General features: G+C 33.7%; 98 protein-coding genes (2 of these 98 cut by a window edge). 91 read left to right on the top strand and 7 right to left on the bottom strand.

The annotated features are described in order from the left end of the window. Positions 1 to 793, bottom strand: partial view of an Rqc2 family fibronectin-binding protein gene (locus tag MUA37_RS08450; protein WP_193325356.1) — the 5' end (the start) only. 905 nt of this gene lie to the left of the window's left edge; the window shows 793 of its 1698 coding nt (coding positions 1-793); its start codon is at positions 791 to 793; the stop codon falls past the left edge of the window. 156 nt (positions 794 to 949) lie between these two features. On the opposite strand from MUA37_RS08450, the gene gmk reads away from it, so the two are divergent. The 14 genes from gmk (at position 950) to MUA37_RS08380 (ending at position 16682) form a co-directional block, all read left to right on the top strand. Next, positions 950 to 1573 (top strand): guanylate kinase, encoded by a 624-nt coding sequence (gene gmk, locus MUA37_RS08445; RefSeq protein WP_002510936.1) that lies wholly within the window; start codon positions 950 to 952, stop codon positions 1571 to 1573. Then, positions 1573 to 1776, top strand: a complete 204-nt coding sequence (gene rpoZ, locus MUA37_RS08440) for a DNA-directed RNA polymerase subunit omega (protein ID WP_002510937.1) — start codon at positions 1573 to 1575, stop codon at positions 1774 to 1776. The genes gmk and rpoZ overlap by 1 nt, the downstream gene beginning before the upstream one ends. 188 nt (positions 1777 to 1964) lie before the next feature. Then, a complete protein-coding gene (gene coaBC, locus MUA37_RS08435; protein ID WP_021458914.1) occupies positions 1965 to 3176 on the top strand; it encodes a bifunctional phosphopantothenoylcysteine decarboxylase/phosphopantothenate--cysteine ligase CoaBC in 1212 nt (403 codons plus the stop codon). A 1-nt stretch (position 3177) separates the two neighbouring features. After that, on the top strand, positions 3178 to 5595 hold the full coding sequence (gene priA / locus MUA37_RS08430; RefSeq protein ID WP_262624498.1) for a primosomal protein N': 2418 nt from the start codon (positions 3178 to 3180) through the stop codon (positions 5593 to 5595). Positions 5596 to 6702: 1107 nt separating this feature from the next. Continuing rightward, positions 6703 to 7398: a GNAT family N-acetyltransferase gene (locus MUA37_RS08425; RefSeq protein WP_021458912.1), complete on the top strand. Its 696-nt coding sequence runs from the start codon at positions 6703 to 6705 to the stop codon at positions 7396 to 7398. 361 nt (positions 7399 to 7759) lie between these two features. After that, positions 7760 to 8248, top strand: a complete 489-nt coding sequence (locus MUA37_RS08420) for a peptide deformylase (protein ID WP_021458911.1) — start codon at positions 7760 to 7762, stop codon at positions 8246 to 8248. Beyond that, positions 8241 to 9173 (top strand): methionyl-tRNA formyltransferase, encoded by a 933-nt coding sequence (fmt, locus tag MUA37_RS08415; RefSeq protein WP_262624497.1) that lies wholly within the window; start codon positions 8241 to 8243, stop codon positions 9171 to 9173. Before MUA37_RS08420 ends, fmt begins: the two co-directional genes overlap by 8 nt. Further along, positions 9173 to 10480 carry a 16S rRNA (cytosine(967)-C(5))-methyltransferase RsmB gene (gene rsmB, locus MUA37_RS08410; RefSeq protein WP_193325359.1) on the top strand — a complete coding sequence of 436 codons (1308 nt, stop codon included), beginning with the start codon at positions 9173 to 9175 and terminating at the stop codon, positions 10478 to 10480. Before fmt ends, rsmB begins: the two co-directional genes overlap by 1 nt. Before the next feature lie 4 nt (positions 10481 to 10484). Then, positions 10485 to 11579: a dual-specificity RNA methyltransferase RlmN gene (gene rlmN / locus MUA37_RS08405; protein ID WP_262624496.1), complete on the top strand. Its 1095-nt coding sequence runs from the start codon at positions 10485 to 10487 to the stop codon at positions 11577 to 11579. 6 nt (positions 11580 to 11585) lie between these two features. Beyond that, entirely contained in the window at positions 11586 to 12332 is a 747-nt protein-coding gene (locus MUA37_RS08400; RefSeq protein WP_002510944.1) for a Stp1/IreP family PP2C-type Ser/Thr phosphatase, read from the top strand. Continuing rightward, on the top strand, positions 12329 to 14311 hold the full coding sequence (pknB, locus tag MUA37_RS08395) for a Stk1 family PASTA domain-containing Ser/Thr kinase (protein ID WP_262624495.1): 1983 nt from the start codon (positions 12329 to 12331) through the stop codon (positions 14309 to 14311). The genes MUA37_RS08400 and pknB overlap by 4 nt, the downstream gene beginning before the upstream one ends. A 208-nt stretch (positions 14312 to 14519) precedes the next feature. Then, entirely contained in the window at positions 14520 to 15395 is an 876-nt protein-coding gene (rsgA, locus tag MUA37_RS08390; protein ID WP_021458909.1) for a ribosome small subunit-dependent GTPase A, read from the top strand. Further along, positions 15395 to 16039 carry a ribulose-phosphate 3-epimerase gene (gene rpe / locus MUA37_RS08385; RefSeq protein ID WP_002510946.1) on the top strand — a complete coding sequence of 215 codons (645 nt, stop codon included), beginning with the start codon at positions 15395 to 15397 and terminating at the stop codon, positions 16037 to 16039. Before rsgA ends, rpe begins: the two co-directional genes overlap by 1 nt. Before the next feature lie 4 nt (positions 16040 to 16043). Further along, entirely contained in the window at positions 16044 to 16682 is a 639-nt protein-coding gene (locus MUA37_RS08380) for a thiamine diphosphokinase (RefSeq protein WP_002510947.1), read from the top strand. A 60-nt stretch (positions 16683 to 16742) separates the two neighbouring features. Here the strand turns inward: MUA37_RS08380 and rpmB are convergent, their stop codons facing one another. Further along, positions 16743 to 16931, bottom strand: coding sequence for a 50S ribosomal protein L28 (gene rpmB, locus MUA37_RS08375; protein ID WP_002510948.1), 189 nt, complete (start codon positions 16929 to 16931; stop codon positions 16743 to 16745). A 236-nt stretch (positions 16932 to 17167) separates the two neighbouring features. On the opposite strand from rpmB, the gene MUA37_RS08370 reads away from it, so the two are divergent. The 5 genes from MUA37_RS08370 (at position 17168) to recG (ending at position 23127) form a co-directional block, all read left to right on the top strand. Continuing rightward, positions 17168 to 17539: an Asp23/Gls24 family envelope stress response protein gene (locus MUA37_RS08370; protein WP_002510949.1), complete on the top strand. Its 372-nt coding sequence runs from the start codon at positions 17168 to 17170 to the stop codon at positions 17537 to 17539. Positions 17540 to 17554: 15 nt separating this feature from the next. Continuing rightward, positions 17555 to 19213, top strand: coding sequence for a fatty acid kinase catalytic subunit FakA (fakA, locus tag MUA37_RS08365; protein WP_002510950.1), 1659 nt, complete (start codon positions 17555 to 17557; stop codon positions 19211 to 19213). Positions 19214 to 19531: 318 nt separating this feature from the next. Further along, on the top strand, positions 19532 to 20197 hold the full coding sequence (sdaAB, locus tag MUA37_RS08360) for an L-serine ammonia-lyase, iron-sulfur-dependent subunit beta (protein ID WP_002510951.1): 666 nt from the start codon (positions 19532 to 19534) through the stop codon (positions 20195 to 20197). A gap of 12 nt (positions 20198 to 20209) precedes the next feature. Further along, on the top strand, positions 20210 to 21079 hold the full coding sequence (sdaAA, locus tag MUA37_RS08355; RefSeq protein ID WP_002510952.1) for an L-serine ammonia-lyase, iron-sulfur-dependent, subunit alpha: 870 nt from the start codon (positions 20210 to 20212) through the stop codon (positions 21077 to 21079). 2 nt (positions 21080 to 21081) lie between these two features. Further along, complete coding sequence (gene recG, locus MUA37_RS08350; protein WP_262624494.1) at positions 21082 to 23127, top strand: ATP-dependent DNA helicase RecG; 2046 nt, start codon at positions 21082 to 21084, stop codon at positions 23125 to 23127. A 58-nt stretch (positions 23128 to 23185) separates the two neighbouring features. Here the strand turns inward: recG and MUA37_RS08345 are convergent, their stop codons facing one another. Further along, positions 23186 to 24766, bottom strand: coding sequence for a M4 family metallopeptidase (locus MUA37_RS08345; protein ID WP_002510955.1), 1581 nt, complete (start codon positions 24764 to 24766; stop codon positions 23186 to 23188). A 318-nt stretch (positions 24767 to 25084) separates the two neighbouring features. Between MUA37_RS08345 and fapR the strand changes: the two genes are divergently transcribed. The 14 genes from fapR (at position 25085) to rplS (ending at position 38989) form a co-directional block, all read left to right on the top strand. Continuing rightward, positions 25085 to 25654, top strand: a complete 570-nt coding sequence (fapR, locus tag MUA37_RS08340; protein WP_142019695.1) for a transcription factor FapR — start codon at positions 25085 to 25087, stop codon at positions 25652 to 25654. Next, positions 25647 to 26627, top strand: coding sequence for a phosphate acyltransferase PlsX (plsX, locus tag MUA37_RS08335; RefSeq protein WP_262624493.1), 981 nt, complete (start codon positions 25647 to 25649; stop codon positions 26625 to 26627). Before fapR ends, plsX begins: the two co-directional genes overlap by 8 nt. Beyond that, positions 26628 to 27554 carry an ACP S-malonyltransferase gene (gene fabD / locus MUA37_RS08330; RefSeq protein ID WP_002510958.1) on the top strand — a complete coding sequence of 309 codons (927 nt, stop codon included), beginning with the start codon at positions 26628 to 26630 and terminating at the stop codon, positions 27552 to 27554. After that, positions 27547 to 28284, top strand: a complete 738-nt coding sequence (gene fabG, locus MUA37_RS08325) for a 3-oxoacyl-[acyl-carrier-protein] reductase (RefSeq protein WP_021458903.1) — start codon at positions 27547 to 27549, stop codon at positions 28282 to 28284. Before fabD ends, fabG begins: the two co-directional genes overlap by 8 nt. Positions 28285 to 28417: 133 nt before the next feature. Further along, positions 28418 to 28651 carry an acyl carrier protein gene (locus tag MUA37_RS08320; protein ID WP_002510960.1) on the top strand — a complete coding sequence of 78 codons (234 nt, stop codon included), beginning with the start codon at positions 28418 to 28420 and terminating at the stop codon, positions 28649 to 28651. 219 nt (positions 28652 to 28870) lie between these two features. After that, positions 28871 to 29584, top strand: coding sequence for a ribonuclease III (gene rnc / locus MUA37_RS08315; RefSeq protein WP_369946027.1), 714 nt, complete (start codon positions 28871 to 28873; stop codon positions 29582 to 29584). A 54-nt stretch (positions 29585 to 29638) separates the two neighbouring features. Next, positions 29639 to 33208 carry a chromosome segregation protein SMC gene (gene smc, locus MUA37_RS08310; RefSeq protein ID WP_107377644.1) on the top strand — a complete coding sequence of 1190 codons (3570 nt, stop codon included), beginning with the start codon at positions 29639 to 29641 and terminating at the stop codon, positions 33206 to 33208. Continuing rightward, on the top strand, positions 33205 to 34425 hold the full coding sequence (gene ftsY / locus MUA37_RS08305; RefSeq protein ID WP_002510963.1) for a signal recognition particle-docking protein FtsY: 1221 nt from the start codon (positions 33205 to 33207) through the stop codon (positions 34423 to 34425). The genes smc and ftsY overlap by 4 nt, the downstream gene beginning before the upstream one ends. Further along, the gene (locus MUA37_RS08300) at positions 34412 to 34747 is read left to right on the top strand and encodes a putative DNA-binding protein (protein WP_002510964.1); all 336 of its coding nucleotides are present in this window, start codon (positions 34412 to 34414) and stop codon (positions 34745 to 34747) included. Before ftsY ends, MUA37_RS08300 begins: the two co-directional genes overlap by 14 nt. Before the next feature lie 14 nt (positions 34748 to 34761). Further along, positions 34762 to 36126, top strand: coding sequence for a signal recognition particle protein (ffh, locus tag MUA37_RS08295; RefSeq protein WP_002510965.1), 1365 nt, complete (start codon positions 34762 to 34764; stop codon positions 36124 to 36126). A 720-nt stretch (positions 36127 to 36846) separates the two neighbouring features. Beyond that, a complete protein-coding gene (gene rpsP / locus MUA37_RS08290; protein ID WP_002510966.1) occupies positions 36847 to 37113 on the top strand; it encodes a 30S ribosomal protein S16 in 267 nt (88 codons plus the stop codon). Between the two features lie 180 nt (positions 37114 to 37293). Beyond that, the gene (gene rimM / locus MUA37_RS08285; protein ID WP_262624492.1) at positions 37294 to 37800 is read left to right on the top strand and encodes a ribosome maturation factor RimM; all 507 of its coding nucleotides are present in this window, start codon (positions 37294 to 37296) and stop codon (positions 37798 to 37800) included. Continuing rightward, positions 37800 to 38534, top strand: coding sequence for a tRNA (guanosine(37)-N1)-methyltransferase TrmD (trmD, locus tag MUA37_RS08280; RefSeq protein ID WP_002510968.1), 735 nt, complete (start codon positions 37800 to 37802; stop codon positions 38532 to 38534). The genes rimM and trmD overlap by 1 nt, the downstream gene beginning before the upstream one ends. A gap of 104 nt (positions 38535 to 38638) precedes the next feature. Further along, the gene (gene rplS / locus MUA37_RS08275) at positions 38639 to 38989 is read left to right on the top strand and encodes a 50S ribosomal protein L19 (RefSeq protein WP_002510969.1); all 351 of its coding nucleotides are present in this window, start codon (positions 38639 to 38641) and stop codon (positions 38987 to 38989) included. Between the two features lie 55 nt (positions 38990 to 39044). Here the strand turns inward: rplS and MUA37_RS08270 are convergent, their stop codons facing one another. Beyond that, complete coding sequence (locus MUA37_RS08270; RefSeq protein WP_262624491.1) at positions 39045 to 41657, bottom strand: YfhO family protein; 2613 nt, start codon at positions 41655 to 41657, stop codon at positions 39045 to 39047. Between the two features lie 5 nt (positions 41658 to 41662). After that, positions 41663 to 44260 carry a YfhO family protein gene (locus tag MUA37_RS08265; protein WP_262624490.1) on the bottom strand — a complete coding sequence of 866 codons (2598 nt, stop codon included), beginning with the start codon at positions 44258 to 44260 and terminating at the stop codon, positions 41663 to 41665. A gap of 294 nt (positions 44261 to 44554) precedes the next feature. Between MUA37_RS08265 and ylqF the strand changes: the two genes are divergently transcribed. From ylqF to MUA37_RS08135, 26 genes are all read left to right on the top strand, one after another. After that, on the top strand, positions 44555 to 45427 hold the full coding sequence (gene ylqF / locus MUA37_RS08260) for a ribosome biogenesis GTPase YlqF (RefSeq protein ID WP_103387952.1): 873 nt from the start codon (positions 44555 to 44557) through the stop codon (positions 45425 to 45427). Continuing rightward, positions 45420 to 46205 carry a ribonuclease HII gene (locus tag MUA37_RS08255; protein WP_002510973.1) on the top strand — a complete coding sequence of 262 codons (786 nt, stop codon included), beginning with the start codon at positions 45420 to 45422 and terminating at the stop codon, positions 46203 to 46205. Before ylqF ends, MUA37_RS08255 begins: the two co-directional genes overlap by 8 nt. Positions 46206 to 46300: 95 nt before the next feature. Beyond that, entirely contained in the window at positions 46301 to 47467 is a 1167-nt protein-coding gene (gene sucC, locus MUA37_RS08250) for an ADP-forming succinate--CoA ligase subunit beta (RefSeq protein ID WP_002510974.1), read from the top strand. A 21-nt stretch (positions 47468 to 47488) separates the two neighbouring features. Next, positions 47489 to 48397 (top strand): succinate--CoA ligase subunit alpha, encoded by a 909-nt coding sequence (gene sucD, locus MUA37_RS08245; protein WP_002510975.1) that lies wholly within the window; start codon positions 47489 to 47491, stop codon positions 48395 to 48397. A 220-nt stretch (positions 48398 to 48617) separates the two neighbouring features. Next, positions 48618 to 49493, top strand: a complete 876-nt coding sequence (dprA, locus tag MUA37_RS08240) for a DNA-processing protein DprA (protein ID WP_262624489.1) — start codon at positions 48618 to 48620, stop codon at positions 49491 to 49493. Positions 49494 to 49705: 212 nt separating this feature from the next. Further along, positions 49706 to 51772, top strand: coding sequence for a type I DNA topoisomerase (topA, locus tag MUA37_RS08235; RefSeq protein ID WP_262624488.1), 2067 nt, complete (start codon positions 49706 to 49708; stop codon positions 51770 to 51772). 174 nt (positions 51773 to 51946) lie between these two features. Further along, positions 51947 to 53254 carry an FADH(2)-oxidizing methylenetetrahydrofolate--tRNA-(uracil(54)-C(5))-methyltransferase TrmFO gene (trmFO, locus tag MUA37_RS08230; RefSeq protein ID WP_002510977.1) on the top strand — a complete coding sequence of 436 codons (1308 nt, stop codon included), beginning with the start codon at positions 51947 to 51949 and terminating at the stop codon, positions 53252 to 53254. A gap of 93 nt (positions 53255 to 53347) precedes the next feature. Then, positions 53348 to 54253 (top strand): tyrosine recombinase XerC, encoded by a 906-nt coding sequence (gene xerC / locus MUA37_RS08225; protein ID WP_394371097.1) that lies wholly within the window; start codon positions 53348 to 53350, stop codon positions 54251 to 54253. 2 nt (positions 54254 to 54255) lie between these two features. After that, positions 54256 to 54798, top strand: a complete 543-nt coding sequence (gene hslV, locus MUA37_RS08220) for an ATP-dependent protease subunit HslV (RefSeq protein WP_002510979.1) — start codon at positions 54256 to 54258, stop codon at positions 54796 to 54798. Positions 54799 to 54914: 116 nt separating this feature from the next. Then, entirely contained in the window at positions 54915 to 56318 is a 1404-nt protein-coding gene (gene hslU / locus MUA37_RS08215; protein ID WP_262624486.1) for an ATP-dependent protease ATPase subunit HslU, read from the top strand. Between the two features lie 25 nt (positions 56319 to 56343). Beyond that, positions 56344 to 57117 carry a GTP-sensing pleiotropic transcriptional regulator CodY gene (gene codY / locus MUA37_RS08210; RefSeq protein ID WP_262624485.1) on the top strand — a complete coding sequence of 258 codons (774 nt, stop codon included), beginning with the start codon at positions 56344 to 56346 and terminating at the stop codon, positions 57115 to 57117. A gap of 219 nt (positions 57118 to 57336) precedes the next feature. Beyond that, complete coding sequence (gene rpsB, locus MUA37_RS08205; protein ID WP_037580333.1) at positions 57337 to 58128, top strand: 30S ribosomal protein S2; 792 nt, start codon at positions 57337 to 57339, stop codon at positions 58126 to 58128. Between the two features lie 92 nt (positions 58129 to 58220). Further along, positions 58221 to 59099, top strand: a complete 879-nt coding sequence (tsf, locus tag MUA37_RS08200; RefSeq protein WP_002510982.1) for a translation elongation factor Ts — start codon at positions 58221 to 58223, stop codon at positions 59097 to 59099. A 135-nt stretch (positions 59100 to 59234) separates the two neighbouring features. Further along, the gene (gene pyrH, locus MUA37_RS08195; RefSeq protein WP_002510983.1) at positions 59235 to 59957 is read left to right on the top strand and encodes a UMP kinase; all 723 of its coding nucleotides are present in this window, start codon (positions 59235 to 59237) and stop codon (positions 59955 to 59957) included. Positions 59958 to 59972: 15 nt separating this feature from the next. Continuing rightward, positions 59973 to 60527 carry a ribosome recycling factor gene (frr, locus tag MUA37_RS08190; protein ID WP_002510984.1) on the top strand — a complete coding sequence of 185 codons (555 nt, stop codon included), beginning with the start codon at positions 59973 to 59975 and terminating at the stop codon, positions 60525 to 60527. 253 nt (positions 60528 to 60780) lie between these two features. Next, a complete protein-coding gene (locus MUA37_RS08185; protein WP_002510985.1) occupies positions 60781 to 61545 on the top strand; it encodes an undecaprenyl pyrophosphate synthase in 765 nt (254 codons plus the stop codon). Between the two features lie 16 nt (positions 61546 to 61561). Continuing rightward, the gene (locus MUA37_RS08180; RefSeq protein WP_031266489.1) at positions 61562 to 62344 is read left to right on the top strand and encodes a phosphatidate cytidylyltransferase; all 783 of its coding nucleotides are present in this window, start codon (positions 61562 to 61564) and stop codon (positions 62342 to 62344) included. Positions 62345 to 62685: 341 nt separating this feature from the next. Continuing rightward, on the top strand, positions 62686 to 63972 hold the full coding sequence (rseP, locus tag MUA37_RS08175; protein ID WP_002510987.1) for an RIP metalloprotease RseP: 1287 nt from the start codon (positions 62686 to 62688) through the stop codon (positions 63970 to 63972). A 19-nt stretch (positions 63973 to 63991) separates the two neighbouring features. Further along, entirely contained in the window at positions 63992 to 65695 is a 1704-nt protein-coding gene (locus MUA37_RS08170; RefSeq protein WP_262624484.1) for a proline--tRNA ligase, read from the top strand. 167 nt (positions 65696 to 65862) lie between these two features. Beyond that, the gene (locus MUA37_RS08165) at positions 65863 to 70179 is read left to right on the top strand and encodes a PolC-type DNA polymerase III (RefSeq protein ID WP_021458853.1); all 4317 of its coding nucleotides are present in this window, start codon (positions 65863 to 65865) and stop codon (positions 70177 to 70179) included. 215 nt (positions 70180 to 70394) lie between these two features. Beyond that, complete coding sequence (rimP, locus tag MUA37_RS08160; protein ID WP_002510989.1) at positions 70395 to 70862, top strand: ribosome maturation factor RimP; 468 nt, start codon at positions 70395 to 70397, stop codon at positions 70860 to 70862. Positions 70863 to 70881: 19 nt separating this feature from the next. Continuing rightward, the gene (nusA, locus tag MUA37_RS08155; RefSeq protein WP_002510990.1) at positions 70882 to 72060 is read left to right on the top strand and encodes a transcription termination factor NusA; all 1179 of its coding nucleotides are present in this window, start codon (positions 70882 to 70884) and stop codon (positions 72058 to 72060) included. A 16-nt stretch (positions 72061 to 72076) separates the two neighbouring features. Continuing rightward, the gene (gene rnpM / locus MUA37_RS08150) at positions 72077 to 72361 is read left to right on the top strand and encodes an RNase P modulator RnpM (RefSeq protein ID WP_002510991.1); all 285 of its coding nucleotides are present in this window, start codon (positions 72077 to 72079) and stop codon (positions 72359 to 72361) included. Next, complete coding sequence (locus MUA37_RS08145) at positions 72358 to 72675, top strand: L7Ae/L30e/S12e/Gadd45 family ribosomal protein (RefSeq protein WP_002510992.1); 318 nt, start codon at positions 72358 to 72360, stop codon at positions 72673 to 72675. Before rnpM ends, MUA37_RS08145 begins: the two co-directional genes overlap by 4 nt. Positions 72676 to 72679: 4 nt before the next feature. Next, positions 72680 to 74770, top strand: a complete 2091-nt coding sequence (gene infB / locus MUA37_RS08140) for a translation initiation factor IF-2 (RefSeq protein ID WP_002510993.1) — start codon at positions 72680 to 72682, stop codon at positions 74768 to 74770. Positions 74771 to 74910: 140 nt separating this feature from the next. Continuing rightward, positions 74911 to 75888 (top strand): hypothetical protein, encoded by a 978-nt coding sequence (locus MUA37_RS08135; protein ID WP_142019688.1) that lies wholly within the window; start codon positions 74911 to 74913, stop codon positions 75886 to 75888. 45 nt (positions 75889 to 75933) lie between these two features. Here the strand turns inward: MUA37_RS08135 and MUA37_RS08130 are convergent, their stop codons facing one another. Continuing rightward, a complete protein-coding gene (locus MUA37_RS08130) occupies positions 75934 to 76803 on the bottom strand; it encodes a hypothetical protein (protein ID WP_002510995.1) in 870 nt (289 codons plus the stop codon). A 416-nt stretch (positions 76804 to 77219) separates the two neighbouring features. Here MUA37_RS08130 and rbfA point away from each other — a divergent pair, with 416 nt between their 5' ends. The 17 genes from rbfA to rny all read left to right on the top strand — a co-directional run bounded on the left by rbfA (position 77220) and on the right by rny (position 97256). Beyond that, positions 77220 to 77588, top strand: a complete 369-nt coding sequence (gene rbfA / locus MUA37_RS08125; RefSeq protein ID WP_316965040.1) for a 30S ribosome-binding factor RbfA — start codon at positions 77220 to 77222, stop codon at positions 77586 to 77588. A gap of 94 nt (positions 77589 to 77682) precedes the next feature. Next, entirely contained in the window at positions 77683 to 78600 is a 918-nt protein-coding gene (gene truB, locus MUA37_RS08120) for a tRNA pseudouridine(55) synthase TruB (RefSeq protein ID WP_262624482.1), read from the top strand. A 13-nt stretch (positions 78601 to 78613) separates the two neighbouring features. Beyond that, positions 78614 to 79585, top strand: a complete 972-nt coding sequence (locus MUA37_RS08115) for a bifunctional riboflavin kinase/FAD synthetase (protein WP_002510998.1) — start codon at positions 78614 to 78616, stop codon at positions 79583 to 79585. 106 nt (positions 79586 to 79691) lie between these two features. After that, on the top strand, positions 79692 to 79961 hold the full coding sequence (gene rpsO / locus MUA37_RS08110; RefSeq protein ID WP_002510999.1) for a 30S ribosomal protein S15: 270 nt from the start codon (positions 79692 to 79694) through the stop codon (positions 79959 to 79961). A gap of 184 nt (positions 79962 to 80145) precedes the next feature. Beyond that, positions 80146 to 82245 carry a polyribonucleotide nucleotidyltransferase gene (gene pnp / locus MUA37_RS08105; RefSeq protein ID WP_002511000.1) on the top strand — a complete coding sequence of 700 codons (2100 nt, stop codon included), beginning with the start codon at positions 80146 to 80148 and terminating at the stop codon, positions 82243 to 82245. A gap of 225 nt (positions 82246 to 82470) precedes the next feature. Beyond that, positions 82471 to 84144: a ribonuclease J2 gene (rnjB, locus tag MUA37_RS08100; protein ID WP_262624481.1), complete on the top strand. Its 1674-nt coding sequence runs from the start codon at positions 82471 to 82473 to the stop codon at positions 84142 to 84144. A gap of 229 nt (positions 84145 to 84373) precedes the next feature. Next, a complete protein-coding gene (locus MUA37_RS08095) occupies positions 84374 to 86785 on the top strand; it encodes a DNA translocase FtsK (protein WP_002511002.1) in 2412 nt (803 codons plus the stop codon). Between the two features lie 2 nt (positions 86786 to 86787). Further along, entirely contained in the window at positions 86788 to 87501 is a 714-nt protein-coding gene (locus MUA37_RS08090) for a GntR family transcriptional regulator (RefSeq protein ID WP_002511003.1), read from the top strand. 26 nt (positions 87502 to 87527) lie between these two features. Continuing rightward, positions 87528 to 88793, top strand: a complete 1266-nt coding sequence (gene yfmF, locus MUA37_RS08085; RefSeq protein WP_002511004.1) for an EF-P 5-aminopentanol modification-associated protein YfmF — start codon at positions 87528 to 87530, stop codon at positions 88791 to 88793. Then, complete coding sequence (gene yfmH, locus MUA37_RS08080; protein WP_021458845.1) at positions 88793 to 90079, top strand: EF-P 5-aminopentanol modification-associated protein YfmH; 1287 nt, start codon at positions 88793 to 88795, stop codon at positions 90077 to 90079. Before yfmF ends, yfmH begins: the two co-directional genes overlap by 1 nt. Before the next feature lie 3 nt (positions 90080 to 90082). Continuing rightward, complete coding sequence (ymfI, locus tag MUA37_RS08075; protein ID WP_142019684.1) at positions 90083 to 90787, top strand: elongation factor P 5-aminopentanone reductase; 705 nt, start codon at positions 90083 to 90085, stop codon at positions 90785 to 90787. A 137-nt stretch (positions 90788 to 90924) separates the two neighbouring features. Then, positions 90925 to 91755, top strand: a complete 831-nt coding sequence (locus tag MUA37_RS08070; protein WP_002511007.1) for a DUF3388 domain-containing protein — start codon at positions 90925 to 90927, stop codon at positions 91753 to 91755. A 33-nt stretch (positions 91756 to 91788) separates the two neighbouring features. Then, positions 91789 to 92181 (top strand): helix-turn-helix domain-containing protein, encoded by a 393-nt coding sequence (locus tag MUA37_RS08065; RefSeq protein WP_002511008.1) that lies wholly within the window; start codon positions 91789 to 91791, stop codon positions 92179 to 92181. A 44-nt stretch (positions 92182 to 92225) separates the two neighbouring features. Then, entirely contained in the window at positions 92226 to 92804 is a 579-nt protein-coding gene (gene pgsA, locus MUA37_RS08060) for a CDP-diacylglycerol--glycerol-3-phosphate 3-phosphatidyltransferase (RefSeq protein WP_002511009.1), read from the top strand. Positions 92805 to 92943: 139 nt separating this feature from the next. Then, a complete protein-coding gene (locus MUA37_RS08055) occupies positions 92944 to 94092 on the top strand; it encodes a CinA family nicotinamide mononucleotide deamidase-related protein (protein WP_262624480.1) in 1149 nt (382 codons plus the stop codon). Between the two features lie 153 nt (positions 94093 to 94245). Then, the gene (gene recA / locus MUA37_RS08050) at positions 94246 to 95298 is read left to right on the top strand and encodes a recombinase RecA (protein WP_002511011.1); all 1053 of its coding nucleotides are present in this window, start codon (positions 94246 to 94248) and stop codon (positions 95296 to 95298) included. 398 nt (positions 95299 to 95696) lie between these two features. Further along, complete coding sequence (gene rny, locus MUA37_RS08045) at positions 95697 to 97256, top strand: ribonuclease Y (protein WP_002511012.1); 1560 nt, start codon at positions 95697 to 95699, stop codon at positions 97254 to 97256. Between the two features lie 77 nt (positions 97257 to 97333). Here the strand turns inward: rny and MUA37_RS08040 are convergent, their stop codons facing one another. Then, a complete protein-coding gene (locus MUA37_RS08040; protein WP_002511013.1) occupies positions 97334 to 97549 on the bottom strand; it encodes a hypothetical protein in 216 nt (71 codons plus the stop codon). 161 nt (positions 97550 to 97710) lie between these two features. Here MUA37_RS08040 and MUA37_RS08035 point away from each other — a divergent pair, with 161 nt between their 5' ends. The 15 genes from MUA37_RS08035 to MUA37_RS07965 form a co-directional block, all read left to right on the top strand. Beyond that, on the top strand, positions 97711 to 98502 hold the full coding sequence (locus MUA37_RS08035; RefSeq protein WP_002511014.1) for a TIGR00282 family metallophosphoesterase: 792 nt from the start codon (positions 97711 to 97713) through the stop codon (positions 98500 to 98502). Between the two features lie 112 nt (positions 98503 to 98614). Beyond that, a complete protein-coding gene (locus MUA37_RS08030) occupies positions 98615 to 100375 on the top strand; it encodes a 2-oxoacid:acceptor oxidoreductase subunit alpha (RefSeq protein WP_021458844.1) in 1761 nt (586 codons plus the stop codon). After that, a complete protein-coding gene (locus MUA37_RS08025; protein WP_002511015.1) occupies positions 100376 to 101242 on the top strand; it encodes a 2-oxoacid:ferredoxin oxidoreductase subunit beta in 867 nt (288 codons plus the stop codon). It begins immediately after the preceding gene. A 228-nt stretch (positions 101243 to 101470) separates the two neighbouring features. Then, entirely contained in the window at positions 101471 to 102091 is a 621-nt protein-coding gene (locus tag MUA37_RS08020; RefSeq protein ID WP_002511016.1) for a poly-gamma-glutamate hydrolase family protein, read from the top strand. 54 nt (positions 102092 to 102145) lie between these two features. Continuing rightward, positions 102146 to 102769, top strand: a complete 624-nt coding sequence (locus MUA37_RS08015) for a poly-gamma-glutamate hydrolase family protein (protein WP_204171800.1) — start codon at positions 102146 to 102148, stop codon at positions 102767 to 102769. A 150-nt stretch (positions 102770 to 102919) separates the two neighbouring features. Further along, positions 102920 to 103216, top strand: a complete 297-nt coding sequence (locus MUA37_RS08010) for a thiamine-binding protein (RefSeq protein WP_002511018.1) — start codon at positions 102920 to 102922, stop codon at positions 103214 to 103216. Positions 103217 to 103565: 349 nt separating this feature from the next. Continuing rightward, the gene (gene miaB / locus MUA37_RS08005; protein WP_021458842.1) at positions 103566 to 105119 is read left to right on the top strand and encodes a tRNA (N6-isopentenyl adenosine(37)-C2)-methylthiotransferase MiaB; all 1554 of its coding nucleotides are present in this window, start codon (positions 103566 to 103568) and stop codon (positions 105117 to 105119) included. Beyond that, complete coding sequence (locus MUA37_RS08000; RefSeq protein ID WP_021458841.1) at positions 105119 to 105487, top strand: YlbF family regulator; 369 nt, start codon at positions 105119 to 105121, stop codon at positions 105485 to 105487. The genes miaB and MUA37_RS08000 overlap by 1 nt, the downstream gene beginning before the upstream one ends. 31 nt (positions 105488 to 105518) lie before the next feature. Then, entirely contained in the window at positions 105519 to 106007 is a 489-nt protein-coding gene (gene thiW / locus MUA37_RS07995) for an energy coupling factor transporter S component ThiW (RefSeq protein ID WP_002511022.1), read from the top strand. Positions 106008 to 106288: 281 nt separating this feature from the next. Continuing rightward, positions 106289 to 108898 carry a DNA mismatch repair protein MutS gene (gene mutS, locus MUA37_RS07990; protein WP_021458840.1) on the top strand — a complete coding sequence of 870 codons (2610 nt, stop codon included), beginning with the start codon at positions 106289 to 106291 and terminating at the stop codon, positions 108896 to 108898. Positions 108899 to 108908: 10 nt separating this feature from the next. Next, positions 108909 to 110858 carry a DNA mismatch repair endonuclease MutL gene (gene mutL / locus MUA37_RS07985; RefSeq protein ID WP_262624479.1) on the top strand — a complete coding sequence of 650 codons (1950 nt, stop codon included), beginning with the start codon at positions 108909 to 108911 and terminating at the stop codon, positions 110856 to 110858. Between the two features lie 12 nt (positions 110859 to 110870). Beyond that, positions 110871 to 111404, top strand: a complete 534-nt coding sequence (locus MUA37_RS07980) for a glycerol-3-phosphate responsive antiterminator (protein ID WP_002511025.1) — start codon at positions 110871 to 110873, stop codon at positions 111402 to 111404. Positions 111405 to 112317: 913 nt separating this feature from the next. Next, positions 112318 to 113136 (top strand): MIP/aquaporin family protein, encoded by an 819-nt coding sequence (locus tag MUA37_RS07975; protein ID WP_204171796.1) that lies wholly within the window; start codon positions 112318 to 112320, stop codon positions 113134 to 113136. Positions 113137 to 113269: 133 nt separating this feature from the next. Beyond that, a complete protein-coding gene (gene glpK / locus MUA37_RS07970; RefSeq protein ID WP_021458838.1) occupies positions 113270 to 114772 on the top strand; it encodes a glycerol kinase GlpK in 1503 nt (500 codons plus the stop codon). 143 nt (positions 114773 to 114915) lie between these two features. Then, positions 114916 to 115343, top strand: partial view of a glycerol-3-phosphate dehydrogenase/oxidase gene (locus MUA37_RS07965; protein WP_021458837.1) — the 5' portion only. Its footprint extends 1246 nt past the window's final position; only the first 428 of its 1674 coding nucleotides appear in the window; it begins with the start codon at positions 114916 to 114918; its stop codon lies off the right edge, out of view.

Below are 115343 nucleotides of genomic sequence, written 5' to 3'. Positions count from 1 at the left end.
TTGTTATATCATCATCGAATTGGTGCAGGCGCATAAAATAAAAATCCTCTTTGCCTGTTTCGTGATTTTTGTGGAATATAGGTACAGGTGTTTCATTTACTTCAGCCATAACTTCATCAAATGCCACTGGTAAAGTTTGTGTTGTCATAAATTGTTGCCTATTAACAATTTCATTTGCAATTAACGGACTAAAGCCTTCAAACGTATTGAGTAACTGCTTAGCAATTTTACCGCTATTAAAATCAATGTATTGTAAAGCATCCGTACCAGTCACGTTGAATGGATTAATTTTATTTTGTGTTGGCGGTGCATCATAAGTAAAACCAGGCATTACAGTACGATATTGATTTGTGTTAGGAGTAAGATGTTTAAAGCCATCGATGATTTTACGCTTATCATCAACTAAGATTAAGTTACTATGTTTACCCATAATTTCTAAAATAATTGTGCGGTATATAGTGTCACCAATTTCATCCTTGCTTTCGACATCAATTTCAATACGACGATCATTGTCGATTTGACGAATTGCTTGAATAAACCCACCCTCTAAATGCTTACGAAAGACACGTGCAAACATAGGTGGGTTAAATGGATTGTCATATTTTTTATCCGTAATTTGTAGACGAGAAAAATTTGGATGTATAGATAGTAATAGTTGGTGATTTTTGCGATTTTGACGAACTACCATAATAATTGTATCGTTTTCGGGTTGATTAATTTTATGAATTCTACCACGTGTTAAAAATTGTAGAGATTCAATCATTTTTCTAGTGAACAGGCCATCATATGCCATTTTTTTCAGCCACCTTACATTAAGTCATTCATTTAATTGTAACATGTAGAGAATCATGAGTCATAGTTAAAGTTTATATGAGTATGCTATACAACTGAAGTGTGGTTATGGTATTATATGTTAATAATATAGTATAGCTTAGAGAGGTTATAAGTCATGGATAATGAGAAAGGTTTGTTAATCGTTCTTTCTGGGCCATCCGGTGTTGGAAAAGGTACGGTAAGAAAAAAAATATTTGATGATCCAACTACTTCCTACAAATATTCTATTTCGATGACGACACGTGAAATGCGTGAAGGAGAAGTAGATGGTGTAGATTATTTCTTCAAAACTAAGGCTGAATTTGAAGAATTGATTAAACAAGATCAATTTATCGAATATGCAGAATATGTTGGAAATTATTATGGTACGCCAGTTCAATATGTTAAAGATACAATGGACCAAGGTCATGATGTTTTTCTAGAGATTGAAGTCGAAGGTGCGAAGCAAGTACGTAAAAAATTTCCAGATGCGTTATTTATTTTTCTGGCACCGCCGAGTTTAGACCATTTACGTGAACGTTTGGTTGGTCGAGGTACAGAATCGGATGAAAAAATCCAAAGCCGTGTGCTAGAAGCACGCAATGAAGTTGAAATGATGAATTTATACGATTATGTGGTAGTTAATGACGAAGTTGATTTAGCTAAACAACGTATACAATCTATTGTTGCTGCAGAGCATTTAAAAAGAGAACGTATTGAAGCAAAGTATAGAAAAATGATATTGGAGGCCAAAAAATAATGTTATATCCACCATTAAACCAATTAAGTGACAAAATTACTTCTAAATATTTAGTAGCTACTACGGCTGCTAAACGTGCAAGAGAATTAGAAGATCACGAAGACACTGAATTATTAGAGAGATACCGTTCTAAAAAAGCTGTAGGCAGAGCTTTAGAAGAAATTGCTGGCGGTAAAGTATATCCTGATAAAGTTGAAAAATAACTTTTCTAAGCTATTGGAATATTGATAGATTGGCACACCCTGAAATTCAAGGTGTGTCTTTTTTATAACAATGTTTTTTTGTGTATAATGATTTTAATAGCACTTATAACAGTGACGATATTTCTGTTACTTAAGTAGCAATAGATAATTAAACAGAGACCGATGTTAAACATGGAGGTAAATGGAAAATGAAACGAATTTTATTAGCCGTTTCGGGTGGCATTGCAGCATATAAAGCCATTGATTTAACGAGTAAATTAACTCAAGCAGGATATGAAGTTAGGGTTATGCTCACTGAAAATGCACAAGAATTTGTAACACCATTAGCGTTTCAAGCAATTAGTAGAAATCCAGTCTATACCAATACTTTTAAAGAAGAAAATCCTGCTGAAATTCAACATGTCGCATTAGGTGATTGGGCAGATGCAATTGTCGTGGCACCAGCAACAGCAAATCTAATTGCTAAATTAAGTAATGGCATTGCAGATGATATGATAACGTCTACCTTATTAGCTACAGAAACACCTACATTTATTGCACCGGCTATGAATGTACACATGTATGAAAATAACAGAACGCAACATAATATGGCTGTTTTGAAATCAGATGGCTATCAATTTTTAGAACCTGGTGAAGGGTATTTAGCATGCGGTTATGTAGCAAAAGGGCGTATGGAAGAACCGCTTCAAATTTTAACGCGTTTAGAAACATTCTTTAACGAAGAGCCAGTAACAAATCACACACATAGTTCCTTTGCTGGCAAGCGTGCTTTAGTAACTGCAGGACCAACTATAGAAGAATTGGATCCAGTGCGTTATTTGTCAAACCATTCTTCAGGTAAAATTGGATATGCTTTATCAGAAGCATTGGCTGATAGAGGTGCCAAAGTAACATTAGTGTCGGGACCCACCCATTTAGCTCAGCCTGAACACGCAAATATTGAAGTGATACAAGTACAAAGCGCCGAAGAAATGTTCGAAGCGGTGAAGTCTAAATACAAACAGATAGACATTGTTTTTAAAGCAGCTGCAGTATCTGACTATACACCAGCAGAAGCGTTAACGCATAAATTAAAAAAGCAAGATGGCGAATTAGCTGTCACATTTAAACGTACACCGGATATTTTAAAATATTTAGGGGAACATAAAACACATCAATATTTAGTGGGCTTTGCTGCTGAAACTCAACATATTACAGAATATGCTCAACAGAAACTACAAAAGAAGAATGCCAATGTAATTATCGCTAACAACGTAGGTGATAAGTCAATTGGATTTAGCTCGGATGACAATGATTATACAATGCATTTTGCTAATCAAGAGGTTATAGCATTAGGTAAAGATACTAAAATTAGTTTAGCAGCGAAAATTTTAGACGCATTAGAAACTAGGTGGCAATAAAATGATAGCAAAAGTAATCGTCGACATACCATCGAAAAGTGTAGATTTCACCTTTGATTACATTATTCCTCAACGATTACAATTTATGATAGCAGTTGGAATGAGAGTTATAGTGCCATTTGGCCCACGTACGGTACAAGGTTATGTAATGCAAATATCTGAAGAACCAGATTCATCCATTGAGCTTTCAAAGTTAAAAGAAATCAAAGAAATACAAGATATTAAACCTGAACTGACTACTGAATTAATAGACTTAAGTGCATGGTTTAGTAAATATTTTGTGACCAAACGCATTTCTATTTTAGAAATCATGCTACCAAGTGCGCTCAAAGCTAAATATACGAAAGTTTTTACTATACAAGATACTGAGCAAGTTCCGAGTCACTTACTAGCAAAATTTGATTCACAGGGACAATATGCATACAAAGAAGCACAAAAAAATAACGACTTAGAGTCGCTATCTCAATTGTTATCAATAGGTGTCGTTGCGGAACAAACGATATTATCGCAAAATACTAAAAAGAAAAAACAACGTGCAGTCAAAGTTGTGCCAGAAGTGGACCATGAAGCGGTATTAAATGATCTAGCAAGTACTAAAAAATTACAAAAACAACATGACTTATATGCCTACTTACTCGAAGAACAACATCATACAGTATTATTAACAGAGCTAGAATCAATGGCATTTTCTAAATCAAGTATTGATGGTCTTGTGAATAAAGGTTGGATAGAAAAGTATGATACTGTAATTTCTCGTGATCCATTTGAAGCTAGAGTCTTTGAAAAAGAAGACAATCAACAACTAACTGCAGATCAGCAACAAGCATATAATAGTATATTAGAAACGATAAAAGCCGAAAAACAACAAACATATTTATTACATGGGGTTACAGGTTCAGGTAAAACGGAAATTTATTTACAAACTATCGAAGAAGTATTAAATAAAGGGCAACAAGCCATGATGTTAGTACCAGAAATTGCATTAACTCCACAAATGGTATTGCGATTTAAACGGCGTTTTGGTGATGATGTTGCGGTGCTTCACTCAGGCTTATCTAAAGGCGAACGCTATGACGAATGGCAAAAAATTCGTGATGGTCAAGCGAGTGTTAGCGTAGGTGCACGTTCCAGTGTATTCGCCCCTTTTAAAAATTTAGGGATGATTATTATTGATGAGGAACATGAATCTTCATATAAACAAGAAGACTATCCTCGTTATCATGCTAAAGACATTGCAGAATGGCGTAGCCAATACCATCAGTGTCCATTAGTTTTAGGAAGTGCTACACCAAGTTTAGAATCATATGCACGTGCTGAAAAGGGTGTTTATCAATTATTATCTTTACCGAATAGGGTAAATAATCAAGCGTTACCAGAAATAGATATTGTTGATATGCGTAAAGAATTAAGTGAGGGCAATCGTTCGATGTTTTCAGAGAATTTACGTAGCGCTATTCAACAACGGTTAGTTAATAAAGAACAAATCGTCCTTTTTCTAAATCGTCGTGGTTATGCTTCATTTATGTTATGTCGTGACTGTGGTCATGTACCACAATGCCCAAATTGTGATATTTCGTTGACGTACCATAAATCATCAGACTTACTAAAGTGTCATTATTGTGGCCATCAAGAACAACCGACAAATCAATGTCCAAATTGCGAAAGCGAGCATATACGTCAAGTTGGTACCGGAACACAGCGTGTAGAAGAATTGCTACAACAAGTATTTTCAGAAGCACAAATTATAAGGATGGATGTAGATACTACGTCGAGAAAAGGTGCTCATGAAAAATTGTTAAATGATTTTGGTGCAGGCAAAGGTGATATTTTACTAGGCACACAGATGATAGCTAAAGGGTTAGATTTTCCTAATATTACTTTAGTAGGTGTCTTAAATGCGGATACGATGCTCAACTTACCAGACTTTAGATCAAGTGAACGCACTTATCAATTGTTAACTCAAGTCTCAGGTAGAGCTGGAAGACATGAAAAAGAAGGCCAAGTAATTATACAAACATATAATCCTGAACATTATGCTATAAAAGATGTGCAAGCGAATGATTTCACTGCATTTTATTATAAAGAGATGAATTATCGAAAATTAGGTAAATATCCACCATATTTCTTTTTGATTAATTTTACGATAGCACATCAAAATATGAAAAAAGTTATGGAAGCATCTAAACATATTCATCAAATATTATTACAACACATTTCTGATAAAGCTTTTGTTTTAGGTCCGTCACCAGCTGCTTTGTCACGTTTAAACAACGAATATCGCTTTCAAATACTGGTAAAATATAAAAATGAACCAGCATTACATGAAGCTTTACAATATTTAGATGATTATTATCATGAACAATATATAAAAGACAAATTATCGTTAAAAATAGATATCAATCCACAAATGATGATGTAAAATAGGTTGATAAATGGCTTTATGCCAATATTTTCAAGAGTTTGATTACCTTATTAAATAATAAAAAGGGCAGATAGTTTAACTTGAACTATTCACTAAGCTAGAGAAAAGATACCTGAAAGATTTAAACAGTTCATATACAGAACAGAGATAAACCCTTCGCATTAATTTGCGAAGGGTTTATTTATTTCAATTTATATGTTGTAGTGATTTATGCCTATTTTTGCGAGAAAAGCACGAGCCGAAGACTACGCAGGCTGAGGCAGTGCCCACGGAAAGCATGCACAAAAACTGCCAACAAAGTCTAAGTCCAATTTCACATTGACTTAATGTAATAAATAATTATTAGGAAATAATTCAGAGATAAACATCATTTTAGTTGATCTCAATTGTCATTTGATGTATTCAACATAATAGACAACTTTACTACTTAATATAAATACCAATATTTTCCTATCATAAATGGCAGCTTTTTGAGCTGACTCCTGCGGGAAAAGCACGAGCCGAAGACTAAATAGGCTGAGGCAGTGCCCGCGGAAAGCATGCACAAAAACTGCCAACAAAGACGGTAACTTTGTCGACAGTCTGGTATAGAATGATGTCTCTATAGATGGAAGAATATTTAATCATTGATGTTAAATTATTGTTTTTACTAACAATAATTAATATTTTACCTTTCAATTATACTGTCTATACAAACATATAAATGAATTATAGAATTTACTATGTGGAGTGACTTCCGCTTCACATTAATATTAACTTAAATCTATGATGACCGAGATATATTTACAACTACTAAGCAAAGAGGCTAGGACAATGTTGATTCGTCCTAGTCTCTTTTCATATTGACAATACTGGTTGCATTGAAAATGCGCTTCAAATCAAGTTTTTTTCAACGTTAAGTTAAAAAATAATTATACAATATAATGACCGACATATTTACTTTTTACAAGTTAGAATGCTATATTATTTATAATTCACAAACGTATACAGTAATAAATGGTAAGCGTTGGAAACAAAATAATAGGTAAGCCCACTTTTCAAACTCAGAACACTTTCATAAATAAAAATACCTTCATCTATAACATTAAGTAAGGAGAAATTAACATGCCATATAATAAATATAATCAACAAATTGGTTTCGCATTGCCAGACTTTGAAATGCCTAAAAAACCTACTGCACAAGTATTAGAAGGTAATTATAGCCGCTTAGAAAAAATTGATAATACACATATTGATGATTTATTTAAAAATTTAGGAAATGAAAAAGACAATAATAATTGGACATACTTACCAAGAGAGCCAATCACTGATTATAATCAGTTTAAACAATTTATTCAAAATCAAATTGACTCAACAGATCCTTACTTTTTCGCAATAGTTGATAAAGAAACAAATGAGGCATTAGGTGAATTAGCGTTATTAAGAATTAATGTACAGGATGGATCGATAGAAGTAGGTCATATACAATATTCAACAAAGTTACAGCGCACACGTATCGCCACGGAAGTTCATTTTTTATTAGCTCAATATATTTTTGAAACTTTAGGATTTCGACGTTACGAATGGAAATGTGATGCTTTAAATAAAGCTTCATTTCGTAGTGCCCAACGTTTAGGTTTTACCTTCGAAGGTATTTTTAGGCAACATAAGATTTATAAAAATAGAAATCGTGATACAGCTTGGTTTTCAATGTTAGATGCGGAATGGCCTGAAATCAAAAGTGAATTTCAGCGTTGGCTCATACCAAATAACTTTACTTCAACTGGTGAACAACGGACGAAACTTACAATGAAGGAATAAAAATAGATTGTGAAAGTTGTAGTAACTTGTGATAAATCGAGAGTTACTACTATTATGGCATGTATAAGTAGATAAAATTTAAATTATTTAAGAGACGTGAGGACGAACTATTACTTATGACGAAGTAAAGTGACCTTACGTCTTTTTGTTATTATATTAATTGCTCACTCTAGAAGTGTAATTAACTACAAAGCATTATGTCACTGAGCAGCTCAAATTATTATAATTAAGGTGGAAATATTTTGAAGACGTAGTTAGACCTGTAGTATATTTAATTCCAAACGTATCTGGATATTAAGGTCGCAATTTCACCTGAGATAAGTTATAATTGTATGATGAATTTTTGAGAGGTGGCAATGCCATGACGATTCGGCAACTGGTAGCAAAACAACATCCAATATTAACGAAGAAAATAAACAAAGTGGAACGTTTTGATAGCGAGTTAGCGCAGTTACTATTAGATTTAGAAGACACTATGTATGACGTCGAAGCATCTGCGTTATGTGCTCCACAAATTAATATAAATTCTCAAGTTGCAATAATAGATATGGAAATTGACGGTTTATTACAACTTATCAACCCAGTCGTTATTAAGCAATCAGAAGAATGTACAACAGATTTAGAAGGTTCCATAAGTTTACCTGATGTATACGGAGAAGTAACTAGAAGTAATATGATTGTAGTACAAAGTAATGATAAAGAAGGCAATGATGTAGAACTTACTGCATATGATGATGTAGCACGCATGATTTTACATATGGTAGATCATTTTAATGGTGTGTTGTTTACAGAGCGCGCTGAAAAAATTTTAACTGAGGATGAGATGGAGGCGTATTTTGACGATGAGTAAAATAATTTTTATGGGTACACCAGATTTTTCTACAAAAGTATTAGAAATGTTAATTGCAGAACATAATGTTATAGCAGTAGTGACTCAACCAGATAGACCTGTAGGGAGAAAGAAAACTTTAACAGCACCGCCTGTTAAAGAAGTAGCAGTAGCACAAGGTATTCCAGTGTATCAACCTGAAAAGTTAGCGACATCTGAGGAATTAGATACGTTAATTAATTTAGAGGCTGATTTGATAGTGACTGCTGCATTTGGTCAACTTTTACCTACAAGCTTACTTGAAGCACCAAGATTAGGGGCAATCAATGTTCATGCTTCTTTATTACCAAAATATAGAGGTGGTGCACCTATCCATCAAGCAATTATTGATGGCGAATCCCAAACAGGAATTTCTATAATGTATATGGTAGCTAAGCTTGATGCCGGTGATATTATTGCACAACAAGCTATCGATATTGAACAAACAGATGACGTCGGTACGATGCATGATAAATTAAGCTTTTTAGGTGCAACTTTATTAAAAGAAACATTACCATCAATCATTAATGAAACGAATGAGCGCACACCACAAGATGATGCACACGCTACATTTGCTTCTAACATTAGTAGAGAAGATGAACACATTAATTGGAAGCAGTCAGCAGATGAAATATATAACCACATTCGTGGCTTATCACCTTGGCCAGTTGCTTATACTACATTAGACGATGCAAACATGAAGATCTATGCTGCTAAAATCGAACGTAATAAACAAGGTGAAGCAGGAAAGATTATCGAAACGACTAAAAAAGCTATTATAGTAGGAACAGGATCAGCTGATGCAATAGCGTTAACTGATATTAAAGTTGCGGGGAAAAAACGAATGCTTGCTGCAAATTATTTAAGCGGTGTCCAAACGTCACTTGTTGGAAAGGAACTTAAATGATGACAACTACGGCTAGAATGTTAGCTTTTGATTCGTTACAAGCGATTATTAACGACAAAGCGTATAGTAATCTTGAAATAAATAATATATTATCTGAATATCCATTATCACGTGCAGATAAAAATTTATATACAGAAATAGTCTATGGTACATTAAAACGTAAATATACGTTAGATTATATGTTGAAACCTTTTGTGCAAACTAAAATTAAAGGATGGGTCAGACTCTTATTATGGATGAGCATTTATCAACATGTGTATTTAAATCGTATACCACAACATGCCATTATTAATGAAGCGGTGGAAATAGCTAAGTATAAAGGCGGACCGCATAATGGTAATGTAGTAAATGGAATTTTACGTAATTTCATGCGCACAGAATTACCTGATTTCAGTAATATTAACAATGATCAAACACGTATTGCAATAGCATACAGTCTTCCTAAATGGCTAGTAAAACATTGGGTTACTCATTTTGGTATTGAGAAAACTGAAGCGATGGCGCAATCATTTTTGACAAAAGTAAATCAAACCGTCCGTGTTAATACGACTCAAACTACAATAGAAGCAGTCATTGCAAAATTACAAGATGAAGGATTTGAAGTGGAACAAGATCACGATATTGCTGAATGTTTACACATTAAAGGTAACACTATAATTGAGTCTAGAATTTTTAAAGATGGTTTAGTATCTATTCAAGATAAAAGTTCAATGTTTGTAGCGAATGTTTTAGCACCCGAGCCTGGCGACAGCGTTTTAGATGCGTGTAGTGCACCTGGAGGAAAAGCATGTCATATCGCTGAGCTGATGGCAAACCAAGGGCAAGTAGATGCAACAGATATACATGAACATAAAATAGAATTAATCAATTTTAATAAAAGAAAGTTACGATTATCTAACATTTTGAGTTATCAACACGATGCTACGCAAAAATATGATAAAGTTTATGATAAGATTTTAGTTGATGCGCCATGTAGTGGCTTAGGTGTCTTGCGCCATAAACCTGAAATTAAATATGAACAAAGTCAAACGTCTATTCAAGCATTGTTAGAATTGCAATTAGAGATTCTAAACAATATCAAACACAATGTGAAACCAGGTGGTACGATCGTGTATTCAACTTGTACAGTTGAACAATTAGAAAATGAAAATGTAATTTATACATTTTTAAAAGAAAATAAGGATTTTGAATTTGAGTTGATTGAACATCCAATTACTAAAGAACAAGTGAAAACGATGCAGATTTTACCACAAGATTTTAACTCTGACGGCTTCTTTATTACTAAAATTAAAAGGAAGGAACAATAATATTATGATTACAACGGAAAAAAAGAAGAAAAATAAATTTCTTCCAGATTTTGAAAAGCAATCGATTTATTCTTTGCGTTACGATGAAATGCAAAATTGGTTGGTAGAACATGGCCAACAAAAATTCAGAGCAAAACAAATCTTTGAATGGTTATATGAAAAACGTGTTGATAGTATAGATGAAATGACAAACTTGTCAAAAGAATTAAGAAATCTACTAAGCGAACATTTTGCAATTACTACATTAACAACGGTAGTTAAACAAGAAAGTAAAGACGGTACAATTAAGTTTTTATTTGAATTACAGGATGGCTATACAATAGAAACAGTATTAATGAGACATGAATATGGTAATTCGGTGTGTGTTACGACACAAGTAGGTTGTCGAATTGGTTGTACATTCTGCGCGTCCACACTCGGAGGTTTGAAACGTAACTTAGAAGCAGGAGAGATTGTTTCACAAGTACTTACTGTACAAAAGGCCTTAGACGAATCAGAAGAACGCGTTTCTCAAATTGTTATTATGGGAATTGGAGAACCGTTTGAAAACTATGATGAAATGATGGATTTCCTAAAAATAGTAAATAACGATAATGGTTTAAACATTGGTGCGAGACATATTACAGTTTCAACATCTGGTATTATACCGCGTATTTATGATTTTGCTGATGAAGATATTCAAATTAATTTTGCAGTGAGTTTACATGGAGCAAAAGACGAAATACGTTCAAGATTAATGCCTATAAATAGAGCTTATAATGTTGAAAAATTGATGGAAGCTATTCATTATTATCAAGAGAAAACAAACCGTCGTATCACATTTGAGTATGGTTTATTTGGTGGTGTCAATGACCAACTAGAACATGCACGTGAATTAGCACATCTTATTCAAAAATTGAATTGTCATGTGAACTTAATTCCAGTAAACCATGTACCTGAACGTAATTATGTAAAAACGCCAAAAGAAGATATTTTCAAATTTGAAAAAGAACTTAAACGATTAGGTATTAATGCAACAATTAGACGTGAACAAGGTTCTGAAATTGATGCAGCTTGTGGTCAATTAAGAGCAAAGGAACGTCAAGTAGAAACGAGGTAGAACCAAATGCTAAAGGCACAAATTTATTCTGACAAAGGTCAATACCGTGAAAATAATGAAGATACAGGTGGCATATTTTACAATAAAACACAGCAGCAATTGCTTGTTTTATGTGATGGCATGGGAGGTCATCTAGCAGGTGAAATTGCTAGCCAATACGTAACAAACGAACTGCAAAAATGTTTTGAAGAAGAAAATCTGATAGAACCTGATCAGGCAGAAAGTTGGTTACGTACAACATTAAAACGTATTAATAGAGAACTTTATCAGTTATCGACAGACCGCCCTGAATATAGTGGAATGGGAACCACTTGTGTCTGTGCATTAGTCTTTGATGAGTATGTAGTAGTAGCAAATATTGGTGATTCACGTGCTTATCTAGTGAATAGTCGAGAAGTTGAACAAATTACAAATGATCATTCTTTTGTTAATCATTTAGTAATGATTGGTCAAATCACAGAAGAAGAAGCATTTAATCATCCACAACGTAATATTATTACGAAGGTAATGGGGACAGATAAATTAGTATCACCGGATATATTTGTGAAAAAAACTAATTTCTATGATTTTTTGATGTTAAATACAGATGGATTAACCGATTATGTTAAAAATAAACCGATTCAAGATATTTTGAATGATGAAGATGCAACAATGGATAGTTTAGGACATTCGCTTATTGATATCGCATTGACGAATGATTCCAATGATAATATTAGTATAATACTAGCTAAGATTGAAGGTGATAAAGTATGATAGGTACAACGTTGAATGATCGTTACAAAGTGTTAGAAAAACTTGGTGGCGGTGGAATGAGCAACGTCTATCTTGCTGAAGATACGATATTAAATCGTAAAGTTGCTATTAAAGCAATTACGATTTCTCATGGTGAAAAAGAAGAAACGATTAAACGGTTTGAACGAGAAGTACATAATCTAACACAATTGTCCCACGAAAATATTGTTAAAGTATTCGATGTAACTGAGAATGAATCGAGCTTTTTTATAGTAATGGAATATATTGAAGGACCAACATTGTCTGAGTTTATTCAGGCACATAGTCCGTTAGAAATTGATACAGTTATGAATTTTACTAATCAAATTCTTGATGGTATTAAACATGCACATGATACGGGTATTGTACACAGAGATATTAAGCCTCAAAATATATTAATTGAAAAAGACAAAACACTTAAGATACTTGATTTTGGCATTGCTAAAGCTTTAAGCGAAACGACAATGACGCAAACAAATCACGTCTTAGGAACTGTGCAATATTTGTCACCAGAACAAGCAAGAGGTGAAGCAACTGATAGTGGTACAGATATTTATTCAATTGGCGTAGTATTATATGAAATGCTTGTAGGTAAACCACCTTTTAATGGTGAAAATGCAATTAGTATTGCTATTAAACATATTCAAGAAGCAATACCTAATGTTTCAGATCATCGTACAGAAATTCCTCAAGCATTAAGTAATGTAGTATTGAAAGCTACTGAAAAAGATAAGGCAGATCGCTATCAATCTATAGATGCAATGACAACAGATTTAAACAGTGCATTGTCATCTGAACGTGCCGCTGAGGATAAATATGTATCCGAAGATATGACAACTCAAACGATTGCTATTGATAAAGATGAAATAGCAAATAAAGCCAAACAAGAACAAATTAAAGACATCGACCAAACGATGCAAATACCAATTGTAGAACAACAAAAATTCCAGTCATCAGAAGAGCAAATCTATGCGGTGCCAACTAAAAAAAGATCCAAATATAAAAAGTTCTTTTATGCCTTCATATTCGTTTTATTATTATTTGGCTTATTCGGTTTTATAGCTATGGGGATGTTTGGCAATAAATATTTAGAAACTCCTGACTTAAGTGGTAAAACAGAAAAAGAAGCTGAACAAACATTAAAGGATAATAATTTAAAATTAGGTGAAATATCTAGAGCATATAGTGACAAATATGATGAAAACAAAATTATTAAAACATCACCTAAAAAGGGTCAAAGATTAGAAGAAAAAAGCACAGTTGATATAGTATTATCAAAAGGACCTAATAAAAAAGAAATGCCGAATCTTTATGGTTTATCTAAAGAACAGGCATTAGACAAATTAGAAAATCTTGGTTTTGATAATGTAAAAGTCACTGAATCATATACGAAAAATAATACACCAAAAGGATTAATTGAAGATCAAAATAAAACTGCAGGCGATAGAGTTAAATTGTCTAGCCAAATTAAACTAACGCAATCTTTAGGTGTTAAACAAGTACATGTCGACAATTACGAGAAAAAACCATTTAAAGAAGCGAAAGAAGCGCTAGAAGCCAAAGGTTTTGATGTTGCTGTAACCGAAGAGCGCAATCATGATAGCATTAAGAAAGACTCGGTTATTAGTCAATCTCCAAAAGATGAAGAAGTTGATGAAGGTTCAACAGTTAGTTTTGTAGTTTCTAAAGGTAAAGAAGAAAAAGATGATGAGTCAGACGTAAAAACATATACTGAAACTTTCAATATAAATTATGGTGGCGAAGACGATGAGAGTCAAGAAGTTAAAGTTTATGTTCGTGACAAAGATCATTCTGGTTCTTCTGCAACTCAAACTTTCAAAATTAAAGATGACAAAACAATTAAAATACCTATGAAAATAGAAAAAGGTGAAACTGCAGGTTATACTGTCCGTTTAGATGGCAAAATAATCGCAGATAAAGACATACCATATGATTTTTAATAATTGATGGAAGGCTAGATAAAGTAGTGAATTGAGTGACTGAGAAGTGCTCGATTTGGCATAAAGTGAAGTTAAGTGCATGTATAAGCTTTACTTTATGTCATTACTACTTTTTATCTAACCTTTTTTAATTAATATTATTTATTATTTAATTTTATAAGCCTTTGCTATAATAATAGAAGTAAACATACTGAAGAGAGGTGCTAGATTGAAAACAGGCCGTATTATTAAATCTTTGAGTGGCGTTTATCGTGTAGATGTCGATGGTGAAATGTTTGATACTAAGCCTAGAGGATTATTTAGAAAAAATAAGTTTTCACCTATTGTGGGTGATGTAGTGGATTTTGAAGTTGAAAATATTACTGAAGGATATATACAAAATGTGCATACTAGAAAAAATGAACTTAAACGTCCACCTGTGAGTAATGTAGACCATTTAATTATAGTGATGAGTGCGATAGAACCATCATTTTCTACACAACTATTAGATCGATTTTTGGTTATTGCTCACTCATATCATATGCGGCCGCGCATTTTAGTTACGAAAAAAGATCTTTTGACGACGGAAGAAGTTCACAAAATTACAGAGCTTCTAACAATTTATGAAGCTATGGGTTACCAAACACAATTCGTTGGATTAGAAGATGATATTTCTGCAATTTTTGACGCTTGGGGAAATGGTTTAGCAGTATTAAGTGGTCAGTCAGGTGTTGGTAAGTCCACTTTATTAAATCACTTTTTCCCAGAGTTAAATATTGAAACGCAATATATCTCTAAATCATTAAATCGAGGTCGTCATACTACACGACATGTAGAATTGTATGAACGGCATAATGGTTTTATTGCAGATACTCCAGGTTTTAGTGCATTAGATTTTGATCATATTCAAAAAGAAGAACTAAAATCGTATTTTGTCGACATTGCTGAATATGGGGAGTTGTGTAAATTTAGAGATTGCAACCATATAAAAGAACCAAAATGTAATGTCAAAATTGAGTTAGAAAATAACAACATTGCCCAATTTCGTTATGATCATTATGTTCAATTATACAACGAAATTAGTAACAGAAAGGAACGATACTAATGGCAAAAATTTATCCTTCATTATTATCAGCAGATTTTTTAAAATTACAAGAAGAGTTAACACAAATAGAAGCATCAGGTGCAGATGGTGTCCATTTTGATGTGATGGATGGACAATTTGTTCCAAATATATCAATAGGATTACCTATTTTAGAAGCAGTACGTAAAGGAACAACATTACCCATTGATGTCCATTTAATGATTGAACAACCTGAACAATATGTTGAATTATTTGCGCAACACGGTGCAGATATGATTTCAGTACATGTAGAAGCAACACCTCATATACATAGGGTAGTGCAACAGATTAAAAATCAAAATGTGAAAGCTGGAGTGGTTTTGAATCCGGGTACACCTATAGATGCCATTAAACCAATTATAAACATGGTAGATTATGTTCTAATTATGACAGTGAATCCAGGTTTTGGTGGCCAGGCATTTATCGAAAATAGTCTAGCTAAGATAGAAAGTTTAGCTGAGTTGAAATCACAACTAAATTTAACTTTTGATATTGAAGTTGACGGTGGCATTAATGATATGACAGCTCAACAAGTCATTAACAAAGGCGCAACAATGTTAGTCGCTGGTTCCTATTTCTTTGGACATAATGATTATGCAACTGCGACAAAACAACTGAAAGGTTGATAATATGAAAGCTAAAATTCTATGTGGTAACCGTAATTTGCCGGCTCAATTACTCGAAACCGCAAATGATGACCACTGGATTGGTGTAGATAGAGGCGCGCTCATTTTAATACAACATGACATTACACCTAAGCTGGCTGTCGGAGATTTTGATTCAGTCACAGATAAAGAAAGAATGTTACTTGTTGAAACGCTGAACATAAACCCCGTTGAGGCTGAAAAAGATGATACAGATCTAGCACTAGCAATAGCAGAAGCAATTGATGCAGGATATGATGATATAGAAATATATGGTGCTACTGGGGCGCGATTGGATCATTTTATGGGTGCTTTGCAAATTTTAGAAAAGCCTGAATATCATCAAGGTAATGTCAATTTGCGTATCATTGATGCTCAAAATGAAATACAATATTTACCACAGGGTCAGCACATAGTTAGTAGAGATGAATCTTATCAGTATGTATCTTTTATACCAGTCATTTATCCAGTTACGATTACATTGCAACATTTTAAATACGAATTATTCAATCAGACATTAGCACTCGGTTCTACATTAACAGTGTCTAATGAGTTGAATGAGGAACGGGGCAAAGTGATAATCGATAATGGTAGTTTGTTAATGATTAAAAGTAAAGATGCTTAAACATAAAAAAAGACCAATCCTCCACATAAGGACTGGTCTTTTTAATGTGCATTATATTTATTAAACTCTAGTAACTTTACCAGATTTTAAAGCACGTGCAGAAACCCAAACTTTTTTAGGTTTTCCGTCTACAAGAATTCTAACTTTTTGAAGGTTAGCATTCCATCTACGTTTAGTAGAATTTAAAGCGTGTGAACGATTGTTACCAGTTGAAGCTTTACGACCTGTTACGTAACATTGTTTGCCCATGAAAGTACCTCCTTTAATAAATATAAATACACGTGTCTACTACATACTTGGATAATATATCATAAATTGAAAGTCATGGCAATAAAATTATAAATATTTAACATTGTACTTTTACAGTGAATAAATTATGCTATAATTATACGATGTGAAATATAGTAGATTTTTCTACGATGCGTTAATTGTAATTCTAAACAATCAAACATCTGTTGAGGGAAAATTTTGAGGGGGCCTATAAAATGACATTGGAAATTAAAAATGATTATGGTAATATCAATATTTCAAATGAAGTGATAGCTAACGTTGTTGGTAGTAAAGCAGTGGAATGTTATGGCATTGTAGGAATGGCTTCAAGACAACAAGTTAGAGATGGCATTGCAGAAATACTTGGGCATGAAAATTATGCTAAAGGTATTGTGGTTAAAGAAAATTTAGGTGAAATAGTTGTGGATATGTATATTATCACAAGTTATGGTGTCAAAATATCTGAGGTCGCAAGTAATGTTCAATCTACAGTTAAATATACATTGGAACAAACATTAAAAATAAAAGTAAAAGCAATTAATATATACGTACAAGGTGTGCGCATAAATAACGGCATGAAAAACTAGGAGGATATTATAGAAATGGTTAGCACAATTAATGGTAAGCTTTTTGCCGATATGATAATACAAGGGGCGCAAAACTTATCAAAACATGCAGACTTAGTGGATTCACTCAACGTGTATCCTGTTCCTGATGGTGATACGGGGACAAATATGAATTTAACAATGACTTCAGGAAGAGAAGCAGTCGAGCACAATTCATCCAATCATATAGGAGCATTAGGAAAAACATTTTCAAAAGGGCTCTTAATGGGTGCGCGAGGTAATTCAGGTGTGATTTTATCCCAAATTTTCAGAGGTTTTTGTAAGGCACTTGAAGAAAACGAAGAAATCAATGCACAACAACTCGCTGAAAGTATACAGGCTGGTGTTGACACAGCTTATAAAGCAATCATGAAGCCAGTTGAGGGGACAATATTAACTGTAGCTAAAGATGCTGGCAGTGCAGCAATTGATAAAGCACAATCGACAGAAGATTGTTTGGAACTTATGTCTTTCGTTGTAGAAAGTGCCAAAGAATCTTTAGATAATACACCTAATTTACTACCAGTATTAAAAGAAGTAGGTGTAGTTGATAGTGGCGGTAAAGGCTTAGTATTGGTCTATGAAGGATTTTTAGCGGCTTTAAAAGGTGAAACTATAGAAGATAATAGCCAAAAAATAGACGCTGAATCATTAGTGACTGAAGCACATGATTTTCATGGTGTGATAAATACTGAGGATATCGTTTACGGTTACTGTACTGAGATGATGGTTAAATTTGATGAACAAGCTAAAACATTTGATGAAAATGAGTTTAGAGAAGATATGAGTCAATTTGGCGATTCATTATTAGTAATTAATGATGATGAAATTGTAAAAGTTCATGTACATACTGAAAAACCTGGTGATGTATTTAATTATGGTCAGCAATACGGCGAATTAATTAAATTGAAATCCGAAAATATGCGTGAACAACATCGAGAGGTAATTAAAAAAGAACAAAACAACCAAACAGCTCAAACTGAAACTACCACTTCTAACGTAGAAACTGCAGTTATTACGATTTCTATGGGTGAAGGTATCTCTGAGTTATTCAAATCGATGGGTGCTACACATGTAATTCATGGTGGTCAAACGATGAATCCATCTACGCAGGATATCATTGATGTGATTAAACAATCAAATTGTAAACGTGCGTTGATTTTACCTAATAACAAAAATATTCAAATGGCTAGTGAACAAGCAGCAGATATTGTAGATGTAGAAGCACTTGTAGTGCCTACACGTTCAATTCCACAAGGCATTGCAGCGCTGTTTAATTATGATAAAGAAGATACGTTAACTGACAATAAAAAACGTATGCTTGAATCATTATCTGTAGTTAAATCCGGTGCAATTACTTACGCGGTAAGAGATACTACAATTGATGGTGTGGAAATTAAAAAAGATGCATTTATGGGCTTAGCAGAAGACAAAATTGTGACAAGTAATGTTGAGCAAAATATAGCGGTTCAACAATTACTACAAGACATGATTGAAGAGGACAGCGAAATCATTACTATTATTGCAGGAGCAGAGGCTGATGATGATACGACTGCAGCCATTGAACAATGGTTAGAAGCGGAATACCCAGAAATAGAAATGGATTTACATCATGGTCAGCAACCAGTATATCCTTATTTATTTTCAGTGGAATAAATTAAAAGGTAGCTGGTACAGTATCTTTTAATAATATGGTTTTGTTTAAATTAGTCTTTTAGGCGTTTAAATCATAACAAGATACTGGTTAGGGCGGGAATAGGAAATCAATTTTTGTTGGATTTGATTTCACTTCCGCTCTTTTTTGTGCTGTTTATTTAAAGTTTCATCGTTGAGCAATGGTTGAAGTAGCATTATGAATAAGCATTATAACCAGTTTCGGTTTATAAAAGCTTACTCTCTTGTTATAATAATGTAGCATTAGGAAATGTAAGCGCAACACTTTAGAAACATTAAAATTAAGAGTGGGGTATAATTATGAAATATAAAAGTGTATTTGATATTATAGGTCCGACTATGGTTGGACCATCATCGTCACATACTGCAGGTGCTGTAAGAATTGGTTTAGTAGCCAAAGACTTATTTGGTCAAGTACCAAAACAAGTAGATATATATTTATATGGTTCTTTCATGGAAACGTATCAAGGGCATGGTACGGACGTTGCACTTGTAGGTGGCTTATTAGGTTATGATACAGATGATGATCGTATTAAAAGTAGTTTACAAACAGCAGAAGAGGTCGGAATGAAAGTAAACTTCATAGAAATGGCAGAAGAACGCTCACATCCCAACACTGCTATTCTAAATATGCGTGATGGTGAAAAAGAAATTTCTGTAGAAGGTGTGTCTATTGGTGGAGGAAAAATAGAAGTAGTGGCGATCAATGGCTTTAATATCGCTATCAGTGGTAATTATCCAGCACTACTAGTCTTCCATAAAGATACATTTGGTACGATAGGGCGTGTTGCGAATATTCTTGGGGATTCGAGCATTAACGTTGGTAGCATGCAAGTCTCAAGAAAAGAAAAAGGCGATCAGGCATTAATGACTTGCGAATTAGACGATGCTATAAACGAAGATATTATAGAAAAAATTAAAAACGTCGATGGTGTAGTGACTGTTTCACTCATGGGCGACGCCTAATGGAGGTATAGCATGTTTAAAAGTGTAAAGGAATTAGTGGAAATTTGTGAAACAGAAAATAAAAAAATTCATGAAGTAATGTTAGAACAAGAAATGAGTATCACTGGACTAACAGCTGATGAAGTATATGCAAATATGGATAAAAACTTACAAACTATGGAAAATGCATTGGATGAAGGACTTGAGGGCGTGACATCAACTACTGGTTTAACTGGTGGTGATGCAGTACTTATTAAAAATTATATTGCTAGTGGTCAATCATTAGCAGGTAATACACTCTTAGATGCAGTAAGCAAAGCAGTTGCTACAAATGAAGTTAATGCTGCTATGGGCAAAATTTGTGCTACACCAACTGCAGGTTCTGCTGGTGTCGTTCCAGGTGTATTATTTGGTTTGAAACCGAGATTAAATCCTTCAAGAAAAGATATGCTAAATTTCTTGTTAACATCGGGTGCTTTTGGTTTTGTTGTAGCTAATAATGCATCAATTTCTGGTGCAGCAGGTGGTTGTCAAGCAGAAGTAGGGTCTGCAGCAGCAATGGCAGCCGGTGCTACAGTAGAATTAGCTGGAGGTACGCCACAACAATCGGCCGAAGCTTTTGCAATTTGTTTGAAAAATATGCTAGGTTTAGTATGTGACCCTGTCGCTGGGTTGGTAGAAGTACCTTGTGTAAAACGTAATGCAGCGGGTGCATCAAATGCGATAGTTTCAGCAGATATGGCACTTGCTGGAGTTACATCAAGAATACCGACCGATGAGGTTATTGAAGCAATGTATAAAATTGGACAAACAATGCCTTCAGCTTTACGTGAAACTGGACGTGGTGGTTTAGCTGGAACACCTACAGGGCAACGTTTAAAACAAGAAATATTTGGTGATTAATTATGACAAAAGTCAATTTAATAGAGAGCCCGTATCCCTTAACTAAAATAAAAGATTTAGGGCCGAAGCGTTTGGCAGTATTAAATGAATTGAATATCCATACAGTTGAAGATTTAATTTTATATTTACCAATGCGCTATGAAGATAATACTGTAATTGACTTAAATCAAGCAGATGATCAATCTATGGTGACAGTTGTGGGTGAAGTTTATTCAACACCAACTGTCGCTTTTTTTGGTCGCAATAAGTCAAAGTTAACTGTACATATAATGGTCAATCAAATTGCTGTTAAATGTGTATTTTTTAATCAACCCTATTTAAAGAAAAAAATTGAGTTACATCAAATGGTCACTATTAAAGGGAAGTGGCAACGTAATAAACAGGAAATTAATGGCACTCGTATGTTCTTTCAACAAAGTAATACAGAAGAAGAACAATTTGAACCTGTTTATCGGATAAAAGAAGGTATCAAGCAAAAACCATTACGTGAGATGATTCGTCAAGTATTACAAGATGTTACTATTCACGAATGGCTGTCAGATGAACTAAGAAAGAAATACAAGTTGGAGTCGTTGTCTGACACGTTAAAAGCTTTACATTTTGCAAAAGATAAACAGTCATTGATGAAAGCACGTCGAACGTATGCATTTACTGAATTATTCATGTTTGAATTACGTATGCAATGGTTAAACCGCTTAGAAAAATCTTCGGATGAAGCAGTTGAAGTAGAATATAATATTACGTTAGTCAAACAATTTATTGAACGCTTACCTTTTGAATTAACAGATGCGCAAAAAAATAGTGTGAATGAAATTTTTCGTGATTTAAAGGCACCTATTCGAATGCACAGACTACTGCAAGGTGATGTGGGATCAGGCAAAACTGTGGTTGCTGCAATTTGTATGTACGCCTTAAAAACGGCCGGCTATCAATCTGCGTTAATGGTACCGACTGAAATATTAGCTGAACAACATGCAGAAAGTTTAGTTCAGTTATTTGGTGATACTATGAATGTAGCTTTATTGACAGGTTCAGTAAAAGGGAAAAAACGAAAATTATTGTTAGAGCAATTAAAAGCAGGAGAGATAGATTGTTTAATTGGGACACATGCTTTGATTCAAGATGATGTTGTTTTCCAACAAGTTGGTTTAGTGATTACCGATGAACAGCATCGTTTTGGAGTGAATCAACGCCAATTATTACGCGAAAAAGGCGCTATGACTAATGTATTATTCATGACTGCGACGCCTATTCCTCGTACATTAGCTATTTCTGTATTCGGTGAAATGGATGTCTCATCAATTAAACAGTTACCAAAAGGACGAAAACCTATCATCACTTCATGGTCAAAACATGAAGCATATGAACAAGTTCTAAATCAAATGACAGCAGAATTACAGAAAGGTCGACAAGCATATGTCATATGCCCACTCATTGAGAGTTCTGAGCATTTAGAAGATGTTCAAAATGTTGTTGCCTTGTTTGGATCATTGCAACAATATTATGGTGAACAACGTGTAGGCTTATTACATGGAAAGTTGACTGCGGACGAAAAAGATACTGTAATGCAGCGGTTTAGTAATCATGAAATTGATATTTTAGTATCGACGACAGTAGTAGAAGTAGGTGTGAATGTACCTAATGCTACATTCATGATGATATACGACGCCGACCGTTTTGGACTGTCGACGCTTCATCAGTTACGTGGTCGTGTAGGACGAAGTGAACATCAAAGTTACTGTGTATTAATTGCCTCTCCAAAAACTGAAACAGGGATAGAACGTATGACAATTATGACACAAACAACAGATGGTTTTGAATTAAGTGAGAGAGATTTAGAAATGCGCGGACCAGGTGACTTTTTTGGAGTAAAACAAAGTGGCTTGCCTGACTTTTTAGTTGCTAATGTTGTAGAGGACTATAAAATGTTAGAAGTTGCGAGAGATGAAGCTGGTGAGCTGATACAATCAGGAGCGTTTTTTACTGATGCGTACACCCATTTAAGAGTATTTATCGAAGAAAACTTATTACATACCAGTTTTGATTAAATAATAATAACTAGAGGCTAGGACAAATTTTTGTCCTAGCCTCTAGTATTAATTAATATTATGACTCTGTGACACCTACATCATTCCATGCTTTGTCTACAGCGTCTACTTCTGAGCTATCTTCTCCATAAAGTTCTGTTGCGGCTTTAGTTAATGCGATTTTCGCATCTACAAAGTTAGAATTAGAACTTAAGTATTGTGTTAAAGCTAGATAATAAATTTCTTGAGCTTTGTCTTTACCAATTGCTTTAATAGTTAAATAACCAGCTTTATTTGGAATACCACTATTTGTATGGACGCCGCCATTATCATCAGTACCTGTATAATATTGATCCATATGTGCAGGTTGATTATAATCTTCCGGATTGGATAAACTTCTTAAAGCATCACCGTCTTTACCTGGAGTATATATATCTTCACCCAACAACCAATTTTCCGGATCTACAAAGTACCCAAAGACATCAGAAAATGATTCGTTTAATGCACCTGATTGATCTTGATAAGTTAATTGAGCTGTTTTTTCAGTAACGGCGTGTGTTAATTCGTGTGCTACAACATCTTTAGATCCAGAAAATGGTGCGAATTGCTCACCATCTCCATCACCATAAATCATAAATTGTCCAGTCCAAGCCGCATTATTATAATCCTTACCATAATTTACAATGGATTGTATTTTTGCGCCGTTATTATCATAACTATCTCTATCAAAATTATTTAAGTAATAATCATAAACCTTATTAGCATAAAAATGTGCATCGACACCTGCACGTTGTTTTTGGTCAGTGAATTCTGCAGAATCATTTAATATTTCATTATAGTTGATTTCACTTTGATTTGCGGTAAAAGTTTCAATTGCACCATTATGTGTTGTATCTAAAAGAGAATATTTATTATTTGCTTTATCAATATGTAAAGGTTTCTTAGTATCTCCATTCACACCCGTACCACTGCCTTCAGTAGCAACATTTTCAATGACGTTTTGTTTTTTGATAACTTCGCCTGTTTGTGCATCAATTTGTATTTTCCAATGTGCAGGTTTAGGATCGATATAATTTAAGTCAATGTTATAAACTAAACGCTGTTTGTCACTGTTAATTGTTAGTTCATTATTACTCACGATGTCATAGCCTTTTGCGTTTTTAACTTTATCTTGGGATTGATTAATTGCGTCAAAGGCTTTTGTAACTGCACTGTCTTTTGACAGTTTAGCTGTATTGTCGGCTGTGATATGTGGCTTATCAATGCTACCATTAATTAAAGATACATTATTATTTTTGTCGATATGAACTTTAATCGTACTATCTTCAACTGTGACTCCATCTACTTTTGGCTTTAAACTGTAGTGCGTTGTACCATTTTTATCTTGTTGTTGATTAATAACTTTATATTGAGCGAATGGATTTTTGACCTGAGCTTCTTTGTGCTTTTTCGATGAATGTTCAATGATTTGCTGTGCGTTATTTTGCAATAATTGCTCTACATCACTACTATTTGATATTGCTTTTTGTCCAACTTCTTTTTGGAGTTGTTGACCTTTCAAACTGTTACTTTTAGTTAATGATTCAGCATGAATACTATTATTTGAAAGTAAAGCAACAGCCGAAAATGAAACTAATGATAAAGATATAAATTTTTTCATTACTAGCCTCCGTAACTTCAGTGGTCTGAATTTTTGTATAAACATTTTCACATTTAAAGTAAAATTAAAAAGTGAAATTAAATAAATTGTACGTTTATATTATTTGGAATTCAATAGAAAGACAAAAAGAAATCAAAAAAATTAGAATTTTTCATAAAATTTAATGGTGGAAAATTTTAGAGTGCTCATGGTAGGAATTTTCGTTTTTAGCAAATTTTGATAAACTATGCTACATAATTGTTGAGGATTAGAAATAGAAAGTGTTATGATATGTGAGGAATGTTTAAGACTTGGTACTAAATAACAGGAGGGTTCGCCATGAAATTAAAAAAACAGGCAAGACAAGAAGCAATCAAAAATGAAATTGAACGCAACCCTTTTATTACAGATAATGCTTTAAGCGATAAATTTGCAGTGAGCATTCAAACGATTCGTTTAGACCGTACGCAATTGAATATTCCTGAACTTAGAAAACGTATTAAACATGTAGCTAAAGAAAATCATGATAGAATTCGCTCCATTGATGGCAGTGAAATCATTGGGGATGTAATAAATGTAGAGCCAAATAAGCAAGCTGTGTCGATGATTAATATAGGCGAAGACTCAGTATTTTCGCGGAACTATATTGCTCGAGGCCATGTGTTATTTGCTCAAGCAAATTCCCTGTGTGTTGCATTAATACATAAACCTATTGTTTTAACTAGAGAAAGTAAGGTAACATTTTTAAAACCAGTAAAATTAAATGATGTGGTAACCGCAGAAGCTTTTGTTATCAATAATGACCATAAATATTATGAAATTGAAGTAAAATCATACGTAAAAGAGCAACAAGTTTTTGGTGGCACCTTTAAAATGTATTATACAAGTGAGGATGAAGGAAATGGTTAAAATTGCGATTGATATGATGGGTGGAGACGATGCTCCTCACATCGTGCTTGAAGCTGTAGAACAAGCAGTGAAAGATTTTGAAGATTTAGAAATCATTTTATTTGGAGATGAACAGCAAAATACAATTCAACACGATCGTGTTGATTTTCGCCATTGTAGTGAAGAAATTACGATGGAAGACGAACCCGTACGTGCAATTAAAAAGAAAAAAGATAGCTCAATGGTGCGCATGGCAAAAGCTGTTAAATCAGGTGAAGCTGATGGCTGTGTTTCGGCCGGTAATACAGGTGCTTTAATGTCGGCTGGTTTATTTGTAGTAGGACGTATTAAAGGCGTTTCTAGACCAGCATTAGTATTAACATTACCAACAATTTCTGGTAAAGGTTTCGTATTTATGGATGTAGGTGCCAATGCAGAAGCTAAACCAGAACATCTATTACAATATGCGCAATTAGGTAATATATATGCGCAAAAAATTAGAGGCATTAAACAACCTTCAGTAGGGCTATTAAATATTGGCACAGAAGCTGCAAAAGGGAATTCGTTAACAAAAACTACTTTTAATTTAATGGAATCCCAAAATGAGTTCAATTTTAGTGGTAACGTTGAAGCTAAAAGTTTAATGGAAGATGCAGCTGATGTTGTTGTCACAGATGGGTACACTGGAAATATGATTTTGAAAAATCTCGAAGGTGTAGCTAAAGCTTTTGGTAAAATGTTTAAACAAACGTTACTAAGTAGTTTTAAAAATAAATTGGCAGCATTGGTCTTACGCAAAGATTTAACACAACTAACACAAAAAATGGACTATGCTGAATATGGAGGTTCAGTATTGCTCGGAATTGATGGTATTGTGGTTAAAGCACATGGTAGCTCAAGTGCCAAAGCCTTTTATTCAGCTATTAAACAAGCGAAAATAGCAGGTGAACAAGAGATTGTCAAAACAATGAGAGAAACGGTTGGTGAAGCATAAATGGGTAAAACAGCAATTATTTTTCCAGGTCAGGGATCACAAAAAGTTGGTATGGGTCAAGACTTATACAATGTGGATGATTCTGCTACAAACATCTTAAACCAGGCACAAACTGCTTTAGATTTTGATGTATTAGAAACAATGTTCACAGATTCAGAAGATAAATTGGGCCAAACAGAAAACACACAACCAGCATTATTAACGCATAGTGTAGCGTTACATGCAGCATTAAATGACATTGATGCAGATTTTACTATGGGTCATAGCCTTGGTGAATATTCAAGTTTAGTAGCAAGTGGTGTATTGCAATTCGAAGACGCAGTTAAAATTGTAAGAAAACGTGGCCAGTTAATGTCTGAAGCATTTCCTAATGGTGTAGGTAGTATGGCAGCAGTACTTGGCTTAAATTACGAAGAAGTTGATAAAATTTGTCAGTCATTATCTTCATCTGAAGAGTTAATTGAACCTGCAAATATAAATGCGCCAGGACAAATTGTTGTGTCAGGACATAAATCGTTAATTGACAAGCTTGTAGCTGAAGGAAAAGAACTAGGTGCCAAAAGAGTAATGCCTTTAGCTGTTTCAGGACCATTTCACTCATCTATGATGAACGTGATTGAAGCACAATTTTCAGAGTACATTAATCAATTTGAATGGCACGACGCTGCATTTCCAGTCGTTCAAAATGTCAATGCTAAACCAGCTACAGATGCAGCAACGATTAAACAAAATATGATCCAACAATTATATTCACCAGTACAATTTATCCAATCAACAGAATGGTTAATTGAACAAGGTGTAGATCATTTTATTGAAATTGGTCCTGGTAAAGTATTATCTGGGTTAATTAAAAAAATCAACAGAGATGTTAAATTAACTTCTATTCAAACAATTGATGACGTAAAAGGATGGGTTGAACATGAGTAAAAGTGCATTAGTAACAGGAGCATCTAGAGGTATTGGTCGTAGTATAGCACTACAACTTGCCGAGGAAGGATATAATGTAGCAGTCAATTACGCAGGTAGTAAAGATAAAGCAGATGCAGTTGTTGAAGAAATTAAAGCTAAAAATGTAGATAGTTTTGCAATTCAAGCAAATGTTGCTAACGGTGATGAAGTTAAAGCAATGATTAAAGAAGTTGTGAGTCAATTCGGTTCAGTGGATGTACTAGTAAACAATGCTGGTATTACACGTGATAATTTATTGATGCGTATGAAAGAACAAGAGTGGGACGATGTCATAGATACAAACTTAAAAGGTGTCTTCAATTGTATCCAAAAAGTAACACCTCAGATGTTGAGACAAAAAAGTGGCGCAATCATTAATTTATCAAGCGTTGTTGGTGCTTTAGGTAATCCTGGTCAAGCGAATTATGTAGCAACTAAAGCAGGTGTTATAGGATTGACAAAATCATCTGCACGAGAACTTGCATCTAGAAATATTACAGTTAATGCAGTGGCACCGGGCTTTATAGTTTCTGACATGACTGATGCTTTAAGTGATGAACTTAAAGATCAAATGTTAGAACAAATCCCATTATCACGTTTTGGTGAAGATACAGATATCGCTAACACAGTAGCATTTTTAGCGTCAGATAAAGCAAAATATATTACTGGACAAACGATACATGTAAATGGTGGCATGTATATGGACTAATATTAGTCCTTTATATATGACATATAAGCTTGTCATTTTGCCCATTGTGTTTCTAAATACTACTTGTATTTCATAGGATAAAATGGGAAAATAAAAAGGTCTATCCTTAGACCTTAAAAGGAGGTGAATCGACGTGGAAAACTTCGACAAAGTAAAAGATATCATCGTTGACCGTTTAGGTGTAGATGCTGACAAAGTTACTGCTGAAGCATCATTTAAAGACGATTTAGGCGCTGACTCACTTGATATTGCTGAATTAGTTATGGAATTAGAAGATGAATTTGGTACTGAAATTCCAGATGAAGAAGCTGAAAAAATCAACACTGTTGGTGACGCTGTTAACTTTATTAACAGTCTTGAAAAATAATAAATTAAAATCTGAGCCACATTTACATGGCTCAGATTTTTTTCGTACAAACATTTATAAACTAAAGTAAGATGTATTTCATTAAATCAAGTATAGAAAGAATCATGAATATCTTAGTTTTCTCTTTAGTTTTGGAAGAAATTAACGTAAAATCTACTGTGTATGACTTATTTATGTTTACTAGGAGGTAGTGTATTGACCAACAACAAAAAGATAGATATGGTTAAAGATTTTAGAGAGAGATTTCAACACAAGATGACTGAATTAAACCTACAATATAATAATGTCGAATTGTATCAACAAGCATTCTCTCACTCAAGTTTTATAAATGATTTTAATATGAATCGTTTAGAACATAATGAACGTTTAGAATTTTTAGGAGATGCGGTATTAGAATTGACGGTTTCACGTTATTTGTTTGATAAATACCCTGAGTTACCAGAAGGGAATTTAACGAAAATGCGTGCCACAATAGTTTGTGAACCCTCACTTGTAATATTTGCCAAAAAAATACGACTAAATGATTTGATTTTATTAGGTAAAGGCGAAGAAAAAACAGGGGGACGTTTGCGCCCTTCACTTGTTTCCGATGCGTTTGAAGCTTTTGTAGGTGCATTATATCTTGATCAAGGATTGGATTCAGTGTGGTATTTTGCTGAACGGATTATTTTCCCATTTGTTGAAGCTGATGTATTAGATGGTGTCGTAGATTTTAAAACGCAATTCCAAGAGTTTGTACACCAACAAAATAAAGGTGACGTAACGTATCGACTCATTAATGAAGAAGGTCCAGCGCACCACAGGTTATTTACATCTGAAGTTATTTTAGAAGATACAGCTGTAGCTGAAGGAAAAGGTAAAACAAAAAAAGAATCTGAACAAAAAGCAGCTGAAAAAGCATATAAAACAATGAAAAGTAAGTTGTCATTATAAAAGTAACCAACTGAACACTAGGTGAAATTGAAATGACTTATTAAGGAGAATAGCATGGTATATTTAAAGTCGATAGACGCATTTGGTTTTAAGTCATTCGCTGAACATACAAATGTTGAATTTGATGAAGGTGTAACAGCGATTGTAGGCCCAAATGGTAGCGGTAAAAGTAATATAACTGATGCAATTAAATGGGTATTAGGGGAACAATCAGCGAAATCTTTACGTGGCGCAAAAATGGAAGATATTATTTTTTCAGGAGCGGAACATCGTAAAGCACAAAACTATGCAGAAGTAAGATTAAGACTAGACAATCACTCTGGTAAATTGCAAGTTGACCAAGATGAAATAACCGTTACACGTCGTTTATATCGGAGCGGAGAAAGTGAATATTATTTAAATAATGATAGGGCGAGATTGAAAGATATCATTGACCTGTTTTTAGACTCTGGTTTAGGGAAAGAAGCATTTAGTATTATTTCACAAGGTCGTGTAGATGAAATTTTGAATGCCAAACCTATTGACCGTAGACAAATATTAGAAGAGTCAGCAGGTGTGCTCAAATATAAAAAACGTAAAGCCGCGTCAGTTCAAAAACTAGATCAAACTGAAGATAATTTGAACAGAGTAGAAGATATATTATATGACTTAGAAGGTCGAGTAGAACCTTTACGTGAAGAAGCGGCGATTGCGAAAGAATATAAGCATTTAACTAAAGAAATGGAACAAAGTGATGTAATAGTCACGGTACACGATATTGAAAGTTATAACCAAAATATTAATGAATTAGATACAACATTAAATCAACTTAAAAGTAAACAAGAGGCTAAAGAAGCTGAAAAATCACAACATGCACGTACTATCGAAAAAAATAAAGGCGAAAGATACCGATTAGATGAAGTTATCGAGTCGTTAAATCAGCGATTAGTCGATGCAACAGAGGCAGTAGAAAAATATAACGGACAATTAAACGTATTAGAAGAGCGCCAAAAAAACCAATCAGCAACGAATGCAAGATTTGAAGAAGAACAAGCTAATTTAGCAGATCAAATAGCGCAATTAGAAGAAGAAAAAACGCAAGCACAAGATCAGTTGCAAACTTTAGTAACAAAACAGAAAGACTTAACTACTGAAATTAACAAATATGAGTCCCAACTTTATGTAACTGATGAGCAACATGACGAGAAATTAGAAGAAATTAAAGACCAATATTATACGCTCATCTCTGAACAATCAGATGTGAACAATGACATACGGTTTTTAGAACATACCATTCAAGAAAATGAAACAAAACAATCGCGTCTTGATTCAAGATTACTTGATGTCTATGAACAATTGAAAACAATTCAAGCAGATATTACACAAACACAACAAAATTTTGATGAAGCACAAGGCAAGTTGAAAAAAGTTGAACGAGATTTATCGCAGTGTGAGCAACAGCTAACACAAACGAAAGCACAGCAAAAAGAATATGAAGATAAGTTACATCAAGCTTATCGTTACAATGAGAAGTTGAAATCTAGAATTGATAGTTTAGCTACTCAACAAGAAGAATACAGCTTTTTCTTTAATGGTGTAAAACATATTTTAAAAGCAAAAAATGACAAATTAACTGGAATTCATGGTGCAGTAGCTGATGTCATTCAAGTACCATCACAGCTTACAAAAGCGATAGAAACAGCTTTAGGTGCATCGTTGCAACATGTCATCGTAAACTCAGAAAAAGATGGTCGTGCGGCGATACAATACTTAAAGCAACAAGGATTAGGGCGTGCAACATTTTTACCACTTAATGTCATACAACCAAGACACCTTGCTACAGATATTTATCGTACTGCACAACAAGCAACAGGATTTATGTCAGTAGCGGCAGAAGCAATTAACACCGACCAACAATACGAAAAAGTCATTCAAAACCTTTTAGGCAATACGATTATTGTAGACGATTTAAAAAATGCGAACGCATTAGCACGAGATATTAAATATCGTACACGTATCGTGACGCTAGAAGGTGATATTGTTAATCCAGGTGGTTCTATGACTGGTGGCGGTGACAGAAAATCAAAAAGTATATTAGCACAAAAAGATGAGCTAACAACTTTACGTCAGCAACTGTCCGACTATCAACAACAAACCACTACTTTTGAACAACAATATAAAGCGTTGAAAACACAATCTGATGAATTGAGTGAGCAGTATTTTACTTATAGTAAAGACTATAATGAGGTGAAAAAAGTTGCTTATGAATATGAATTGGAATTAGATAAATTACGTAAAAGTGAAGCGCATATTAAAAATGAACACGAAGAATTCGAGTTTGAAAAAAATGATGGTTATCAAAGTGAAACGAGCAAAGCAACGTTACAAAATAAGAAAAAACGTTTGGCCGAAATTACAGAAGCGTTAGCACAACTAGAAAATGATATCGAAGTCTATACTAAGTTATCAAAAGAAGGTAAAGAAAGTGTTACGCAAATGCAGCAGCAATTGCATCAAAAACAATCAGATATGGCTGTAGTCAAAGAAAGACTTAAAGGGCAACGCCAAACTGTTGAACGTATCGACAAGCAGTTACAATCTGCTACGGAACAGCAATCAAAAATTGAAGAACAAATTGCCTTCTTCAACTCTGAAGATATGACGGGTCAAAAAGCATTTGATAATGTACGTAAAAATATAGAACAAAGTAAAGCCGAAAAAGAACAGTTTACGGAACAGCTTAATGATGTAAAAGCGCAACGTGTGACTATCAATGAAGAAATAGAGGCTAACGATATTAAATTGGAAGAAGCTAATAGAGATATTTTATCCATCGAAAATCGTTACCAAGACATCAAAGCTGAACAATCACGACTAGATGTATTAATTAATCACGCAATTGATCATTTATCTGAACAATATCAATTAACATTTGAACGTGCACGAGACTTATATGATAATGAAGAAGAAATCGAAACACTACGTAAAAAAGTTAAATTAACGAAAATGTCAATTGAAGAATTGGGCAATGTTAATTTAAATGCGATTGAACAATTTGAAGAAATTAATGAGCGTTATACATTTTTAAATGAACAACGTACAGATTTAAGAGAAGCAAAAACTACTCTTGAGCAAATTATTACGGAAATGGATCAAGAAGTTAAAGACCGCTTTAAAGAAACATTTCATGCAGTACAAGGTCATTTTGAGGAAGTATTTAAAACTTTATTCGGTGGTGGACAAGCAGAATTAAGATTAACAGATGATGATTATTTAGCAGCAGGTGTCGACATTATAGTCCAACCGCCAGGGAAAAAATTACAGCATTTATCCTTACTAAGTGGTGGAGAGCGTGCGCTAAGTGCGATTGCTTTATTATTTGCAATATTAAAAGTACGTTCAGCACCATTTGTTATACTTGATGAAGTAGAGGCCGCACTAGATGAGGCAAATGTGATTCGCTATGCTAATTATTTAAAAAATCTGTCTGATCAAACACAGTTTATTGTAATTACACATAGAAAAGGCACGATGGAATATTCAGATCGTTTGTATGGTGTTACGATGCAAGAATCAGGTGTGTCTAAATTAGTAAGCGTTAATCTTAATACGATCGATGACGTCATGAAGGAGGAACAGTTATGAGTTTTTTTAAACGATTAAAAGATAAATTTACAGGTTCGGAACAACAAAACGAAACACTTGATGAACAAGAACTACAGCAAGATGAAACACTGGATACTCAAGAACAAACAACTGATGAAACAAAGAAAAAGCCTAAAAAATTAAAAGAAGCTGACTTTGATGAAGATGGTCTAATATCGATTGAAGACTTTGAAGAGATCGAAGCTCAACGTTTAGGTGCGAAATTTAAAGCTGGTTTAGAAAAATCACGACAAAACTTCCAAGAACAATTAAATACTTTAATCGCACGATATCGTAAAGTTGATGAAGATTTCTTCGAAGCTTTAGAAGAAATGCTCATAACTGCTGATGTTGGTTTTAATACAGTAATGGAACTTGTTGATGAGTTACGTGATGAAGCACGAAAACGTAATATCCAAGAAACAGAAGATTTACGTGAAGTAATTGTTGAAAAAATAGTAGAAATTTACCATCAAAATGATGATCAATCTGAAGCTATGGATTTACAAGATGGAAGACTTAACGTTATTCTAATGGTTGGTGTTAATGGTGTAGGTAAAACAACAACAATTGGTAAGCTAGCACATCGTTATCAAGCAGAAGGTAAAAAAGTTATGCTTGCTGCTGGAGATACTTTTAGAGCGGGAGCAATTGAGCAACTCAAAGTATGGGGAGAACGTGTTGGTGTAGAGGTCGTTAGTCAAGCAGAAGGTTCTGACCCTGCGGCAGTTATGTATGATGCGATTAACGCTGCTAAAAATAAAGATGTAGATATATTAATTTGTGATACAGCTGGTCGTTTGCAAAATAAATCCAATTTAATGAATGAATTGGAAAAAGTAAAAAGAGTCATCGGACGTTCTATTCCAGAAGCACCACACGAAGTATTATTGTGTTTGGATGCTACTACTGGACAAAATGCCTTATCTCAAGCAAAATCATTTAAAGACGTAACTAATGTAACAGGAATAGTATTGACTAAGTTAGATGGAACAGCCAAAGGTGGTATTGTGTTAGCTATACGTAATGAGTTGCACATTCCAGTTAAATATGTCGGATTAGGTGAAAAACTAGATGACTTACAACCGTTTAACCCTGAAAGTTATGTTTATGGCTTATTCGCAGATATGATTGAAGAAAATGTGGAAGAACTACCAGCAGAAGATACTTCTGATGATGTTACCGATGATGAGGGTCAATCACATGACACAAAATGATTTAATTAAAACTATTCGAATGAATTATTTATTTGATTTTTACCAAGCGTTGTTAACTGAAAAACAGCGTAATTACTTGCAAATGTTTTACTTAGAGGATTATTCTTTAAGTGAAATTGCAGATACTTTTAATGTGAGTAGACAAGCTGTTTATGATAATATTAGAAGAACTGGCGATTTAGTTGAAGATTATGAAACTAAATTAGGACTTTATCGTAATTTTGAAAAGCGAAAAGACTTATATGACCAAATTAAACAACACAGTGATAATGCAGAGCGTGTTTTATCATATATTAAACAATTAGAAGAAATTGATGAATAGAGGAGGGATTCGATATGGCGTTTGAAGGATTATCCGATCGTTTACAAGATACGATGCAAAAAATCCGCGGCAAAGGAAAAGTAACAGAAGCCGATATTAAGATGATGATGCGCGAAGTTCGACTCGCATTGTTAGAAGCCGACGTTAACTTTAAAGTTGTAAAAGACTTTGTCAAAACAGTGTCAGATCGAGCACTAGGATCAGATGTAATGAAATCATTAACACCTGGTCAGCAAGTGATTAAAATAGTTCAAGATGAATTAACCCAGTTAATGGGTGGCGAAAATTCAACTATTACAATGGCCAATAAGCCACCAACAGTAGTTATGATGGTAGGTTTACAAGGTGCAGGTAAAACAACAACAGCAGGTAAATTAGCTTTACTTATGCGCAAAAAATATAATAAAAAACCGATGTTAGTTGCAGCAGACATCTATCGACCTGCAGCAATTGATCAATTGCAAACAGTAGGTAAGCAACTAGATGTACCAGTCTATAGCGAAGGCGATCAAGTAAAGCCTCAAGAAATTGTGGAAAATGCCTTACAACATGCTAAAGAAGAACATTTAGATTTCGTAATCATTGATACAGCAGGTAGATTGCATATTGATGAAGCTTTAATGGATGAATTACAAGATGTTAAAACAATTGCGAAACCAAATGAAATCATGTTGGTTGTCGATGCTATGACTGGGCAAGATGCTGTCAATGTTGCACAATCATTTGATGAGCAATTGGAAGTTTCAGGAGTTACATTAACAAAATTAGATGGTGATACACGTGGTGGTGCAGCATTATCAATCCGCTCGGTAACGCAAAAGCCTATCAAATTTGTTGGTATGAGTGAAAAATTAGATGGCTTAGAACCATTCCACCCAGAAAGAATGGCTTCTCGTATTTTAGGTATGGGTGATGTTTTAAGCTTAATTGAAAAAGCTCAACAAGATGTCGACCAAGATAAAGCGAAAGACTTAGAGCAAAAAATGCGAAGTTCTTCGTTTACACTAGATGACTTTTTAGAACAATTAGACCAAGTGAAAAGCTTAGGACCACTTGATGATATTATGAAAATGATTCCTGGTATGAATAAAATGAAAGGATTGGATAATTTAAATATGAGCGAAAAGCAAATCGATCATATTAAAGCTATTATTCAATCTATGACACCAAATGAGCGAAATGATCCTAATACTTTAAATGTGTCGCGTAAAAAACGTATTGCTAAAGGTTCTGGACGTTCTTTACAAGAAGTGAATCGTCTTATGAAACAATTCAATGAAATGAAGAAAATGATGAAACAATTTTCTGGCGGTAAAGGTAAAAAAGGTAAGAAAAATCAAATGGAAAACATGTTAAAAGGTATGAATTTACCATTTTAAACGATGTGACTGGGACATAAATGCCATTGTCAAAATAAGAAGACGAATCCTTAATATGGATTCGTCTTTTTGATATTTAAAGCTTTACGATTTTGACCGTGCGTGCTTGCCTAGGGGTATGGTTCGAGCCTGTAGTCTCTCACACATACTATTCCCCTGGGCGTCAGCACGTTACAAAATCAGTACAATATGTATTTTGTTATTTAAAAAACAAGACACATTCGTATCATTTAATAAATATTACAAAAATAAATAAACGATGTACTTTAAGTATAAAGTTTCTCGTATGACTTAAATGACATTATCAATGAAAATTTAATTTGATATTTAAAGCTTTACGATTTTGACTGTGCATGCTTGCCTGGGGGTATGGTTCGAGCCTGTAGTCTCTCACTCATACTATTCCTCGGGCGTCAGCACGATATAAAATCGGTGCACTATGTGTTTTGTTATGCAAAAATTAGGATCTTTGAAAACAAATAAAAAGTTGAACTATAACTTGTTTTTGTATTGATGATATTGTATATACAAAATATAAATATAATATCATATTGATTTTACGTAATAAATGATGTCTCGGACTCATTATTTTAGCTCAATAGCACAAATATTATTTTCTTTTAAATAGTAAAGAGAAAACTCTTTACAACTTAACTATTAACTGGTAATATTATTTCTTGTAGAAAATAAATTATAGAAATCAAAGGAGAGAATCAAACAATGGCAGTTAAATTACGTTTAACACGTTTAGGTTCAAAAAGAAACCCATTTTATCGTATAGTAGTAGCAGACGCACGTTCACCACGTGACGGTCGAATTATCGAACAAGTAGGTACTTATAATCCAAATAATGTAAATGCTCCAGAAGTTAAAATTGACGAAGCATTAGCATTAAAATGGTTAAATGATGGTGCTAAACCAACAGATACTGTACGTAATATCTTATCTAAAGAAGGTATCATGAAAAAATTCGACGAGCAAAAATAATCGTTGATTATAAAGTGTGATATTTAAGAGTACCATATAGGGTACTCTTTTTTTATAGGCTAAAGTTGAATTTACTCATAGGCAACTGTAACAAAATATATAAACAGAGACTATAGCATGTTATAATTTACGTGATTAATAAAAGTTTGAAGATGAGTATTTTATTTCGGAGGAACATATATGAAAGTTGAAGTAGGTAAAATCGTCAATACACATGGCATTAAAGGTGAAGTAAAAGTAAAATCAAATTCAGATTTTACAGATACACGTTTTCAACCAGGCGAAATGTTAACGATAGAACAAACACACAAAGAACCAGTAATGTTAACTGTAGCATCACATCGTATGCATAAGGGCCTACATATGCTTACATTTGAAGGTATTAATAATATCAATGATATTGAGCATTTGAAAGGGCAAGTATTATTGCAAGAACGCGATCATGAGGAAATTGAGTTAGCTGAAAATGAGTTTTATTATTCAGATATTATTGGCTGTACTGTCTTTGATGATGAAGATACCCCGATAGGTAGAGTTATCGAAATTTTTGAGACAGGTGCAAATGACGTATGGGTTGTAAAAGGAGATAAAGAATATCTAATACCTTATATTGCTGATGTGGTTAAGGAAGTAGACGTGGAAGGTCGTACAATCCATATAACACCACTGGAAGGATTGTTGGATTAATGAAAATTGATTATTTGACGCTATTTCCGGAAATGTTTGATGGAATATTGAATCATTCGATTATGAAGCGAGCACAAGATAAAGGGGTCTTGCAAACGAATACTGTTAACTTTAGAGATTTTGCTGAAAATAAACACAACCAAGTAGATGATTATCCCTATGGTGGTGGACAAGGAATGGTATTGAAACCTGAGCCAGTATTTAATGCTATGCAAGCAGTTGAACATACTGAAGCAACACGTGTCATTTTAATGTGTCCACAAGGTAAACCATTTAATCAAGCGTTAGCACAAGAACTAAGTGAAGCAGAACATTTAGTATTCATTTGTGGTCATTATGAAGGTTATGATGAACGAATCCGTACACAGCTAGTAACGGATGAAGTATCTATTGGTGACTATGTTTTAACAGGTGGTGAATTGCCCGCCATGACTATGACTGATGCTATCGTTCGTTTAATACCTGGTGTATTAGGTAATCAACAATCACATGAAGACGATTCTTTTCAAGATGGTTTGCTTGAGTTTCCACAGTATACTCGTCCAAGATCGTATTTAGGACATGATGTGCCAGATGTATTGCTCTCAGGCAACCATGCACATATAGAGCAATGGAGACATGAACAAAAGCTGATTAATACTTGGGTTAAAAGACCTGATTTATTAGAACAGTATCCGTTAACAACAGAAGACCAAAAAATATTAGAAACTTATAAAAAGCAATTGAAAAAATAAATAGTCTGTGCTAATATAATTTAAGTGTGCAAAGCACGAAAATCACTATGGTCCGCTGCTATATATTTGTCAAGGCAAGAACATAGGCTGAAGGAGAGAAAAAAATGACTAATCACAAATTAATTGAAGCAGTAACTAAGTCACAATTACGCACTGATATACCTTCATTCCGTCCAGGTGATACTTTAAAAGTTCACGTACGTATTATTGAAGGTAATCGCGAACGTATCCAAGTATTCGAAGGTGTAGTTATTAAACGTCGTGGTGGCGGCGTGTCAGAAACTTTCACTGTTCGTAAAATTTCTTCAGGTGTAGGCGTGGAACGTACATTCCCTGTACACACTCCTAAAATTGAAAAAATTGAAGTTAAACGTCGCGGTAAAGTACGTCGTGCTAAATTATACTACCTACGTAGCTTACGTGGTAAAGCTGCTAGAATTCCTGAAATTCGCTAATCAGTATAAGACGAATAAAAAGACGAGCCTATATTTAGGCTCGTCTTTTTTGTGTTTAATGTTGCTTTTTGCGTACCCATATCGTGAAGCCAATACTCAATAATATGCTCAGTCCAGATATGGTAATTAATACCCAAAAATGTGGGGGTCTATAGTGTAATGTTAATTTTTCTTGACCCTTTTCAGCAGGTATTACAGTCATAATACCATTACCCTTTAGGACAGGGATTTCTTTACCATTACTTTTGGCATACATGCCATCACGATAGGCCATAGGTAATACGATATATCCTTTATCTTGTTTACGTTTCGTCACAGTATAACCATCTCGACGTTGTGCAACATCGACTTCGTTTAGAGATTGTGCGCTACGACGTAAAGTATTATAATTTTCGCCATAAATCCCTTTAATGCGATACTTATAAATACCTTGAGCTAATTTTAACTTTAAGACATCATTAGCTTTAACTCGCATAGTTACTGGGTTAACCAAGCGTCGATATTTATAATCTAATTCATTACGAGTTTGTTTATATTCATTAATGCCTACATAATGTTCTTTATTTGGTGCGAGTAACTGAATGTCTAATTCTACATACATATCTTTATACTGCTTAGCTATAGACTGTGGTAGCTTAAATTCGACACCCCCGTTATTTTTTGTAACGACAAGTTGCTTTTTATCATTTATATATGCATTTTGCATGGATTGCTCTGCTTTAGATAACAAATTATCATTAGCTTCAAATGAAGAGTTAACATATTTATCGTTATTGAATGTAACGCCTTGTAACATTGCTTGTTCTTTATCTAATGGTGATTTCAAATCAGATTGGTCGTACACTTTGTTAGTAATATGTGCACTAGGATAATCGATTTCATTTTTAGAATGTATAAATTCAGCTTTACCATCTTTTATAAGTTGATGTTCTTTAAAACCATAAGTCATATTAAGATCATTAGGACGACGTATACGATCTTTGACATTCCATAGCGACATTAAATTTGCACGGTTTGATAATAAGCGATAAGTACTATTTTTGTCTGTATGCATATTGATTTGTAATTGTTTATCGTAGTAATTTAAAATATCCCCATCAAAAATACTTGAGTATAAAGCTATACCATTAAAATGGTAAATCATCGGAGAATTCAGTCCATATTGTGACATGTAATCAATTCTGTTTAATGGATCATTTGGGTAAGACTTATTAATTGAGTCGATTTTTTGTGCTAATACTTTGCTTCGATAGGAAGAATCATCCAAATCAGCAAATGTATTTTCATATTTTTTGATGTTATTAAAATGGTAATCGTTAACGATTAAAGCTTGCTGTATTACAAATAGAGCTAAAAGTATAGGTAGTGCCCATTTTTTAGTAATAAGTGGCTTATTGTAAATCAAGCACCCAACAAAAATCATAATGATTATACACACAATCATCCAATTCATTTTCTGTGCTGTAACTGTGATTGACATAGTTACTATAATCAATAAAGCTGGTATACAAGCATATATATATGATTTTAACGTTAATTCCGCCATATATTGCACAAATAAAGCTATTAAAATAGCAGTAGTTAGTGCGAATAAATAAATCCATCTACGTTGTGGTGTTGAAAATCCATTGAACATACTATCGAAATAAGGTGTTAAAGCTCCGAGGAGCATTATCCAAGTTGCAATGGCAAACATTTTATAATAATAATGTCTGTATAATTTAAAAGCAAATAATGCAACTAAAGCAAAAGCAGTGACAGTAATATAAAAGCCATTGGAAAAGAAATGTGTTTGACGTGCAAAATCAGTAAAAAGATTAATTTCAAATTCAGGATTAGCTTTGCGATCATTATTTAAAAATGAAGATACTCCCGTATAAAATCCCCAAATAGCTACTAATGTACTTAATACTACTGCAATAGTTATCGTATAAAATTTTTGCCATCGCGTTACGATATCGTTTGGGTGTACAATACAGAGTCGATAAATAAAATAAAAACTTAAAGCAACCGCTTGAAAATAACTAAAATAAAAATTTGAAAATAACGTTAAGGCAATGGCAAAAATGAATAAGCCAAGCTTACGTTGCTTGAAATAACGTTCAATTCCTAATAAAGACAACGGTAAGAAAATGAGTAAATCACCATAAAATGACCAGGTAAAATTAAAATAAATGACAATAGTTGACGCGCCATATAGTAGGGCAGCTAAAAATACTGTGCTGAATTTTAAGTTTAAAGATCTAAAGTAATAAAAAGCTAAAGTATAAGTAACTACCGTTTTAACGAATGCAACGATGAGCTGGTTACCAGGCCAAAATCCAATGTCACTAGGATTTAAATGAAATAATTGTGTTGCTAACCATACAAAAATAAAGTTTATATATGTAAATGGAGAGGTGGCATAGTAATAAGATAAGTCTTTAACATAATCGCCACCTAATCCGAAAGAATGATCATAAAAGCTCTGGAAAGACGTAAAGTGCTCATATAGATACATTTGAAATGGCATCATCTGGCGAAACCCATCGCCATTACCGCTAAAAATAACCCCTTCAGTAAGAAAACGATAAATATAAGGTGTAAATTGCAACAAGGCAACTAAAATCCCCATTGCTATAATACAACACAAACGTGTTATTTTATTTGTCCATAATTGTTTTAACATGCCAACTATCCTCTTTTCTTTTTATGGATCGTGCTTTTTTTATATGACATAAATCGGAAAATAACACTAATGACTATACTAACTAAAGATATAATTATCATAGTAAACCAAAATGGTGGTTTATATTTAATAATGATAGTGTCGTTATTTGAACGTACTGGTACACCAGTCATGAAGTAATTTACTTTTTGTGGAGTGACTTTTTTACCATCCACGAAAGCTGTCATTCCTTGACGATATGGAATATTAATTTGTGCCATACCGCTCTCATGTTTTCCTAAATCAACTTTTACCCCGTTGTTAATATCATGATAATGGTGCGATTGTTGTTGTTTTGTCGCTTGCTTGAGTGTATCGTAATTTTCTCCATGTAATTGAAGTAATTGGAATTGATACGTTCCATATGGACTTATATCAATTGAAATATTACCGTCACTATCTGGTTGGGTTCTGTAAAGCTGTGTGTCTACTCCAGTTTTATAAGTCGAATTGTTAAATAAACGATTATTTTGATATTGATTAAGTTGTACTGAAAAATTACTGTCAGGTAGCCCACGTTTAATTTTCATTGTCAGATAAAAATCATCGTACTGCTTTCTTATTTTTTGAGGTATATGTAGTTTTATTTGTCCGGAATTTTTAGTAACTTTGATTTTATTTTTATGCTGTTGTTGAATATTATCAGTTGTAATTGTTACATCATTCAATAAATTTTTAGGTTGTTGCTGCAAAGCTACACCTTTATGCGGTAAGACAATTCCTGTTAACATAGCATGTTCACGCGCGATTGGCGTATGCAGTTTGCGAGCGTCATAAATTTTATTACTGACACGGACAGCTGGTAAAGGTAATTGGTTTTTATAAATTTCATATTGCCCTTGATGTTCGACTTTTTTAAAATATGACGGTACATTAGATTGATGTTCCTTGCGCATTAAATATTTTACAGATAATAAACTCGCTAAATTTTGTCTACCATTCGTTGATTGATAACGGCTGACAGATTCATTAACCATATTAATTTTTAAATGATCGTAATAAAAGTCTAAAATATTATGATGAAAAATACTGGAATATAGACTTAAACCTTTAAAGTGTTGATACATAGGTGTGTTATCTTGTTCATCGACACGCCAGTCAATACGTTCATCATCGTTTTTAGTTGTTTGCATCTTATTTACAAGTTCACGCTGTTGTTGTGAATTATACATACTACTTTGTACGTAATTTTTGTTTGCCCGTTGTTGGTGGTCTGCAAAATAAATTTGGTATTTGATAAAAACAAAAGATACTAACAATAATAATATAATAATTGACAGACTATACAGAGGTGTTAGTTTTACTTTGTATTTAGGTTGTTGTAATAGCAAAATTAATAAACCTATAACACATACTATTGGTACGAAATAAACCCAAGATACAACAGTGTCAACAAGCCAAGCGCTCGTAAAAATGACGCCTATGGCAATTACTGAAGTCGTACAATAGTGCCGGATAGATAAAGTCTTAAAATATTTTACATAACTTCCAATGAGCATAGCACTACTAAATGCTAATAAATAATGCCACCGTTTCTGTGGAGCGGAAAAACCATTAAATACTTGATCGATATAAGGGATAAATGCAGCTATTATACAAAATAGAGTACATAAAGCAAATAATTTAAAATAAAAATGTTTATACAACTTAAATGCCAATAATGCTTGAATTGTAATAAAGATAACGACAATTAAGTAGTTATCATAAAATAAATTAGTGTTTTTATCTAACGGTTCAAACAAAGGGACCTCTCCGTTAAATGGGATACGACGATTATTTACAAAACTCATAACTCCATGGAAGAAGAAAAATAAGCTACAGCCTAAACCTAATAATGCAGCTATGAATAACACACTAAAATGCTTAATAGAAAGTTTAATATCATTTTTATGTCTAAAAATTAAACGTAATGCCAAATAAATAATACCAGTTAAGCATTGGTAATATGCAAAATAAAAGTTATTAATCAAAGATATGGCAACTACGATGATAAATAAACCAATTTTTTTATGTTGTAAAAACCTTTCTATTGCTAGTAAGAGCAAAGGTAATAATATAAAAATGTCACTGAAAAATGGCCAATATACAGTGAATCTAAAATATAATGGTGATAAGACAAATAAAGCTGCAACTAAAATAGCAACTTGTCTATTACGTAATATGTAGTGAGCATAGTAAAAGGTTGCGCACATTGCTAAAAATGCTTTGGCGATAGACAGCACTATGGCATTTGTCATCCAAAACATTACATCAGAAGTTGGCATATGTATAAACAGTTTGCAAATAGAGATAATAATGACATTGATAATAAATAAAATATTAGTAGAAAAATAATATGCTAAATCAGTAAAAAAATCTCCACCTAATCCGAAATCTGTGGCGTAGAACCAATTGCCTTGAGACCAATTATCATATAAAAACATTTGTATTGGAATCATTTGTTCCATACCATCATTTGGGCCAGTAAATAAAATACCATCCACCCAAAATCTATAAATAATATAGCTATGTCCTATCACTGCTAGTACAAATAATAGCATGAATATTAGTAGTTTTTGTCTCATTCTATAACTCCTGTGAATTGGATATATAAAGCGATAAAAATTCAATTAAGAAATATGTAGTTACAAATCATTTTGCACTATAACAACGTATACAGTAACTATACCCGTATTTCTTAGAAGCAACAGCGTGATTTGAAAATTTGTGATTAACATCTAAATAAAATGTTGAACATAAAGAAATGCTATCATAATTTACGTTATCATATTAAAATATGTAATGGACATAATATAAACAAAGGTAAATTCGAAATAACTAAATCTAAATATAATTTTTAAAAGTGAAAGGTGATGTTTATGGTAATACAATGGTACCCAGGACATATGGCCAAAGCCAAAAGACAAGTGACTGAGCAACTTAAAAAAGTAGACGTAGTATTTGAGTTGGTTGATGCACGTATACCATATAGTTCGCGTAATCCAATGATTGATGAAGTGATACAACAAAAACCACGTGTAATTATTTTGAATAAAAAAGATATGGCAAACTTGAAAGAACTAGAAAAGTGGCAATCTTATTTCTCAGCACAAGGTAATTTTCCTGTAACAGTTGATGCTAAGCATGGTAAAGGGTTAAAACAAGTAGAACAGGCAGCTATTCAAGCAACAGAAGATAAGTTTGCTAAAGAGCGTGAAAAAGGGTTGAAGCCACGTGCAATTAGAGCGATGATTGTAGGAATTCCGAATGTCGGCAAATCTACATTAATTAATAAATTAGCAAATCGAGCAATCGCTAAAACTGGAAATACACCAGGTGTAACGAAACAACAACAATGGATCAAAATTGGGAAGTCGTTACAATTATTAGATACACCAGGCATATTATGGCCTAAATTTGAAGACCAACTCGTTGGAAAAAAATTAAGTATAACAGGTGCGATTAAAGATAGTATTGTTCATTTAGATGAAGTTGCTATATATGGATTAGAATTTTTAAAACAACATGATTATGAAGGCTTAAAAAAACACTATAATATCGAAGTAGCGATAGATGCCGAAAACTTAGAATGGTTTGATGCTATTGGACGACGCAGAGGGCTATTACAACGTGGTAATGAAGTAGACTATGAAGCGGTTATTGAATTAATTATCAATGAAATTCGTAATGCTAAAATAGGCACTTATACTTTCGATGTTTTTAAAGAAATTGAGCGTGACTATTTTGAGTAAACAAACGATTAAAGATATCAAAAAAGAATTACAAACAATTACATCTTTAGAAAGTTTAGCGCAAAGTGAACATCAACTAGATGAACGAAAAGGTGTAAAACTAGCTATAACCCAAAGGCAGAAACAATTAGAAAAAGATGTAAGATTACGTGAACAATATGTTGAGATGACTCAGTTTGAGACTAATATAGCTAAACAACATCAGGACGCAGTGATATGTGGTATTGATGAAGTTGGCAGGGGGCCTTTAGCAGGACCAGTGGTGACGTGTGCAGTTATTTTAGATCCAACATATGACTTTATTGGAATTAATGATTCAAAGCAATTATCTGCCGATAAACGACAACAGCTACAACAAGAAATTCAAACAAACGCACTTGACTATGCCTATGGTGTCGCTTCAGTAAAAGAAATTGATACTTTGAATATATATCAAGCGACTAAACTGGCAATGCTCCGTGCAGTACAAAAGCTAACGGTAACCCCATCACACTTGCTTATTGATGCTATGGAAATTGATACAGATATTGCACAAACATCACTGATAAAAGGGGATGCGCGTAGTATCTCTATAGCAGCTGCTAGTATTTTAGCTAAGGAATATCGTGATCAATACATGAAAGATTTGGCAGAAACATATCCAGGTTATGCTTTCGAAAAAAATGTAGGTTACGGTACTCAAGCTCATTTAGATGGGATTACACGTTATGGTGTGACAGAGGTTCATCGAAAATCATTTGAACCGATAAAATCCAAGGTTAAAAACTTAGAAATTTAAAATAATTCTAAAGAAGATGGCTGAAACAGTTTACAATAGCGCTTACATTTCTTATAATTGAAATGCACTTAACCTAAGAAACAGGAGGATGGAGAATGAATATCCACGAGTATCAAGGTAAAGAAATTTTTCGTTCCATGGGCGTTGCTGTCCCAGAAGGACGCGTAGCATTTACTGCTGAAGAAGCGGTAGAAAAAGCAAAAGAATTAAGTTCAGAGGTATATGTGGTAAAAGCACAAATACACGCTGGCGGTAGAGGTAAAGCTGGTGGTGTAAAAATTGCGAAATCACTATCTGAAGTTGAAAGTTACGCTAATGAATTACTAGGTAAACAACTAGTAACTCATCAAACAGGTCCAGAAGGAAAAGAAATTAAACGCCTTTACATAGAAGAGGGCTGCGATATTCAAAAAGAATATTATGTTGGATTTGTTATCGATCGTGCGACAGATCGTGTAACACTTATGGCATCAGAAGAAGGCGGTACTGAAATTGAAGAGGTAGCTGCTAATACACCGGAAAAAATCTTTAAAGAGACTATTGATCCGGTAACAGGTTTAGCTCCTTATCAAGCTAGAAGAATCGCATTCAATATTAATATTCCAAAAGAGTCTATTAATAAAGCAGCGAAATTTTTAATTTCACTGTATAACGTATTTATTGAAAAAGATTGTTCAATTGTTGAAATTAATCCATTAGTAACTACAGGTGATGGTGATGTTTTAGCTTTAGATGCAAAAATTAATTTCGATGACAATGCGTTATTTAGACATAAAGATATCCAAGAATTACGCGATTTAGAAGAAGAAGATCCGAAAGAAATCGAGGCTTCTAAATACGATTTATCTTACATCGCATTAGATGGAGATATTGGTTGTATGGTTAATGGTGCAGGTTTAGCAATGGCAACAATGGATACTATTAATCACTTCGGCGGTAATCCGGCTAACTTCTTAGATGTAGGGGGCGGCGCTACAAAAGAAAAAGTTACTGAAGCTTTTAAAATTATTTTAGGCGATGATAATGTTCAAGGTATCTTCGTTAATATCTTCGGTGGTATTATGAAGTGTGATGTTATCGCGGAAGGTATTGTAGCTGCTGTTAAAGAAGTAGAACTAACATTACCATTGGTAGTTCGTCTAGAAGGTACAAATGTTAAAGAAGGTAAAGCAATCTTGAAAGATTCAGGACTTGCTATTGAACCTGCTGCAACTATGGCTGAAGGCGCACAAAAAATCGTTAAACTCGTTAAAGAAGCGTAAGGAAAGGATGGGAGCACTAAGATGAGCGTATTTATAGATAAAAATACAAAAGTAATCGTACAAGGTATCACAGGGTCTACTGCCCTTTTCCATACAAAACAAATGCTTGAATATGGTACACAAATTGTAGCAGGTGTAACACCTGGTAAAGGTGGACAAGTTGTTGAAGGTGTACCAGTATTTAACACAGTAGATGAAGCAAAAGAACAAACAGGTGCAAATGTATCAGTAATCTATGTACCAGCACCGTTTGCTGCGGATGCAATTTTAGAATGTATTGAAGCTGAATTAGATTTAGCAATCTGCATCACTGAGCATATTCCTGTAGTTGACATGGTTAAAGTTAACCGTTATGCAGAAGGTAAAAAGACACGTGTCGTAGGACCTAACTGCCCAGGTGTTATTACTGCTGACGAATGTAAAATTGGTATTATGCCTGGTTACATTCATAAAAAAGGTCACGTAGGTGTTGTATCTCGTTCAGGTACATTAACTTATGAAGCTGTACACCAATTAACAGAAGAAGGTATTGGTCAAACTACAGCAGTAGGTATTGGTGGCGACCCTGTCAACGGTACTAACTTCATCGATGTATTACAAGCATTTAATGAAGACGATGAAACAAAAGCAGTAGTAATGATTGGTGAAATTGGTGGTACTGCTGAAGAAGAAGCTGCAGAATGGATAAAAGCGAATATGACTAAACCAGTCGTTGGCTTCGTAGGTGGTCAAACTGCGCCTCCAGGAAAACGTATGGGCCATGCTGGTGCCATTATTTCTGGTGGTAAAGGTACTGCAGCAGAAAAAATCAAAACATTAAATGAATGTGGCGTGAAAACTGCTGATACACCATCTGAAATTGGAACAACATTAATTGAAGCTGCTAAAGAAGCAGGCATTTATGATCAATTATTAACTGTGAAACAATAATATTTAGAGTGCACAAATCCCGAAATATGTCGGGGTTTGTGCTTTTTGAGGTGCAGTAAATTCACGATGTAACACACTGTGACAACACAAGACAAACGTGTTGTCGCAGTGTGTTTTTACTTGTTAAAATTGGATGTCAATTCAGTGGAAAGTTAAATGTAATTGTAATATTAGAAAGTATAACGCCTTATCTATAATACATAGTAGAGGAGGTAACGTTATGTACCAAAAACAATATCTACGATTACTCTATAGTGGCTTAACTACCCAACAAATTTATAAATTAATAAATCAATTTCCTAATTTCTTCACAATTAATAACAGCAAACAAACCTCTGCTTTGAGAGGGTTTCTGACTACCACAAAGATCAATAACTATCATAAGCCACTGCAAAAATTTATATCGCTCGATGATAGTGATATTGCACAGCATTTATATCAATCACAAGTTAGCACAATATCCATTGATCACACTGCTTATCCCCAAATTTTAAAGGAAATAACTGATCCCCCATTTATATTATTTTATCGAGGACAGCGTGACTTGTTGCACAACATTCAAACAATCGCTATCGTCGGTTCAAGAAAAGCGAGTGCCTATACTACAAAAGTTTTGCAGAACTTATATCCTGCATTTAAAAACCATGGTTTAACTGTCGTTTCAGGTTTAGCAAAAGGTGCCGATCATATTGCACATCAGCTAGCATTAGATTATCGTATTCCTACCATTGCAGTATTAGCATTTGGACATCTCGTTCATTATCCTAAAGAAACTTTATGTACACGGAAAACGATGGAACAAATAGGGGTGGTTATTAGTGAATATCCACCATTTCAGCCAGTGCGCAAATATCACTTTGCACAACGTAATAGGCTAATTAGTGGGTTAGCAAAAGGATTGTTCATAACGGAATCAACTATTAAATCGGGGACTCAAATTACTGTAGATTGTGCTTTAGACCAAAATAGAGATGTATACGTAGCACCGGGAGATATGTTTAATGTATTAACACAAGGCAATATGTATATGGCTCAGCAGGGTGCAAAAGTTGTATTAAGTGCGAAAGATATTTTAATTTATTATATGGAAAATTGATATTTTTATTGAATTAATTGTATAAATGTACTAATGTATAGATACTTTGTAAAAATAAATGTGAAAATAGCGTAGGTTAACACTTTTTGCTTTAGGTAAATAAATAGTTGTTATTGATTTAATAATTAAAAACATTGACAAAATCAAAATACACCGTTTATTATTTATCTTTGTAAATTAGATGTAAAAAAATTGTGCAAGGGGGAACTACTTTGGCAGAAAATTTAGTCATAGTTGAATCGCCTGCAAAAGCTAAAACCATTGAAAAATATTTAGGTAAAAAATATAAAGTAATAGCATCTATGGGACATGTTCGAGATTTGCCTCGTAGTCAAATGGGCGTAGATGTGGATAATGATTATGAACCCAAATATATTACAATACGTGGGAAAGGTCCTGTTGTAAAAGAATTAAAAAAACATGCTAAAAAAGCGAAAAATGTTTATTTAGCAAGTGACCCCGACCGTGAAGGTGAAGCTATTGCTTGGCATTTAGCTAATATATTAGATTTAGAAGATTCAAATGAAAATCGAGTAGTCTTTAACGAAATTACTAAAGATGCAGTGAAAGATAGCTTTAAACATCCAAGGGGCATTGAAATGCAATTAGTGGATGCCCAACAAGCTAGAAGAATATTAGACCGTTTAGTAGGTTATAATATATCTCCAGTATTATGGAAAAAAGTTAAAAAAGGTTTGTCTGCCGGAAGAGTACAATCGGTGGCTTTACGACTTATTATTGATCGTGAAAACGAAATTAGAAACTTTAAGCCAGAAGAATATTGGAAAATTGAAGGTGAATTTAGATATAAAAAATCTAAATTTAACGCTAAATTTTTACATTTAAAAAATAAACCATATAAATTAAAAAATAAACAAGATGTTGAAACGATAACGACACAATTGGATGGCGATCAGTTTGAAGTAACGAAAGTTACGAAAAAAGAGAAAACACGTTATCCATCAAATCCTTTTACTACGTCTACTTTACAACAAGAAGCAGCGCGTAAATTAAACTTCAAAGCACGTAAAACGATGATGTTAGCGCAACAATTATATGAAGGTATTGATTTGAAAAAACAAGGTACAGTAGGTTTGATTACTTATATGCGTACGGATTCAACACGAATTTCAGATCAAGCTAAAGCAGAAGCTAAACAATATATTCAAGATACTTACGGTAATACGTACACATCAAATCGCAAAGCTAAAGGGCAAGGTGATCAAGATGCCCACGAAGCTATAAGACCGTCAAGTACATTACGTACTCCAACTGAAATGAAAGATTTCTTGACTAGAGATCAACACCGTTTATATAAATTAATTTGGGAACGCTTTGTAGCAAGTCAAATGGCACCAGCTATTCTAGATACAGTTGCTTTAGATTTAACACAAAATGATTTGAAGTTTCGTGCGAATGGACAAACAATCAAGTTTAAAGGATTTATGACACTTTACGTCGAAGCAAATGATGATGGTGACAACAAACAAGAAAATAAATTACCTAAAATAGATGAAGGTGAAATGGTTACAGCTACAAATATCGAACCATCACAACATTTCACACAACCACCACCACGTTATACTGAAGCAAGATTAGTTAAAACATTAGAAGAATTGAAAATAGGTAGACCATCTACTTATGCACCAACGATTGATACGATTCAAAAACGTAATTACGTTAAAAATGAAAGTAAACGTTTTGTACCAACAGAACTTGGTGAAATAGTTTATGAACAAGTAAAAGAATACTTCCCGGAAATTATCGATGTTGACTTTACAGCTAATATGGAAACATTGTTAGATAAAGTTGCTGAAGGCGAAATCGAATGGAAGAAAGTAATTAGAGACTTCTTTAGTAGTTTTAAACAAGATGTAGAACGTGCTGAAGAAGAGATGGAAAAAATTGAAATAAAAGATGAACCAGCAGGGGAAGATTGCGAAGTTTGTGGCTCTCCAATGGTTATAAAAATGGGGCGTTATGGTAAATTCATGGCATGTTCGAATTTCCCAGATTGTAGAAATACAAAAGCTATCATTAAACCTATTGGTGTTACTTGCCCTAAATGTAAAGAAGGCGATGTAGTAGAACGTAAATCCAAGAAAAATCGCTTGTTTTATGGTTGTTCAAAATATCCAGAGTGTGACTTTATTAGTTGGGACAAACCGGTAGGAAGAGAATGTCCTAAATGTAGTGAATACTTGGTAGAACGCAAAAAAGGTAGAAGTAGTCAGGTTGTATGTTCAAACTGTGATTATAAAGAAGAAGTACAAAAATAATTGAATAATTGCTGTTATCTAGTATAGGAAAGATGTTAATATGTATTAGGATTAACTTTTGACTATCAAAGATAACAATAAGCAACTAACGATATCAGTAATGATTTTAGTTTTATAGTTATGTTATTACTATTGGTATCGTAGTTGCTATTTTAATGTATTGGAGGATTTTATATGTCACAAACAGTCAATGTTATAGGTGCAGGTTTAGCCGGCTCAGAAGCAGCATTTCAACTTGCTGAAAGAGGCATCAAAGTAAATTTAGTCGAGATGAGACCAGTTAAACAGACACCTGCACATCATACAGATAAGTTTGCAGAACTTGTTTGTTCTAATTCTTTACGTGGCAATGCATTAACAAATGCAGTAGGTGTATTAAAAGAAGAGATGAGACAACTTAACTCTTTAATTATCGAAGCTGCAGATAAAGCACGTGTGCCAGCTGGCGGAGCATTGGCAGTAGATCGTCATGATTTTGCTGGTTATATCACTGAAACTTTAAAAAATCATCCTAATGTTACGGTAATAAATGAAGAAATAAATAGTATTCCTGAAGGTTATACAATTATTGCAACGGGACCACTAACAACAGATAAACTAGCAGCTGAAATCGTGGAAGCGACTGGTAAAGATCAATTGTATTTTTACGATGCTGCTGCCCCAATCGTTGAAAAAGATTCAATTGATATGGACAAAGTATATTTAAAATCACGTTATGATAAAGGTGAAGCTGCATATTTAAACTGTCCGATGACCGAAGAAGAATTCAATCGATTTTACGATGCATTATTAGCAGCTGAAGTTGCACCAACAAATGAGTTTGAAAAAGAGAAATATTTTGAAGGCTGTATGCCATTTGAAGTAATGGCAGAGCGAGGACGCAAAACTTTACTTTTTGGACCGATGAAACCTGTTGGTTTAGAAGATCCTAAAACAGGTGAAAGACCATATGCAGTGGTACAGTTACGTCAAGATGATGCCGCTGGTACTTTATATAATATTGTTGGTTTCCAAACTCATTTAAAATGGGGCGCTCAAAAAGAGGTAATCCGTTTAATACCTGGCTTAGAAAATGTTGATATTGTACGTTATGGTGTGATGCATAGAAATACATTTATCAATTCACCGGATGTATTGTCGGAAACATATGCATTAAAAGGTAGAGACGGATTATACTTCGCAGGTCAAATGACAGGTGTAGAAGGTTATGTTGAAAGTGCAGCTAGTGGTTTATTAGCTGGTATAAATGTTGCGCACAAATTGCAAGATAAAGCTGAAGTTATTTTTCCACGAGAAACAATGATTGGTAGTATGGCTTATTATATTTCGCATGCGAAAAATGAAAAAAACTTCCAACCTATGAATGCGAACTTTGGATTATTGCCTGCCTTAGAAAATCGTATTAAAGATAAGAAAGAACGTTATGAAACATTAGCTCATCGTGCATTATCTTATTTAGAACACTACAAACAAACATTATAACTGTATACAGTGTTCGGAAAATTATGAATATTAGACACAATTTAATAGTTATTTTTAGCAGTCCCCTCCAACAATATGCTACAATGCTACATGATGGAGGGGTTTTTATTGGAAACAAATCAAGAAGCGTATCTTTATATGTTAAAAGTAGAACGTCAATTTTCCGAACATACACTAAAGTCATATTATGACGATATTGTGCAATTCAATTCATTTTTAGAGCAAGAATATTTGAATTTAAATACGTTTGAATATAAAGACGCAAGAAACTTTTTAAGTTTTTTATATTCAAAAAACTTGAAAAGAACTACAGTTTCGCGTAAAATTTCAACGCTGAGAAGTTTTTATGAATACTGGATGACACAAGATGAGACAGTTGTGAATCCATTTGTTCAGCTTGTACACCCTAAAAAAGAACAATATTTACCCCACTTTTTTTATGAAGAAGAAATGGAAGCATTATTTCAAACCGTTTCGACTGATGTTAAAAAAGGTATGAGAGACAGGGTGATATTAGAATTACTATATGCCACAGGTATTCGTGTATCAGAATTGGTAAATATTAAAATACAAGACTTAGATATGCAGACACCAGGAGTTAAGGTGTTAGGAAAAGGTCATAAAGAACGATTTGTACCTTTTGGTGAGTTTTGTAGACAAAGTATTGAAGTTTACTTGCAGGAATTTAAACCTAAACTAAATAGTAATCATGACTTTTTATTAGTTAATATGAATGGGGCACCTATTACTGAGCGTGGTGTACGTTATGTATTAAATGATGTGGTAAAAAGAACGGCAGGAGTTACAGAAATACATCCCCACAAATTACGTCATACATTCGCGACGCATATGCTTAATCAAGGTGCTGATTTGAGAACTGTACAATCGTTATTAGGACATGTAAACTTGTCAACGACGGGACGATATACTCACGTATCTAATGAGCAATTAAAGAAAGTATATTTAAATGCACATCCACGTGCAAAAAAGGAGAGTTAACAATGAGCACTTCATTACATGCAACAACAATTTATGCTGTGCAACACAATGGTCATTCTGCTATGGCCGGAGATGGACAAGTGACTTTGGGAGAACAAGTAATTATGAAGCAAACTGCTAGAAAAGTAAGAAGATTATACGATGGTAAAGTTCTTGCTGGTTTTGCTGGTAGTGTGGCAGATGCTTTTACATTATTTGAAAAATTTGAGACTAAACTCCAACAATTTAGTGGTAATTTAGAACGTGCTGCTGTGGAATTAGCTCAAGAGTGGCGTGGAGATAAACAATTGAGACAATTAGAAGCTATGTTAATCGTCATGGATAAAACTTCTATTCTTGTTGTGAGTGGTACTGGTGAAGTTATTGCTCCAGATGACGATTTAATCGCAATTGGCTCAGGTGGGAATTATGCTTTGAGTGCGGGAAGAGCTTTAAAACGCCATGCAACTCATATGTCAGCTAAGGAAATGGCCTATGAAAGTCTAAAAGTTGCATCTGACATTTGTGTATTTACGAATGACCAAATTATAGTAGAAGAATTATAGTCATAGTTGTTTAACGTAAAAAAAATCAGAATTACATGAAATTTGAAATTAATTCTAAAGTAATTCGTTGTTATAACATCAATTTTTGTGTTTAGAAGATGGAGGGAATCATTACTATGGATGATAATGGAATTAAATTAACGCCGAAAGATATAGTATCAAAATTAGATGAATATATTGTCGGTCAACATGATGCCAAACGAAAAGTAGCCATAGCATTGCGCAATCGTTATAGAAGGAGCTTGCTTTCAGACGAGGAAAAACAAGAAATTGCACCTAAAAATATTTTAATGATTGGACCAACAGGTGTTGGGAAAACAGAAATTGCCCGTCGAATGGCTAAAATTGTAGGCGCACCTTTTATTAAAATTGAAGCAACAAAATTCACAGAAGTAGGTTATGTTGGTCGTGATGTTGAAAGTATGGTTAGAGATTTAGTTGATGTTGCTATTCGTTTAGTTAAAGAACAAAAGAAATTATTAGTTAAAGACGAAGCTGAACAAAAAGCTAATGATAAACTAGTGAAACTGCTTGTTCCGAGTATGAAGAAGAAAGCAAGTCAAACATCTAATCCGTTAGAATCACTATTTGGTGGTGCCATGTCAAACTTTGGTCAAAATAACGAAGAAGAAGAGGAACCACCTACAGAAGAAATTAAAACTAAAAGATCTGAAATTAAAAGTGAACTGTTGAAAGGTAAACTTGAAGAAGAAAAAGTTAGAATTAAAGTTGAACAAGATCCAGGTGCCATGGGTATGCTTGGTACTAACCAAAATCAGCAAATGCAAGATATGATGAATCAACTTATGCCTAAGAAAAAAGTAGAACGAGAAGTTCCGGTTAAAACAGCACGTAAAATTCTTGCAGATGAATTTGCAGATGAGCTCATTGACCAAGAAACTGCGAATCAAGAAGCGATTAATTTAGCAGAACAAATGGGTATCATTTTTATTGATGAAATCGATAAAGTGGCAACAAGTAACCAAAATTCTGGTCAAGATGTTTCACGTCAAGGTGTACAACGCGATATTTTACCGATTGTTGAGGGTGGCATGGTTCAAACTAAATATGGTACTGTAAGCACGGAGCATATGCTGTTTATAGGTGCCGGAGCCTTTCACGTATCTAAACCAAGTGATTTAATTCCTGAATTACAAGGTAGATTTCCAATTCGTGTTGAATTAGAGAGTTTATCAGTATCTGACTTTGTGAGCATATTAACTGAGCCTAAGTTATCACTTATCAAACAGTATGAAGCATTATTACAAACAGAAGATGTGACAGTGAATTTCACAACAGATGCAGTTCAACGATTAGCGGAAATTGCTTATCAAGTAAATCAAGATACAGATAATATTGGAGCTAGACGTTTACACACTATCTTAGAAAAAATGTTAGAAGATTTATCGTATGAAGCACCAAATATGCCAAACGCTGTTGTAGATATTACACCACAATATGTAGACGATAAATTAAAATCTATTTCAACTAATAAAGATTTAAGTGCATTTATTTTATAATTCAAATTAAAAAGGAGCAGCAATAATGAGTCTATTATCAAAAACAAGAGAGCTTAATACACTTTTACAAAAGCATAAAGGTATTGCAGTTGATTTTAAGGATATGGCGCAAATAATTAGTAGCGTTACAGTGACAAATGTATTTATCGTATCTAGAAAAGGGAAAATATTAGGATCAAGTTTAAATGAACTATTAAAAAACGAACGTATTATTCAAATGCTTGAAAATCGTCACATCCCTACAGAGTATACAGACAAATTAATGGATGTAAAAGAAACTCAATCTAATATCGATATTGCTAACGTATTAACAGTATTCCCACCAGAAAACCAAGAGTTATTTGCACAAAGTAAAACAACTATTTTCCCAATCTTAGGTGGGGGAGAACGTTTAGGTACACTTGTACTTGGACGTGTACAAGATGACTTCTCAGAAAATGATTTAGTCTTAGGTGAATATGCAGCGACAGTAATCGGTATGGAAATTCTACGTGAAAAACATAACGAAGTAGAACAAGAAGCTAGAGACAAAGCTGCAATTAATATGGCGATAAATTCTTTATCTTACTCAGAGAGTGAAGCTATCGATCATATCTTTGAAGAGCTTGGAGGCAAAGAAGGATTATTAATCGCTTCTAAAGTAGCTGATCGTGTAGGTATTACTAGATCAGTAATTGTAAATGCGTTAAGAAAACTTGAAAGTGCCGGAGTTATAGAGTCTCGTTCTTTAGGAATGAAAGGGACATTTATCAAAGTTAAGAAAGAAAAGTTCTTAGATGAACTATCGCGCTTTAAATAATTAAGACTAAAAACGACGTAATATTTTACAATGCGTCGTTTTTAATTTGAAAATCTTTAATATTATTTTATTGCTTTATATATTTTCTTATGATATATTTAATAACGGCTAAAGAGCCAATACGCACATAAACAGTAGAAGTATAAAGGGTGCGCTGTTAATACGTCGTGTTTATACGAGCTGTTTATGGAGGTAAAAACCAATAGGAGGATTTTAATTATGGCAGTAATTTCAATGAAACAATTACTAGAAGCAGGTGTTCATTTCGGTCATCAAACACGCCGTTGGAACCCTAAAATGAAAAGATACATTTTCACTGAAAGAAATGGTATCTACATTATCGATTTACAAAAAACAGTGAAAAAAGTTGAAGAAGCTTATAACTTCATCAAGCAAATCTCTGAAGATGGTGGACGTGTACTATTTGTTGGTACTAAAAAACAAGCACAAGAATCAGTTAAAGCTGAAGCAGAACGTGCTGGTCAATTTTACGTAAACCAAAGATGGTTAGGTGGTATTTTAACTAACTATAAAACAATTTCTAAACGTATCAAACGTATTTCTGAAATTGAAAAAATGGAAGAAGATGGCTTGTTCGAAGTATTACCTAAAAAAGAAGTAGTAGAACTTAAAAAAGAATATGACCGCTTAAACAAATTCTTAGGTGGTATTCGTGATATGAAATCTATGCCTCAAGCATTATTTGTTGTTGACCCTCGTAAAGAGCGTAACGCAATTGCTGAAGCACGTAAACTTAACATCCCAATCGTAGGTATCGTGGATACAAACTGTGATCCTGACGAAATCGATTACGTTATCCCAGCAAACGATGATGCTATCCGTGCCGTTAAATTATTAACTGGTAAAATGGCAGATGCAGTCTTAGAAGGTCAACAAGGTGTATCTAATGAAGAAGTAGCAGCTGAACAAAATATTGATTTAGAAGAATCAAAAAAAGAAGCTACTGAATCAGCATCAACTGAAGAAGACACTTCTGTTGAATCAAACTAAGAATAATGTAAAATGGGTGATAAGATAATGAAGCTTATCACCTTTTTTTAAAAATAAATATTATAATTCATGAAATAATGGAGGAATTCGAAATGGCAATTTCAGCTAAACTTGTTAAAGAATTACGTGAAAAAACTGGCGCTGGTATGATGGACTGTAAAAAAGCGTTAACTGAAACTGATGGAGATATTGATAAAGCAATTGATTACTTACGTGAAAAAGGTATCTCTAAAGCAGCTAAAAAAGCTGATCGTATCGCAGCAGAAGGCTTAGTACATGTAGAAGTTAAAGGAAACGATGCAGCAATCGTTGAAATTAACTCAGAAACTGACTTTGTTGCTCGTAACGAAGGTTTCCAAGCATTAGTTAAAGAAGTTGCTACACAAGTACTTGAAACAAAAGTTGATTCTGTAGAAGCTTTACTTGAAACTAAATTAGCTGATGGTAAATCAGTAGATGAGCGCATGAAAGAATCAATTGCTACAATTGGAGAAAAATTAAGCATTCGTCGTTTCGCAATGAAAACTAAAACTGATAACGATGCTTTCGGTAGTTACAAACATATGGGCGGACGTATTGGTGTGCTTACAGTTGTTGAAGGTACAACAGACGAAGAAGCTGCTAAAGATGTTGCTATGCATATCGCAGCTATTAACCCTAAATATGTTTCATCTGAACAAGTTAATGAAGATGAAATTGCTCACGAAAGAGATGTATTAAAACAACAAGCATTAAATGAAGGTAAACCAGAAAATATCGTTGAAAAAATGGTAGAAGGTCGTTTACGTAAATATTTACAAGAAATTTGTGCTGTAGACCAAAACTTCGTAAAAGATCCAGATCAAACAGTTGAAGCTTACTTAAAATCTAAAGGTGGAAAACTTGTTGACTTCGTACGTTATGAAGTAGGCGAAGGTATGGAAAAACGTGAAGAAAACTTTGCTGATGAAGTTAAAGGGCAAATGAAATAATCTTTCATAATGTTGAACAAGAAAGAAGACACCTTTTGTGCCTCCGTATAAAAGACAACCTTTTGTATTGGAAGACCTATTGTGTCTTCTTTACTTGTATCAATTACATATCATTACAATAGAGAGGATAAGACAATGGCTGAAACTTCAAAATACAAACGTGTTGTTTTAAAATTAAGTGGAGAAGCACTTGCAGGTGATAAGGGTAGTGGTATTAACCCTATGATAATTAAAAGTGTTGCGAGTCAAGTTGCTGAAGTTGCAAAGATGGATTGTGAAATCGCTGTAATTGTAGGTGGAGGTAATATTTGGAGAGGTAAAACAGGTGCCGATTTAGGAATGGACCGTGGTACGGCTGATTATATGGGTATGTTAGCTACAGTAATGAATGCATTAGCATTACAAGATAGTTTAGAACAACTAGAGTGTGATACTCGAGTACTTACATCTATCGAAATGAAACAAGTAGCAGAACCATATATTCGTAGACGTGCGATTAGACACCTAGAGAAAAAGAGAGTAGTCATTTTTGCTGCTGGTATTGGTAATCCATATTTCTCTACAGATACAACAGCGGCATTGCGTGCAGCTGAAGTAGAAGCTGATGTAATTTTAATGGGTAAAAATAATGTTGATGGTGTTTATTCTGCAGATCCGAAAATCGACAAAGATGCGATTAAATACGAACATTTAACACATATCCAAATGTTACAAGAAGGGTTACAAGTAATGGATTCAACTGCTTCTTCTTTCTGTATGGATAATAATATTCCATTAAATGTCTTCTCAATTATGGAAGAAGGAAACATTAAACGTGCTGTAATGGGCGAGAAAATAGGAACATTAATTACAAAATAATTTGAGGTGTAAAAAATGAGTGACATAATTAACGACACTAAAAGTAAGATGACAAAGACTATAGACAGTTTTTCTAGAGAATTAGCTAACATTAGTGCAGGTAGAGCCAACTCAAATCTACTAAATGGTGTAACTGTAGATTATTACGGAGCGCCAACACCAGTTCAACAATTAGCGAGTATCAATGTACCAGAAGCACGTTTATTAGTTATTTCACCTTATGATAAATCATCAGTTGCAGATGTAGAAAAAGCAATCATCGCTGCTAATTTAGGTGTAAATCCTTCAAGTGATGGTGAAGTAATCCGAATTTCAGTTCCAGCTTTAACTGAAGAACGACGTAAAGAGTTAGTTAAAGAAGTTAAAAAAATCGCTGAAAATGCGAAAGTTGCTATTCGTAACGTGCGTCGTGACTCAAACGACTTCTTGAAAAAACAAGAAAAAGATGGCGATATCACTGAAGATGATTTAAGATCACAAACAGATGATGTTCAAAAATTAACTGATGATTCTATTAAAGAAGTTGACAGACTGTTAGAAGAAAAAGAAAACGATATTATGTCAGTATAATCATGGTTATTACTGTACCGATGACGATTTGTTCATGCATAAGTTAGTATACGTATTTGAAACTAGCATGTGTAATAATGCTTTCATACAAGTGTAGAGAGTATTATGTTATATATGGACTGTATCAAATCAGACTTTGGTACAGTTTTTTATTTGTTTATGCAACGTACTTATTTATTATGATAAAATGGTAGATAATTGTATAAATAAGCTATTATAATATACAGAGATGACCATGCTCGGAGGAAATACCATGTTTAAAAATCTTAAAAATAAGAAGAAATCACAGTCAATTCAAGAACATAGTGATTCAGACTTACATAATATACCAGAACATATTGCGATTATTATGGATGGTAATGGTCGTTGGGCAAAAAAACGAAAATTACCACGTATTAAAGGCCACTATGAGGGCATGCAAACAGTAAAGAAAATTACTAAAGCCGCAAGTGATATGGGAATTAAGTATTTAACACTTTATGCGTTTTCGACAGAGAATTGGTCAAGACCTGAAAGTGAAGTTAATTATATTATGAATTTGCCTGTAAACTTTTTGAAAACATTTTTGCCTGAATTAATCGAAAACAATGTTAAAGTAGAAACAATTGGATTCATCGATAATTTACCTTCTTCAACATTAAAAGCCATTGATAAGGCGAAAGAAGATACGAAAAATAATACGGGCATGAAATTAATTTTTGCAATTAATTATGGCGGACGCGCGGAAATTGTGCATAGTGTGAAATCACTATACGAACAGTTGTCAAAAGAACAAGCATGTGCTGAAGACATTACTGAAGCATTAATTTCAGAACATTTATTTACTAATAAGTATCCAGATCCTGACTTATTAATTAGAACATCTGGAGAACAACGTATTAGTAATTTTTTAATTTGGCAAGTGTCATATAGTGAATTTATATTTAATGAGAAACTGTGGCCAGATTTTGATAAAAATGAATTAGAAAATTGTATAAAAATTTATCAGTCACGCCAGAGACGTTTTGGTGGGCTATAAAAGATAGGAGAATAGTATGAAAGTTAGAACTTTAACTGCGATAGTTGCCCTTATTGTCTTTCTACCTATACTACTAAAGGGTGGATTCATACTGATGTTGTTTTCGTATTTGCTTGCTTTTATTGGATTAAAAGAATTGTTGAATATGAATATGATTAAGTTTTTATCAGTTCCTGGTATCATATGTGCACTAGGTATATTAATTATTATGTTGCCGCAAGATGCTGGCACGTGGGTCAATGACTTTCAATTAAAATCTTTAATTGCGATTAGTTTTATACTTTTAAGTTATACAGTATTATCTAAAAACAGATTCAGCTTTATGGATGCAGCTTTCTGTTTGATGTCAGTGGCATACGTAGGAATAGGTTTTATGTATTTGTATGAAACTCGCTCTGAAGGATTACACTTCATATTGTTTGCATTTTTAGTTGTGTGGTTAACTGATACTGGTGCATATATTTTTGGACGCTTAATGGGCAAGCATAAATTATGGCCTGTAATTAGCCCTAACAAAACGATAGAAGGATTTATTGGTGGATTATTCTGTAGTTTATTGGTGCCATTAATAATGATTTTATTTGTGGATTTTCAAACTGTAACATGGTTATTACTGATAATCACAATTATCTTAAGTGCATTTGGACAATTAGGTGATTTAGTAGAATCAGGATTCAAACGCCACTTTGGTGTAAAAGATTCTGGTAGATTGTTACCAGGACATGGTGGGATATTAGATCGTTTTGATAGCTTTATGTTTGTATTACCACTCGTTAACATTTTATTGATACAAGTGTAGGAGTTAATGAAATAGTTCAAGTTAAATGATCTGCACTCGTATGGAAATAAAATTGAATAATGTTTATAAAGTTGTAGCGAAGGAGTTAATGAGGTAAAATAACTAACAGTCATTGTAAAGTTATTTTATTTCTTAACTCCTTTTAACAAGGTGAAATTTAATAGTCACTGATTCATAGTAAAGTACTTTTATGTTAGTGTGAAAATTGCTTAACTAATGAAGTGTTATAATAATATTCATGTGTATAACATGATACAATTACTGTTCAACTTGAATGATTTAGACAGGTTGTAACACACATTTAAACATAATCTTAAATAAAAATACGAGGTGTAGTTAATTTGAGTTTCTTAGTAACGATATTTGCATTTATTGTCGTTTTTGGTGTACTCGTATCTGTTCATGAGTATGGACATATGTTTTTCGCTAAAAGAGCGGGTATTATGTGTCCTGAATTTGCCATAGGTATGGGGCCGAAAATTTTTAGTTTTAGAAAAAATGAAACATTATATACGATTAGATTATTGCCGGTTGGTGGTTATGTTCGTATGGCTGGAGATGGTTTAGAAGAACCGCCAGTCCAACCTGGTATGCATGTTAAAATAAAAACAAATGAGCAAGATGAAATTACGCACATTATTTTAGATGACCAACACAAGTTTCAACAAATCGAAGCGTTAGAAGTAAAACAGTGCGATTTTAAAGCTGGCATGTTTATTGAAGGTGTCACTGCACATGATCAAGAACGTCATCATTTTAATATTGCGAAAAAAGCTTATTTTGTGGAACATGGAAGTTTAATTCAAATTGCGCCACGTAATCGTCAATTCACATATAAAAAGCCATATCAAAAATTCCTTACACTATTTGCTGGGCCACTTTTCAATTTCTTGCTTACTTTAGCATTGTTTATTGGACTTGCCTATTATCAAGGAACACCAACCAATACAGTAGATAATGTACAAGGGAATTCACCAGCCGATAAAGCTGGCTTGCAAAGTGACGATACAATTGTAAAGATTGGTAGTCATAATATAGATGATAAAAGTGATATAGATGAGGCATTGCAAGACAATAAAGACAAAACAACACAACTTACCATTAAACGAGATGGTAAAACCGAAAATTTAAATATAAAACCAAAGAAAATAGAACAGAAATTAACAAAAACTAAAACAGAAACACGATATATTTTAGGTTTTGAATCTCAAACAGAACATACAATATTTAAGCCGATACTGTCAGGAATTACACAATCTGTAGAAGCTGGTAAATTGATATTTACTGCGATTGTAAGTATGATAGCAAGTATTTTTACAGGTAATTTCTCATTCGACATGTTAAATGGTCCGGTAGGTATTTATCACTCGGTAGATTCAGTGGTGAAAACTGGTATTATTAATTTAATTTCATGGACTGCATTATTAAGTGTTAACTTAGGTTTAATGAACTTGTTACCAATTCCGGCGTTAGATGGTGGCCGAATTTTATTTGTTATTTATGAAGCTATTTTTAGAAAACCTGTAAATAAAAAAGCTGAAACAACGATCGTAGCTATTGGCGCAGTCTTTGTTTTAATAATTATGGTATTAGTAACGTGGAATGATATACAACGTTATTTCTTATAAGATTAGGAGGAGCAATTAAATGAAACAATCTAAAGTTTTTATACCAACAATGAAAGAAGTACCTGCTGGTGCGGATGCATTAAGCCATCGTTTATTGTTGAAAGCTGGACTAATAAAACAAAGCACAAGTGGTATTTATAGCTATTTACCATTAGCGGCACGCGTATTAAATAATATTGAAACAATTGTGCGTGAGGAAATGGAAGCTATCGATGCAGTTGAAATTTTAATGCCAGCATTACAACAAGCGGAATTATGGGAAGAATCAGGTCGTTGGGGTTCTTACGGTCCAGAATTGATGCGTTTAACAGACCGTCATGGTAGAGAATTTGCCTTAGGACCTACGCATGAAGAAGTCGTAACATCGATTGTGCGAGATGAACTGAAATCTTATAAGCAATTACCATTAACATTATTCCAAATTCAATCTAAATTTAGAGATGAAAAGAGACCGAGATTTGGGTTATTACGTGGCCGTGAATTTATTATGAAAGATGCTTATTCATTCCATGCAGATGAAGCATCACTAGAAACAACATATCAGGATATGTCACAAGCATATACAAATATATTCCGTCGAGTAGGCTTAAACGTCCGTCCAGTAGTAGCTGATTCTGGTGCTATCGGTGGTAGCCATACACATGAATTTATGGCGTTGAGTGATATTGGAGAGGATACGATTGTTTACAGTGAAACAACAGACTATGCTGCCAACATTGAAAAAGCAGAAGTAGCTTATGTGCCGAATGTTAAACACGATGATGTTAAAGAGTTAACAAAAATCGAGACACCTAATGTCCACACTGCTCAAGAGTTAGCTGATTTCTTAAATAAACCATTAGATGAAATTACAAAATCAATGATTTTCAAAGTTGATGGTGAATTTATCATGGTATTAGTAAGAGGGCATCACGAAATAAATGATGTGAAACTAAAAGCTTACTTTGAAACAGATCACATTGACTTAGCGACACAAGCTGAAATTGTAAATTTACTTGGTGCTAATCCTGGTTCATTAGGTCCGATTTTTGAAAAAGATATTAAAATTTATGCAGATAACGCATTACAAGATTTAAATAATATTGTAGTCGGTGCCAATGAAGATGGTTACCATTTACTAAACGCTAATGTCGATAGAGATTTCACTGTAGAAAATTATGGGGACTTCAGATTTATTCTTGAAGGTGAATCATTAGCAAACGATGCTGGTATTGCAAAATTTGCAGAAGGCATTGAAGTAGGACAAGTGTTTAAATTGGGTACAAAATATTCTGAAGCAATGAATGCAACATTTTTAGATAACCAAGGCAGAGCACAAACATTATTAATGGGTTGTTACGGTATTGGAGTGTCTCGTACGTTGAGTGCAGCTGTTGAGCAAAATAATGATGATAGTGGTATTATCTGGCCAAAAGCAATAGCACCTTTTGATATACACGTCATAACATTGAATCCGAAAAAAGATGAACAACGTGAATTGGGTGACCAATTGTATGATGACTTACGTCAATCTTTTGATGTGTTATATGATGATCGTAAAGAACGTGCGGGTGTTAAATTTAATGATGCTGATTTAATTGGACTTCCAGTTAGAGTAGTCGTTGGTAAAAATGCGGCAGAAGGTATTGTCGAAGTAAAACGTCGTGACACTGGCGAAAGTGAAGATGTAGCTGTGTCTGAATTGGTAGATTATGTTACAGCATTGTATGCTCAAGTAAAATAAAACAGAAGCAAAACATACTAATTTTTGCTATAATATATAACGTATTTTAAATGTTCGAAAGTAAATGCATCATTGTAACTGTACAATGGTGCATTTATTATAGTTATAAATGCTAAATGTAGAGGTTTAATTATAAAAGTGTAATATAAAGTAAGGTGGTTTTCGTCATGACAATGACAAATCAGGAAAAATTTAGAATCCTAGCTGACCAAATAAAAATTGCAAACCAACTTGATTCTACTATCCTAGAAAATGGTGAATTAAAAAGGATAGATGTGTCATCAAAGAATAGGACATGGGAATTTCAAATTGCGTTGCCACATTTTTTATCCATTGAAGATTATCTGTTATTTACGAATGCTATAACTGAAGAATTTAAAACAATAGCCGATGTTAGATGGAGTTTTGAAATTACAGATACGTCACAACAAGATGAATATGCATTGAAGTATTTCAGTCATTGTATCGACCAAACACAACTTTCTCCAAAAGTAAAAGGACAGCTTAAGCAAAAACGTTTAATTATGTCAGGCGATGCTATTAAAGTTATGTGCCAAAATGATGTGGAACGTAACCATTTTGATAAAGCATGTAATGGTAGCTTAGTTAAAGCATTAAAAACATGTGGTTTTAACATTAATAAAGTGATATTTGAAACCGATAATGTCAGTACGGAAGATGATTTAGCTTCATTAGAAGCACATATACAAGAAGAAGATGAGAAAAGTGCTAAGGAAGCCACTGAAAAACTTGAAAAAATGAAGGCTGAAAAAGCCAAACAGCAAGATAATAATGAAAGTGCTGTAAGTAAGTGTCAAATAGGAAAACCAATTCAAGTTGAAAATGTGAGACCTATAGAATCGATTATTGAAGAAGAATTCAAAGTTGCTATTGAAGGTGTTATTTTTGATATTAACTTAAAAGAGTTAAAAAGTGGACGACATATTGTCGAATTAAAAGTAACAGATTACACAGATTCATTAGTATTAAAAATGTTCACACGTAAAAATAAAGATGATTTAGCACACTTCAAGGCATTAAGTGTAGGTAAATGGGTTAGAGCACAAGGTCGTATTGAAGAAGATACTTTTGTGCGTGACTTAGTGATGATGATGGCAGATATTGAAGAAATAAAAAAAGCATCAAAACAAGATAAAGCAGAAGACAAAAGAGTTGAGTTTCATCTACATACAGCAATGAGTCAAATGGATGGCATCCCTAATATTGGATCTTACGTAGAACAGGCTGCTAAATGGGGGCATAAAGCAATTGCTGTTACAGACCATAACGTAGTTCAAGCATTTCCAGATGCACATAATGCAGCTGAAAAGAATGGAATTAAAATGATTTATGGTATGGAAGGTATGTTAGTCGACGATGGTGTACCAATTGCCTATAAACCAACGGATAGAAATTTAAAAGACGCTACGTATGTGGTATTTGACGTTGAGACGACTGGATTATCAAACCAATACGATAAAATTATTGAACTTGCTGCGGTGAAAGTGCATGATGGTGAAATAATTGATAAATTTGAACGCTTTAGTAATCCACATGAGCGTTTATCAGAAACTATTAAAAATTTAACTCATATATCTGATGACATGTTAGTCGATGCGCCAGAAGCGGATGAAGTATTAACAGAATTTAAAGAATGGGTCGGAGATGCTATATTTGTAGCTCATAATGCATCATTTGATATGGGCTTTATCGACACAGGATATGAGCGTGCTGGATTAGGTGCATCAACAAATGGTGTTATTGATACGTTAGAGCTATCCAGAACAATTAATACCGAATACGGTAAACATGGATTGAATTTCTTAGCTAAAAAATACGGCGTAGAATTAACACAGCACCATAGAGCAATTTATGATACCGAAGCAACAGCATACATTTTCATTAAAATGTTGAAACAGTTAGAGTCACTGAATGTATCGAATCATCAAGATATTAATAAATCATTATCAAATGAAGATGCGTATAAACGTGCACGTCCAAATCATGTAACATTAATTGTACAAAACCAAGAAGGTTTGAAAAATTTATTTAAAATTGTTAGCGCGTCATTGGTACAGTACTATTACAGAACGCCTCGTATACCGCGTTCTTTATTAGATGAACACCGTGAAGGCTTGTTAGTAGGGTCAGCATGTGATGAAGGTGAAATTTTTACTGCAGTTATGCAAAAAGATCAATCACAAGTGGAAAAAATTGCTAAATACTATGATTTTATTGAAATGCAACCACCTGCACTATATCAAGATCTAATTGATCGAGAATTGATAAGAGATAATAATACTTTACACGAAATATATGAACGTCTTATTCAAGCAGGTGCTGCGGCTAACATACCAGTGATTGCGACAGGTAATGCGCATTATTTATACGAACATGATGCCATCGCACGTAAAATTTTAATTGCCGCTCAACCTGGTAACCCATTAAATCGTTCGACACTACCGGAGGCGCACTTTAGAACTACAGATGAAATGCTTGATGAATTCCATTTTCTAGGTGAAGAAAAAGCTTATGAAGTAGTTGTAGCGAATACTAACGCACTCGCAGATCGTATTGAGCGTGTCGTACCTATTAAAGATGAACTTTATACGCCACGTATGGACGGTGCAAATGAAGAAATTCGCGAAATGAGTTATGGCAATGCTAAAGCGTTATATGGTGAGGATTTACCACAAATAGTTATCGACCGTTTAGAAAAAGAGCTAGCGAGTATTATCGGTAACGGTTTCTCAGTGATTTACTTAATTTCACAACGGTTAGTGAAAAAATCATTGGATGATGGCTATCTTGTAGGTTCTCGTGGTTCTGTAGGTTCAAGCTTTGTTGCTACTATGACAGAAATTACCGAAGTAAACCCATTACCACCTCATTATATTTGTCCTAAATGTAAAACAAGTGAATTCTTTAATGATGGTTCTGTAGGTTCTGGTTTTGATTTACCAGATAAATCTTGTGAAACATGTGGTAGCGAGTTAATTAAAGAAGGACAAGATATTCCATTTGAAACATTTTTAGGTTTTAAAGGCGACAAAGTACCTGATATTGACCTTAACTTCAGTGGTGAATATCAACCAGAGGCACATAACTACACTAAAGTGTTATTTGGTGAAGATAAAGTGTTCCGTGCGGGTACGATAGGTACTGTAGCTGAAAAAACAGCTTTTGGTTTTGTAAAAGGATTTTTAAATGACCAAGGCATCCATAAACGAGGTGCAGAAGTTGATCGTTTAGTAAAAGGATGTACTGGTGTTAAGCGTACAACTGGGCAACATCCAGGTGGTATTATCGTAGTGCCTGATTATATGGATATTTATGATTTTACACCGGTGCAATATCCAGCTGATGATCAATCATCTTCATGGATGACAACACATTTTGATTTCCATTCGATACACGATAATGTATTGAAGTTAGATATTTTAGGACACGATGATCCAACGATGATTCGTATGTTACAAGATTTATCAGGTATTGATCCAAAAACAATACCAGTAGACGATAAAGCAACTATGGGTATATTTAGTTCTCCTGAGCCTTTAGGTGTAACAGAAGATGAAATATTATGTAAAACAGGAACTTTCGGTGTACCAGAGTTTGGTACAGGATTTGTTAGACAAATGTTAGAAGACACAAAACCTACTTCTTTTTCAGAATTAGTTAGAATTTCTGGACTATCCCATGGTACTGACGTGTGGTTAGGTAATGCACAAGATCTTATTAGATCAGGAACATGTGATTTATCCAGCGTTATTTGTTGTCGTGATGATATTATGGTGTATTTAATGTATAACGGCTTAGAACCATCATTAGCCTTTAAAACAATGGAGTTTGTGCGTAAAGGTAAAGGTTTAACAGATGACATGGTAGAGGCTATGGTAGATAACGAAGTACCAGATTGGTATTTAGATTCATGTCGTAAAATTAAATACATGTTCCCGAAAGCTCACGCAGCTGCATATGTATTAATGGCGGTAAGAATTGCTTACTTTAAAGTACATCATCCATTATTTTATTATGCAAGCTACTTTACAGTAAGAGCTTCTGACTTTGATTTAATTTCTATGATTAAAGATAAAGAAGGTATCAGAAATACGGTTAAAGATATGTATAGTCGATATATGGACTTAGGAAAAAAAGAAAAAGACACACTAACAGTATTAGAAATAATGAATGAAATGGCACAACGTGGCTATAGAATGCAACCTATCAGCTTAGAGAAAAGTAAAGCTTTCGAGTTTGTTATAGAAGAAGATAGTTTAATTCCTCCATTTATTTCGGTACCAGGATTAGGTGAGAATGTTGCGAAACGAATCGTAGATGCACGTGAAGAAGGTCCATTTTTATCGAAGGAAGATTTAAACAAAAAAGCCGGTTTATCACAAAAAGTTATTGACTACCTTGATGAATTAGGTTCATTACCAAATTTACCAGATAAAGCACAACTATCAATTTTTGATATGTAAAATTAAGCATGTATGAAGAAAATAAAGTTAAGCTAAATATTTATGTAAGATATGTAAATATACACTTCAGCTCAACGTTAATACGAGCTTGCATATATACTTATTTGTGCCCATCATGAACATATGGTATAATATATTTGTTAAAAGATTAGACTCAGGCAGGAAGAGTGGGCTTATTACCCGCTCTTTTCTATTTGCCAAAAAAGGAGGTCAGCATGAGTAAAATAATTCAACAAGTTGAAGCATTGATTCAACCTGTATTAACTGACTTAAATTATGAATTAGTGGACGTTGAGTTTACAAAAGAAGGTAAAGATCATTTTTTAAGAGTGTCAATCGATAAAGAAGGCGGCGTAGACTTAAATGATTGTACGTTAGCATCTGAAAAAATAAGTGAAGTTATGGATGAAAATGATCCAATTGAACAAATGTATTATTTAGATGTTGCTTCACCAGGAGCCGAAAGACCAATTAAAAATGAACAAGATTTCCAAAACGCTGTGAATAAACCTATTTTTGTCTCATTGTATGCACCAATCGAAAGTGAAAAAGAATGGTTAGGTACATTACAAGCTGTCAACGAGGAACATATAGTTATGGAAGTTAAAGATAAAGCAAAAACTAAAAATATTGAAATTCCAAGAAACAAAATTGCTAAAGCACGTCATTCTGTAATGCTTTAAGTGATTAGGAGGGGACAAAGTGTCAAGTAACGAGTTATTGTTAGCTACTGAATATTTAGAAAAAGAGAAAAAGATTCCAAGAGAAGTGCTGATTGATGCAATTGAAGCAGCTTTAATTACTGCTTATAAAAAGAACTATGATAGTGCGCGAAATGTTCGTGTTGAATTAAATATGGACGAAGGCGTATTTAAAGTTATAGCGCGCAAAGAAGTTGTTGAGGAAGTATTCGATGATCGTGACGAAATCGATTTAAGCACAGCACTTGTTAAAAACCCAGCGTATGAATTAGGTGATATATATGAAGAAGATGTGACACCTAATGACTTTGGACGTGTGGGCGCACAAGCTGCAAAACAAGCAGTTATGCAACGTTTAAGAGATGCAGAGCGCGAAATTTTATATGATGAATTTATCGATAAAGAAGAAGACATTGTTACTGGTCTAATCGATAGAGTAGATCATCGTTATGTGTATGTTAATTTAGGACGCACTGAAGCAGTACTTTCAGAAGCTGAAAGAAATCCTAATGAAAAATACATTCCTAATGAGAGAATTAAAGTCTTCGTTAACAAAGTAGAACAAACAACAAAAGGACCTCAAATATATGTGTCTAGAAGTCATCCAGGCTTACTAAAACGTTTATTTGAACAAGAAGTACCAGAAATATTTGATGGCACAGTAGTTGTTAAATCAGTTGCACGTGAAGCGGGTGACCGTTCAAAAATTAGTGTGCACTCAGATAATCCAGACATTGATGCTGTAGGTGCTTGTGTAGGTTCTAAAGGTGCACGTGTAGAAGCAGTAGTTGAAGAGCTTGGTGGCGAAAAAATTGATATAGTGCAGTGGAATGAAGATCCAAAAGTTTTCGTTCAAAATGCGTTAAGTCCATCACAAGTGCTTGAAGTTATTGTAGATACTGAAAACCAATCAACAATAGTTGTAGTACCAGATTATCAACTATCATTAGCAATTGGTAAGCGTGGACAAAATGCACGTTTAGCAGCTAAATTAACTGGTTGGAAAATTGATATCAAATCTGAAAGTGACGCACGTGAAGCAGGTGTATATCCTCATGTTGCAACAGATGAAGATGGGGCAATTGCTGAAGAGGATACATTGTCATTATCTGAAGAAGCAGATGTAGCAATTGAACAAGATATAGACGCAACACCAGACGACGAAGAACAAGAAAAATAATTGGGGTGATTACTTTATGAAAAAGAAAAAAATTCCAATGCGTAAATGTATACTATCCAATGAAATGCACCCGAAAACTGACATGATTAGAGTGGTAATTAATAAAGATAATGAAATCTTCGCTGATGCTACAGGTAAAAAACCGGGACGCGGTGCATATGTTTCTAAAAATGTCCAACAAGTTGAAGAAGCACAGCAAAAAGGTGTATTAGAAAAATACTTTAAAGCTGATGCTGACACTTTAGCACCAGTATACCAAGAAATTATTCGATTGATTTATCGTGAAGAGATTCCAAAATGAATAAAGAAAATATCGTGAATTTTTTAGGATTAGCTATGCGTGCAGGCAAAGTAAAAACAGGTGAAGCTGTAGTTCTTAATGAAATAAAAAAGAACAAAGTTAAGCTTGTTATTATTGCTTCAGATGCTTCTGACAATACTACAAAAGTAGTGCAAAATAAATGTGAAAGTTACCATATATCATTTCGAATATTTGGAACTAGAACGGAATTAGGACAAGCTATAGGAAAATCTGACCGTGTGCACATCGGTATTACTGATCAGGGTTTTGCTAAAAAGCTATTGTCTATGATAGAAGAATATCGTAAGGAGTGACTATATGAGTAAACAAAGAATTTACGAATATGCTAAAGAATTAAATTTAAAAAGTAAAGATGTAATTGATGAATTAAAAAAAATGAATGTGGAAGTATCAAACCACATGCAAGCATTAGAAGACGATCAAATTGCCCAATTAAACAAGAAGTTTAAACCGAGCACTCAATCGAATAATAAAGCTAATGCGTCAAAAGCTGACAAACCAGCTCAAAATAATCAAAAACAACAGCAAAAAAATAACCAAAAACCTAATAAAAACAAAAAGCAACAGAACAAAAAGAATAATGGTAAACAAAATAAAAAACAACAACGTGACAGTCAACCAGAAGTAAAAGAAATTCCAGCTAAAATAACTTATCAAGATGGTATTACTGTTGGTGAATTAGCAGAAAAAATAAATGTAGATTCTTCTGAAATAGTTAAAAAATTATTCTTACTTGGCATTATGGCCAACATTAATCAATCATTAGATGAAGAAACACTTGAATTAATTGTTGATGATTATGGTGTTGAAATTGAAAAAGAGATAGTTATTAATGAAGAAGATTTATCAATTTATTTTGATGATGAAGAAGACGATGAAGATGCAATTGAAAGACCGGCTGTTGTTACAATTATGGGTCATGTTGACCATGGTAAAACGACTTTATTAGATTCAATTCGTCACACGAAAGTAACTGCTGGTGAAGCTGGTGGCATAACTCAGCATATTGGTGCTTATCAAATCGAAAATGATGGCAAGAAAATCACATTTTTAGATACACCAGGTCACGCAGCCTTTACGACAATGCGTGCACGTGGTGCTCAAGTTACAGATATTACTATTTTAGTAGTTGCTGCTGATGATGGTGTAATGCCACAAACAATTGAAGCTATTAATCACGCCAAAGAAGCAAATGTTCCAACAATTGTCGCAGTAAATAAAGTTGATAAGCCGACTGCTAATCCTGATCGTGTGATGCAGGAATTAACAGAATACGGTTTAGTACCTGAAGACTGGGGCGGCGATACGATTTTCGTACCACTTTCAGCATTAAGTGGTGATGGTATCGATAGTTTATTAGAAATGATAGTTTTAGTGTCAGAAGTACAAGAATTAAAAGCTAATCCTGATAAACGTGCAGTAGGAACTGTTATTGAAGCTGAGTTAGATAAATCACGTGGACCTTCTGCTTCTCTACTAGTACAAAATGGTACATTAAATGTTGGAGATTCAATTGTTGTTGGAAATACGTATGGTAGAATTCGTGCAATGGTCAATGATTTAGGTCAACGAATTAAATCAGCTGGACCATCAACACCAGTAGAAATTACAGGTATTAATGATGTGCCACAAGCAGGAGATCGTTTTGTTATTTTCTCAGATGAAAAACAAGCACGTCGTATTGGTGAAGCACGTCATGAAGAAAATATTTTACAACAACGTCAAGAAAGTAAAAATGTATCACTAGATAATTTATTCGAACAAATGAAACAAGGTGAGATGAAAGACCTGAATGTTATCATCAAAGGCGATGTTCAAGGTTCCGTAGAAGCACTTGCAGCATCATTGATGAAAATCGATGTTGAAGGTGTAAATGTACGTATTATTCACACTGCAGTAGGTGCGATTAATGAATCAGACGTAACATTAGCAAATGCTTCAAACGGTATCATTATCGGTTTTAATGTTCGTCCAGATACAGGTGCGAAACGTTCAGCAGAAGCTGAAAACGTAGATATGCGTTTACACCGAGTTATATACACAGTTATCGAAGAAATAGAATCTGCCATGAAAGGTATGCTTGATCCAGAATTCGAAGAACAAGTAATCGGACAAGCAGAAGTTCGTCAAACATTCAAAGTATCAAAAGTAGGTACAATTGCTGGTAGTTATGTTACCGATGGCAAAATCACTCGAAATGCAGGCGTTCGTGTCATCAGAGACGGTGTCGTACAATTTGAAGGTGAATTAGACACACTTAAACGTTATAAAGATGATGTTAAAGAAGTGGCACAAGGATACGAATGTGGTATCACAATTGAAAAATATAATGACCTTAAAGAAGGCGACATTATAGAAGCCTATGAGATGGTAGAAATAAAAAGATAACTTAGATAATGAAAAAATACACTTCTGGTTGTTTAAGAAGTGTATTTTTTCGTTAAAAAGGAATAGTTAATGATCGATTGACAATAAGTGTCTAGGCAATCGTTTAAACTTGTAAGTGAAAATGTGATGGAGGAATTTATATGACAACTAAGCAGTTAAATAATTTAAATCACTTTTGGAAACAATATCTTGCAAATTATAACAATGAGTACAGTGAGAAGACTTTGAATTTAATTGCTGACAATAATGACATTACTGCATTTTTACATCCTGAAGACCTAGAGTATTTTAAATCGCAATTTGGCAATGATTTTACAACTATTCCTAGATTTGAAAAAATGATAAATTTTGCAAATAATAAAATTTTCGTTGATAAGCAGCGACACAATATATTACTAAAAGACAAGCCGATTAATCCAATGATTCCTCAACCTTATTTTGGTAATCCAAAGAAAGCTGACATTATTATTTTAAATAAACAACCTGAAAATGACTTTCGCACAGACAATCCGTTAGTTGACGGTGAACGTAAAATCCGCTTGAGACATCGTATTTTGCAAGATTTGCGCGGAGATGAGCTGGGATTTGATGAGAAAAAATTTCTACCTTATGAAGACCAACACATATGGTTTATGAAATACTTTTATAGTGAATCCTCTATTTTAAAACAATTTAATATAGATCCAAACAGACTTATGTTATTTAACTATTTTCCGTATCAAACCAGTTACCAAGCCGGTGTGCCTAAAGAATTCTTAACACTAAGTGGACATACCTTACCTTCACAACGTAAAATTGGTGAATTATTTGCGAATATGGTAAGAGATGGTCGTAAGAGAATATTTATTGTACGTGAAGAAGAATTTTGGACTTCTAACTTTATAAAAGTATTTACACCTGAAGAATGTCAAATGTTAATAGATAATATGTTTGTTTTTGCTTCAAAACAAAACAAGTATTTAACATTAGGTAATATTTTAAGTTATAGAGAGCAGTTGGAAAAATTAAAACAAAAAAGGACATTGTCAAAAAGTGATTTTTATAAGTGGAAACAACATTTAAAAGAAGATCGCTTAATGGGTAAATCAGATATTTATCAAGCATTAAATAATTTTTAGACTAAAGGGGCGTCTGTACTGACGTCCCTTTATTTAACGTCTGATTTATGATGAATAGTGTGCTAAAGCAGCTGTTAAATGGTTGATATACGCCTCTTTATAATTTTGAGGGCTAATAATTTTAATCTTTTGAGGAAACCGTTTAGCTACAGATAGACATTCTATTTGCGACATAATAACTTCAGCAGTTTTAAAATTTTCGGTGGAATCGTAGTCAAGGATAACATATTCATTTTGTAAACAATGCCATAAGCTATTGTCACATTGAATTGTCACTATATTAGTAAGTTGCATAATGGAAATATCGTAAGATGTAGTAGTTGAAGTTAATTTGACAATATCACTAAAACGTATAGAACTTATTGTGGAGTTATAAATGTATGTCAGCCAATAATTGTCGTCGATATAATGTATGTATAACGGACTGACATAAATTGTAGTATTTTGGGATGTATGAATGTTTATATTAAATTTATTATTGATACATTGGGTTGCTTCAATTAATGTTTCTGAAAATATCTTGTTCGTACTCACCTGAAAATTATTAAGTAAATTATGTATATACCATTTATGATGCTGATTGGATAAAGAATATTGTTTTAAAAATCGATAACTTTCTTCTTGTATAAAGGGTAATGTTTCTTTCATTTGGTATAATAAGGCAATTATCATTTGCTTTCTAATTTTGATAGGTATCGTTTGTAAACTATGCATTGCTGTTGTGGTGTCATATGCTACTTTAGCTTTTTGATCAACCCAAGTGTCATCTTCGAAAATAAAATTATTTATATCACTAAAATCTCTTTGGATTGAACGTTCATTTACGTTTAATTTATGTGCTAACTCACTTTTGTTCAACTTCATTCCATGTAATAAACGAGTATATATGTATAAAACTCTTTCTGTTTTCTCCAACCAATTATTCCTCCCAATAATATTTTGAGCTTTTAAATTATACCACACTTAATTTATTTGGAATATAGTTTTTGTATTTAAAGTTATTTTACATTTTTATAAATAACATAACTTTATTGATATGAAATTGTGGTAAGTTAAAATTGTGATATAACAGTTAAGCAATAAAATTAAACAGTTTGGCAGTTAAATCGTTTTGAAAATCTTAATTTTATGTAACTTTATTACATGATTTAACAGTTAGGAATAAAAATAGTGCTTAACTGTATATATATATATAGTACGATATAAATTTTTAGGTGATAGATTTTTACTATGCAAAAGTAAGATTTTATTAAACGAGTTAAATAATGGAGAAATAAGGTTTGACGTTAAAGATTGAACTATCTTATAATTTGAAGTAAGTAGACTATCTCATGAGTATATGCGAGGTGATATTAATGAATATGAGAGCAGAACGTGTCGGAGAACAAATGAAACAAGAAATCATGGACATCGTTAACAATAAAGTGAAAGATCCACGTATCGGATTCTTAACAATTACAGATGTGGAAGTAACGAATGACTTATCCATAGCAAAAGTGTACTTAACTGTATTAGGAAACGATATACAAGTAGATGATACTTTTAAAGGTCTTGAAAAAGCAAAAGGCTTTATAAAATCTGAGTTAGGTTCAAGAATGAGATTACGTATAATACCTGAATTAAACTTTGAATATGATGAATCTATAGATTACGGTAATAAAATTGAACGTATGATACAAGATTTGCATAAAAAAGATTAATGGTGGGCTGGGACATAAATCAGTAGTGATTTGGAGTTCCAGCTTTTTCAATATTTAAAGCTAGTTGAAATAGAAAGTAAAGGACGTAGTGTATATGTATAATGGTGTATTGCCAGTATTTAAAGCTCGTGGCTTAACTAGTCATGATGTGGTTTTTAAATTGCGGAAAATTTTAGGCACGAAAAAAATTGGACACACTGGAACGCTTGACCCAGAAGTTTCAGGTGTCTTACCAATTTGCATTGGACCTGCAACTAAAGTCAGTGATTATATTATGGATATGGGCAAGACTTATCGTGCTACTGTATCAATTGGACGAAGTACTACGACTGAAGATCAAACAGGGGATATTTTAACTGAACAGCAAGTGGATACAACAATGATTACTACAGCAAAAATTGACGCAGTTCTCAAAGCCTTTGAAGGCACAATTACGCAAATTCCGCCGATGTATTCTTCAGTTAAAGTGAACGGCAAAAAACTATACGAATATGCACGTAACAATGAAGAAGTTGAGCGACCAAAAAGACAAGTGGAGATATATGATATAATGAGATTGAGTGATTTAACATTTGACCAAGCACAATGTCATTTTGATATTCGAGTGTCATGTGGCAAAGGTACTTACATACGAACTTTAGCCACAGACATAGGTAAAGCATTAGATTTACCAGCGCATATGTCATTGTTAACGAGAATCAATAGTGGTGGTTTTGATATTGACGAGAGTATGACTTTGGAAACAATAGCGGAATTGCATGAGCAAGAAGCGTTACAAGATAAACTCTTTCCTATAGAATATGGTTTAAAAGGGTTGCAGGCCATTAATGTATCGTCTGAGAAACTAAAATCACAAATTCTGAATGGTCAAAAATTTGCGAAACAAACTTTTGAAGAAGTAATTGATGATACTGTTGTGATGATAGATAGTGCTACAAAAAAAGCACTTGCAATCTATGTACCGCACCCTACCAAATCAGATGAAATAAAACCTAAGAAAGTTTTTAACTAAAGGAGATATACACATGAAAGTGATAGAAGTGACTCATCCAATTCAAGCAGACCAATATATCACAGAGCCAGTAGCAATGGCATTTGGCTTTTTTGATGGTATGCATAAAGGACATGCTAAAGTATTCGAAACGTTGCAACAAAAAGCAGAAGCAAACAATTTGAAAAAAGCTGTCATGACTTTTGATCCCCATCCTTCAGTTGTGTTAAATCCTGAAAAGAAACGTACTGATTATTTAACACCAATAGATGATAAGATTGAAATAATGGATGAATACGGCATTGATTATTGTATTGTTATCAATTTTTCATCAAAATTTGCTGATGTGCTTGCTGAAACATTTGTTGAGGAATACGTTTTAAAAAACAATGTAAAACAAATTATTGCAGGCTTCGATTTTACTTTTGGTAAATTTGGTAAGGGCAATATGATGACTTTAGACCAATTAGAGCAATGTGAAACAACTATTGTCAGTAAACAAGAAATAGAATCAGAAAAAATTTCGACAACAGAAATTCGCAAAGCTTTAAAAGAAGGAAACTTACAAAAGGCAAATAATGAATTGGGCTATCACTATCGCATTAAAGGAACAGTTGTACAAGGCGAAAAAAGAGGTAGAACTATAGGCTTCCCAACAGCCAATATTCAGCCTAGTGGTGATTATGTGTTACCTAAAAAAGGGGTTTACGCTGTTAGTATGAATATTGGGGCTAGTGATAAATATTATCGTGGAGTTGCAAATGTTGGTGTGAAACCAACATTTCATGACCCATCAAAAGCACAAATAGTTATAGAAGTGAATTTGTTTGATTTTAAAGAGGATATCTATGGTGAACGAGTGACTGTTTACTGGCATCATTTTTTACGTCCAGAAGTGAAATTTGATGGTATCGATCCACTAGTAGAACAAATGCACAAAGATAAAGATCAAGCAAAATATTTATTAGCTGTTGATTTTGGTGATGATATATCATATAATATTTAAGTCGAATGTAATTATTTACATTGCAATCCTTTCTCTTGGCAAGTCGAAACTCCGACGCTTTGCTCGGATTGAGGTGTATAGTTTAAATTAAAAGGAGGAAATTGATATGGCAATTTCACAAGAACGTAAAAATGAATTAATTAAAGAATATCGTACACACGAAGCGGACACTGGTTCTCCAGAAGTTCAAATCGCTGTATTAACTGCTGAAATTAACGCTTTAAATACACACTTACGTACGCATAACAAAGACCACCATTCACGTCGTGGTTTATTGAAAATGGTAGGTCGTCGTAGACACTTATTAAACTATTTACGTGGTAAAGATATCCAACGTTACCGTGAATTAATTAAATCATTAGGTATCCGTCGTTAATCTTTTGACGTATGCAAAAGGGAAAGAACCAAAAGGTCCTTTCCCTTTTTTATAATCTTTTGTAGTTTATTATCCATGTAAGTATAAATTTACATAATGAAATATAAAAAAACATTAGACTAATATAAAAATAATTAAATAAATGATATGATAGAAGTAATAGATATAGGAGAGGAGATTCATAATGTCTCAAGAGAAAAAAGTTTTTAAAACTGAATGGGCGAATCGATCATTAACAATAGAGACAGGACAACTAGCGAAACAAGCTAATGGCGCTGCACTTGTCCGTTATGGTGATACAGTTGTACTATCAACTGCTGTTGCTTCCAAAGAACCGCGCGATGGAGATTTTTTCCCATTAATGGTAAATTATGAAGAAAAAATGTATGCAGCAGGTAAAATTCCTGGTGGCTTTAAAAAACGTGAAGGTCGCCCGAGTGATGAAGCTACATTAACAGCAAGATTAATAGATAGACCTATCCGTCCACTATTTCCTAAAGGTTATAAATATGATGTTCAAATTATGAACACTGTACTTAGTGCTGATCCAGATTGTTCTCCAGAAATGGCGGCAATGATTGGTTCATCAGTAGCGTTAAGTGTTTCTGACATCCCATTCCAAGGACCTATTGCAGGTGTTAACGTAGGCTTTATAGATGGAGAATACATTATTAATCCAACAGTTGAACAAAAAGCAGTTTCACGTTTAGATTTAGAAGTTGCTGGTCATAAAGATGCAGTGAACATGGTTGAAGCTGGTGCAAGTGAAATCACTGAAGAAGAAATGCTAGAAGCTATCTTCTTTGGACATGAAGAAATTCAACGTCTAGTTGCTTTCCAACAAGAAATTGTTGACTACATTCAGCCAGTGAAAAAAGAATTTATTCCAGCAGAACAAGATGATTCACTCATAGCCAAAGTAACTCAATTAACTGAAGAACAAGGTCTAAAACAAGCAGTGTTAACATTTGATAAACAACAACGTGATGATAAATTAGACGAGCTAAAAGCGGCAGTGATCGACCAATTTATAGATGAAGAAGACCCAGAAAATGAGACATTAATTAAAGAAGTACAAGGCATTTTAAATGATTTAGTAAAAGCTGAAGTAAGACGATTAATTGCTGAAGAAAAAATCAGACCGGATGGCCGTAAAACAGACGAAATTCGTCCATTAGATTCTGAAGTAGGCTTGTTACCTAGAGCACACGGTTCAGGGCTATTCACACGCGGACAAACGCAAGCACTTTCTGTACTAACATTAGGTTCATTAAGTGAATATCAAATTATTGACGGATTAGGTGAGGAAGCAGAGAAACGCTTTATGCATCATTATAATTTCCCTAACTATTCAGTCGGAGAAACTGGACCAGTACGTTCACCGGGAAGAAGAGAAATCGGACACGGTGCATTAGGCGAAAGAGCATTGAGTCATATTATTCCAGACCCTAAAGATTTCCCTTATACGGTAAGAATTGTAAGTGAAGTACTAGAATCGAACGGTTCTTCTTCACAAGCATCAATTTGTGGCTCTACACTTGCTTTAATGGATGCAGGTGTGCCAATTAAAGCACCGGTTGCTGGTATAGCTATGGGATTAGTAACTCGTGACGATAGTTATACAATTTTAACTGATATTCAAGGTATGGAAGATGCTTTAGGGGATATGGACTTTAAAGTAGCAGGTACATCTGAAGGTATCACTGCAATACAAATGGATATTAAAATTGATGGTTTAACAAAAGAAATCATTAAAGAAGCATTAGAACAAGCACGCGAAGGTCGTTTAGCAATCTTAGATCACATGTTACAAACAATCGATACACCAAGAAGTGAGTTAAGCGCATATGCTCCGAAAGTTGTCACTATGACAATTAAACCAGCAAAAATTAGAGATGTGATTGGGCCTGGTGGTAAAAAAATCAATGAAATTATTGATGAAACAGGTGTTAAATTAGATATTGAACAAGATGGTACAATTTTCATAGGTGCAGTCGATCAAAATGCTATTGATAAAGCAAAATCAATTATTGAAGATATTACACGCGAAGCTGAGGTTGGACAAATTTATGACGCAAAAGTTAAACGTATAGAAAAATATGGTGCTTTTGTAGAATTGTTTGCCGGAAAAGACGCTTTAGTTCACATTTCACAAATTGCACAAGAACGCATTAATAAAGTCGAAGATGTATTAGCATTAGGTGACATTTTGAAAGTTAAAGTTACTGAAATAGATAAACAAGGTAGAGTAAATGCTTCTCATAAAGTATTAGAAACTAAATAATCTATATAAACAAGAAACTAGTATACGTTGTGTTGATTATACACATTTTGAAAGTTGTCAAAAAACATAACGTTAATACTAGTTTCTTTTTTTATGTCACAAAAAGTAGAAGTAAGGATACTTTTAACATGGAAATTACTTTAATAGTGTACACAGAGCCTAATATAACTTATAATATAAAATGAGATTATATATGGTCGGGGATTAAAATTAGGAGGTACCATTTTGAGTTTAATTAAGAAAAATAATAACAATATTCGCATAATCCCCCTTGGTGGAGTTGGAGAAATTGCGAAAAATATGTATATCGTTGAAGTAGACGATGAAATGTTTATGTTAGATGCTGGATTAATGTTTCCAGAAGACGAAATGTTAGGTGTAGATATTGTTATTCCTGATATTCAGTATGTCATTGAAAACAAAGAAAAGTTAAAAGGTATATTTTTAACACATGGTCACGAACATGCCATTGGTGCAGTAACATATGTACTTGAGCAAGTTGATGCACCCGTTTATGGTTCGAAGTTGACTATTGCATTAATAAAAGAAAATATGAAGGCACGTAATATTAATAAAAAAGTAAGATACTATACTGTTAATAATGATTCGATTATGCGTTTCAAAGGGGTAAATATCACTTTCTTTAACACTGCGCATAGTATTCCAGATAGTTTAGGTATATGTATTCATACATCTTATGGTGCAATCGTGTATACAGGAGAGTTTAAATTTGATCAAAGTTTACAAGGTCATTATGCACCAGACTTAAAACGTATGACTGAAATTGGAGACGAAGGTGTCTTTGCCTTAATCAGTGATTCGACGGAAGCTGAAAAACCTGGATACAATACTCCAGAAAATGTTATTGAGTCTCATATGTATGACGCGTTTACAAAAGTAAAAGGTCGTTTGATTGTCTCTTGTTATGCTTCTAACTTCATTAGAATTCAACAAGTGCTTACAGTTGCAAGCAAACTAAACAGAAAAGTGTCATTCTTAGGTCGTTCATTAGAAAGTTCATTTAACACAGCAAGAAAAATGGGCTATTTTGATATTCCCAAAGATTTGTTAATCCCAATCAATGAAGTGGAAAACTATCCTAAGAATGAAGTTATTATTATTGCAACTGGTATGCAAGGTGAACCAGTTGAAGCGTTAAGCCAAATGGCTCAAAAGAAACATAAAATTATGAACATTGAACCTGGAGATTCTGTCTTTTTAGCAATTACAGCATCTGCAAATATGGAAGTAATCATCGGCAACACTTTAAATGAGCTAGTGCGAGCTGGTGCTGAAATTTTACCGAATAATAAAAAGATTCATGCATCAAGCCATGGCTGTATGGAAGAATTAAAGATGATGATAAATATCATGAAACCGGAATATTTCATTCCTGTAAACGGTGAGTTCAAAATGCAAATTGCACATGCTAAATTAGCTAATGAAGCCGGCGTGCAACCTGAAAAAATCTTTTTAGTGGAAAAAGGTGATGTCGTTAATTATGATGGCGAAGCTATGATTCTTAACGAAAAAGTGAATTCAGGAAATGTACTTATTGATGGTATTGGTGTAGGAGATGTTGGTAACATCGTCTTACGAGATAGACATTTATTAGCCGAAGATGGAATATTTATCGCTGTTGTTACGCTAGATCCTAAAAACAGACGTATTGCTGCGGGTCCTGAAATTCAATCACGTGGATTCGTCTACGTGCGAGAAAGTGAAGCACTCCTTAAAGAAGCTGAAGAAAAAGTACGTGAAATAGTAGAGCAAGGACTATTAGAAAAACGTATTGAAAGGTCAGAAATCAAGCAAAATATGCGTGATCAAATTAGCAAGCTATTGTTTGAAAGTACGAAAAGACGCCCGATGATTATTCCAGTTATTTCGGAAATTTAATATAAACCTATGAGTAAAAGAGGTTGAGGCTAATGCTTTATAAGCATGTAAAAATAGTGGTTGGGATTGCATAAAAATGTCAATCTACAAAGCTGTTTATACCTGTAGGAGGTAGTCTCTGCCTCTTCTTATTATTCATAACGCTAATTGTGAGATAGAGCATGGTAGATGTTTTTAGCATTGTGCTATGTTTAGATTAGTTTCAACTTTTTAAAAGAGGTGTAAAGTTTTGGCACAAACCAAAAAACGAGCGACGACAAGAAAAAAGGGAGCGACGACGCGTAAAAAGTCTACAAAACAACAAAAGAAACAAAAAGATAATGCGTTAAAATATGTCTTTGCGATAATCATCACTATTTTAACAATATTAGGAGCCTTTCAGTTAGGCATTGTTGGACGAATGATTGATAGCTTTTTCAATTATCTTGTAGGTACGAGTAGATACTTAACGTATATATTAATATTAATAGCTACAGTTTATATTACTTTGTATCGCGGTCTTCCTAAAACACGTAGAACAACTGGAGCAGTGATGCTACAGTTTACTTTGATTCTATTAATGCAAGTGATATATCACTTTACTCATAATAGCCAATCGAAAAGAGAACCAGTCTTATCTTTTGTCTATAAATCTTATGAAAACTCACATTTTCCAAATTTTGGTGGTGGCTTGATTGGCTTTTATTTATTGGAATTATTTATACCATTAATTTCTATTGTAGGTGTAATTATCGTTACACTGTTACTTATAATTTCAAGCGGTATCCTTTTATTAAAGCAAAAGCATCGTGATGTTTCGAAATTATTTTTAGAATCTTTGAAAGTTAAAAGTGAATCAGCATCCGACAATCTAAAAGCAAAAAGACAGCAACAAAAAGTTAAAAAAGAAGCAAAAGCGCGTGTGAAAGCTGAAAAACAAGCACAGCAAGCTGCGAAAAATGAAGAGTTGAAAGATGTATCAAACTTACCTGAAGTTAATGAAGCATCTCAAAAAGCTCAACCGGCAATTCCGATTTATGGACATAGTGATAATGAAGATGAGCACACAGCAACAGCTAAACAACCTAAAGGGCATGGCGATACTCTAACAAATGATGTGTCAGCTACAGAGGAACGTCAGAAGCACAAACAACAAAAACAACTTGCGCCTACTGAAGAAGAAGTAGAGGACAATACCGATAGTGAGTTGTCTGGTTCGATTTCAGAAGCAGGTGAAGTAGAAAACGAAGCTTATAAAGTGCCGCCACTTTCGTTGCTAAATCAACCGGCAAAACAAAAAACGACATCTAAAGCTGAAGTGCAGAAAAAAGGGCAATTGTTAGAAACTACATTAAAAAACTTTGGTGTAGATGCTCGTGTCACACAAATCAAAATTGGACCAGCCGTAACTCAATATGAAATACAACCAGCGCAAGGTGTGAAAGTAAGTAAAATTGTAAACTTGCATAACGATATTGCGCTAGCATTAGCAGCCAAAGATATTCGTATTGAAGCGCCGATTCCAGGTCGTTCGGCAGTCGGCATCGAAGTACCTAATGATAAAATTTCGTTAGTATCCTTAAAAGAAGTATTAGATGAAAAATTTCCAGCTAGCAATAAATTGGAAGTAGGATTGGGCAGAGATATTTCAGGCGACCCTATTACCGTAGAATTAAATAAAATGCCGCATTTATTAGTTGCTGGTTCAACTGGTAGTGGGAAATCAGTATGTATTAATGGTATCATTACCAGTATATTGTTGAATGCTAAACCACACGAAGTAAAACTTATGTTAATAGATCCAAAAATGGTAGAATTAAATGTATATAATGGAATTCCGCATTTATTAATACCAGTTGTAACGAATCCACATAAAGCGTCACAAGCGTTAGAAAAAGTAGTTGCAGAAATGGAAAGACGTTATGATTTATTCCAGCATTCTTCTACACGAAATATAGAAGGCTATAATGAATATATTAAACGTCAAAATCAAGAACTAGATGAAAAACAAGCTGAGTTACCTTACATTGTAGTTATTGTAGATGAGTTAGCTGATTTAATGATGGTTGCAGGAAAAGATGTTGAAAATGCAATACAACGTATTACTCAAATGGCACGTGCTGCTGGTATACATTTAATTATTGCGACACAAAGACCTTCAGTTGATGTCATTACAGGGATTATTAAAAATAATATTCCTTCAAGAATTGCATTTGCTGTTAGTTCACAAACTGACTCTAGAACAATAATAGATAGTGGCGGTGCTGATAAATTATTAGGTAAAGGTGATATGTTATATGTAGCAAATGGTGGTTCGGTAAGGACAAGGGTACAAGGTGCATTTTTAAGCGACCAAGAAGTGCAAGAAGTTGTTAATTATGTTGTGGAGCAACAAAAAGCAAATTATGTTAAGGAAATGGAGCCCGATGCACCCGTAGAAAAATCAGAAATGAAAAGTGAAGACCCACTTTATGATGAGGCATATCTATTTGTTATAGAACAACAAAAAGCAAGCACATCACTACTCCAACGACAATTTAGAATTGGTTATAACAGGGCATCAAGATTGATGGATGATTTAGAGAACAACCAAGTTATTGGACCACAAAAAGGCAGTAAGCCAAGACAAATACTTGTTGATTTAGATAACGATGAGGTGTAAATATGGAATTAACATCAGTTTATAGAGTGAAAGAATGGATAATTAACCAAATTAAAGAAGGTAAATTAGCACATGGAGAAAAACTACCTAGTAATTTAGCAATTGCTAGAGATTTAAAAGTAAAAACAGATGATGTCTATGATGGTGTAGATGAACTAATTACTGAACAAGTCTTAACTAATAATTTAGAAGAAGGTGTGAGCGTTAAATCGCTACACCCTTTCTTCTATCCATTAGGTGAATTAGTAAGTATTAGTGAAATGATTACGAATCAAGGCTATCAAGCAGGTACTGAATTTATCAGCTTAGACGAAAAGCCAGCCACATCATTAGACGCAAAATATTTGACGTTACCTGAAAAAACAATGGTTACTATTATTGAACGTATTCGCACAGCAAACCAGTTTCCTGTGGTGTATTGTTTAGATAAAGTACCCACATCAGAATTGACGTGTTATCAATATCAAACAAATAATCAATCCATTATTAATGCCATCGAGCAAAATTCTAAACGCAAAATTAGTTATGCTGAAACAGAAATAGAAGCAATTAGTTATGAACCACATATTTCAGATATTTTAAATGCGTCACCACATGAAGGACTCATGTTATTAAAGCTTATTCATTATGATAATGAACATAATCCTGTATTTTATTCATTTAATTATTTTAAAAGTAGTTTAGTAAAGTTTAAAACGGTAAGAAATAGACTATAAGCAAAAAGAAAGCGGGGAATGACAATTTGAATAACAAGTCAACGAGCAATCTTCATATTAATGTATTACCAACTTCGAAATTTAAAACCACTACGATTACATTAAAATTTATGGCCCCTTTAAACCAAGATACGGTTACTGAACGCGCTATTTTAAGTAAATTATTAATGCGTGCAACTAAAAAATGGCCGTCAGATAAAGCCTTGAATCGTCGTTTATCAGAATTATATGGCGCTTATGTTAATAGTTTTGTGTCTAAATTTAAAGATAAACATGTTATTACGATTTCATTAGAATTAGTTAATGAAAAATACCTCAAAGATACTACTCCACTGTTTGAACAAGGCATAAAATTATTAACAGAAATTATCTGGAACCCCTTAATAACTAATCAACAATTTGATGAAGGATTTTTAGCACAAGAAAAATCTTTGCTGACAAAAAAATTAGCTGCTATAGAAGATAATAAGTCACAACTCGCTTTTCTAAATTTATTGAAAAACATGTTTGGCGATCAACCATACAGTCAATTAGCGAGTGGACAAGTAGAAAACATAGCTCACATATCAAGTGCAAGTTTATATGATACATATCAATCTATGATTACTAATGATTTCTGTGCAATTTATGTTGTTGGTAATGTAGATGAACGACAAGTTAAGAATTACATACAGCAATATTTCCAAATTCAACCATCTCACTTTGATACATTTGCAACAGTAGAACCAGTCGCTACAGAACACAAGCCGAATGTTATTATCGAATATGATGAAATCGATCAAGCCAAGTTAAATATGGGCTTCGAATTTCCGGTAACTTATGGTAGTGAGGCATATTTTGCATTAGTAGTCTTTAATATGATGTTCGGTGGTGACCCATCATCCGTATTATTTAATGAAGTAAGGGAACGACAAAGTTTAGCGTACTCTATTCATTCGCAACTCGATACAAAAAATGGCTATTTATTCGTTTTAAGTGGAGTTTCAGCTGATAAATATCAAGTTGCACAAGAGACCATCATTAAAGAATTTGAAAAGTTCAAATTTGGAGAATTTAGTGATGAAAAACTTGAGTTAGCGAAAAAAGTTATTATTTCACAGCGCCATGAAGGTGAAGATCGACCAAAAAGTATTATTGAACGGATGAATAACAATCTGTTATTAACAACGGATATGACAGATCAATCGTATGTAGATGCTATTATGCAAGTGACACGAGAACAAATCATTGAGTTAGTGAATGCAGCGACGTTAAATACTATTTATATTTTAACAAAAGGAGGGGAAGCGTAATGCGCGAAAAATATTACCAACAAATCGATGAACGCGTTTTTGAAAGTACCCTTAATAATGGTTTGAAATTATTTGTCATACCAAAACAAGGATTTCAAAAGACCTTTGTTACATACACTACACAATTTGGTTCTTTAGATAATAAATTTAAACCGCACAATCAAGATGAATTTGTTACAGTGCCGGATGGTGTGGCACATTTTTTAGAACATAAATTATTTGAAAATGAAGAAGAAGACTTATTTACAGCGTTTGCTGAGGATAATGCTCAAGTTAATGCTTTTACAAGTTTTGATCGTACAAGTTATTTATTTAGTGCGACAGATAATATTGAGCGAAATATTAAACGTTTATTAACTATGGTAGAAACACCTTATTTCACTAAGGAGACTGTAGATAAAGAAAAAGGTATTATCGCTGAAGAAATAAAAATGTATCAAGAACAACCTGGATATAAATTAATGTTTAACACTTTACGTGCTATGTATGATTCACATCCGATAAAAGTTGACATTGCAGGTAGTGTTGAGAGTATTTACGATATTACTAAAGATGATTTATATTTATGTTATGAGACATTTTACCATCCATCAAACATGGTGCTATTTGTTGTAGGTGACGTTGAGCCTAATGCTATTGAACAAATCGTTACAGAACATGAAGATAAACGAGATAAAGAAGCGCAACCAGTTATTCAACGTGATCCTTTAGTTGAAAAAGCTTCTGTTAACGAAAAAGTCGTAACAGAAACTATGAAATTACAGTCACCTAGACTCATGTTAGGATTTAAAAATGATCCGTTAACTAATCTTCAACCAGAGCAATTTGTACGTAAAGATTTGGAAATGACTTTATTTTTTGAATTAGTATTTGGCGAAGAAACTGATTTTTATCAATCACTACTTACAGATGAATTAATAGATGATACTTTCGGCTATCAATTTGTACTTGAACCAACATATAGTTTTTCTATCATAACGAGCGCCACGCAACAACCTGATAAATTAAAAGATTTATTATTAACAGAATTGGAACAAAAAAAAGGTCAACTCGTGGATGAAGAAGCTTTTGAATTGTTGAAAAAACAATTTATTGGAGAATTTATTACAGGTCTAAATTCACCAGAGTACATCGCTAACCAGTATACTAAATTATATTTTGAGGGTGTCAGTCTCTTTGATTTATTGGATATTGTTGAAAATATAACATTAGAGAGTGTCAACAGTACTGTACAAACATGCTTGAATATAGAACAGATGGTTGATAGTCGTTTGGAGATGAAGTAAACTATGAAAGCTGTAGTAATTGGTGGCTCAGGTACGATTGGTAAAGCCATTGTGCAACGTTTATTAGATGATGGATATGAGGTAATTGTGCAGTATCATCGTGCAGAGGTATCGACCTTAATAAGGCAATTCAAAGGTTATCCAGTACAATTTGTGCAATGTGATTTAACCGCAAGTCCACAATATGAAGAACTTTTCCAATCTATACAAAATATAGATTGTTTGATTTACGCTAGCGGTACAGCTCTTTATGGTCAACTTCAAGATACTAGTGATGAAGAGATTGATCGTTGCTATCGCATTCACGTCAGAGAATGTATCCGTGTTATTAGATATTTTGTAGATCAATTAAGAATGAGTGAACAAGGCAGAATTATTGTTATTTCATCTATCTGGGGAGAAACAGGAGCCAGTCTCGAAACAGTATATTCATCAATGAAAAGTGCACAGTTAGGATTTGTGAAAGCACTAAGTCAAGAATTAGCGATGACGTCAGTTACTGTTAATGCTATATCACCAGGCATTGTTAGTGGTAATATGTCTACAGTGTGGTCAGACGAAGAATTATCTGCTATTGTGAATGAACTACCACAACAGAGATTAATTGATCCACATGAAATTGCACATACTTGTGCCTACTTATGTCATCCAATGGCTAAAAGTGTGACAGGTACAGTTCAAAAAGTAAACGGAGCCTGGTACTTATAAGTACTTAATATTGATTTACAAATTATTATGTTTCAATGTTATAATGTTCATATAATTATACTTTTTAATAGATGCGTGTGCTATTACAGTTTTATTTACGGTTGTTGTAATGCATGAAAACTAAGGGGTGTTTAGTTATGGCAGTGCCAGTAAAAAAAGAATGGTATTTAGAATATGAAATTACAATGAATAGAGCAGGTTTATTAGGCGACGTTTCCAGTTTATTAGGTATGATGGGTATTAGCATTGTAACTATAAATGGTGTTGAACAAGCGCGTAGAGGTTTGCTTATTAAATCTGATAACTTAGAAAAAGTTAGTAGATTTGAGAACATTGTGACAGAAATAGACGATATCTCAATTACAAAATTACGACAACCTGAACTAAGAGATCGTTTAGCAGTTCGTCATGGCAGATACATAGAACAAGATGCAGACGATAAAAAAACGTTCCGCTTTGAACGTGAAGATTTAGGTTTATTAGTTGATTTTATGGCAGAGCTATTTAAGGAAGAAGGTCATAAACTAATCGGTATTCGCGGAATGCCACGTGTAGGGAAAACAGAATCTATTGTAGCCGGTAGTGTTTGTGCGCATAAACGTTGGTTATTTATTAGTTCCACGCTAATTAAACAAACGGTTAGAAGTTCACTCATCAAAGGTGAATATGATTCGGATCATGTTTATATTATTGATGGTGCCGTTACTGCGCGTGAATCAAGTGAAAAACATCAAGATTTAGTTAAAGAAGTTATGAGCTTACCAGCTATCAAAGTAGTAGAGCACCCAGATTTGTTTGTGGAGGCCAGTGAATATAATATGAGTGATTTTGACTATATTATTGAGTTAAGAGAAGATAAAGACCAAGAAATTCATTATGAAGAAATGAAAAAGAAAACCGTAAAAAGTAAAAATAATTTAGATTTTAATGAAAACGGATTTGGTGATGGTTTTGGTTTCTTTCAATAATACGTACTTTTACTGTCGAGGAGGACTACAACCATGAGCTCTATAGGACAAACTTTAAAAGGTCGACGTGAACGACTTGGTATGACGCTGTATGAATTAGAGTCAAAAACCCAAATTAAACAAGCAACGTTAAAGTTAATCGAAAATAATGATTTTGATGCATTATATAATTCTGCTTATGCTGAAGGTTTTATTGAAAAATATGCTAAAGCTGTGAATATTGATTCAACACAGCTAATAGCCGCGCATAAAGAAGAGATACCACAGCAAGATAACAATATTGATGTTACCATTAATGCATTTGCGCAAGAAGACAAGCCTACTTATAGAAGTAAAAATAAAGAACCGCTACAGTTAATTGTCGTTATTAGTGCTATCGTTATAATTACTGCATTAATATGGATTTCAGCGGTCATTGTGTTGTAAGAAGTATTGATTGTTAGATTTAAATAGAGAAATGAGGATTATACATGAATATACCGAATTGGATAACCGTTTTTAGAGTTATACTAATTCCGATTTTTTTAATTTTCGCATTAGCGGATTTTGGTTTCGGTTCAGTGTCTATAATAGGCGGATATAATATTAGAATAGAATTACTAATTGCTGGAATAATATTTATTGTTGCATCGTTGAGTGACTTTGTGGATGGTTATTTAGCTCGCAAGTGGCAATTAGTAACGAATATGGGGAAATTTTTAGACCCATTAGCAGACAAATTATTGGTGTCTGCAGCATTAGTTGCATTAGTACAAATTGATTTAACAAATTCAATAGTAGCTATAATTATCATTGCTCGTGAATTCGCAGTAACTGGATTACGTTTATTACAAATTGAACAAGGTTTTGTTAGCGCAGCAGGGCAACTAGGTAAAATAAAGACAGCTGTCACAATGGTAGCGTTAGTATGGATCTTATTAGGTGACCCATTAGCTAATTGGATTGGTTTTCCTTTAGGTCAAGTATTACTGTACATTGGAGTATTCTTTACTATATTATCAGGTATCGAATATTTTTATAAAGGACGAGACGTCTTTAAAGCAAAATAATAAGTTAAAGTTTGGAACTCAAGTAAGAAACTTGTATCCAAACTTTTTTTTAGATTTTTAGGAAACATTTGTTTTATAATAAAGTGTATTACATTCAAGTATTTGATAGTGTCATTTTCGACAAGGGGGAAGAACAGCAGTGCAAATTTCAATTATCGCAGTCGGATCAGAATTATTATTAGGACAAATCGCTAATACCAATGGTCAATATCTATCTAAATTGTTTAATGATATTGGTCATAGTGTAGTTGAGCATACGGTGGTTGGTGATAATGTAGAGCGTTTAACGCGTGTAGTAAAACATGCTTTAGACAATTATGATGCTGTCGTTTTGACTGGCGGTTTAGGTCCAACTAAAGATGATTTAACAAAACATACTGTAGCGCAGTTACTTAACCGTGAACTTGTAACTGATCAAAACGCAATGAACTATATTGAACAATTTTTTGCACAACATCAACAAGTAATGACCCCAAATAATAAACAACAAGCGCTAGTTATTGAAGGTTCAAAAGTGTTAGCTAATAAAGTAGGTATGGCGCCTGGAATGTTAGTAGATTACAACGATAAAAAAGTAGTGCTATTACCAGGTCCACCTAAAGAAATGCAACCTATGGCTAAGAATGAATTATTGCCGTATTTTCTAGATGGAGAAAAAAGTATTTATTCTGAATCGTTAAGGTTTGCGGGAATAGGTGAGTCAAGAGTGGAAACGGAGCTTATGGACTTAATAGATAATCAAAGCAATCCAACAATTGCCCCATTAGCTGGTTCGCATGAAGTCAATATCAGATTAACTGCCAATGCACATTCAAAAGCTGAATGTGTTGCCTTAATAGCACCTATCAAACAAGAAATATTAAACCGACTAGGTGATTATTACTATGGCTCTAATGAAATTACATTAGCAGAAGCATTTATGCAACAAATTACTCACTCATTTGCACTTTATGATGGCGTGACTGAAGGGCTTCTATATAGCCAAATGAGTGATTATAATTGTGATCAATTGTTGCAAGGGGTACTTATTCATGCACCACAATTTATCGACAGTACCAAGTCAATAACAGAGCAATTAACAGTTGCGACAACAAGCGTTCAAAAACTATATAATACCCAAATAGGTGTAGCAGTATTGCGTCATCAAAATAAAGTTTATATAGGTATATTGAAAAATCAACAATTGCATATCGAGTCATTTAATGTAGCAACACAACAAGTTACACTAAAATCGCGTACACCGAACCAAGTATTAATACGGTTGTTAACTTATATTAAAAAACTTTAAAATAGCGTTATTAAGCACGCATGTTCGATATTTTTGAACATAACGAACATAATACGAACAAATATTCGCAAAATACTTGAAAAAACGATAAATAGATTGTATAGTGTGATTAAGATAATTAATTGAGATGAAACTCATTTAGGAGGTCCAACATTGGATAACGAACGTCAAAAAGCTTTAGATACAGTTATAAAAAATATGGAAAAATCATTTGGTAAAGGTTCAGTGATGAAATTAGGCGACAATAAAGCTCGCAGAGTATCAAGTGTTTCAAGTGGTTCTGTAACATTGGATAATGCCTTAGGAGTAGGTGGTTATCCTAAAGGAAGAATTATTGAAATCTATGGACCAGAAAGTTCAGGTAAAACGACTGTTGCATTACATGCTATAGCTGAAGTACAAAGAAATGGTGGAATTGCAGCATTTATCGATGCCGAACACGCACTTGACCCTGTTTATGCTGAAGCTTTAGGTGTCGATATTGATAATTTATATTTATCACAACCTGACCACGGAGAACAAGGTCTTGAAATCGCAGAGGCTTTTGTTAGAAGTGGTGCGGTAGATATCGTAGTAGTAGACTCAGTTGCAGCATTAACGCCAAAAGCTGAAATTGAAGGTGAAATGGGAGATACTCATGTAGGCTTACAAGCAAGATTAATGTCTCAAGCGTTACGTAAACTATCAGGGGCAATTTCTAAATCTAACACTACTGCAGTATTTATTAACCAAATCCGTGAAAAAGTAGGCGTTATGTTCGGTAATCCTGAAACAACACCTGGTGGACGTGCATTGAAATTCTACAGTTCAGTGCGTTTAGAAGTACGTCGTGCAGAGCAATTAAAACAAGGTCAAGACATTGTAGGTAATAGAACAAAAATTAAAGTTGTTAAAAATAAAGTGGCACCTCCTTTCAGAGTAGCAGAAGTTGATATTATGTACGGGAAAGGTATTTCTAAAGAAGGTGAACTTATCGATTTAGGTGTTGAAAATGATATCGTCGATAAGTCAGGCGCATGGTATTCATATAATGGAGAGCGTATGGGTCAAGGTAAGGAAAATGTAAAAACTTATCTAAAAGAAAACCCTGAAATTAAAAAGGATATTGATCAAAAATTACGTGAAAAATTAGGTATTTTTGATGGTGATATCGAAGAAACCGAAGAATCCGAAGAAGCAACACCGAATTTATTCGATGAAGAATAGTTGAAATTAAAATAAATAATTTTTTAAAGTAAGCTGTATAACTCAAAATATTGTTGTTATACAGCTTTTTTGGTAATCAATTACAACTGCACACTTGAGCACTAGATAAAATTAAACAGAATATGATTTTTTATCCTAATTATTAATTAACAATGGAAAATTTAGACTGTTATCATTTGTAAAGTTTGTTATAATCTAAATATACATATTATTATGTATAAATTATTTTAATATAGTATTAAAATCTCTGTTAATTGAAATTATATAATTGTAGTTCGATATCTTGACACTTCTTAGTTTTAAAACGTACAATTGGACTGTATGATTGTTATATAATTCATTAAAATCATATTTATTTTGATATAAAGAGCAAATCCTAGAAAAAGGGGGGTGTTTATGTGAATTTATTAGACCTCCTACTCATTTTGCTAGGTATTATTCTGGGAGTTGTTGTAGGGTATTTTAGTGCCCGTAAATTGCTACATCAAAAGCAATTACAAGCAAGACAAACTGCCGAAGATATCATCGATCAGGCGAATAAAGAAGCTGAAAACCTAAAAAAGGAAAAACTGCTTGAAGCCAAAGAAGAAAATCAGTTGTTAAAAGAACAAAGTGAAAATGAACTTCGTGAACGACGAGGAGAACTTCAAAGGCAAGAAAGTCGCCTACTTCAAAAAGAAGAAAATTTAGAGCGTAAATCTGATTTGCTTGATAAAAAAGATGAAATTTTAGAGCAAAAAGAATCTAAACTTGAAGAAAGACAACAACAAGTAGATGCAAAAGAGAGTAGTGTTCAATCATTAATAAATAAACATGAACAAGAATTAGAACGCATCTCTGGTCTCACTCAAGAAGAAGCAGCTAATGAGCAACTTAAACGAGTTGAAGACGAATTGTCACAAGATATTGCAATACTTGTTAAGGAAAAAGAGAAAGAAGCCAAAGAAAAAGTCGATAAAAATGCAAAAGAGTTATTAGCAACAACGGTACAACGACTAGCTGCAGAACATACTTCAGAATCTACAGTATCGGTTGTTAATTTACCTAACGATGAAATGAAAGGACGGATCATTGGTAGAGAGGGTAGAAATATTAGAACACTCGAGACACTTACTGGTATTGATTTAATTATCGATGACACACCAGAAGCAGTTATACTATCAGGATTTGATCCAATCAGACGTGAAATTGCTAGAACAGCATTAGTCAATCTCGTTTCTGATGGTAGAATACACCCAGGACGCATTGAAGATATGGTGGATAAAGCTCGGAAAGAAGTAGATGATATTATACGTGATGCAGGTGAACAAGCGACATTTGAAATAAATGTACACAATATGCATCCAGATTTAGTTAAAATCTTAGGTCGTTTACAATACCGCACGAGTTATGGACAAAATGTGTTAAAACATTCAATTGAAGTGGCACATTTAAGTGGCATGCTTGCTGCTGAATTAGGAGAAGATATAACTTTAGCCAAAAGAGCTGGCTTATTGCATGATGTTGGTAAAGCCATCGATCATGAAGTAGAAGGTAGCCACGTAGAAATTGGTGTTGAATTGGCTAAAAAATATAATGAAACTGAAACAGTGGTTAATGCTATTCATTCACACCATGGAGATGTTGAACCAACATCTATTATTTCTATTCTAGTAGCTGCTGCTGATGCATTATCTGCTGCAAGACCTGGTGCTCGTAAAGAAACTTTAGAAAACTATATTAGAAGATTAGAGCGCTTAGAGACGTTATCGGAAAGCTATGATGGCGTAGATAAAGCATTCGCAATTCAAGCTGGTAGAGAGATTCGAGTTATTGTTTCACCAGATGCTATAGACGACTTAAAATCACATCGCTTAGCAAGAGATATAAAGAGCCAAATTGAAGATGAACTTCAATATCCTGGTCATATAAAAGTGACAGTTGTTCGTGAGACTAGAGCAATTGAGTATGCAAAATAAAAACGGTTGCCTTTAAGGCGACCGTTTTTTATTAATATCAATATGCTTTCTAAATTGTACTAAAAAGTATATGGATACTAACTTAATTCCAGATCAGTAACTTTAACTTCTTGGATTACTTCTGCCGTATCGTAACAATTTGTAGAAAGATTAGCGTACCTTTCAGCTAAACGATATGCATTGATATATAATTCAAGACTGTCTTTTGCAATGTCTTCTGCATCCTCACTTTTCGATGGATTGGCTGAAACTACTAAATTTGCAAACTTTTCTGGATCAATGTTAATTGACATGTATAACTTACAACTCCTATATATTTGTTTTCAATACTCTACTTATATAAATACCACTTAGCCAAATTTTAAAACTAAATTTAACTATATCATTTTAATTATAATCCTTTTCAATATGTTTAATATACATTAAACTAACAATATGAGAGGATGAACTTGTAATGAGAATATTATTTATTGGAGATATAGTTGGCAAAATTGGACGTGAAGCCATAACAACATATTTACCAAAACTGAAACAAACATATAGACCGACTGTAACTATCGTAAATGGTGAAAATGCCGCACACGGTAAAGGTCTGACTGAAAAGATTTATAAACAATTGCTTCGTGAAGGTGTAGACTTTGTAACAATGGGAAACCATACTTATGGTCAACGTCAAATTTATGACTTTATAGAAGAAGCGAATAGAATGGTCCGACCAGCTAACTTTCCTGATGAAGCACCAGGTGTAGGTATGCGTTTTATTCAAATTAATGATATTAAATTAGCTATTATAAATTTACAAGGTCGTGCCTTTATGCAGGACATTGATGATCCATTTAAAAAAGCTGATGCCTTAATAAAAGAAGCTCAAGCAGTTACCGATTATATTTTTGTAGATTTTCATGCTGAAACAACATCAGAAAAAAATGCTATGGGTTGGTATTTAGATGGTCGAGTTAGTGCGGTAGTAGGTACACATACACACATACAAACTGCAGACGAAAGAATTTTACCTCAAGGTACGGGTTATATTACTGATGTCGGTATGACAGGGTATTATGATGGAATATTAGGTATAAATAGAGATGAAGTTATTACTCGTTTTATTACAAGTTTGCCACAACGTCACGTCTTGCCAGATGATGGTAGAAGCGTGTTATCAGGTGTAGTAATAGATATAGATAAAAATGGACGTACAAAGCACATAGAGCGTGTGTTAATCAACGATGATCATCCCTTTAACTAACTATCGTCCATTAGTATGAATTTAAATAACTACCATTCTATACATAGTAATAGAGTGGTTTCTTTTGGTATTATTAAATATGAACTATTTTTCCACTAGGAGGCAAGATGATATGAGATCACAAATATCATGGAAAGTGGGCGGTCAGCAAGGCGAAGGAATTGAATCAACAGGAGAAATTTTTGCCACTGCTATGAATCGTAAAGGATATTATCTCTACGGCTATCGTCATTTTTCAAGTCGTATTAAAGGCGGTCACACAAATAATAAAATTCGAGTATCAACAACACCAGTACATGCTATTAGCGATGATTTAGATTTACTCATTGCATTTGACCAAGAAACAATTGAAGTCAATCATCATGAAATGAGAGAAGATAGCATTATTATAGCTGACAGTAAAGCTAAACCAGAAAAACCAGAAGATTGTCGAGCGCAACTCATAGATTTACCATTTACTGCAACAGCGAAAGAACTTGGTACTGCATTAATGAAAAATATGGTAGCAATTGGTGCTACATGTTCAATTATGAATATTGATACTACTGTCATAGAAACTTTAATTACAAACATGTTTAGCAAAAAAGGCGATAAAGTAGTTGAAATGAATATTCAAGCATTGCAAGAAGGCTATCGCCTGATGCAAGAACAACAAAGTACATTAATTGGTGATTTTGAATTAACAGATACTGCGGAGCAACCGCATTTATATATGATTGGTAATGATGCGATTGGTTTAGGCGCTTTATCTGCAGGATCAAGATTTATGGCTGCTTATCCAATTACACCAGCATCAGAAATTATGGAGTATATGATTGCCAATTTACCAAAAGTTGGTGGAACTGTAGTACAAACAGAAGATGAAATTGCTGCAGCTAACATGGCAATTGGCTCCAATTATGCTGGAGTGCGTGCATTTACAGCAAGTGCCGGACCGGGATTATCATTGATGATGGAAGCTATTGGATTGTCAGGTATGACCGAAACACCATTTGTGGTTATTAATACACAACGTGGTGGTCCATCTACAGGATTGCCGACAAAGCAAGAACAATCAGACTTAATGCAAATGATTTATGGTACTCATGGAGATATACCAAAGATTGTTGTTGCGCCTACTGACGCTGAAGATGCTTTCTATTTAACTATTGAAGCATTTAACTTAGCTGAGGAATATCAATGTCCTGTTATTGTTTTAAGTGATTTACAATTATCATTAGGAAAACAAACAGTAAAACATTTAGATTATAATAAAATTGAAATTAAACGTGGCGCTTTATTACAGTCTGATATTGAACGCGATGAAGATGATAAACTCTACTTTAAACGCTATGCTTTAACAGAAAGTGGTATTTCACCTAGACCGATTCCTGGTTTGAAAGGTGGTATACATCATGTCACTGGAGTTGAGCATAACGAAGAAGGTAAAACGAGTGAAGCAGCTAATAACAGACAACAACAAATGGAAAAACGTATGCGTAAAACACAACATTTACTCATTAATAATCCAGTTGATATAGATGAACAACATGATGAAGCAGATATTTTATATATTGGATTTATATCAACTAAAGGGTCAATTGCTGAAGGTAAAGAACGTTTAGAACAGCAAGGTATAAAAGTAAATCATTTACAAATCAGACAATTACATCCTTTCCCAAATGAACTTGTGCAGCAAGCAGTAAATAAAGCATCAAAAGTAATAATTGCTGAGCACAACTATCAAGGACAGTTAGCAAATATTATTAAAATGAATGTGAATATAGGTAATAAATTGGTAAACCAGACTAAATATGACGGTACACCATTTTTACCTCATGAAATAGAAGAAAAAGGTTTAGCAGTGGCTAAAGAAATAAAGGAGCTGGTTTAAGTGGCAACATTTAAAGATTTTAGAAACAATGTGAAGCCCAATTGGTGTCCAGGATGTGGAGATTTCTCAGTGCAAGCTGCGATTCAAAAAGCAGCAGCAAATGTTGGTTTAGAACCTGAGGAAGTTGCAGTTATTACTGGTATTGGTTGTTCTGGACGTTTATCAGGCTATATCAATGCATACGGTGTACATGGCGTGCATGGTCGTTCATTACCATTAGCACAAGGCGTGAAAATGGCAAATAAAGATTTGACTGTAATTGCATCTGGCGGCGATGGTGATGGTTATGCTATCGGTATGGGTCATACAATACATGCATTACGTCGAAATATGAATATGACATATATAGTTATGGACAACCAGATTTATGGTTTGACTAAAGGACAAACATCGCCATCATCCGCTCCTGGTTTTATTACTAAATCTACACCTAAAGGTAATATTGAACAAAATGTAGCTCCTTTAGAGCTAGCTATCTCTTCTGGAGCGACGTTTGTAGCACAAGGATTTTCTAGTGATATTAAAGGTTTAACGAAGATGATAGAAGATGCAATTAACCACGATGGATTTTCTTTTGTCAATGTGTTTTCTCCATGTGTGACATATAATAAAGTTAATACGTATGACTGGTTTAAAGAAAATTTAACGAGCATAGAAGATATCGAAGATTATGATGCTACAGATAAGCAAAATGCAATGCGTAATATTTTAGCTTACGAATCTTTAGTTAAAGGAATCGTATATCAAGATAGTGAAACACCTTCTTATGAATCGCAAATTGACGAGCTAGGTGAGACGTCACTAGCTAAAAAAGATATTCACATTGATGAAACACAATTCAATGAATTAATTGAGCAATTTGTCTAAGAATAAGAATTGATGAATTTTACTATTTAAAAATGCCCAAGTAAATTTGTGTATAATATCGCTACTAAAGATAAATGAATAGTGATGACATGAATTAAAATATTACTAATATAGGAACGACCTATGAAATCAACGCGATTAAATTGATTTTGTAGTTGCGTTCCTTCTTTTTAATGTGAAATAAATTTCGTATAATCAAATAAACATTACATATAAGGAGCACAAGTTATGGTAGATAAATATACATCAATGACTGAACTATTTCAGCAAACAAGTGCTCAAGAAGATTGGGAAATTGAGACAATAAATAGAGACAGTCACGTACTTGTAGCTGCTATACACGGTGGTGCAATTGAAAGAGGAACGAGCGAAATTGCACAATTGATTGCACAACTAGGTGGTTATGATTATTATAGTTTTAATGCTATACGCCCTAATAAAAACCATGAACTACACGTGACTGCGAATCATTTTGATGATCCATTATTACTATCTATGGTGAGAGAAAAGGAGCATGCTTTATCCATTCATGGGTGTATGGGTGACAAACCAGAAATATATATTGGCGGTAAAGATAGCACTTATATTGAGCGAATTAAATCTAAATTAACGGCTCAGGGTGTGGTTGTTAAAGATGCGCCATCGCCAATAGCGGGAAAGCATGCTGATAACTTTGTTAATCAAAGTAAACGCCAGCAAGGTATCCAATTGGAATTAACTGTTGCATTTAGAAAAGCATTGTTTAAGAATCGTCAGTTTAAAGAGCAAGATAGAGTGAATAAAGATAACTGGGCACCGTTTATGTATCAAATCGCACAGGCACTAGTTGAAGTTTATCAATATGAATAAAGCAATATATCGATTGTGTTAATTCGGTCTATTATTGCTAAGGGGGTACCTTTAATGGATACATTTCGCACAATGACTGAATTAGAAAATGCAACTACTAAAAATAAGGATTGGGACATCATAACACGTGATGTGAAATCAGCGGTGTTAATTGCAGCTATTCACGGTGGCGGTATCGAACCGGGAACTACAGAAGTATGTGATTTAATTGCAGAAAAAGGACATTATAGCTTTTATACTTTTAAAGGATTACGACGACAAAAAAATGTCGAATTACATGTCACCTCTCGCCATTACGATCAATCCACTATGCAAGTTATGGTATCGAAAGTGTATCAAGCAGTAGCAATTCATGGTTGTATAGGTGATGAATCAATTGTGTATATTGGTGGTAAAGACAAATCACTTATGGCTTCAATTGAGCAGTTGTTAACTAAAGCTAACTTTAAAGTAGCTAAAGCGCCTGACCATCTATCGGGTAAACAAGATGATAATATTATTAATTACACACAGCAAAATGCTGGAGTGCAATTAGAATTAACTACAGCATTAAGACAAAGTTTTTTTAAAGATTATAAGTTTAATAGAAAACATCGTGAAAGTAGAGATAATTGGAATCACCATATGTATGCATTTGCAGATGCTATCATCAAAGCTATTGAAACAAGTAATAAATAATATTAGTGTAAAATGAATTATTTATGTCAATATAGAACTGTAAGTAAGCATAGTACGGCTTGCTAAAATAAAGGAGTTTTGCGCTATTACTCAATCTGCTTATTTGGTACACTGGAGAAGAATATTACTGTTTTGAGAGGGGTTAATGATATGGATGATACGTTAATGAGTGTTCAAATTATACCAAAAACGCCAAATGGAGAAGATGTTATCCCATATGTTGATGAAGCAATAAAAGTCATAGACGATTCAGGACTTGATTATAGAGTTGGACCACTTGATACGACAGTGCAAGGGGATATGAATGAATGCTTAATATTATTGCAAAAACTGAATGATCGTATGGTAGAATTAGAAGTTCCTAGTATTATAAGTCAAGTGAAATTTTATCATGCACCAGAGGGCATTACGATTGAGACGTTAACAGGAAAATATGATGAAGTTTAAACAGCAAGTAAAGATAAGCATTTTACTTTAGTGAGTAATAGACAAATACGCGCAGTGTAGTATTAATGTATAAATGAGTAGCTGATAATTCATTTTGCATAAGTGGACGACATTTAATATAATAAAAGAATGATTAAGGGCATGTATAAAGTGTATTGAGTTTTAACGTTAATGAAGTGCGCTAATTGTAACAAATGTGGGCGTAGACTACTTTTAGGCACAAGTCAATATGTGAAATTATAATTAACTATATTATAAACGATTTAGGTGTTATAACGGTGTTATAGCACCTAGTAATATTTCACTAAACAAACTCATAAACACTTTGGCTACAGAAAGGGTTTTTTAAGTGAATGAAGAGCAAAGAAAGCAATCATCTATAAACATTTTAGATGAGCGCGATAAGAAAGCAGAGAAAGAAACGAAAGATTATAGTAAATATTTTGAACATGTTTATCAGCCACCAAGTTTAAAAGAAGCTAAAAAACGTGGTAAGCAATCAGTACAATATAACGACGATTTTAAAATTGAAGAAAAATATAGAAATATGGGGTTAGGACGTACCTTTTTAATCAAAACATATGGTTGTCAGATGAATGCACACGATACAGAAGTTATGGCTGGAATTTTAAGTGCCTTAGGTTATCAAGCAACTGATGATATCAATACAGCTGATGTTATATTAATAAATACTTGTGCGATACGTGAAAATGCGGAAAATAAAGTATTTAGTGAAATAGGTAACCTTAAACATTTAAAACGAGAACGCCCAGATGCCTTAATAGGTGTATGTGGCTGTATGTCTCAAGAGGAATCTGTAGTAAATAAAATTTTAAAATCTTATCAAAATGTTGATATGATTTTTGGCACACATAATATTCATCGTTTACCTGCCATTTTAGAAGAGGCATATTTATCAAAAGCTATGGTTGTTGAAGTGTGGTCAAAAGAAGGCGATGTAGTAGAAAACTTGCCTAAAGTACGTGCAGGTAATATTAAAGCTTGGGTTAATATTATGTATGGATGTGATAAATTCTGTACTTACTGTATTGTACCTTTTACTCGTGGTAAAGAACGCAGTAGACGACCAGAAGATATAATTGAAGAAGTGAGAGGCTTAGCTAGAGAAGGCTATCAAGAAATCACATTATTAGGTCAAAATGTTAACTCTTATGGCAAAGATATCGAAGGAATTGACTATGGTCTTGGAGATTTATTAGAAGATATTTCTAAAATTGATATACCTCGTGTCCGATTTACGACTAGTCACCCATGGGATTTTACAGATCGCATGATTGATATTATTGCTAAAGGTGGAAATATTGTTCCACATATTCATTTACCAGTACAATCTGGTAATGATGCAGTATTGAAAATAATGGGACGTAAATATACACGCGAAAGCTATCTAGAATTAGTGAATAAAATTAAAACAGCGATTCCAGATATCGCTTTAACAACAGATATTATTGTAGGTTATCCGAATGAAACTGAAGCACAATTCGAAGAAACATTGTCGTTATATGATGAAGTTGAATTTGAACATGCTTATACGTATATATACTCTCAAAGAGATGGTACTCCGGCAGCTAAAATGAAAGATAATGTACCACAAGATGTGAAAAAAGCACGTTTACAAGCATTGAATAAAAAAGTGTCATATTACTCAGAACGTGCTATGAGTAAATACGAAGGTGAAATAGTTCAAGTATTATGCGAAGGTACAAGTAAAAGAGATGATACTGTTTTATCAGGTTATACTGATAAAAACAAATTAGTTAACTTTAAAGCACCCAAATCAATGATTGGTAAAATTGTAGATGTAAAAATTGACGAAGCGAAACAATACTCATTGAATGGTACGTTTGTACAACAAACTCAAAAAACAGTGGTGATGCCATAGTGTATAATAAAGAGCAAATATTAACCGAAACGGATTTCATTGTCCAACAAATTCAAGATTTAGACACAGTTAAAGACTATCAACAGGTGGAACGCCAAATTCATCAAAATGATCAAATCGAATCAAAAATGCAAGAATTAAAGAAAAACCAAAAGCAATCAGTGAATTTGCATAACTATGGTAAAATGAATGCATTAAAACAATCTGAAGATAAAATTAGTGACATTGAATCAATTATTAATACTATGCCGATAGTTGAAGAATTTCGTTCATTGCAATATGATGCTAATGATTTATTGCAAATGATGATTAGCACGATGGAAGATGAGTTGAACCAATTAAATGATTCAACTAACAACCAAAAGTAATAAGTAACATCATGGAAAGGGTGAACACAGGTTGAATACAAAAAAATTAACTATTACAGCAATGTTGATTGCCATCAATGTTGTGCTAAGTAGTGTAATAATTATCCCGTTAGGGCCAGTGAAAGCTGCACCAATACAACATTTAATTAATGTATTATGTGCTGTTTTCGTTGGACCATGGTTTGGCCTAGCTCAGGCAGTTATTTCATCTACTTTACGTATGATTTTTGGTACAGGCAGTGTGTTTGCTTTTCCAGGTAGTATGATTGGTGTCTTATTAGCTAGTGTATTTTACATTTACCGTAAACATATCTTTATGTCAGCTATTGGTGAAGTAATAGGTACAGGAATTATCGGTAGTTTAATATGTATCCCACTTGCTTGGATTGTAGGTTTACAACATTTTGCTATTAAACCCTTAATGATTGCTTTTATTGTATCAAGTATGATTGGTGCCATAATTAGTTATATCATTTTAATGATGTTGAAGAAAAAAGGAATTTTACAACGATTTTTATAGAACATGAAACTAAACGGAGTTCATATACATATATTGGAATCACACTTTAAATTTAATGTATTGAAAGTGTAATCAATGTATGTCGTGTGACCTTCGTTTTTTTCATATTTTAGTAATTTAACTTAGGTGAACACGGTTTTGTTAAAATGGGCTTGCTTGTTTATTTATGTTAAAATTTAAGAGTTAAATATTAAAAGGTGTGGCTACAATTCCACTTAACATATAAAATACGTGATAAATGTAAACATAGAAGACTGAATAAAGGATTGTGAAAAAATAACATGGCTAATGAAACTCCAATGATGCAACAATATTTGAAAATTAAAGCGCAATATCAAGATTGTCTATTATTTTTTAGACTAGGTGATTTTTATGAAATGTTTTTTGAAGATGCAAAAGAAGCATCTCGTGTATTGGAAATTACATTAACTAAACGTGACGCCAAAAAAGAAAATCCGATACCTATGTGTGGTGTGCCTTATCATTCTGCCGATAGTTATATTGAAACATTAATTAATAATGGCTATAAAGTGGCGATTTGTGAACAAATGGAAGATGCTAAATTGACCAAAGGTATGGTAAAAAGAGAAGTTGTCAGAGTAGTGACTCCAGGTACAGTAATGGAGCACGGTGGTGTGGATGACACTCAAAATAATTATATACTAAGTTTTATTGAAGATGAAACGAATTTTGCACTTAGTTATTGTGATGTTTCAACAGGTGAACTAAAAGTTACACATTTTACAGATGAAGCGACATTAATCAATGAAATTACGACAGTTAATCCTAATGAAATAGTAGTTCATAAGCCAATAAGTGATAGTTTAAAAAGACAAATTAGCTTAACTACGGAAACAATTACAGTCGTAGATACAATTACTGATATGATGTATAACGTAAATCAATTGCAACATCACACTATGTATTATGCAACGCAGTTGTTACTAGACTACATCCATCATACACAAAAAAGAGACTTATCTCATATTGAGACAGTAGTAACTTATGAAGCTATTAACTTTATGAAAATGGATTTTTACGCGAAGCGAAATTTAGAATTAACTGAAAGTATTAGATTAAAATCTAAAAAAGGTACGTTACTCTGGCTTATGGATGAAACGAAAACACCTATGGGTGCGAGACGATTAAAGCAATGGATAGATAGACCGTTAATAAATCATCAACAAATAGAACAACGTTTAAACACTGTTGAACAGTTCTTAAGTCATTTTATCGAACGAGATACACTGCGTGGCTATTTAAACCAAGTGTACGATATCGAACGTTTAGTTGGACGTGTAAGCTATGGCAATGTCAATGCGAGAGATTTGATTCAATTGAAGCATTCGATTATGGAAATTCCGAATATAAAAACGTTATTGAACTCTTTTGATAATCAAATGAGTGAACAATTTCTCAAATTAGAACCATTAGATGATTTGTTACAGTTGTTAGAACAAAGTCTAGTAGATGAACCACCTATTTCAGTTAAAGATGGTGGGTTATTTAAACAAGGATTCAACTCACAATTAGATGAATATTTAGAAGCCTCTCAAAATGGTAAAACATGGTTAGCAGAGCTTCAAGCTAAAGAACGACAACGCACAGGAATTAAGTCACTGAAAATTAGTTATAATAAAGTGTTTGGCTATTACATTGAGATTACACGTGCTAATTTACAGGGATTTGATCCTGAACAGTATGGATACAATAGAAAACAAACGCTTTCCAATGCAGAACGCTTTATCACTGATGAATTAAAAGAAAAAGAAGATATTATTTTAGGTGCGGAAGATAAAGCTGTTGACTTGGAATATGAATTATTTACGCAGATTCGTGAACATGTAAAATCTTACACTGCGCAACTGCAACAACAAGCTAAAATTATTTCAGAACTAGATTGTTTACAAAGCTTTGCAGAAATTGCACAAAAATACAATTATGTCCGTCCTACTTTTAGTGAAGATAAAACTTTGCAACTTAATGATTCTAGACATCCTGTCGTGGAACGTGTAATGGATTATAATGATTATGTACCTAATGATTGTACATTAGATCGAGATACATTTATTTATTTAATTACAGGCCCTAACATGTCAGGTAAATCTACGTATATGCGTCAAGTAGCAATAATTAGTATCATGGCTCAAATGGGAGCTTATGTGCCGTGTAGTAGTGCTGTGTTACCGATATTTGATCAAATTTTTACACGTATTGGTGCCGCAGATGATTTAGTATCCGGTAAGAGTACATTTATGGTGGAGATGTTAGAAGCACAAAAAGCGTTAGCAAATGCAACAGCAGATAGCTTAATTATTTTTGATGAAATAGGTCGAGGTACTTCCACATATGATGGTCTTGCATTAGCGCAATCTATGATAGAGTATGTGGCGCATACTTCTCATGCTAAAACATTATTTTCAACGCATTATCATGAATTAACTACATTAGATCAAACATTAAAATGTTTAAAAAATGTGCATGTAGCTGCAAATGAATATAATGGTGAATTAATCTTCTTGCACAAAGTAAAAGATGGTGCAGTTGATGATAGTTACGGCATACAAGTAGCACAATTAGCCCATTTACCTGAAGCGGTTATAGAACGTGCTCAAGTTATATTAAATGCTTTTGAACAACATGATACAGTAACAGGACCAACTATCGCTTACGATAATGCAGCAGCAACGACAACTGATGAAAATAATGTTACTGATGATAGTCATAACTCAGATCGAGATGATCAGTTTGAACAAGCTACTTTTGATTTATTTGATGTACCACAAACAGAAAGTGAAGTAGAAATAGCCATTAAACAGTTGAATTTATCTAATATGACACCTATTGATGCATTGGTTAAGTTGAATGAATTACAAAATCAATTGAAATAGAGGTGGAAACATGGGAAAAATAAAAGAGTTACAAACCTCTTTAGCAAATAAAATTGCTGCGGGTGAGGTAGTAGAACGACCAGGTTCAGTAGTGAAAGAATTGTTAGAAAATGCGATAGATGCGCAAGCAACAGAAATAAATATTGCAGTTGAACAATCTGGCGTATCTTCTATCAGAGTGGTTGATAACGGAACGGGAATTAGTGAAGATGATTTAGCTTTAGTCTTTCATAGACACGCTACGAGTAAACTAGATGACGATGATGATTTATTTCATATTAGAACATTAGGTTTTCGTGGGGAAGCATTAGCCAGTATTTCATCCGTTGCAAAAGTGACTTTGAAAAGTTGTACAGATAATCTTGAAGGTCATGAAGTTTATGTTGAAAATGGTGCGATTTTACAACAAAAACCTGCAAAAGCAAAACAAGGTACAGATATATTGGTGGAAAGCTTATTTTATAATACGCCAGCTAGACTAAAGTACATTAAAAGTCTATATACAGAATTAGGTAAAATAACAGATATCGTTAATAGAATGGCTATGAGTCATCCTAATATTCGATTTACTTTGACTGCTGATGGCAAAGAAATTATTAAGACAAATGGCTCTGGTCGTACGAACGAAGTAATGGCTGAAATCTACGGTATGAAAGTAGCAAAAGATTTGGTACATATACAAGGAGATACTAGTGACTATCATTTAGAAGGGTTTGTCGCTAAACCAGAACATTCTCGTAGTAATAAGCATTATATTTCAATATTTATTAACGGACGTTATATACGCAATTTTGTGTTAAATAAAGCAATTTTAGAAGGCTATCATACATTATTAACTATTGGTCGTTATCCTATTTGTTATTTAAATATTGAAATGGACCCAATATTAGTAGATGTTAATGTTCATCCGACAAAATTAGAAGTTAGATTATCAAAAGAAGAACAACTGTATAAATTAATTGTCGAAAAAATAAGAGAAGCATTTCACGATAAAATCCTTATCCCACATAATGATTTGGATAAAGTAAATAAAAAAAATAAAGTGCTTGACCAATTTGAACAGCAAAAAATTGACTTTGAACAACGTCAACAGTACAACGATCATCAAGCATCTACTGAGGCAACGTCAAACTATCCGTCATCTAATGAACCATCGAGCCAAGTAAAAGATCAATCAGAATCGGGTTACACTAATCAGTCTTCCTCAACATCGATTCCAGATACAGCGCAACAAGAGGAGACTGACGCAGATTATAAGGCAAAACAACGCGAGGTACTATCTAATTTAACAGATGAGGATGATGTACCAACTGTTAACGTTGACAATGAAGTTACAGCATCTGATATTAAAGACCAACGTTCACAAACACCATCACGTCGAGTACCCTATATGGAAATTGTAGGTCAAGTGCACGGTACGTATATTATCGCTCAAAATGAAGATGGTATGTATATGATCGATCAACATGCTGCTCAAGAAAGAATTAAGTATGAATACTTTAGAGAAAAAATAGGTCATGTATCAAATGAAGTTCAAAATTTATTAATTCCTTTAACTTTTCATTTTTCTAAGGATGAATTAATGATTATAGAGCAATATAAAGAAGAATTAGCTAAAGTTGGTGTTCAACTTGAACCATTCGGTGGACATGATTATATTGTTGATAGTTATCCAGTGTGGTTTCCAAAATTAGAAGCAGAAGAAATCATTAAAGATATGATAGAATATGTGTTGGAACATAAAAAAGTAAATATTAATAAAATTAGAGAAGAAGCAGCCATTATGATGAGTTGCAAAAAATCTATTAAAGCCAATCATTTTTTAAAACATAATGAGATGGCAGATTTAGTCGACCAATTACGTGATGCAGAAGATCCTTTTACGTGTCCACATGGACGTCCCATTATCATTAACTTTTCGAATTATGAATTAGAACGATTATTTAAACGTATTATGTAGGAGGAGAGACAAATGAAGCCACATATACTACCTGCAATCCGCACAATGAAAGATTTAGAAAAACTTATTGAGACAGATTACAATGAATGTGTGTTGTTAGACACACATGTAGGACACGTAAAAAGTATTATGGATTTGTTAAATAAACATCAAATGAAAACATTTATTCATATTGATTTAATAAAAGGTATGAGTCATGATGAATTCGCATGTGAATATATTATTCAAAACTACCAACCTGCTGGAATTATCTCCACAAAAACAAAAGTAATAAAAAAAGCCAAGGCATTAAATACAACAACAGTGCTAAGAGTATTTATTATTGATAGCCATGCTTTAACGCGTAGCATAGAATTAATTAAACGTGTCGAACCAGATTTTGTTGAAGTATTGCCAGGAATAGCTAGCAAAGCAATTCGAGCTATAGATGAAGAAACTGACACAAAAGTAATTGCTGGGGGATTAATTAAAGAAGTATCTGAAGTAGAACAAGCAGTAAGTAATGGTGCGAAATATATTACAACAAGTGATCGCGATTTATGGTGATAGAAAAATTGACTACCGTTTAAATTTTAAAACAGTAGTTTCAGACTGTCGATAAAGTTTCCAACTTTGTTGGCAGTTTTTTTATGCACGCTTTCCGCGGGCCCTGCCTTAGCCTGTAGTCTTCGGCTAGCGCTATTCCCGCAGGAGTCGGCATAAATCACTGCCGATACTATTTATTTAATTCATAGTCCATTTGGTATCACAAAAATAATAGCTAAAGTGGATTACCATGCAGGCATCAGTTATATTTTTTGGATAAAACATCACATTTAGGAACTGTTCAGTAACAAACGATACACGGTGTTGTCACAATACAGATTTCTGTCACACTCCGCAGCCTGTCGACAAAGTCACAGACTTTGTGGGCAGTTTTTTTATGCACGCTTTCCGCGGGCCCTGCCTCAGCTTGTAGTCTTCGGCGAGTGCTATTCCCGCAGGAGTCGGCATAAATTACTGCCAATCTATAAAAATGACTTTAGCAGAATTAATACTTAAGATCTGTTTACTGACAATAAAACAAGATGTTATAGATAAAGTTTCCATAGATATCACGCTTATGTGTGCTGACATAAATCTTCAAAACGTAATGTGGTTAGTAAAAGGTTGTGTAATGATCTGAAAGGCTATTATTTGAAAAACTTTTTAAATAAAAATAAAAAAATCTTCAGTGACTATAGCTTGTATAATCACCAAATCTGGACATCTTAAGATACGTATTTTTTTAGAATGATTTAATTGTGACAAATTTTTTAACGATAATATTGACAACGCTTACAAACAAAGTGTAAAATGAGGGCAAGTTAATATTAGAACAGAGATGGGAGATTTCTACGATTTATTAAACCGGTGGTTCGAAGCGTTCAACTGGCTATAATTTGTAGGAGTCTCTTTATCTTTATTAGGAGGAATCTCTATGAGTGTATATTTTGCAGAGTTTTTGGGGACTTTGATTCTTGTTCTTTTTGGTGGCGGCGTCTGTGCTAACGTCAACTTAAAAAGAACTGGTGGTTCTGGAGCAGATTGGATTGTTATTGCTGCTGGATGGGGATTAGCAGTTACATTTGGTGTTTACGCGGTTGGTAATATTTCTGGAGCACATATCAATCCTGCGGTTACAATAGCTATGGCTATGGATGGTGCAGTGACTTGGGGAGTAGTACCTGGTTATATCATCTGTCAAATTCTAGGTGGTATTGTCGGTGGTGCAATTGTATGGTTAATGTATTTACCACATTGGAAAGCAACTGAAGATCAAGGCGCAAAATTAGGTGTGTTTTCAACGGCACCAGCAATTAAAAACTATTTCGCTAACTTTTTAAGTGAAATTATTGGTACTACAGCATTGACGTTAGGTTTGTTATTTATTGGTATGAATAAAATAGCTGATGGCTTAAATCCACTTATCGTAGGTGGCTTAATCATTGCTATAGGGCTAAGTTTAGGTGGACCAACAGGTTATGCAATTAACCCTGCTCGTGATTTAGGTCCTAGAATTGCACATGCAATTTTACCTATTTTTGGTAAAGGTACTTCGAATTGGGGTTACGCAATTGTTCCCGTATTAGGACCGATTGCAGGAGGAATGTTAGGTGCAGTAATTTATAGATTGTTCTACAAAGGCGCATTTGATATCATGTCTATTGTTACAATTGTAGTGGTCATCATTACACTTGTTATTGGCGTATTATTAAATAGAGCCGATAAAACTGGAGAAGTTGAAGCAGTTAAATAACAAATAAACATAGTCATTGAACAATAGTTTATTTATAATTTTGCAGGGTACAGGATTATAATTGAAAACTAAGCATACTTGAGATGTTAATTGTTCTAAGTATAATCAACCGAGAGAAAGGGAGTTAATTAATATGGAAAAATATATTTTGTCAATAGACCAAGGAACAACAAGTTCACGTGCAATATTATTCAACAAAGATGGAGAGATTGATGGTGTTGCTCAAAGAGAATTTAAACAATTCTTTCCTAAATCAGGTTGGGTAGAGCATGATGCGAATGAAATTTGGACATCTGTATTAGCAGTTATTGCAGAAGTATTAAATGAAAAAAATGTTAGTGCTGAACAAATTGCAGGCATCGGAATTACTAACCAACGTGAAACTACAGTAGTATGGGATAAAAAATCTGGTCGTCCAGTTTACCATGCTATCGTTTGGCAATCTCGTCAAACTCAAGGAATTTGTCAAGAGTTGAAAGAACAAGGACTTGAAGAAAAATTCCGTGAAAAAACAGGACTATTGTTAGACCCATATTTTGCTGGAACAAAAGTAAAATGGATTTTAGATAACGTCGATGGGGCGAGAGAGCAAGCAGACAATGGAGATTTATTATTTGGTACTATTGATTCATGGCTAGTTTGGAAGTTATCTGGTGGACAAGCACATATTACAGATTACTCAAATGCAAGTAGAACTTTAGTATACAATATTCATGAATTACAATGGGATAAAGAATTGTTAGATATACTTAATATACCTGAAAGCATGTTGCCTGAAGTTAAAGAATCAAGTGAAGTTTATGGTAATACTATTGATTATCATTTCTTTGGTCAAGAAGTACCAATTGCAGGTATTGCAGGTGACCAACAAGCAGCGTTATTCGGTCAAGCATGCTTCAACCGTGGTGATGTTAAAAACACATATGGCACTGGTGGATTTATGTTAATGAACACTGGTGAAGAAGCAGTAAAATCTAAAAGTGGTTTGTTGACTACAATTGCATATGGACTTGATGGTAAAGTACATTATGCACTTGAAGGTTCGATTTTCGTTTCAGGATCTGCAATACAATGGTTAAGAGATGGTTTACGTATGATAAATTCAGCGCCACAATCTGAAAACTATGCTGAACGTGTAGAATCTACAGAAGGTGTTTATGTCGTACCTGCTTTTGTAGGACTAGGCACACCATACTGGGATGCTGAAGCAAGAGGAGCAATCTTTGGTTTAACACGTGGTACTGAAAAAGAACACTTTATTAGAGCTACATTGGAATCATTATGTTATCAAACACGTGATGTATTAGAAGCTATGGAAAAAGATTCTGATATTAAAGTAAATAACTTACGTGTTGACGGTGGCGCAGTTAAAAACAACTTCATTATGCAATTCCAATCAGATTTGTTACACGTTGAAGTAGAGAGACCAGAAATAAATGAAACAACAGCATTAGGTGCAGCATACTTAGCCGGTTTAGCGGTTGGTTTCTGGGAAAGTAAAGATGAAATCGCTAATCGTTGGAAATTAGAAAAATCATTTAATCCAGAAATGGAAGAAGCTGAAAGTACTAAATTGTACAAAGGTTGGAAAAAAGCTGTTGAAGCAACACAAGTTTTTAAGTTAGATGAAGAGTAAAAAATATTGGACTTAAAATAATTAACTATGCTACAATTAGGGTAAGTTAATAATACAAGTGAGAAGTAGAGACTCTGTTCGTACAAAATTATATGTATAGGATAGGTCTCTACTTTTTTAATTTTATAGGAGGCGCTCGGATTATGACTTTATCAACACTTAAAAGAGAGCAAATTAAAAAGGATTTAAAAGATAACTCATTTGACGTTGTTATCATCGGTGGTGGAATAACTGGTGCTGGTATAGCGTTAGATGCTAGTGAAAGAGGTATGAAAGTCGCATTAGTTGAAATGCAAGACTTTGCTCAAGGTACAAGTTCTCGTTCCACTAAATTAGTACATGGTGGATTACGTTATTTAAAACAACTACAAGTAGGTGTAGTAGCGGAAACAGGTCGTGAACGTGCCATTGTATATGAAAATGGTCCACATGTAACTACGCCTGAAAGAATGTTATTGCCAATGCATAAAGGTGGAAGTATGGGTAAATTCACTACTTCTATTGGACTAACTATGTATGATAGATTAGCTGGTGTTAAACGTTCAGAACGCAAAAAAATGTTGAACAAAAA

The organism is Staphylococcus arlettae, from assembly GCF_025560845.1.
Lineage (GTDB): Bacteria > Bacillota > Bacilli > Staphylococcales > Staphylococcaceae > Staphylococcus > Staphylococcus arlettae.
This window is presented reverse-complemented; position numbering and strand designations above follow the sequence as displayed.

Bases quoted from the DNA above. Each gene is read 5' to 3' on its own strand.
- gmk (WP_002510936.1), top strand. From the start codon at position 950: ATGGATAATGAGAAAGGTTTGTTAATCGTTCTTTCTGGGCCATCCGGT.
- rpoZ (WP_002510937.1), top strand. From the start codon at position 1,573: ATGTTATATCCACCATTAAACCAATTAAGTGACAAAATTACTTCTAAA.
- coaBC (WP_021458914.1), top strand. From the start codon at position 1,965: ATGAAACGAATTTTATTAGCCGTTTCGGGTGGCATTGCAGCATATAAA.
- priA (WP_262624498.1), top strand. From the start codon at position 3,178: ATGATAGCAAAAGTAATCGTCGACATACCATCGAAAAGTGTAGATTTC.
- MUA37_RS08425 (WP_021458912.1), top strand. From the start codon at position 6,703: ATGCCATATAATAAATATAATCAACAAATTGGTTTCGCATTGCCAGAC.
- MUA37_RS08420 (WP_021458911.1), top strand. From the start codon at position 7,760: ATGACGATTCGGCAACTGGTAGCAAAACAACATCCAATATTAACGAAG.
- fmt (WP_262624497.1), top strand. From the start codon at position 8,241: ATGAGTAAAATAATTTTTATGGGTACACCAGATTTTTCTACAAAAGTA.
- rsmB (WP_193325359.1), top strand. From the start codon at position 9,173: ATGACAACTACGGCTAGAATGTTAGCTTTTGATTCGTTACAAGCGATT.
- rlmN (WP_262624496.1), top strand. From the start codon at position 10,485: ATGATTACAACGGAAAAAAAGAAGAAAAATAAATTTCTTCCAGATTTT.
- MUA37_RS08400 (WP_002510944.1), top strand. From the start codon at position 11,586: ATGCTAAAGGCACAAATTTATTCTGACAAAGGTCAATACCGTGAAAAT.
- pknB (WP_262624495.1), top strand. From the start codon at position 12,329: ATGATAGGTACAACGTTGAATGATCGTTACAAAGTGTTAGAAAAACTT.
- rpe (WP_002510946.1), top strand. From the start codon at position 15,395: ATGGCAAAAATTTATCCTTCATTATTATCAGCAGATTTTTTAAAATTA.
- MUA37_RS08380 (WP_002510947.1), top strand. From the start codon at position 16,044: ATGAAAGCTAAAATTCTATGTGGTAACCGTAATTTGCCGGCTCAATTA.
- rpmB (WP_002510948.1), bottom strand. From the start codon at position 16,931: ATGGGCAAACAATGTTACGTAACAGGTCGTAAAGCTTCAACTGGTAAC.
- MUA37_RS08370 (WP_002510949.1), top strand. From the start codon at position 17,168: ATGACATTGGAAATTAAAAATGATTATGGTAATATCAATATTTCAAAT.
- fakA (WP_002510950.1), top strand. From the start codon at position 17,555: ATGGTTAGCACAATTAATGGTAAGCTTTTTGCCGATATGATAATACAA.
- sdaAB (WP_002510951.1), top strand. From the start codon at position 19,532: ATGAAATATAAAAGTGTATTTGATATTATAGGTCCGACTATGGTTGGA.
- sdaAA (WP_002510952.1), top strand. From the start codon at position 20,210: ATGTTTAAAAGTGTAAAGGAATTAGTGGAAATTTGTGAAACAGAAAAT.
- recG (WP_262624494.1), top strand. From the start codon at position 21,082: ATGACAAAAGTCAATTTAATAGAGAGCCCGTATCCCTTAACTAAAATA.
- MUA37_RS08345 (WP_002510955.1), bottom strand. From the start codon at position 24,766: ATGAAAAAATTTATATCTTTATCATTAGTTTCATTTTCGGCTGTTGCT.
- fapR (WP_142019695.1), top strand. From the start codon at position 25,085: ATGAAATTAAAAAAACAGGCAAGACAAGAAGCAATCAAAAATGAAATT.
- plsX (WP_262624493.1), top strand. From the start codon at position 25,647: ATGGTTAAAATTGCGATTGATATGATGGGTGGAGACGATGCTCCTCAC.
- fabD (WP_002510958.1), top strand. From the start codon at position 26,628: ATGGGTAAAACAGCAATTATTTTTCCAGGTCAGGGATCACAAAAAGTT.
- fabG (WP_021458903.1), top strand. From the start codon at position 27,547: ATGAGTAAAAGTGCATTAGTAACAGGAGCATCTAGAGGTATTGGTCGT.
- rnc (WP_369946027.1), top strand. From the start codon at position 28,871: ATGGTTAAAGATTTTAGAGAGAGATTTCAACACAAGATGACTGAATTA.
- smc (WP_107377644.1), top strand. From the start codon at position 29,639: ATGGTATATTTAAAGTCGATAGACGCATTTGGTTTTAAGTCATTCGCT.
- ftsY (WP_002510963.1), top strand. From the start codon at position 33,205: ATGAGTTTTTTTAAACGATTAAAAGATAAATTTACAGGTTCGGAACAA.
- MUA37_RS08300 (WP_002510964.1), top strand. From the start codon at position 34,412: ATGACACAAAATGATTTAATTAAAACTATTCGAATGAATTATTTATTT.
- ffh (WP_002510965.1), top strand. From the start codon at position 34,762: ATGGCGTTTGAAGGATTATCCGATCGTTTACAAGATACGATGCAAAAA.
- rpsP (WP_002510966.1), top strand. From the start codon at position 36,847: ATGGCAGTTAAATTACGTTTAACACGTTTAGGTTCAAAAAGAAACCCA.
- rimM (WP_262624492.1), top strand. From the start codon at position 37,294: ATGAAAGTTGAAGTAGGTAAAATCGTCAATACACATGGCATTAAAGGT.
- trmD (WP_002510968.1), top strand. From the start codon at position 37,800: ATGAAAATTGATTATTTGACGCTATTTCCGGAAATGTTTGATGGAATA.
- rplS (WP_002510969.1), top strand. From the start codon at position 38,639: ATGACTAATCACAAATTAATTGAAGCAGTAACTAAGTCACAATTACGC.
- MUA37_RS08270 (WP_262624491.1), bottom strand. From the start codon at position 41,657: ATGTTAAAACAATTATGGACAAATAAAATAACACGTTTGTGTTGTATT.
- MUA37_RS08265 (WP_262624490.1), bottom strand. From the start codon at position 44,260: ATGAGACAAAAACTACTAATATTCATGCTATTATTTGTACTAGCAGTG.
- ylqF (WP_103387952.1), top strand. From the start codon at position 44,555: ATGGTAATACAATGGTACCCAGGACATATGGCCAAAGCCAAAAGACAA.
- sucC (WP_002510974.1), top strand. From the start codon at position 46,301: ATGAATATCCACGAGTATCAAGGTAAAGAAATTTTTCGTTCCATGGGC.
- sucD (WP_002510975.1), top strand. From the start codon at position 47,489: ATGAGCGTATTTATAGATAAAAATACAAAAGTAATCGTACAAGGTATC.
- dprA (WP_262624489.1), top strand. From the start codon at position 48,618: ATGTACCAAAAACAATATCTACGATTACTCTATAGTGGCTTAACTACC.
- trmFO (WP_002510977.1), top strand. From the start codon at position 51,947: ATGTCACAAACAGTCAATGTTATAGGTGCAGGTTTAGCCGGCTCAGAA.
- xerC (WP_394371097.1), top strand. From the start codon at position 53,348: ATGGAGGGGTTTTTATTGGAAACAAATCAAGAAGCGTATCTTTATATG.
- hslV (WP_002510979.1), top strand. From the start codon at position 54,256: ATGAGCACTTCATTACATGCAACAACAATTTATGCTGTGCAACACAAT.
- hslU (WP_262624486.1), top strand. From the start codon at position 54,915: ATGGATGATAATGGAATTAAATTAACGCCGAAAGATATAGTATCAAAA.
- codY (WP_262624485.1), top strand. From the start codon at position 56,344: ATGAGTCTATTATCAAAAACAAGAGAGCTTAATACACTTTTACAAAAG.
- rpsB (WP_037580333.1), top strand. From the start codon at position 57,337: ATGGCAGTAATTTCAATGAAACAATTACTAGAAGCAGGTGTTCATTTC.
- tsf (WP_002510982.1), top strand. From the start codon at position 58,221: ATGGCAATTTCAGCTAAACTTGTTAAAGAATTACGTGAAAAAACTGGC.
- pyrH (WP_002510983.1), top strand. From the start codon at position 59,235: ATGGCTGAAACTTCAAAATACAAACGTGTTGTTTTAAAATTAAGTGGA.
- frr (WP_002510984.1), top strand. From the start codon at position 59,973: ATGAGTGACATAATTAACGACACTAAAAGTAAGATGACAAAGACTATA.
- MUA37_RS08185 (WP_002510985.1), top strand. From the start codon at position 60,781: ATGTTTAAAAATCTTAAAAATAAGAAGAAATCACAGTCAATTCAAGAA.
- MUA37_RS08180 (WP_031266489.1), top strand. From the start codon at position 61,562: ATGAAAGTTAGAACTTTAACTGCGATAGTTGCCCTTATTGTCTTTCTA.
- MUA37_RS08170 (WP_262624484.1), top strand. From the start codon at position 63,992: ATGAAACAATCTAAAGTTTTTATACCAACAATGAAAGAAGTACCTGCT.
- MUA37_RS08165 (WP_021458853.1), top strand. From the start codon at position 65,863: ATGACAATGACAAATCAGGAAAAATTTAGAATCCTAGCTGACCAAATA.
- rimP (WP_002510989.1), top strand. From the start codon at position 70,395: ATGAGTAAAATAATTCAACAAGTTGAAGCATTGATTCAACCTGTATTA.
- rnpM (WP_002510991.1), top strand. From the start codon at position 72,077: ATGAAAAAGAAAAAAATTCCAATGCGTAAATGTATACTATCCAATGAA.
- MUA37_RS08145 (WP_002510992.1), top strand. From the start codon at position 72,358: ATGAATAAAGAAAATATCGTGAATTTTTTAGGATTAGCTATGCGTGCA.
- infB (WP_002510993.1), top strand. From the start codon at position 72,680: ATGAGTAAACAAAGAATTTACGAATATGCTAAAGAATTAAATTTAAAA.
- MUA37_RS08135 (WP_142019688.1), top strand. From the start codon at position 74,911: ATGACAACTAAGCAGTTAAATAATTTAAATCACTTTTGGAAACAATAT.
- rbfA (WP_316965040.1), top strand. From the start codon at position 77,220: ATGAGTATATGCGAGGTGATATTAATGAATATGAGAGCAGAACGTGTC.
- truB (WP_262624482.1), top strand. From the start codon at position 77,683: ATGTATAATGGTGTATTGCCAGTATTTAAAGCTCGTGGCTTAACTAGT.
- MUA37_RS08115 (WP_002510998.1), top strand. From the start codon at position 78,614: ATGAAAGTGATAGAAGTGACTCATCCAATTCAAGCAGACCAATATATC.
- rpsO (WP_002510999.1), top strand. From the start codon at position 79,692: ATGGCAATTTCACAAGAACGTAAAAATGAATTAATTAAAGAATATCGT.
- pnp (WP_002511000.1), top strand. From the start codon at position 80,146: ATGTCTCAAGAGAAAAAAGTTTTTAAAACTGAATGGGCGAATCGATCA.
- MUA37_RS08090 (WP_002511003.1), top strand. From the start codon at position 86,788: ATGGAATTAACATCAGTTTATAGAGTGAAAGAATGGATAATTAACCAA.
- yfmH (WP_021458845.1), top strand. From the start codon at position 88,793: ATGCGCGAAAAATATTACCAACAAATCGATGAACGCGTTTTTGAAAGT.
- ymfI (WP_142019684.1), top strand. From the start codon at position 90,083: ATGAAAGCTGTAGTAATTGGTGGCTCAGGTACGATTGGTAAAGCCATT.
- MUA37_RS08070 (WP_002511007.1), top strand. From the start codon at position 90,925: ATGGCAGTGCCAGTAAAAAAAGAATGGTATTTAGAATATGAAATTACA.
- MUA37_RS08065 (WP_002511008.1), top strand. From the start codon at position 91,789: ATGAGCTCTATAGGACAAACTTTAAAAGGTCGACGTGAACGACTTGGT.
- pgsA (WP_002511009.1), top strand. From the start codon at position 92,226: ATGAATATACCGAATTGGATAACCGTTTTTAGAGTTATACTAATTCCG.
- MUA37_RS08040 (WP_002511013.1), bottom strand. From the start codon at position 97,549: ATGTCAATTAACATTGATCCAGAAAAGTTTGCAAATTTAGTAGTTTCA.
- MUA37_RS08035 (WP_002511014.1), top strand. From the start codon at position 97,711: ATGAGAATATTATTTATTGGAGATATAGTTGGCAAAATTGGACGTGAA.
- MUA37_RS08030 (WP_021458844.1), top strand. From the start codon at position 98,615: ATGAGATCACAAATATCATGGAAAGTGGGCGGTCAGCAAGGCGAAGGA.
- MUA37_RS08020 (WP_002511016.1), top strand. From the start codon at position 101,471: ATGGTAGATAAATATACATCAATGACTGAACTATTTCAGCAAACAAGT.
- MUA37_RS08015 (WP_204171800.1), top strand. From the start codon at position 102,146: ATGGATACATTTCGCACAATGACTGAATTAGAAAATGCAACTACTAAA.
- MUA37_RS08010 (WP_002511018.1), top strand. From the start codon at position 102,920: ATGGATGATACGTTAATGAGTGTTCAAATTATACCAAAAACGCCAAAT.
- mutS (WP_021458840.1), top strand. From the start codon at position 106,289: ATGGCTAATGAAACTCCAATGATGCAACAATATTTGAAAATTAAAGCG.
- mutL (WP_262624479.1), top strand. From the start codon at position 108,909: ATGGGAAAAATAAAAGAGTTACAAACCTCTTTAGCAAATAAAATTGCT.
- MUA37_RS07980 (WP_002511025.1), top strand. From the start codon at position 110,871: ATGAAGCCACATATACTACCTGCAATCCGCACAATGAAAGATTTAGAA.
- MUA37_RS07975 (WP_204171796.1), top strand. From the start codon at position 112,318: ATGAGTGTATATTTTGCAGAGTTTTTGGGGACTTTGATTCTTGTTCTT.
- glpK (WP_021458838.1), top strand. From the start codon at position 113,270: ATGGAAAAATATATTTTGTCAATAGACCAAGGAACAACAAGTTCACGT.